This window comes from Microbispora sp. CL1-1 (assembly GCF_012034195.1).
Taxonomy (GTDB): domain Bacteria; phylum Actinomycetota; class Actinomycetes; order Streptosporangiales; family Streptosporangiaceae; genus Microbispora.
This window is the reverse complement of record NZ_JAATEK010000016.1, coordinates 57,672-172,635: the sequence shown is the minus strand read 5'-3', so window position 1 is coordinate 172,635 and position 114,964 is coordinate 57,672. Positions and strand designations below refer to the sequence as shown.

Annotated in this window: 96 protein-coding genes (1 of these 96 running past the window's edge); 25 read left to right on the top strand and 71 right to left on the bottom strand. The window is 71.9% G+C overall.

Features of this window, described 5'->3' with window-relative positions:
- Positions 1-474: 474 nt before the first annotated feature.
- From tyrS to argC, 9 genes are all read right to left on the bottom strand, one after another.
- Complete coding sequence (gene tyrS / locus HCK04_RS20430; protein WP_142648985.1) at positions 475-1,740, bottom strand: tyrosine--tRNA ligase; 1,266 nt, start codon at positions 1,738-1,740, stop codon at positions 475-477.
- A gap of 132 nt (positions 1,741-1,872) precedes the next feature.
- Positions 1,873-2,556 (bottom strand): DNA-3-methyladenine glycosylase, encoded by a 684-nt coding sequence (locus HCK04_RS20425; protein WP_142648967.1) that lies wholly within the window; start codon positions 2,554-2,556, stop codon positions 1,873-1,875.
- The gene (gene argH, locus HCK04_RS20420) at positions 2,538-3,950 is read right to left on the bottom strand and encodes an argininosuccinate lyase (protein WP_142648984.1); all 1,413 of its coding nucleotides are present in this window, start codon (positions 3,948-3,950) and stop codon (positions 2,538-2,540) included. Before argH ends, HCK04_RS20425 begins: the two co-directional genes overlap by 19 nt.
- Positions 3,951-4,362: 412 nt before the next feature.
- Positions 4,363-4,947 (bottom strand): arginine repressor, encoded by a 585-nt coding sequence (locus HCK04_RS20415; RefSeq protein ID WP_260617345.1) that lies wholly within the window; start codon positions 4,945-4,947, stop codon positions 4,363-4,365.
- The gene (argF, locus tag HCK04_RS20410) at positions 4,944-6,041 is read right to left on the bottom strand and encodes an ornithine carbamoyltransferase (RefSeq protein ID WP_142648966.1); all 1,098 of its coding nucleotides are present in this window, start codon (positions 6,039-6,041) and stop codon (positions 4,944-4,946) included. Before argF ends, HCK04_RS20415 begins: the two co-directional genes overlap by 4 nt.
- On the bottom strand, positions 6,034-7,179 hold the full coding sequence (locus HCK04_RS20405; protein ID WP_205830496.1) for an acetylornithine transaminase: 1,146 nt from the start codon (positions 7,177-7,179) through the stop codon (positions 6,034-6,036). Before HCK04_RS20405 ends, argF begins: the two co-directional genes overlap by 8 nt.
- A gap of 41 nt (positions 7,180-7,220) precedes the next feature.
- Entirely contained in the window at positions 7,221-8,177 is a 957-nt protein-coding gene (argB, locus tag HCK04_RS20400; protein ID WP_142648964.1) for an acetylglutamate kinase, read from the bottom strand.
- Positions 8,174-9,328 carry a bifunctional glutamate N-acetyltransferase/amino-acid acetyltransferase ArgJ gene (gene argJ, locus HCK04_RS20395; protein WP_142648963.1) on the bottom strand — a complete coding sequence of 385 codons (1,155 nt, stop codon included), beginning with the start codon at positions 9,326-9,328 and terminating at the stop codon, positions 8,174-8,176. The genes argB and argJ overlap by 4 nt, the downstream gene beginning before the upstream one ends.
- Before the next feature lie 28 nt (positions 9,329-9,356).
- Positions 9,357-10,379 (bottom strand): N-acetyl-gamma-glutamyl-phosphate reductase, encoded by a 1,023-nt coding sequence (gene argC, locus HCK04_RS20390; protein ID WP_142648962.1) that lies wholly within the window; start codon positions 10,377-10,379, stop codon positions 9,357-9,359.
- A gap of 219 nt (positions 10,380-10,598) precedes the next feature.
- On the opposite strand from argC, the gene HCK04_RS20385 reads away from it, so the two are divergent.
- The 5 genes from HCK04_RS20385 to HCK04_RS20365 all read left to right on the top strand — a co-directional run bounded on the left by HCK04_RS20385 (position 10,599) and on the right by HCK04_RS20365 (position 18,375).
- A complete protein-coding gene (locus HCK04_RS20385) occupies positions 10,599-12,254 on the top strand; it encodes a class I adenylate-forming enzyme family protein (protein WP_142648961.1) in 1,656 nt (551 codons plus the stop codon).
- An 85-nt stretch (positions 12,255-12,339) separates the two neighbouring features.
- A complete protein-coding gene (locus tag HCK04_RS20380) occupies positions 12,340-12,705 on the top strand; it encodes a nuclear transport factor 2 family protein (RefSeq protein WP_142648960.1) in 366 nt (121 codons plus the stop codon).
- 279 nt (positions 12,706-12,984) lie between these two features.
- Positions 12,985-14,148 (top strand): polysaccharide deacetylase family protein, encoded by a 1,164-nt coding sequence (locus tag HCK04_RS20375; RefSeq protein WP_142648959.1) that lies wholly within the window; start codon positions 12,985-12,987, stop codon positions 14,146-14,148.
- Between the two features lie 246 nt (positions 14,149-14,394).
- The gene (locus HCK04_RS20370; protein WP_142648958.1) at positions 14,395-15,006 is read left to right on the top strand and encodes a Uma2 family endonuclease; all 612 of its coding nucleotides are present in this window, start codon (positions 14,395-14,397) and stop codon (positions 15,004-15,006) included.
- A gap of 189 nt (positions 15,007-15,195) precedes the next feature.
- Positions 15,196-18,375 carry a penicillin acylase family protein gene (locus tag HCK04_RS20365; protein ID WP_142648957.1) on the top strand — a complete coding sequence of 1,060 codons (3,180 nt, stop codon included), beginning with the start codon at positions 15,196-15,198 and terminating at the stop codon, positions 18,373-18,375.
- Positions 18,376-18,383: 8 nt separating this feature from the next.
- Here HCK04_RS20365 and HCK04_RS20360 read toward each other — a convergent pair whose 3' ends face one another.
- The 17 genes from HCK04_RS20360 to HCK04_RS20280 all read right to left on the bottom strand — a co-directional run bounded on the left by HCK04_RS20360 (position 18,384) and on the right by HCK04_RS20280 (position 35,328).
- Positions 18,384-18,629 carry a hypothetical protein gene (locus HCK04_RS20360; RefSeq protein WP_142648956.1) on the bottom strand — a complete coding sequence of 82 codons (246 nt, stop codon included), beginning with the start codon at positions 18,627-18,629 and terminating at the stop codon, positions 18,384-18,386.
- Between the two features lie 86 nt (positions 18,630-18,715).
- On the bottom strand, positions 18,716-21,286 hold the full coding sequence (locus HCK04_RS20355) for a phenylalanine--tRNA ligase subunit beta (protein WP_142648955.1): 2,571 nt from the start codon (positions 21,284-21,286) through the stop codon (positions 18,716-18,718).
- Positions 21,286-22,386 (bottom strand): phenylalanine--tRNA ligase subunit alpha, encoded by a 1,101-nt coding sequence (gene pheS / locus HCK04_RS20350; protein ID WP_142648954.1) that lies wholly within the window; start codon positions 22,384-22,386, stop codon positions 21,286-21,288. The genes HCK04_RS20355 and pheS overlap by 1 nt, the downstream gene beginning before the upstream one ends.
- Positions 22,387-22,495: 109 nt before the next feature.
- On the bottom strand, positions 22,496-23,530 hold the full coding sequence (locus HCK04_RS20345; RefSeq protein ID WP_260617347.1) for an ATP-binding protein: 1,035 nt from the start codon (positions 23,528-23,530) through the stop codon (positions 22,496-22,498).
- A gap of 157 nt (positions 23,531-23,687) precedes the next feature.
- Positions 23,688-24,521 (bottom strand): RNA methyltransferase, encoded by an 834-nt coding sequence (locus HCK04_RS20340; protein ID WP_142648952.1) that lies wholly within the window; start codon positions 24,519-24,521, stop codon positions 23,688-23,690.
- 76 nt (positions 24,522-24,597) lie between these two features.
- Positions 24,598-24,978 (bottom strand): 50S ribosomal protein L20, encoded by a 381-nt coding sequence (rplT, locus tag HCK04_RS20335; protein WP_139575007.1) that lies wholly within the window; start codon positions 24,976-24,978, stop codon positions 24,598-24,600.
- Positions 24,979-25,000: 22 nt separating this feature from the next.
- Positions 25,001-25,195: a 50S ribosomal protein L35 gene (gene rpmI / locus HCK04_RS20330; protein ID WP_030504936.1), complete on the bottom strand. Its 195-nt coding sequence runs from the start codon at positions 25,193-25,195 to the stop codon at positions 25,001-25,003.
- A 141-nt stretch (positions 25,196-25,336) separates the two neighbouring features.
- Entirely contained in the window at positions 25,337-25,945 is a 609-nt protein-coding gene (gene infC, locus HCK04_RS20325; RefSeq protein WP_221889944.1) for a translation initiation factor IF-3, read from the bottom strand.
- Between the two features lie 275 nt (positions 25,946-26,220).
- Positions 26,221-27,084: a shikimate dehydrogenase gene (locus HCK04_RS20320; RefSeq protein WP_142648951.1), complete on the bottom strand. Its 864-nt coding sequence runs from the start codon at positions 27,082-27,084 to the stop codon at positions 26,221-26,223.
- The gene (gene mltG / locus HCK04_RS20315) at positions 27,081-28,235 is read right to left on the bottom strand and encodes an endolytic transglycosylase MltG (protein ID WP_142648950.1); all 1,155 of its coding nucleotides are present in this window, start codon (positions 28,233-28,235) and stop codon (positions 27,081-27,083) included. Before mltG (HCK04_RS20315) ends, HCK04_RS20320 begins: the two co-directional genes overlap by 4 nt.
- A gap of 198 nt (positions 28,236-28,433) precedes the next feature.
- Complete coding sequence (gene mltG / locus HCK04_RS20310) at positions 28,434-29,468, bottom strand: endolytic transglycosylase MltG (RefSeq protein ID WP_168066096.1); 1,035 nt, start codon at positions 29,466-29,468, stop codon at positions 28,434-28,436.
- The gene (gene ruvX / locus HCK04_RS20305; RefSeq protein ID WP_142620615.1) at positions 29,465-29,968 is read right to left on the bottom strand and encodes a Holliday junction resolvase RuvX; all 504 of its coding nucleotides are present in this window, start codon (positions 29,966-29,968) and stop codon (positions 29,465-29,467) included. The genes mltG (HCK04_RS20310) and ruvX overlap by 4 nt, the downstream gene beginning before the upstream one ends.
- A gap of 7 nt (positions 29,969-29,975) precedes the next feature.
- A complete protein-coding gene (alaS, locus tag HCK04_RS20300) occupies positions 29,976-32,648 on the bottom strand; it encodes an alanine--tRNA ligase (protein ID WP_142648949.1) in 2,673 nt (890 codons plus the stop codon).
- Position 32,649: 1 nt separating this feature from the next.
- Entirely contained in the window at positions 32,650-32,919 is a 270-nt protein-coding gene (locus HCK04_RS20295; RefSeq protein WP_142648948.1) for a hypothetical protein, read from the bottom strand.
- Entirely contained in the window at positions 32,919-33,398 is a 480-nt protein-coding gene (locus HCK04_RS20290; protein ID WP_142648947.1) for a DUF948 domain-containing protein, read from the bottom strand. The genes HCK04_RS20295 and HCK04_RS20290 overlap by 1 nt, the downstream gene beginning before the upstream one ends.
- A gap of 126 nt (positions 33,399-33,524) precedes the next feature.
- Positions 33,525-34,844: a replication-associated recombination protein A gene (locus HCK04_RS20285; RefSeq protein WP_142648946.1), complete on the bottom strand. Its 1,320-nt coding sequence runs from the start codon at positions 34,842-34,844 to the stop codon at positions 33,525-33,527.
- A 16-nt stretch (positions 34,845-34,860) separates the two neighbouring features.
- On the bottom strand, positions 34,861-35,328 hold the full coding sequence (locus HCK04_RS20280; RefSeq protein WP_142648945.1) for a DUF2231 domain-containing protein: 468 nt from the start codon (positions 35,326-35,328) through the stop codon (positions 34,861-34,863).
- Between the two features lie 219 nt (positions 35,329-35,547).
- On the opposite strand from HCK04_RS20280, the gene HCK04_RS44265 reads away from it, so the two are divergent.
- Entirely contained in the window at positions 35,548-36,465 is a 918-nt protein-coding gene (locus tag HCK04_RS44265) for a peptidylprolyl isomerase (RefSeq protein ID WP_142648944.1), read from the top strand.
- A gap of 71 nt (positions 36,466-36,536) precedes the next feature.
- Here HCK04_RS44265 and aspS read toward each other — a convergent pair whose 3' ends face one another.
- The 3 genes from aspS to HCK04_RS20260 are packed head-to-tail and all read right to left on the bottom strand — an operon-like array spanning position 36,537 to position 40,224.
- The gene (aspS, locus tag HCK04_RS20270) at positions 36,537-38,288 is read right to left on the bottom strand and encodes an aspartate--tRNA ligase (protein ID WP_142648943.1); all 1,752 of its coding nucleotides are present in this window, start codon (positions 38,286-38,288) and stop codon (positions 36,537-36,539) included.
- A complete protein-coding gene (gene hisS, locus HCK04_RS20265; protein ID WP_142648942.1) occupies positions 38,285-39,541 on the bottom strand; it encodes a histidine--tRNA ligase in 1,257 nt (418 codons plus the stop codon). The genes aspS and hisS overlap by 4 nt, the downstream gene beginning before the upstream one ends.
- Positions 39,541-40,224, bottom strand: a complete 684-nt coding sequence (locus tag HCK04_RS20260; RefSeq protein ID WP_142648981.1) for an MBL fold metallo-hydrolase — start codon at positions 40,222-40,224, stop codon at positions 39,541-39,543. The genes hisS and HCK04_RS20260 overlap by 1 nt, the downstream gene beginning before the upstream one ends.
- 269 nt (positions 40,225-40,493) lie before the next feature.
- Between HCK04_RS20260 and HCK04_RS20255 the strand changes: the two genes are divergently transcribed.
- Together HCK04_RS20255 and HCK04_RS20250 are read left to right on the top strand one after the other, a co-directional pair.
- Complete coding sequence (locus tag HCK04_RS20255; protein WP_142648941.1) at positions 40,494-41,342, top strand: peptidylprolyl isomerase; 849 nt, start codon at positions 40,494-40,496, stop codon at positions 41,340-41,342.
- A gap of 59 nt (positions 41,343-41,401) precedes the next feature.
- On the top strand, positions 41,402-42,631 hold the full coding sequence (locus HCK04_RS20250; RefSeq protein WP_142648940.1) for a DUF349 domain-containing protein: 1,230 nt from the start codon (positions 41,402-41,404) through the stop codon (positions 42,629-42,631).
- Positions 42,632-42,858: 227 nt separating this feature from the next.
- Here the strand turns inward: HCK04_RS20250 and HCK04_RS20245 are convergent, their stop codons facing one another.
- The 18 genes from HCK04_RS20245 to pgsA all read right to left on the bottom strand — a co-directional run bounded on the left by HCK04_RS20245 (position 42,859) and on the right by pgsA (position 60,596).
- Complete coding sequence (locus HCK04_RS20245; RefSeq protein ID WP_142648980.1) at positions 42,859-45,039, bottom strand: bifunctional (p)ppGpp synthetase/guanosine-3',5'-bis(diphosphate) 3'-pyrophosphohydrolase; 2,181 nt, start codon at positions 45,037-45,039, stop codon at positions 42,859-42,861.
- 288 nt (positions 45,040-45,327) lie between these two features.
- Positions 45,328-45,834, bottom strand: coding sequence for an adenine phosphoribosyltransferase (locus HCK04_RS20240; protein WP_142648939.1), 507 nt, complete (start codon positions 45,832-45,834; stop codon positions 45,328-45,330).
- Between the two features lie 88 nt (positions 45,835-45,922).
- Entirely contained in the window at positions 45,923-46,957 is a 1,035-nt protein-coding gene (secF, locus tag HCK04_RS20235; RefSeq protein ID WP_142648938.1) for a protein translocase subunit SecF, read from the bottom strand.
- Positions 46,957-48,747, bottom strand: coding sequence for a protein translocase subunit SecD (gene secD, locus HCK04_RS20230; protein WP_312845752.1), 1,791 nt, complete (start codon positions 48,745-48,747; stop codon positions 46,957-46,959). Before secD ends, secF begins: the two co-directional genes overlap by 1 nt.
- A 41-nt stretch (positions 48,748-48,788) precedes the next feature.
- Positions 48,789-49,139 carry a preprotein translocase subunit YajC gene (yajC, locus tag HCK04_RS20225; RefSeq protein ID WP_142648937.1) on the bottom strand — a complete coding sequence of 117 codons (351 nt, stop codon included), beginning with the start codon at positions 49,137-49,139 and terminating at the stop codon, positions 48,789-48,791.
- A 243-nt stretch (positions 49,140-49,382) separates the two neighbouring features.
- Entirely contained in the window at positions 49,383-50,432 is a 1,050-nt protein-coding gene (ruvB, locus tag HCK04_RS20220) for a Holliday junction branch migration DNA helicase RuvB (protein ID WP_142648936.1), read from the bottom strand.
- An 80-nt stretch (positions 50,433-50,512) separates the two neighbouring features.
- Positions 50,513-51,133, bottom strand: coding sequence for a Holliday junction branch migration protein RuvA (gene ruvA / locus HCK04_RS20215; RefSeq protein ID WP_142648935.1), 621 nt, complete (start codon positions 51,131-51,133; stop codon positions 50,513-50,515).
- Positions 51,130-51,759 (bottom strand): crossover junction endodeoxyribonuclease RuvC, encoded by a 630-nt coding sequence (gene ruvC / locus HCK04_RS20210; protein WP_142648978.1) that lies wholly within the window; start codon positions 51,757-51,759, stop codon positions 51,130-51,132. The genes ruvA and ruvC overlap by 4 nt, the downstream gene beginning before the upstream one ends.
- Before the next feature lie 110 nt (positions 51,760-51,869).
- Positions 51,870-53,066: a GNAT family N-acetyltransferase gene (locus HCK04_RS20205; RefSeq protein ID WP_142648934.1), complete on the bottom strand. Its 1,197-nt coding sequence runs from the start codon at positions 53,064-53,066 to the stop codon at positions 51,870-51,872.
- Between the two features lie 138 nt (positions 53,067-53,204).
- Positions 53,205-53,957, bottom strand: a complete 753-nt coding sequence (locus tag HCK04_RS20200; protein ID WP_142648933.1) for a YebC/PmpR family DNA-binding transcriptional regulator — start codon at positions 53,955-53,957, stop codon at positions 53,205-53,207.
- Between the two features lie 3 nt (positions 53,958-53,960).
- The gene (pdxT, locus tag HCK04_RS20195) at positions 53,961-54,551 is read right to left on the bottom strand and encodes a pyridoxal 5'-phosphate synthase glutaminase subunit PdxT (protein ID WP_142648932.1); all 591 of its coding nucleotides are present in this window, start codon (positions 54,549-54,551) and stop codon (positions 53,961-53,963) included.
- Between the two features lie 88 nt (positions 54,552-54,639).
- A complete protein-coding gene (locus HCK04_RS20190) occupies positions 54,640-55,065 on the bottom strand; it encodes a MarR family transcriptional regulator (protein ID WP_142648931.1) in 426 nt (141 codons plus the stop codon).
- Positions 55,066-55,147: 82 nt separating this feature from the next.
- Positions 55,148-56,062 (bottom strand): pyridoxal 5'-phosphate synthase lyase subunit PdxS, encoded by a 915-nt coding sequence (gene pdxS / locus HCK04_RS20185; RefSeq protein ID WP_142620635.1) that lies wholly within the window; start codon positions 56,060-56,062, stop codon positions 55,148-55,150.
- 107 nt (positions 56,063-56,169) lie between these two features.
- The gene (locus HCK04_RS20180; RefSeq protein ID WP_142648930.1) at positions 56,170-57,174 is read right to left on the bottom strand and encodes a DUF3048 domain-containing protein; all 1,005 of its coding nucleotides are present in this window, start codon (positions 57,172-57,174) and stop codon (positions 56,170-56,172) included.
- Positions 57,175-57,309: 135 nt separating this feature from the next.
- A complete protein-coding gene (locus HCK04_RS20175; protein WP_142648929.1) occupies positions 57,310-57,849 on the bottom strand; it encodes a hypothetical protein in 540 nt (179 codons plus the stop codon).
- 40 nt (positions 57,850-57,889) lie between these two features.
- Positions 57,890-59,023 carry a glycosyltransferase family 4 protein gene (locus tag HCK04_RS20170; RefSeq protein WP_142648928.1) on the bottom strand — a complete coding sequence of 378 codons (1,134 nt, stop codon included), beginning with the start codon at positions 59,021-59,023 and terminating at the stop codon, positions 57,890-57,892.
- The gene (locus tag HCK04_RS20165; RefSeq protein ID WP_260617343.1) at positions 59,020-59,943 is read right to left on the bottom strand and encodes a phosphatidylinositol mannoside acyltransferase; all 924 of its coding nucleotides are present in this window, start codon (positions 59,941-59,943) and stop codon (positions 59,020-59,022) included. The genes HCK04_RS20170 and HCK04_RS20165 overlap by 4 nt, the downstream gene beginning before the upstream one ends.
- A gap of 47 nt (positions 59,944-59,990) precedes the next feature.
- The gene (pgsA, locus tag HCK04_RS20160; RefSeq protein WP_142648977.1) at positions 59,991-60,596 is read right to left on the bottom strand and encodes a phosphatidylinositol phosphate synthase; all 606 of its coding nucleotides are present in this window, start codon (positions 60,594-60,596) and stop codon (positions 59,991-59,993) included.
- A gap of 267 nt (positions 60,597-60,863) precedes the next feature.
- On the opposite strand from pgsA, the gene HCK04_RS20155 reads away from it, so the two are divergent.
- The 3 genes from HCK04_RS20155 (at position 60,864) to HCK04_RS20145 (ending at position 67,248) form a co-directional block, all read left to right on the top strand.
- Positions 60,864-62,993 (top strand): elongation factor G-like protein EF-G2, encoded by a 2,130-nt coding sequence (locus tag HCK04_RS20155; protein WP_142648926.1) that lies wholly within the window; start codon positions 60,864-60,866, stop codon positions 62,991-62,993.
- A gap of 234 nt (positions 62,994-63,227) precedes the next feature.
- Positions 63,228-64,844, top strand: coding sequence for a family 10 glycosylhydrolase (locus HCK04_RS20150; protein WP_142648925.1), 1,617 nt, complete (start codon positions 63,228-63,230; stop codon positions 64,842-64,844).
- 169 nt (positions 64,845-65,013) lie between these two features.
- Entirely contained in the window at positions 65,014-67,248 is a 2,235-nt protein-coding gene (locus HCK04_RS20145) for a hypothetical protein (RefSeq protein ID WP_142648924.1), read from the top strand.
- A 51-nt stretch (positions 67,249-67,299) separates the two neighbouring features.
- On the opposite strand, the gene HCK04_RS20140 is transcribed toward HCK04_RS20145, so the two are convergent.
- A complete protein-coding gene (locus HCK04_RS20140) occupies positions 67,300-67,851 on the bottom strand; it encodes an HIT domain-containing protein (protein WP_221889943.1) in 552 nt (183 codons plus the stop codon).
- Positions 67,852-68,138: 287 nt separating this feature from the next.
- On the opposite strand from HCK04_RS20140, the gene HCK04_RS20135 reads away from it, so the two are divergent.
- Positions 68,139-68,699, top strand: a complete 561-nt coding sequence (locus HCK04_RS20135; protein ID WP_142648922.1) for an Asp23/Gls24 family envelope stress response protein — start codon at positions 68,139-68,141, stop codon at positions 68,697-68,699.
- Positions 68,700-68,856: 157 nt separating this feature from the next.
- Here HCK04_RS20135 and thrS read toward each other — a convergent pair whose 3' ends face one another.
- Positions 68,857-70,833: a threonine--tRNA ligase gene (gene thrS, locus HCK04_RS20130; RefSeq protein ID WP_142648921.1), complete on the bottom strand. Its 1,977-nt coding sequence runs from the start codon at positions 70,831-70,833 to the stop codon at positions 68,857-68,859.
- A 184-nt stretch (positions 70,834-71,017) separates the two neighbouring features.
- Entirely contained in the window at positions 71,018-73,318 is a 2,301-nt protein-coding gene (locus HCK04_RS20125) for a phosphoketolase family protein (protein WP_142648920.1), read from the bottom strand.
- 87 nt (positions 73,319-73,405) lie between these two features.
- On the opposite strand from HCK04_RS20125, the gene HCK04_RS20120 reads away from it, so the two are divergent.
- Positions 73,406-73,912, top strand: a complete 507-nt coding sequence (locus HCK04_RS20120; protein WP_142648919.1) for a MarR family transcriptional regulator — start codon at positions 73,406-73,408, stop codon at positions 73,910-73,912.
- Between the two features lie 109 nt (positions 73,913-74,021).
- On the opposite strand, the gene HCK04_RS20115 is transcribed toward HCK04_RS20120, so the two are convergent.
- The 3 genes from HCK04_RS20115 to HCK04_RS20105 form a co-directional block, all read right to left on the bottom strand.
- Complete coding sequence (locus HCK04_RS20115; RefSeq protein WP_142648918.1) at positions 74,022-74,501, bottom strand: TspO/MBR family protein; 480 nt, start codon at positions 74,499-74,501, stop codon at positions 74,022-74,024.
- Between the two features lie 42 nt (positions 74,502-74,543).
- Positions 74,544-75,065, bottom strand: a complete 522-nt coding sequence (locus HCK04_RS20110; protein WP_142648917.1) for a sigma-70 family RNA polymerase sigma factor — start codon at positions 75,063-75,065, stop codon at positions 74,544-74,546.
- Between the two features lie 112 nt (positions 75,066-75,177).
- Positions 75,178-76,260, bottom strand: coding sequence for a MerR family transcriptional regulator (locus HCK04_RS20105; protein ID WP_260617342.1), 1,083 nt, complete (start codon positions 76,258-76,260; stop codon positions 75,178-75,180).
- Positions 76,261-76,611: 351 nt separating this feature from the next.
- On the opposite strand from HCK04_RS20105, the gene crtI reads away from it, so the two are divergent.
- From crtI to plsX, 3 genes are read left to right on the top strand one after another with little or no spacing between them, the layout of a single operon-like run.
- On the top strand, positions 76,612-78,120 hold the full coding sequence (gene crtI, locus HCK04_RS20100; protein ID WP_142648916.1) for a phytoene desaturase family protein: 1,509 nt from the start codon (positions 76,612-76,614) through the stop codon (positions 78,118-78,120).
- Positions 78,117-79,046: a phytoene/squalene synthase family protein gene (locus HCK04_RS20095; RefSeq protein ID WP_142648915.1), complete on the top strand. Its 930-nt coding sequence runs from the start codon at positions 78,117-78,119 to the stop codon at positions 79,044-79,046. The genes crtI and HCK04_RS20095 overlap by 4 nt, the downstream gene beginning before the upstream one ends.
- A gap of 1 nt (position 79,047) precedes the next feature.
- Positions 79,048-80,145 carry a phosphate acyltransferase PlsX gene (plsX, locus tag HCK04_RS20090; RefSeq protein ID WP_260617341.1) on the top strand — a complete coding sequence of 366 codons (1,098 nt, stop codon included), beginning with the start codon at positions 79,048-79,050 and terminating at the stop codon, positions 80,143-80,145.
- Positions 80,146-80,185: 40 nt separating this feature from the next.
- Here plsX and HCK04_RS20085 read toward each other — a convergent pair whose 3' ends face one another.
- Positions 80,186-80,926, bottom strand: coding sequence for a spheroidene monooxygenase (locus tag HCK04_RS20085; RefSeq protein WP_240971620.1), 741 nt, complete (start codon positions 80,924-80,926; stop codon positions 80,186-80,188).
- On the opposite strand from HCK04_RS20085, the gene HCK04_RS20080 reads away from it, so the two are divergent.
- Positions 80,883-81,497, top strand: a complete 615-nt coding sequence (locus HCK04_RS20080; protein WP_260617340.1) for a glycerol-3-phosphate acyltransferase — start codon at positions 80,883-80,885, stop codon at positions 81,495-81,497. The two genes, HCK04_RS20085 and HCK04_RS20080, sit on opposite strands and share 44 nt — an antisense overlap.
- On the opposite strand, the gene HCK04_RS20075 is transcribed toward HCK04_RS20080, so the two are convergent.
- The 7 genes from HCK04_RS20075 to HCK04_RS20045 form a co-directional block, all read right to left on the bottom strand.
- Positions 81,448-82,740, bottom strand: a complete 1,293-nt coding sequence (locus HCK04_RS20075; protein WP_142648914.1) for a glycosyltransferase family 2 protein — start codon at positions 82,738-82,740, stop codon at positions 81,448-81,450. The two genes, HCK04_RS20080 and HCK04_RS20075, sit on opposite strands and share 50 nt — an antisense overlap.
- Positions 82,737-84,281, bottom strand: a complete 1,545-nt coding sequence (locus HCK04_RS20070) for an FAD-dependent oxidoreductase (RefSeq protein ID WP_168066091.1) — start codon at positions 84,279-84,281, stop codon at positions 82,737-82,739. Before HCK04_RS20070 ends, HCK04_RS20075 begins: the two co-directional genes overlap by 4 nt.
- Positions 84,269-85,075: a carotenoid biosynthesis protein gene (locus tag HCK04_RS20065; protein WP_142648913.1), complete on the bottom strand. Its 807-nt coding sequence runs from the start codon at positions 85,073-85,075 to the stop codon at positions 84,269-84,271. The genes HCK04_RS20070 and HCK04_RS20065 overlap by 13 nt, the downstream gene beginning before the upstream one ends.
- Before the next feature lie 310 nt (positions 85,076-85,385).
- Complete coding sequence (locus HCK04_RS20060; protein WP_142648912.1) at positions 85,386-86,363, bottom strand: aldo/keto reductase; 978 nt, start codon at positions 86,361-86,363, stop codon at positions 85,386-85,388.
- A gap of 24 nt (positions 86,364-86,387) precedes the next feature.
- Complete coding sequence (locus HCK04_RS20055; protein ID WP_142648911.1) at positions 86,388-87,056, bottom strand: dienelactone hydrolase family protein; 669 nt, start codon at positions 87,054-87,056, stop codon at positions 86,388-86,390.
- 153 nt (positions 87,057-87,209) lie between these two features.
- Positions 87,210-87,653 (bottom strand): DUF6157 family protein, encoded by a 444-nt coding sequence (locus HCK04_RS20050; protein WP_142648910.1) that lies wholly within the window; start codon positions 87,651-87,653, stop codon positions 87,210-87,212.
- A gap of 7 nt (positions 87,654-87,660) precedes the next feature.
- A complete protein-coding gene (locus tag HCK04_RS20045) occupies positions 87,661-89,856 on the bottom strand; it encodes a glycogen debranching N-terminal domain-containing protein (protein ID WP_142648909.1) in 2,196 nt (731 codons plus the stop codon).
- Positions 89,857-90,007: 151 nt separating this feature from the next.
- Here HCK04_RS20045 and HCK04_RS20040 point away from each other — a divergent pair, with 151 nt between their 5' ends.
- Entirely contained in the window at positions 90,008-90,208 is a 201-nt protein-coding gene (locus tag HCK04_RS20040; RefSeq protein WP_142648908.1) for a transposase, read from the top strand.
- A gap of 82 nt (positions 90,209-90,290) precedes the next feature.
- Here HCK04_RS20040 and HCK04_RS20035 read toward each other — a convergent pair whose 3' ends face one another.
- The 4 genes from HCK04_RS20035 to HCK04_RS20020 form a co-directional block, all read right to left on the bottom strand.
- Complete coding sequence (locus tag HCK04_RS20035; RefSeq protein WP_142648907.1) at positions 90,291-91,010, bottom strand: hypothetical protein; 720 nt, start codon at positions 91,008-91,010, stop codon at positions 90,291-90,293.
- Between the two features lie 358 nt (positions 91,011-91,368).
- Positions 91,369-92,031 (bottom strand): fasciclin domain-containing protein, encoded by a 663-nt coding sequence (locus HCK04_RS20030; protein WP_142648906.1) that lies wholly within the window; start codon positions 92,029-92,031, stop codon positions 91,369-91,371.
- Between the two features lie 264 nt (positions 92,032-92,295).
- A complete protein-coding gene (locus HCK04_RS20025) occupies positions 92,296-92,835 on the bottom strand; it encodes a hypothetical protein (protein WP_142648905.1) in 540 nt (179 codons plus the stop codon).
- A gap of 273 nt (positions 92,836-93,108) precedes the next feature.
- On the bottom strand, positions 93,109-93,333 hold the full coding sequence (locus HCK04_RS20020; RefSeq protein ID WP_142648904.1) for a type II toxin-antitoxin system HicB family antitoxin: 225 nt from the start codon (positions 93,331-93,333) through the stop codon (positions 93,109-93,111).
- A 176-nt stretch (positions 93,334-93,509) separates the two neighbouring features.
- On the opposite strand from HCK04_RS20020, the gene HCK04_RS20015 reads away from it, so the two are divergent.
- Together HCK04_RS20015 and HCK04_RS20010 are read left to right on the top strand one after the other, a co-directional pair.
- Positions 93,510-93,737, top strand: coding sequence for a DUF2945 domain-containing protein (locus HCK04_RS20015; protein WP_142648903.1), 228 nt, complete (start codon positions 93,510-93,512; stop codon positions 93,735-93,737).
- A 1-nt stretch (position 93,738) separates the two neighbouring features.
- Complete coding sequence (locus tag HCK04_RS20010; protein WP_142648902.1) at positions 93,739-94,068, top strand: DUF3140 domain-containing protein; 330 nt, start codon at positions 93,739-93,741, stop codon at positions 94,066-94,068.
- 317 nt (positions 94,069-94,385) lie between these two features.
- Here the strand turns inward: HCK04_RS20010 and HCK04_RS20005 are convergent, their stop codons facing one another.
- Complete coding sequence (locus HCK04_RS20005) at positions 94,386-94,565, bottom strand: DUF4236 domain-containing protein (RefSeq protein ID WP_142648901.1); 180 nt, start codon at positions 94,563-94,565, stop codon at positions 94,386-94,388.
- Positions 94,566-94,802: 237 nt separating this feature from the next.
- On the opposite strand from HCK04_RS20005, the gene HCK04_RS20000 reads away from it, so the two are divergent.
- Positions 94,803-95,210: a four-helix bundle copper-binding protein gene (locus HCK04_RS20000; protein WP_205830475.1), complete on the top strand. Its 408-nt coding sequence runs from the start codon at positions 94,803-94,805 to the stop codon at positions 95,208-95,210.
- 139 nt (positions 95,211-95,349) lie between these two features.
- Complete coding sequence (locus HCK04_RS19995) at positions 95,350-95,853, top strand: MarR family transcriptional regulator (protein WP_142648900.1); 504 nt, start codon at positions 95,350-95,352, stop codon at positions 95,851-95,853.
- A 204-nt stretch (positions 95,854-96,057) separates the two neighbouring features.
- On the opposite strand, the gene HCK04_RS19990 is transcribed toward HCK04_RS19995, so the two are convergent.
- Positions 96,058-96,609 (bottom strand): hypothetical protein, encoded by a 552-nt coding sequence (locus HCK04_RS19990; RefSeq protein ID WP_142648899.1) that lies wholly within the window; start codon positions 96,607-96,609, stop codon positions 96,058-96,060.
- Between the two features lie 409 nt (positions 96,610-97,018).
- Between HCK04_RS19990 and HCK04_RS19985 the strand changes: the two genes are divergently transcribed.
- The 3 genes from HCK04_RS19985 to HCK04_RS19975 all read left to right on the top strand — a co-directional run bounded on the left by HCK04_RS19985 (position 97,019) and on the right by HCK04_RS19975 (position 99,346).
- Positions 97,019-98,215, top strand: a complete 1,197-nt coding sequence (locus tag HCK04_RS19985) for a cytochrome P450 (RefSeq protein WP_142648898.1) — start codon at positions 97,019-97,021, stop codon at positions 98,213-98,215.
- 72 nt (positions 98,216-98,287) lie between these two features.
- Positions 98,288-98,485 (top strand): ferredoxin, encoded by a 198-nt coding sequence (locus tag HCK04_RS19980; RefSeq protein WP_142648897.1) that lies wholly within the window; start codon positions 98,288-98,290, stop codon positions 98,483-98,485.
- A gap of 186 nt (positions 98,486-98,671) precedes the next feature.
- Positions 98,672-99,346: a Crp/Fnr family transcriptional regulator gene (locus HCK04_RS19975; RefSeq protein WP_142648896.1), complete on the top strand. Its 675-nt coding sequence runs from the start codon at positions 98,672-98,674 to the stop codon at positions 99,344-99,346.
- 155 nt (positions 99,347-99,501) lie between these two features.
- Here the strand turns inward: HCK04_RS19975 and HCK04_RS19970 are convergent, their stop codons facing one another.
- The 4 genes in view from HCK04_RS19970 to HCK04_RS19955 are tightly spaced (at most 27 nt apart) and all read right to left on the bottom strand, a layout consistent with a single transcriptional unit that may run on beyond the window.
- Positions 99,502-100,734 (bottom strand): beta-ketoacyl synthase N-terminal-like domain-containing protein, encoded by a 1,233-nt coding sequence (locus HCK04_RS19970; RefSeq protein ID WP_142648895.1) that lies wholly within the window; start codon positions 100,732-100,734, stop codon positions 99,502-99,504.
- A 27-nt stretch (positions 100,735-100,761) separates the two neighbouring features.
- Entirely contained in the window at positions 100,762-101,001 is a 240-nt protein-coding gene (locus tag HCK04_RS19965; RefSeq protein ID WP_142648894.1) for a phosphopantetheine-binding protein, read from the bottom strand.
- Between the two features lie 17 nt (positions 101,002-101,018).
- Positions 101,019-102,260, bottom strand: a complete 1,242-nt coding sequence (locus HCK04_RS19960) for a hydroxymethylglutaryl-CoA synthase (RefSeq protein WP_142648893.1) — start codon at positions 102,258-102,260, stop codon at positions 101,019-101,021.
- A protein-coding gene (locus tag HCK04_RS19955) for an SDR family NAD(P)-dependent oxidoreductase (protein ID WP_168066089.1) crosses the window boundary here: on the bottom strand, positions 102,257-114,964 show its 3' portion. It continues 8,583 nt past the right edge of the window; only the last 12,708 of its 21,291 coding nucleotides appear in the window; the start codon falls outside the window, past its right edge; its stop codon occupies positions 102,257-102,259. Before HCK04_RS19955 ends, HCK04_RS19960 begins: the two co-directional genes overlap by 4 nt.

The window sequence follows — 114,964 nt, the reverse complement described above, 5'->3', positions numbered from 1 at the left end:
GTCCCGAGATCCAGGGCGATGACTTCCGTTCGGCCGACTCTACGACTATCGCCGCGTCGCGGACCTGGAGGGCCACACGATCTCGGTCGATGCTCTTGTTAGAGTGACCGCCCCTTTCGGGGCAACCACTCCATACTAAACCCTCGCCCGCTTCGTGTCAAACCTTTCGGTCTGATCGCGCCACGAGCGACCCGGACTTGACGCAAGCGCCTCGCCTGGGTGGCTGTCGGAGTGGCTTGCCCTCCGGGTCCGGCCGCCTCTCGGCGTCCCGCACCCCCCGGGGGCGAAGAAAACATTAGGCAACACCGACTCTGCCGTCAAATCACGCCGAGATGGCCGAAACCCCAAGTCAGACGGGAACTTCCGGCGCCGGCTACCTTCCAGGTCATACGACTGTTACCTTCGCCACAACGACTCTTGGGCATGAAACAGCCGCCCCGGTCTCGGACCGAAGCGGCTGTTCAATGCGGTAGATCAGGCGACCTCGATGCCGCCGACCGTCTTCTTGCCCCTGCGCAGCACGAGGAACCGGCCGTGCAGCAGGTCGTCCGCCGAGGGCACGTACTCCTCATCGGTGATCTTCACGTTGTTCAGGTACGCGCCGCCCTCCTTCACTGCCCGGCGCGCCGCCGACTTCGACTCCACCAGACCGCTCTGCGCGAGCAGCTCGACGTACGGCGCCCCCAGGGCGGGCACGACCGCCTTGGGCACCTCGGCGAGGGCGGACTCCAGTGTCCGGGCGTCGAGCTCGGCGAGCGAGCCCTGCCCGAACAGCGCACGCGAGGCGGCGATCACCCGGGCGAGCTCATCGGCGCCGTGGACCAGAGTGGTCAGGTCCTCGGCCAGGGCGCGCTGCGCCTCACGAGCGGCCGGCCGCTCGGCCACGGCCTTCTCCAGCTCGTCGATCTCCTCCCGCGTACGGAAGGTGAAGACCTTGAGGAACCGCACCACGTCTCGGTCGTCGGCGTTCAACCAGTATTGGTAGAACGCGTACGGCGAGGTGAGCGCGGGATCAAGCCAGACCGCACCACCGGCCGTCTTGCCGAACTTCGTGCCGTCGGCCTTGGTGATCAGCTTGCCGGTCAACGCGTGGACATGCGCGCCCTCGACCCGGCGGATCAGATCGACTCCGGCCGTGATGTTGCCCCACTGGTCGCTGCCGCCGACCTGCAACATGCATCCGTGCCGCCGGTACAGCTCGAGGTAGTCGTTGGCCTGCAGGATCTGGTAGCTGAACTCGGTGTAGCTGAGCCCCTCGCCGGAGAGCCGGGCGGAGACCGACTCCCTTGCCAGCATGCGGTTGACGGGGAAGTGCTTGCCGACGTCCCGCAGGAAGTCGATCGCCGACAGTTTCGCGGTCCAGTCGAGGTTGCTGACCAGCGTGGCGGCTGTCGGCCCCTCCTCGAAGGACAGGAACTTCTCGACCTGCACCCGGATTCGTGACACCCATTCCGCGACGATGTCGCTGGAGTTGAGTGCCCGCTCGGTGCTGCGGCCGCTCGGGTCGCCGATCAAACCGGTGGCGCCTCCGACCAGGCCGATAGGCCGGTGCCCCGCCCGCTGAAAGCGGGTCAGGATCAGCAGCGTGGCCAGGTTGCCCACGTGCAGCGAGGGTGCGGTCGGGTCGAAGCCCGCATACACGGTGATCGGACCGTCGGCCAGCGCCTTGCGCAGCGCGTCGATGTCGGTCGTCTGCGCGATCACGTCGCGCCACTCGAGCTCGTCGAGGATGTCAGCCATCTCCGACGTCGGCACGAGGTTGCCTGAAGTTGCGGTCACGGTCGTGGCTTTCGCTTATCGATGGTGGATGTACGGGGCTTCCGTACAAGCCTGCCTGATCACGGAACTTTATCGCCACTTCTTACCCGCGCGTCAGCTCGTGGCACGGCCGCGACGCCGGGGAACGTGGGCACGGTAGGGCGAGACGGTGGGGTCGCCGTCGATCCAGAACCTCCAGGGCGTCTCGGCGCCCGCCGACACGCCGGTGCGAGGACCCGTCCTGACCTGGCCGGACGGCACGGGCCTGCCCTCGTGCACCCGGATCGGGCCGCCGGAGCAGCAGTCCGTTCCGTTGTGCTCCCGGACCAGGCCGAGCGCGACCGTGAGCCGGGCCGGTCCGCGTGCGAGGTCGCGGTCGGGCACGCGCCGCACCAATCCCTCAAGGTCCGGGCCGTCGGCGTGCGGCATGCGCCGGATGCGCGCGCTGTGCACGCCCGCGATCACCTCACCCGCGCGTAACAGGACGGCCGAGCCGGTGCCCTCGGGCATGCACACGAGATTGGCGCAGTAGTGCATGCCGTACGTGAAGTAGACGTAGAGGTGCCCCGGCGGGCCGAACATGACCGCGTTGCGTGGCGTGCGGCCCCGGTAGGTGTGGGCGGCCGGGTCCTGCCCCGGCCCGCCGTACGCCTCGACCTCGCTCAGCCGCACGGCCACCGACCCGTGCACGACCACGCGGCCGAGCAGGTCGGGCGCGACCACGTCCGATGGGCGGTCGAAGAAGTCGCGGCCGAGCGGAGCGCCCGCGACGTCTTCGATCAGCTCTCGTTCGCCCATGCCGCCTGACCGTCGACGACATCGCGGAGGTTCGCGATCTGGTCGCGGACCCGGTCGGGCGCGGTGCCGCCGAATGCGCTGCGGGCGGCCAGCGCTCCGTGCACGTTCAGCACGTCACGGACGCTCGCGCCGGATGCGTCGACGGCGAAGTGCGGCGAGACCTTGGCCAGCTCGTCGTCGGTGAGCTCACCGAGGTCCTTGTCGTTCACCTGGCACCACACCACCAGGTGGCCGACGGCCTCGTGCGCCTCGCGGAACGGCACCCCGCGGCGGACCAGCAGTTCGGCGAGGTCGGTGGCCAGGGCGAAGCCGTCGGGCGCGCTGGCCTCCAGCTTGGCCTTGTTGACGCGCATCGTGGACACCATGCCCGACACGGCGGGGAGCACGAGGAGCAGGGTGTCGACCGCGTCGAACACCGGCTCCTTGTCCTCCTGCAGGTCGCGGTTGTAGGTGAGCGGCAGGCCCTTGAGGGTCGTCAGCAGCGACATCAGCGAACCGATCAGCCGGCCGCTCTTGCCCCTCGCCAGCTCGGCGACGTCGGGGTTCTTCTTCTGCGGCATGATCGACGAGCCGGTGGAGTAGGCGTCGTCCACCTCGATCCATCGGAACTCCTGCGAGGCCCACAGCACGATCTCCTCGCCGAGCCGGGAGATGTGCACGCCGATCAGCGCCGCGCAGAACAGGAACTCGGCCGCGAAGTCGCGGTCGGCGACCGCGTCCATCGAGTTCGGCGCGGGGGCGTCAAAACCGAGCTCCGCGGCGACGGCGGCGGGGTCGAGCGGCAGGGAGGACCCGGCCAGCGCGCCCGAGCCGAGCGGCGAGATCGCCGCGCGCCTGTCCCAGTCGCGGAGGCGGTCCACGTCGCGGGTGAGCGCGTGCACGTGGGCCAGGAGCTGGTGGCCGAACGACACGGGCTGGGCGTGCTGCAGGTGTGTCATGCCGGGGGCGGCGACGTCGGTGTTCTCCTCTGCCTGGCTGATCAGCGCCGTCTCCAGCTCGACGAGCCGGGAGACGATCACGCGGACGTGGTCACGCAGGTAGAGGCGCAGGTCGGTGGCGATCTGGTCGTTGCGGCTGCGGCCGGCGCGGAGCTTGCCGCCCAGCGAACCGAGCCGTTCGAGCAGGCCGCGCTCCAGCGCGGTGTGCACGTCCTCGTCGGCCACGGTGGGGCGGAACTCTCCCTTGCGGCACGCCTGGTCGAGGTCGTCGAGCGCGCCCAGCATGCGGTCGAGCTCCTCCTGGGTCAGCAGCCCGGCGCGGTGCAGCACGCGCGCGTGCGCGCGCGAGGCCAGCAGATCGTACGGCGCGAGCCGCCAGTCGAACTGCACGCTCACCGACAGGCGCGTGAGGGCGTCCGCGGGTCCCCCCTCGAACCTGCCACCCCAGAGCCGCATCGGCTTGTTGTCCGCCACCGTCTTCTCCCTCCGATATTCGAGTCCCTGCAGAAAAGATGACCGCGCGCCGTTCCCGCCCGGGGCCGTCGTATGTGGGTCTTCGCGTCTTCTCCGGGATTCTCTGCCGAATCTCGGGCGCGCAAATCCTTCACGCGGATCCTTCTGCGGGACTAATCCGCGACCTTAGCCGACGTACGCCCCGGTCCCTGCATTGGAACCGGGGCGTATGCCGGGTGAATCAGGCCTGGCGGGCGCCCCGCGCGGCCGCGATCTCGTTGTGATCCATCACTTCGGTGATCTCCCGCTGACGTCGATCGGCGGGCCCTTCTCGGGTGGTGTCCACGCCGGTCTTCCCATTGCCCGGGAAATGCCCTTCGGCGGGCCAAGTCCGCCGGCGAACGGACCCGGTCCGTCATGCTTCCCGCTTCCCGCTGCCGTGGTCGCGGACCTCCACGGCGATCTTGGGCCTGCTCACGTCGGGCGCACGGCGGGTGGCCAGGCTCAGCAGGGACTCCGCCAGCGCCTTCCCCCCGGTCGGGTCACGGCTGATGACGAGGATCGTGTCGTCGCCGGCCACCGTGCCGAGAATGGACTCCCAGCCCGCGTGGTCGATCGCCGAGGCGAGAAACTGTGCCGCTCCCGGCGGCGTGCGCAGTATCACGAGGTTGGCCGACGCCTCGGCCGACACCAGGAGCTCCTCCGCGATCCTCCGCAGCCGCGCGTCGGGGTTTTCCGGCATGCCGTTCACGGCGCCGGTGCGATAGAGCGGTATCCGTCCCCCGCCCTCGCCTGGCAGCGCGTAGACCAGCGTGCCGTCGTCGGCCCGCAACTTCAGCGCGCCCAGCTCGTCGAGATCGCGGGAGAGCGTGGCCTGGGTGACCTCCACTCCCTGCTCCGCCAGGAGCTTGGCCAGCTCGGGTTGCGAGCGGACCTTGTGCCTGGTCAGCAGTTCCACGATTCGCGCGTGACGGGCCGCCTTCGTCAGCGGGATGGTCACGATCCCTCCGCACCCCGCGTCGTCAGCCAGTGCAGCAGTGCCTTCTGGGCGTGCAGCCGGTTTTCCGCCTGATCCCACACCACGCTCTGCGGCCCGTCGATGACGTCCGCGGCGATTTCCAATCCCCGGTATGCCGGGAGACAGTGAAGCACGATCGCGTCAGGATTCGCCAGGCCGAGCAGGGCGGCGCTCACCTGGTAGGAGGCGAAGGCCGCGATCCGCTCGTCCTTGCCGTCCTGGCCCATGGACACCCAGGTGTCGGTCGCGACGACATGCGCGCCGGCCACCGCGGCCTCCGGGTCGCTCACCACAGTGACCGATCCGCCGGTGGTCGCCGCGATCTCGGCGGCCCGCTCCACGACCAGGGCGTCGGGCAGGTAGCCCACCGGCGCCCCGATCCGGACGTGCATGCCGGCCGTGGCCCCGCCCAGCAGGTAGGAGTGGGCCATGTTGTTGGCGCCGTCGCCGAGGTAGGCGAGCGTGAGGCCCCGCGGCGAGCCCTTGTGCTCCCGGATCGTCTGGAGGTCGGCGAGGATCTGGCAGGGGTGGAACTCGTCGGTCAGCGCGTTCACCACCGGCACCGTCGAGTACGCCGCCATCGCCTCGATGCGCTCCTGACCGGCCGTCCGCCACACGATCGCCGCGACCTGGCGGCACAGCACCCGCGCGGTGTCCTCGATCGGCTCCCCGCGCCCCATCTGCGAGGTGCCGAGGTCCATGATCAGAGGCTGGCCGCCCAGCTCGGCGACGCCGACCGCGAACGAGAACCGGGTGCGGGTGGACGGCTTGTCGAACAGCACGGCGACCGTGCGAGGGCCCTCGAAGGGCCGGTAGCCGAACCGGTCCTTCTTCATCGCCTCGGCGAGGTCGAGCACCTGGGCCTGCTCCTCCGGCGACAGATCGTCGTCCCGCAGGAAGTGTCTAACTTGCGTCGGGTCCGCGCCCTGCCTCACCTGCGCCGGGTCCGCGCCCTGCCTCACCTGCGCCGGGTCCGCGCCCTGCCTCACCTGCGCCGGGTCCGCGCCCTGCCTCACGTGCGCCGGGGAGCCGTGCGGGGCCGGGCCGGTGGCGGGGTTCACAACGTTGTCAGGCATCTGCGGCCTCCAGGATCCCGGGCAGCGCGTCGAGGAAGGTCTGAACGTCGGACTCGGTGATGACAAGCGGCGGCGCGAGCCGTACCGCGTCGGGCTGCAGGGCGTTGACCAGGAAGCCGGCCTCCTGCGCCGCCGCCTGCACCTGCGCCGACTTCGGCGCGGTGAGCACGGCGGCCAGCCAGAGCCCGCGCCCCCTGACCCCCTTGAGCAGCGGATGCCGCACGGCGGCGATGCCCTCGGACAGCAGCGCCCCCATCTTCGCGACGTTGCCGAGCAGCCCGTCGCTCTCGATCGTGTCGAGCACGGCGAGCGCCGCCGCGCACGAGACCGGGTTGCCGCCGAAGGTCGAGCCGTGGTCGCCCTTCGCGAAGACCTCGCCGGCCTCGCCGAAGCCGATGCAGGCACCGATGGGCAGTCCTCCGCCGAGGCCCTTGGCCAGCGTCAGGACGTCGGGGACGACCCCCTCCGCCTGGTGGGCGAACCAGTGCCCGGTGCGGCCGATGGCCGACTGGATCTCGTCGGCGACGAACAGTGCCCCCGCCGAGGAGCAGATCTCCCTTGCGGCGCGGAAGTAGCCGTCGGGCGCCGGTATGACGCCCGCCTCACCCTGGGCGGGCTCCAGGAAGACCGCGGCGCAGTCTTCGGTCACCGCGCTCTTGAGCGCGTCCGCATCCCCGAACGGTACGAACCGGACGTCTAGCGGGAACGGCCCGAACTGGTCGCGGATCGAGGGCTTGCCCGTCAGCGACAGCGCGCCGAGCGTGCGGCCATGGAAGCCGTTCTCCGTCGCTACGACGTAGCCGCGGCCGTGCGTCTTGCCGTACTTGATGGCGATCTTGACGGCCGCCTCGTTGGCCTCGGTGCCGGAGTTGGAGAGGAAGACCCGCGCGGGCTCTCCGAGCAGTCCGAGCAGTTTCTCGGCGAGCAGCACCTCGGGCTCGTGCAGGTAGAGGTTCGAGGTGTGCGCGAGAGTGGCCACCTGGCGGGACACCGCCTCGACCAGGGCCGGGTGGTTGTGGCCGAGCGAGGTCACCGCGATGCCGCCGATGAGATCGAGGTAGTGGCGGCCGTCCACATCCCAGACGGAGCAGCCCTCGCCGCGGGCGATGGCGACCGGCGGCACCCCGTAGTTGCGCATGAACGCCGCTTCGAAGCGTGCGCGCAGTTCGTCATTGGTGGTCACCTGGCAACCTCCCCGTTGACGGCGCCGTCCGCCGCCGCTCCGTCGGCCTCGCCTCGCGCCGCCGGAGCGGCGTCGTCGGGCTCGACCATCGTCCCGATGCCTTCGTCGGTGAAGACCTCCAGCAGCAGCGCGTGCGGCACCCGCCCGTCGAGCACGTGGGCCTGGGGGACGCCGCCGCGCACCGCGGACAGGCATGCCTCCATCTTCGGCACCATGCCGCTCGACAGTGAGGGCAGCAGCGCGGCGAGCTCGGACGCCCCGATCCGGCTGACGACCTCTTCGCTGTTCGGCCAGTCGGCGTACAGCCCTTCGACGTCGGTGAGCACGATGAGCTTCGACGCCTGGAGCGCCACGGCGAGGGCCGCGGCGGCGGTGTCGGCGTTGACGTTGTAGATCCCGCCGTCCTCGCCACGGGCCACGGACGACACCACCGGGATGCGGCCGTCGTCGAGAAGCGCCCGGACGGCGCCCGCCTCGACCCGGACGATCTCCCCGACCTGGCCGATGTCCACCTTGACGCCGTCGACCACGACATGCTTGCGCTCGGCCGTGAACAGGTGGGCGTCCTCGCCGGACATGCCGACCGCGAACGGCCCGTGCCCGTTGATCAGCCCGACCACGTCGCGGTTGACCTGGCCGACCAGCACCATCCGGACGACCTGCATCGCCTCGGGTGTGGTCACCCGCAGCCCGGACACGAAGTGGCTGTCGATCCCGAGCAGATCGAGGTGCGACTGGATCTGCGGGCCGCCGCCGTGCACGATCACCGGCCGCAGTCCCGCGTAGCGGAGGAACACCACGTCGGCCGCGAACTTGGCCCGCAGGTGCTCCTCCGTCATGGCGTTGCCGCCGTATTTGATGACGACGGTCGCGCCGTGGAAGCGCGCGAGCCAGGGCAGCGCCTCGATCAGGGTGTGCGCCTTGTCCAGGGCGCCGTTCCGCCTGACGCTCATGACGAGTACGCCGAGTTCTCGTGCACGTACGCCGCCGTGAGGTCGGTGGTGTGCACGGTCGCGGTGTGCGGGCCGGCGGACAGGTCGATGGTGATGGTGACGTCGCGGGGGCGCAGGTCGACCTTGTCGCGGTCGTCTCCCGCCGCGCCGCCACGGCAGATCCAGATGCCGTTGACCGCCACGTTGACCCGATCGGCGTCGAACACGGCGTCGGTGGTGCCGACCGCGCTGACCACGCGGCCCCAGTTGGGGTCCTCGCCGTGGATCGCGCACTTGAGCAGGTTCGAGCGGGCGACCGCCCGGCCCACCGCCACCGCGTCCTCCTCCGACGCCGCGCCGACGACCTCGATGGCGATCGCCTTCGTGGCGCCCTCGGCGTCGACCAGAAGCTGCCGGGCCAGGTCCGCGCAGACCGCGGTGACGACCTTCTCGAACTCGGCGAGGTCGGGGCGCACGCCCGACGCTCCGCTCGCGAGCAGCAGCACGGTGTCGTTGGTCGACATGCAGCCGTCGGTGTCGAGCCGGTCGAACGTCACGGACGTCGCCTTGCGCAGCACCGTGTCGAGTTCCTCGGATGTGAGGTCGGCGTCGGTGGTGATCACGCACAGCATCGTGGCGAGCGCGGGCGCGAGCATCCCGGCGCCCTTCGCCATGCCGCCCACCATGTAGCCCGTCTCGCCACGGCGGAAGGAGATCTTGCTGACGGTGTCGGTGGTGCGGATCGCGTCGGCCGCCGCCAGGCCGCCGTCGCGGCTGAGCTGGGCGGCCGCGGTCCCCACGCCGCCGAGCAGCGCGTCCATCGGCAGCCGCTCGCCGATCAGGCCGGTGGAGCAGACCGCGATCTCGGCCGCGGAGTCGTCGAGGACCTCCGCCACCTTCTCGGCGGTGGCGTGGGTGTCCTGGAAGCCGAGCGGGCCGGTGCAGGCGTTGGCGCCGCCGGAGTTGAGGACGACGGCCCTCACCCGGCCGCCGGAGAGGACCTGGGCCGACCACAGGACCGGCGCGGCCTTGAAACGGTTGCTGGTGAAGACGCCGGCCGCGGCACGCGAGGGGCCGTCGTTGACGACCAGGGCCAGGTCGCGGGCGCCGCCGCTCTTGATCCCCGCGGCGACTCCTGCGGCGCGGAAACCCAGGGGTGCGGTCACACTCATGCGCGCTCCTCACAGGGGACGATGTTCATCACGGGGCGACTCCATTGGTGGGAAGACCGACTTCTTCCGGAAGGCCGAGAGCGAGATTGGCGCTCTGGATCGCGCCGCCCGCGGTCCCCTTGGTGAGGTTGTCGATGGCGACGACGGCGACGATCCGTCCGGCCCGCTCGTCGAGGGTGACCTGCAGCACCGCGGTGTTGGCCCCGACCGTCATCGCGGTCGCCGGCCATGTCCCCTCGGGCAGCAGGTGGAGGAACGGCTCGTCCTTCACCGCCGTCTCGTACGCCTCCCGGAGCGCGGCGCGGGTGACGCCCGGCACGGCGGGAGCCGTACAGGTGGCGAGGATGCCGCGGCTCATCGGCGCGAGGGTCGGCGTGAACGACACGCGGACCGGCCGTCCGGCGACCGCCGACAGGTTCTGCTCCATCTCGGGGGTGTGCCGGTGGACCCCGCCCACGCCGTACGCGCTGACCGAGCCCATCACCTCGCTGCCGAGCAGATGGGCCTTGGGCGCCCGGCCTGCTCCGGAGGTGCCGCTCGCGGCGACGACCACGACGTCGGGCTCGGCCAGCCCGGCCGCGAAGGCGGGGAACAGCGCGAGCGTGGCGGCCGTCGGGTAACAGCCGGGGACGGCGATGCGCCGGGCGCCGCGCAGGACCTCGCGCTGACCGGGCAGCTCGGGCAGGCCGTAGGGCCACGTGCCGGCGTGGACGCCGCCGTAGAATGCGGTCCACTCTTGCGCGCTGGTCAGCCGGAAGTCGGCGCCGCAGTCGACGACGAGTGCGCCGTCGCCGAGCTCGGCGGCGACCGCGGCCGACTGACCGTGCGGGAGGGCGAGGAAGACGACGTCGTGACCGGCGAGCACGTCGGGGGTGGTCTCTTCGATCACCCGGTCGGCCAGCGACGGCAGGTGGGGCTGGTGGGCGCCGAGCCTGCTGCCCGCGCTGGACGCGGCGGTCAGGGCACCGATCTCGACAGCGGGATGCCCGAGCAGCAGACGGAGCAGCTCTCCTCCCGCGTAGCCGCTGGCTCCGGCGATGGCCGCCCTCATCCGCGCCCCCTGTCTTCACTGAGCCCTGTCTCAAGGGATCTGTATCCCGGTCACTGCATGATCATGCAGCGGACCTCATGTTCTTGCTGGTGTAGAGAGTATGCATCGTAAAGCATGAGCATGCAAGCGGCGTTCCGAGAGATGGACATCTAGCCGACGTACCTACCGGTCGGTATCGTGAAACATCCGGTTAACGAACGAGTCCGGGAGTGCGCCAGCATGACGATCACGAACGAACAGGTCCAGGCCCAGCTCACGGCGCCCGGGCAGCTCTTCGAAATGGAAGAGGTCGAGGTCGGCGGTCACAAGATCCGGGCGTGGAAGCACGCTCCCGCGACCTTCCGGGCCCTCCTGGAAATCACCCGGTTTCATGGGGACAAGGTGTTCGTCGTCTACGAGGACGAGCACCTCACCTATGAGGAGCATTTCCGGCTGGCCGCGACCCTCGCCAACCGCCTGGTGAACGACTATGGCGTACGCAAGGGCGACCGCGTCGCCGTGGCCATGCGCAACTACCCCGAATGGATCGTCTCCTTCTCCGCCGTGCTCGCCGCAGGGGCGGTGGCCGTACCGCTCAACGCCTGGTGGACCGAGCAGGAGCTGGAATATGGCCTGAGCGACTCGGGCGCCAAGGTCGTGATCGCCGACGGCGAGCGCGCCGCGCGGATGGCCGGCAGCGGCCTGCCGATGATCGTCACCCGCGGTGAGGGCGCCAACTGGTCCGAGGTCCTCGGCGAGGTCCGCGCCGACGTGACGCTGCCGCAGGTCGAGCTCGGCCCCGACGACCCCGCCACGATCTTCTACACTTCCGGCACCACCGGCAGGTCCAAGGGCGCACTCGGCAGCCACCGCAACCTCGGCCAGGCGCCGATGACCGTCGCGTACGCGATGATGCGCACGGTGGCGATGGCCGGCAGGGACGTGGCCGCGGCGGCGGAAAAGCGCAGGATCACCCTGCTGACCGTGCCCCTCTTCCACGTCACCGGGTGCTTCGCCGTGCTGATGACCACGATGTTCAGCGGCGGCGGGCTCGTGCTCATGTACAAGTGGGACCCCAAGCGGGCCCTGGAGCTCATCGAGCGCGAGAAGGTCACCGTGATGAGCGGCGTGCCGACCAACGCCTGGCAGCTGCTGTCACACCCCGATCTGGACAAGCACGACATCTCCTCGCTCGGCTCCGTCTCGTACGGCGGCGCTCCGGCCCCGCCGAAGCTGCTGGAGCGGATCACCGAGTCGCTCCCCAACCGCACGCCGGCCAACGGGTACGGCATGACCGAGACGACGGCGCTCGCGATCTACAACAGCGGCAGGGACTACCTGGCCAGGCCCGACAGCATCGGACTGCCGCTCGCCGTCGTGGACGTCAGGATCTGCGACCCGCTCGGCGCGGAGCTGCCGCCCGGCATGGTCGGCGAGCTGTGCATCCGCGGACCGATCGTGATCATGGGCTACTGGAACCGCCCGGACGCCACGGCGGAGACGTTCGTGGACGGCTGGCTGCACACGGGCGACCTGGCCCGCATGGACGAGGACGGCTACGTCTACATCGTCGACCGGGCCAAGGACATGGTCATCAGGGGCGGCGAGAACGTCTACTGCGCCGAAGTCGAGGCCGCCCTGTTCGAGCACCCCGCGGTGGACGACGCGGCCGTGATCGGCATCCCCGACGACGAGCTGGGCGAGCAGGTCGGCGCGGTCGTACGGCTCAAGCGGGGCGCGAGCGCCACCGGCGAGGAGCTCCAGGAGTTCCTGCGCGGCCGTATCGCGGCGTTCAAGGTGCCGGTGCGGTTCTGGTTCAGGGAGGCCGAGCTGCCGCGCAACCCCGGCGGCAAGGTGCTCAAGACCCACCTGCGCAGGGAGACCCTCGGTCTCTAGCGTTACCTGCCGCGTAATCGCCGCTCCTCGGGGGTGCGTGACACCGTTCACGTGTCGTCACGAAGACATCCCCGAAGGAGTGGAAATGACCGACTACACCGCCCTGGCCGAGCGTTACATCGCCGCCTGGAACGAGCGCGACGCCGAGGCCAGGGCGAAGGCGGTGGCCGAGCTGTGGACCGAGGACGGCGGCTACACCGACCCGCTGGCCGCCGTCACCGGGCACGAGGGTGTCGCCGCGGTGATCGCCGGAGCGCAGGAGATGTTCCCCGGGTTCGTGTTCACCCTGGGCGGGCCGGTAGACGGCCACCACGACATCGCGCGCTTCACCTGGCACCTCGCCCCCGAAGGCGCGGCGGAGCCCGTGGTGATCGGCTTCGACGTCGTGGCCTTCGCCGAGGACGGCCGGATCCGGAACGTGTACGGCTTCCTGGACAAGGTCCCCGCCTGATCGTGTTCCTGGGGCTCCGGAGCCCGGCCGGGGCGTCCGCTCCCGGGCGGCTCCGGATGCCCGGGAGCGGTGCTCATCGGGCCTGAAAAGTTCATCGGCGTTTCGGCACTACAGGCCTTCTTTCATGGGGTCTCGGATAGAAACGTTTCGGCCGATCTTTGACATGTTTCAAGGGCGCTTCCCAGAATGTTGCACCGGCGAACCCCGGGGCCGGGCGGCGCACCCCCTACCGGCGAACACACGCGCCGTCCGGCCCTCTCCCCGATCGGAGGAGCAGACATGGCCGACAGCGCCATACGCACCGCAGGACGTGCAGGGTTACGGAAGATGCTCGCCGCGGCGCTCGCGGGCGTGGTCACCGCGGCGCTCGCGACCGTGACCCTTTCCGCCACCGCAGCCCAGGCCGCCGACTGCAGCGCCGGGTATGTGGGCCTCACCTATGACGACGGCCCCAACCCCAGCAACACCACCAACCTGCTCAACACGTTGAAGGCCAACGGCCTGCGCGCCACCTTCTTCAACATCGGCCAGAACGCCCAGAACAACCAATCCCTCGTACGCGCCCAGGTCGACGCCGGCATGTGGGTCGGCAACCACAGCTACACCCACCCCCACCTGACCCAGATGAGCAGCTCGCAGATCCAGTCGGAGCTGCAGCGGACCCAGCAGGCCATCCAGCAGGCCACCGGACAGGCCCCCAAACTGTTCCGCCCGCCCTACGGCGAAACCAACTACACCCTCCAGTCGATCGAACAGCAGCTCGGCCTCAAGGAGATCATCTGGGACGTCGACTCCCAGGACTGGAACGGCGCCAGCACCTCCCAGATCGTCCAGGCCGCCAGCCGACTCCAAAACGGCCAGATCATCCTCATGCACGACCAGTACGCCACCACCGTCCAGGCCATCCCCCAGATCGCCGCCAACCTCCGCAGCCGCAACCTCTGCGCCGGCATGATCTCCCCCACCACCGGACGCGCCGTCGCCCCCGACGGCAGCGGACCCGCCTCCCCGTCGCCGACGACCCCCCAGTCGCCCAGCGCGACTCCTACCTCCGGGGGTGGCAGTGGGCAGATCAGGGGTGTCGCCTCGGGCCGCTGCCTGGACGTGCCGAACGCCAGCACCTCGGACGGCACGCAGGTGCAGCTGTGGGACTGCCATGGCCAGAGCAACCAGACCTGGAGCTCCACCTCTGCCGGTGAGATCCGGGTGTACGGCAACAAGTGCCTGGACGCGGCCGGCAGCGGCAACGGCGCGAGGATTCAGATCTACAGCTGCTGGGGTGGCGACAACCAGAAGTGGCGTGTGAACTCCGACGGCAGCATCCAGGGCGTCCAGTCCGGGCTGTGCCTGGACGCCGTCGGGCAGGGCACCGGCAACGGCACCCAGATCCAGCTCTACTCCTGCCACGGCGGTAACAACCAGAAGTGGACCTGGAACAGATAGCTCGGACCTGTGGCCCGCGGTGCGGAACACCCCCGGCGCACCGCGGGCCACGACCCGGCCACCCCTTTGTCGTATGAACCCGGCCGCCGGTCTCCTGCCCCACGGGCTGACCGCCGGGAACGGTGCGGCGCTTCCCGGAAGCGCCGCACCCGCTGTCGTCTGCTCGTCGCCTTCGGACGGGGTGTCCCGGCACCACGCCAGGGGGGAAACACAACGCGAGGCGCTCATGCGTTACTACGTGAGCGCATGACGGCAGAGGCATGGAGCGAAGCACCATTGAGTGACACGCACGGTCTCCCGAGCTGGGTCTTCCCTCCGGTGGAAGGCTTCACGGCGGCCGACCTCGATCACATGCCGCAACTTCCCGCACACACAGAGTTGATCGATGGAAGCTTGGTCTTCGCGAGCCCCCAAGCCTCCTTTCACACCTTGACGCTGTTCCTGCTGGAACGGGAACTGCGCCGGTTCTGCCCAGCACACCTGCGCGTGCGCCGTGAGATGAGTGTCGTCCTCGGGCTTCGCCAAAGGCCCGAGCCCGACATGGTGGTTCTTCACGCCGAGGCGGTGCAGGGGACGGATGAAACCGCGTACGAGGCGAGTGACGTGCTGCCGGCCGTCGAGGTCGTCTCGCCGGACTCGGAGGAGCGGGATCGCAAGCGCAAGCCGCAGCTCTACGCGGAGGCGGGGATCGCCCACTTCTGGCGGATCGAGAACCAGGCCGGGCGGCCCACGGTCTACGTGTACGAACTCGACCCGGCCACCACGACGTACGCGCTGACCGGGATCTACCACGACCGGCTCAAGCTGTCGGTGCCGTTCGACATCGACATCGACCTCACCGAGATCGACACGCTCTGAACTTTCCCCACGCGAGCCGGCGTCCCTGCGGCCCCCGGCGGCATCGGACTCACCGGCGGGCATTTCCCCCATTGATCCTCTGGTTACCCGCGCGTATCGTCCAGAGTTGAGCACTGCTCATATTCACGCGCGTGAACAGCACCACCATCGGTCCCTTCACCCCCTGACATCGCGAAGGGAAGTTCCCCCATGCACGCGCGCCTTCGACGGGCGATCACCGCTGCCGCCGCGCTGGCCCTCGTCGCCGTCGGCCTGCCGGCGGCGCCGGCCGCCGCGGCCCCCTACTACCCGCCCGACGACTACTGCCTCGGCCAGTGCACTGACGTCCTGCCGCCCGGCCAGAACGGCAACGCCACCCTCGTGGACATCCTGGGCAACCAGCTCCTCGGCACCTATCCGGCCCACAGCAAGGACCAGCTCGGCAAATACTCCGGCCTGCTCTCGGGCTACACCGGCCTGACCGACGAGCAGATCACCGCGTTCTTCAACGACAGCTCGTTCGGCGTGCCGGCGAACCAGGTCGAGAGCACGGTGAGCCCGCGCTCGGGCGTCACCATCGTGCGCGACAAGGCGACCGGCGTCCCCCACATCACCGGCACCACCCGCGAGGGCACGATGTTCGGCGCGGGCTACGCCGGCGCGCAGGACCGGCTGTGGCTGATGGACCTCATGCGCCACGTCGGCCGGGGCGAGCTGACGCCGTTCGCCGGCGGGGCCGCGGGCAACAGGGAGCTGGAGCAGAGCGTCTGGCGCAACTCCCCCTACACGGAGGCCGACCTCCAGGCCCAGGTCGACCGGCTGAAGACGGCCGGCACCCGGGGCGCCCAGCTCTATTCGGACGTGCAGAACTACGTCGCCGGGATCAACTCGTACATCGACCACTGCATGGCCAACCGCGACTGCCCGGGTGAGTACGTGCTCACCGGCCACCTCGACGCGATCACGAACAAGGGCGGCCCGGAGGACTTCCGGATGACCGACCTGATCGCGATCTCCGGCGTGATCGGCGGTCTGTTCGGCGGGGGCGGCGGCGCCGAGATGCAGTCGGCCCTCGTACGCGTGGCCGCACGGGCGAAGTACGGCGCCGCCCAGGGCGACCAGGTGTGGGCGGCGTTCCGCTCGCAGAACGACCCGGAGACCGTGCTGACCCTGCACGGCGACCAGAGCTTCCCCTTCGGCGCGGCACCGGCCGGCGCGACCGGAGTGGTGCTGCCCGACGCGGGCACGACCACGCCGGTCGACATCACGGCCAACGAGACCGGCACCGCGAGGACCGCCACCACGCAGGTCAAGAGCGCGCTGACCGGGCTCACCGTGGACAACTCCAAGCCGGAGATGTCCAACGCCATCGTGGTCTCGGCCGCGAAGGCGACCGGCGGACACCCGATCGCCGTGTTCGGCCCGCAGACCGGCTACTTCGCGCCGCAACTGCTCATGCTGGAGGAGCTGTCCGGGCCCGGCATCCGGGCGCGCGGCGCGGCCTTCGCCGGGCTCAACCTCTACGTGCTGCTCGGACGCGGCACCGACTACGCCTGGAGCGCCACCTCGGCCGCCGAGGACATCACCGACACCTACGCCGTGACGCTGTGCGACCCGGACGGCGGCACGCCCGCGGTCTCCAGCGACCACTACCTCTACCACGGCGTCTGCACGCCCATGGAGACGCTGAAGAAGACCAACTCCTGGAAGCCCAACACGGCCGACTCCACCGCCGCCGGGTCGTACGATCTGGTCATCAAGCGCACCAAATATGGCCTGGTCACCTGGCGGGGCACGGTCGGCGGCGTGCCGACGGCGTTCACCACGCTGCGCTCGACCTACCAGCACGAGGCGGACTCGGCGATCGGCTTCCAGATGTTCAACGACCCGGCGGAGATGGGCTCGGCGGCGGCCTTCGCCAACTCGGCCTCCACCATCGGCTTCGCGTTCAACTGGTTCTACGTGAACTCCACCGACGCGGCGTACTTCATGTCCGGCAACGTCCCTGTGCGGTCGCCGGAGTCCGACCCGAACCTGCCCATGACGGCCGACGCCGCGCACGAGTGGAGCGGCTTCGACCCGGCGGCCAACACCGCGTCCTATCTCCCGCCCTCGGCGCATCCGCAGGCGGTCAACCAGGACTACTTCGTGAGCTGGAACAACAAGCAGGCCAAGGACTTCGGCGCGGCCGACGGCAACTTCAGCTTCGGGGCGGTCCACCGGGCCGACCTGCTCGACGCGCCGGTCAAGGCGGCCCTGTCCTCGGGCACCCTCGACCGCGCCGGGGTCGTGAAGATCATGGCGTCGGCGGCGACGACCGACCTGCGCGGATGGAAGGTGCTGCCCGCGCTGCTCCGCGTGATCAACAGTGCGTCCGTCTCCGACCCCGCCCTCGCCTCGGCCGTCTCCAAGCTGTCCGCCTGGGCCGGCGCGGGCGCCAGGCGGGAGGAGACGAGCACGGGCAGCAAGAAGTACGCCCACGCCGACGCCATCCGGATCTTCGACGCCTGGTGGCCCAAGCTGGTGCGGGCCCAGTTCCGCCCCGGGCTGGGCGACGGGCTCTACCAGGCGCTGGTCAACGCCCTGCAGATCAACGAGTCGCCGTCCGGGCACCAGCAGGGCGACGTCTCCTCGCTGCCCGGCTCGGCCAACGAGGCGCAGCCCCACAAGGGGTCGTCGTTCCAGTACGGCTGGTGGGGCTACGTGGACAAGGACATCCGGGCCGTGCTCGGCGACCCGGTGGCCGCTCCCCTGCCGGCCAAGTATTGCGGGGCGACCGTGGCGGCCTGCCGTACGGTCCTGCTCGACAGCCTGGCGGCGGCGCTGGCCGAACCGGCGGCGACGACCTATCCGGGTGACGACTCCTGCTCGGCGGGCGACCAGTGGTGCGCCGACGCGGTACGGCAGTCGCCGCTCGGCGGCGTCAAGCACTCGCTGATCTCCTGGCAGAACCGGCCGACCTATCAGCAGGTGGTCTCGTTCCCCGCGCACCGCGGCGACGACGTGACCGACCTCGCCCTGGGCCGTACGGCGAGCGCGTCGAGCACGCAGGACTCCTACACCCCGGCCAAGGCCGTGGACGGCGACCCGGCGAGCCGGTGGGCCAGCGGGTGGAGCGACAACCAGTACATCCAGGTCGATCTCGGCTCGCTGAAGTCCGTGGGACGGGTGATCCTGCGCTGGGAGACGGCCTACGGCTCGTCGTACCGGATCCAGGCCTCGGCGGACGGCTCCACGTGGACCACCGTCGCGCAGACGACCACGGGCGACGGCGGCGTGGACAACGTCGCGTTCGCCCCGACCGGGGCGCGCTATGTGCGGATGCAGGGCGTCAAGCGCGGCACCGGCTACGGCTACTCGCTGTACTCCTTCGAGGTGTACGGCAGGTAGGGCGGCGGTCAGCCCGGCTCGCGCCAGCCCTCGCCCTCCTCGGCGAGGGCGTCGAGCCGGGCCAGGTCCGCCGGGCCGAGGGCGCCGTCCGGGTCGTCCACGACGACCACCCACTGGGCGTCCTCGGCGTCGTCCTCGCCCGCGAGCAGCTCACGGACGACGCCGGGAACGCCGAGCGCCGGGAACAGCTCGGCCACGGTCTCCGCGGACTCCTCCGCGCTGTCCCGCTCGGGGAAGACCAGCAGGTGACGCACCGCTCCTCCGGGAGAGACGACCGCGGGCGCCGGCACCGTGTCGACAAGACACCGTGCCGGCACCCGCTCAAGTGATCAGCGGCTACTCAGGCGCCGCGGAGCTGGGCTCCGGTGCGCTCGGCGGCGAGGGCGACGGCGGCGTCACGCGCGGCCGTGGTCTCCTCGGCCGTGAGCGTGCGGTCGGGCGCCCGGAACCGCAGCGTGTAGGCCAGGGACTTGTTGCCCTCGCCCACCTGCGGGCCCGTGTAGACGTCGAACAGCCTGATCGACTCCAGCAGCTCGCCCGCCCCCTCCCGGAGAGCGGCCTCGACCTCGGCGACCGGGGTGGAGACGGCGACGGTCAGCGCGACGTCCTGCGTCGCCACCGGATAGGCGGACACGGCGGGCGTCTGCACCGGCCCGGCGGGGGTCAGCAGCGACAGCTCAATCTCCATCGCGCAGGTGCGCGGCGGCAGCCCGTACGCCTCGACGACCCGCGGGTGCAGCTCGCCTGCGTGACCCACCAGCACCGTCTCACCGGTCTCGGCGTCGGTGACGGTCAGCGCGGCGCACCGCCCGGGATGCCACGGCTCGTGCTGGTCGGCCCGGACGCCGAGCTCCACGCCCGCCGCCCGCGCGACCGTGCGGGCCGCCTCGACGGCGTCCGCCCAGGACGCCTGCCGGCCCTCGCCCCACCAGCCGGAGCGCTCGAACTCCCCGGCCAGCACCACGGCCACCCGCAGCGGCTGCCTCGGCAGCGCCGTCTCGATCGCCGCCAGCTCCTCCTCCGTGGGCCTGCGGTCGACCGGGAGCACCGGGGCCGTCGCGGGCGCCTGCGGCTCGGGCCGGTAGACCAGCCCGGACTCGAACAGCGCCACGTCGGCGTGGCCGCGGCCCACGTTGCGCACCAGGGTCTTCAGCAGGCCCGGCAGCAGCGTGGTCCGCATGAACGGCTCGTCCTCGCTGAGCGGGTTGACCAGCCGGGTCGCCCGCCTGCGGGGGTCGTCCTCGGGCAGCAGGAGGTTGTCGAGGTCGCGCGGCCCCATGAACGGGTAGGCGAGCACCTCCACGTATCCCGCGTGGGCCAGGGCGCGGCCCACCCGGCGGCGCAGCCGCTGCGCCTCGGTCAGCCCGCCCCCGGCCGGGGCAGGGGGCAGGACCGACGGGATGCGGTCGTACCCCTCAAGCCGGATGACCTCCTCGGCGAGGTCGTTCGGATCGGTCAGGTCGGGGCGCCACGTCGGCGGCGTGACCGTGATCAGGTCGTCGCCGGGGACGGCCAGCCGGCCGGCGAGGTCGCCGGAGGCGAGCACGCCGGTGGCCGCGACGCCGTGCCCGGCCGGGCCTGCGGAGACGGCGCCCTCCGTCACCGTGCAGCCGATCTGCTCCAGCCTGCGGATCACGGTCTCCCGCTCGTACGTCACACCCGCCACACGGCTCGGGTGATCGGCCGGGATGGTGATCCGCACCGGCGAGACGTCGACCTGGGTGTGGGTCACTCCGGGGTCGGCGACGGCACCGCCGAGCTCGACCAGGAGCTGCACGGCACGCCACGACGCGGCGAGGGGCAGCTCGCGGTCGACGCCGCGCTCGAACCGCTTGGACGCCTCGCTAACCAGGTTGTGCCGCCGCGACTCGCGGGCGATGCCGGTGGCCGAGAAGTGCGCCGCCTCGATGACGATGTCGGTCGAGGTGTCGGAGATCTCCGTGTGCAGGCCGCCCATCGTGCCGGCCATGGAGATCGGGCCCGAGTCGTCGGTGATGAGGATGTCCTCCTCGTGGAGCGTCCGCACCACGTGGTCGAGCGTCTCCAGCGTCTCCCCCGGCCGGGCCCGCCGTACGACGATCGGGCCGGACAGGCGCGACCGGTCGAAGGCGTGCAGGGGCTGGCCGAGCTCCAGCATCACGTAGTTGGTGATGTCGACGGCCAGCGAGACCGAGCGCATGCCGGCGCGGGCCAGCCGCACCCGCATCCACAGCGGCGACTCGGCGGCCGGGTCGAAGCCGGTGACCGAGCGCAGCACGAAGCGGTCGCAGGCGGAAGGGTCGGCGATCTCCGCGGGCCACGACTCGCCGCCGCCGGACTCCGCCTCGGTCGCGGCCGGGTCGCGGAACGGCACGCCGAAGGCGATGGCCGCCTCGCGGGCGACGCCGCGGATCGACAGGGCGTAGCCGCGGTCGGTGGCGACCTCCAGTTCGAGCACGTCGTCACGCAGGCCGAGCAGCTCGACCACGTCGGCGCCGATCGGGGTGTCATCCGGCAGCAGCAGGATGCCCGGGGACGACTCGGCGATGCCGAGCTCGGCCTCGGAGCAGATCATGCCGTCGGACAGCCGCCCGTAGGTCTTGCGGGAGCCGATCTCGAAGCCGCCGGGGAGCACCGCGCCGGGCAGCGCGACCGGGACCACGGCGCCCACGGAGAAGTTCGTCGCGCCGCAGACGATCTCGCGCGGCGTCGCCTCCCCGACCTCGACCTTGCAGTGCCGGATGGGCTTCTTGAACCCGGTCAGCTCCTCGATCTCGAGGACCCGGCCGACCACGACGTTCTTGATCTCGTGGCCGTGCGAGTGGATGGCCTCCAGCTTGAGGCCGGCGGCGGTGAGCCGGTCGGCCACCTCCTGGGCGGTGACCGCGGGGAGATCGACGTACTCCCGCAGCCATGAAAGCGGGACCTTCATCAGACCTCCATCCCGAACGGCAGGGTGAACCGGATGTCGCCCTCGACCATGTCACGCATGTCCTCGGCGTTGTGGCGGAACATCAGCGTCCGCTCCACGCCCATGCCGAAGGCGAATCCCGAATAGACGGCGGGGTCGACGCCGCAGGCCAGCAGCACGCGCGGGTTGACCATGCCGCAGCCGCCCCACTCGATCCAGCCCTCCGACTTGCAGGTGCGGCAGGGCGGGTTGCCCGGCACCGCCGAGGAGCCGCGGCAGACGAAGCAGCGCAGGTCGAGCTCGGCCGACGGCTCGGTGAAGGGGAAGTAGTGCGGCCGGAACCGGGTGGTGATCCCCGCGCCGAACATCACCTCGGCGAACCGGTCGAGCGTGCCCTTCAGGTGGGCCATCGTCAGCCCCTTGTCGACCGCCAGGCCCTCGACCTGGTGGAAGACCGGCGTGTGTGTGGCGTCCAGCTCGTCGGTGCGGAAGGTCTTGCCCGGCGACACCACATAGACGGGCAGCGGGCGCGACAGCAGCGCCCTGATCTGCACCGGCGAGGTCTGCGTGCGCAGCACCTTGCCGGAGTCGACGCTCTCCACGAAGAACGTGTCGTGGTCGGACCTGGCCGGGTGATCGGGGGCGATGTTCAGCGCGTCGAAGTTGAACCACTCGCCTTCGAGCTCGGGGCCCTCCGCCACCTCGTAGCCCATCGCCACGAACGCGTCGGCGATGCGCTCCTGCAGCGTGGTCAGCGGGTGCCGGGCGCCGCGCGGCGCGCGGTCCCAGGGCAGCGTGACGTCGACGGTCTCCTCGATGAGGACCCGCGCGTCCCGCTCGGCCTCCAGCTCGGCCTGGCGGGCGGCGAGCGCCTCGCCGATCGCCTTGCGCGCGGCGCCGATCCGCTTGCCCGCCTCGGCGCGCGCGGCGGGTGGCAGTGCGCCGATCTCACGGTTCGCCAGCGCGATGGGCGAGCGGTCGCCCGCGTGCGCGAGCCTTGCCTGCTTCAGATCGTCGAGGTCGCGCGCCGCGGCGATCGCGGCGAGAGCGTCGGCCTGTGCCCGCGCGACCTCGTCGGCGTGCAGCGGCGTCACCTCGACCGGGTCATAGGTGTTCGACAAGAGAGAGCTCCGTATCCAGGGGCCTGCGAGCGCCCTGCGCTCAGCGGCAACGAGTCTAGTCCGATCAGCCCACCGGGCCGTCCTCCGCGCGATCGGCCTGTGGAAAGGCTCAGGCGAATTCAGGGGTGCCGGTGGGCAAGGTAAATCGGAACTCCGCGCCGCCGCCGGGCGCGCGCTGCACGCTGATGGTGCCGCCGTGGGCCTCCACGAGGCCCTTGACGATGAAAAGACCGAGGCCGGTCCCTCCGCGGCGGCGGCCGTTGCCCCGCCAGAACTGGCGGAAGACACGGCCGACCAGCTCGGGCGCCACGCCCTCACCCTGGTCCCGCACCGACACCGCCACTCCCCATTCGACCGGCTCCACCACTATGGTCACCGTACCGCGTCCGTGGCGCACCGCGTTTTCCACCAGGTTCGCGAGAATCTGGTCAATCTTGTCCTGATCGAGCCACATCTCCGGCAGTTCGCCGAGAACCTCCAGCCGGAAACGGTCCTCCGGCTCCCCCGCCGCCACCCGGCCCGCGATGATCCTGCGGGCCCGCGCGGGCACGTCCACGATCTGGCGGTGGATCTCCAAACGGCCCGACTCGATGCGCGAGACGTCGAGCAGCTCGGTGATCAGCCGCGTCACCCGGTCGGCGTCCGCGTTGACCGTCTCCAGCATCACGCGCTTCTGGGCGTCGGTGAAGCGGTCCCACTTGGCCAGCAGCGTCGCGGTGAACCCCTTGACGCTGGTCAGCGGCGAGCGCAGCTCGTGGGCCACGGTCGAGACCAGGTCGGCGCGGCTGCGCTCGATCCGGGCGCGCGCCGAGGCGTCCCGCAGCGTGATCACGACGCGCTCCACGCGGCCGCCACGCGGCGGCGTGCGGACGAAGCGCGCGGCGACCAGCATCTCCTGGCGGCCGGGCAGGTGCAGCGGCCGCTCCGGCTGGCGGCTGCGGATGGCCAGCCCGCCGTGCGGGTCGAGCCACTTCCACCAGTCGCGGCCGTCCTGGTCGCGCATCGGCAGCACGTCGCCGATGGGCCTGCCCACCGCCGCCTCACGGGTCACCCCGGTCAGCCGCTCGGCGGCCCGGTTGACCATCAGGATCACGCCGTCGGCGTCGGTGGCGACGAGGCCGTCGGGAAGGTCGTCGACGTCGATGTGCGCCCGCCCTCCGGCGTCCCCTGCAAGGGCGCCGCCGGGGGTGTCGTCACCTCGCACGAGACCGCCTCCTCGAGCTCCGGAACTGCGCGCGCCGCCGACGTCCTGCGCGACTCCTTCGCCGACAATAGCGGGTTTCCCGGGCTCGGCAGCAGCCTCAGAGCGCCGGGGTAGTGGGATCTTCCACGGAATGTAAGGTCTGCCGTTGAGCACGCGCGGAGGCGTACAGGCAGACCGCGGCGGCGGTGGCGAGATTCAGGCTTTCCGCCCGCCCGTAAATCGGGACGCGCACCACCTCGTCGGCCAGCGCGAGGAGCTCGGGCGGCAGTCCCCACGCCTCGTTGCCGAACAGCCAGGCGGCGGGCGTGTCCAGGGCGACCTCGTCGAGCGTCCGGGTGCCCGCGCCGTCTGCCGCGAACACGCGCAGCCCCGCCTCCCGCGCGTGCCGTACGGCGTCGGCCACGGGAGTTCCGGTCACGACCGGCAGGTGGAAAAGGCTCCCCGCGCTGGCCCGCACGCACTTGCCGTTGTACGGGTCGACCGACGCGTCGGTGAACACCACCGCGTCGGCGCCCGCGGCGTCGGCGGTGCGCAGGACCGTCCCCGCGTTGCCGGGGTCGCGTACGTGGGCGAGGATCGCCACCAGCCGGGCTCCCCGCGGCACCGCCTCGGCCAGCGGCACGTGCACGAACCGGCACACGGCGAGCAGGCCCTGCGGGGTGACCGTCTGGGTCAGCTCCGACATGACCTCGCCGCTCGCGCGGTGGACCGGGACGCCCGCCGCTACGGCGGCGGCCACGATGTCGGCGTGCCGCGTCTCCGCCTCGACCGTCGTGAACAGCTCGACCGTGACGTCCTTGAGCGCGAGTGCCTCACGGACCGCCTGCGGCCCTTCCGCCAGGAACGCCCGGTCGCGATCGCGGAACGCGCGCTTGGTCAGCCTGCGGGCCGCCTTGACGCGCGGCGACTTGATGTTGGTGAGCTCCGCCATGCCCGCATGTCCCCCCTCGACGTGGATGAGGGCCCGCCGCAGGCGACGGGCCCTCGTGTGTGCGCAGGTGCAGGTCTCAGGCGACCGGCGCGTTCACGTCGGACGGGAGCGCCTTGCGGGCGGACTCGACCAGCGTGGCGAAGGTCTGCGTGTCGTTCACCGCGAGGTCCGCGAGGATCTTGCGGTCCACCTCGATGCCGGCCAGGCGCAGGCCCTGGATGAACCGGTTGTAGGTGATGCCGTTGGCACGGGCCGCGGCGTTGATCCGCTGGATCCACAGCCGGCGGAACGTGCCCTTCTTGTCCTTGCGGTCCCGGTATGCATAGGTCATCGAGTGGAGCATCTGCTCCTTGGCCTTGCGGTAGAGGCGCGACCGCTGCCCCCGGTAACCGCTCGCCCGCTCGAGGACGACCCGGCGCTTCTTCTTGGCGTTGAGCGCCCGCTTCACGCGTGCCATGTTGTTCTATCTCCCCGGGTCGTTACTTCGCGAGCAGCTTCTTGATCTTCTTGGTGTCGGCGTCGGACATGACGACGACGCCCTCAAGGCGGCGCGTGCGAGTGGACGGCTTGTGCTCGAACAGGTGCTGCCGGTTGGCGCGGCGGCGGACAACCTTGCCGGATCCGGTGAGCCGGAACCGCTTCTTCGCACCGCTGTGCGTCTTCATCTTCGGCATCTCAGCCGTCTCTCCTCTTTCGTCCGTGCCGACGGCCCGGGCCGGTGACCCGGGCCGGCGGCCTGCCTTACTCCGCGAGACCGTCCCGGTCTCGGTATCCGTGAATGTCTGCGGCGCCCCGCCTGGTGGTTCAGGCGGGCGTCACTGCGGCTGCGCGGCCTGCTCCTGGGCGGGCTCCGCCTCCTGCTGGCCGGTGCCGCGGGCCTTGGCGGCGGCCTTCTCGGCCTTCGCCTCGGCCTTCTTCTTGTGCGGCCCGATCACCATGATCATGTTGCGACCGTCCTGCTTCGGCTGCGACTCGACGAACCCCAGGTCGGTGACGTCCTCGGCGAGGCGCTGCAGGAGCCGGAATCCCAGCTCTGGCCGGGACTGCTCGCGGCCTCGGAACATGATCGTGACCTTGACCTTGTCTCCCGCCTTCAGGAAGCGCACGACGTGACCTTTCTTGGTCTCGTAGTCGTGCGGGTCGATCTTCGGCCGGAGCTTGATCTCCTTGATGATCGTGTGCGCCTGGTTGCGGCGGGCCTCGCGTGCCTTCATGGCCGACTCGTACTTGAACTTGCCGTAGTCCATGAGCTTGCAGACGGGCGGGCGGGCCGTGGCCGCGACCTCCACCAGGTCGAGATCGCTCTCCTGCGCCAGCTTCAGTGCGTCGCCGATGGAGACGATGCCGACCTGTTCGCCGTTCGGGCCGACGAGGCGCACCTCGGGCACGCGAATACGGTCGTTGATGCGGGGCTCGGTGCTGATGGGACCTCCAAAAGACTTCCGCTTGTCTCGACCGTGCGGGGTAAAAAACAAAACCCCGCACGTCACGCATGCGGGGTCACTGAGCTCTCCTGCCGAAAACTCCGGTGTGATCCTTGACCCGTCCGCCTTTCGGCGGAGCAGGTGGGAGGAGGACCTCCGCTTGCGCGTCCAGCTCATGCCGGACCGATCGAGTTCCTACGCTACCACAAACCCGAAGCTTCTCCGACGTATTCCTGGGGCCCCCGTGGGGTGCCCCAGGCTCAGCAGGACGCCGCTCAGGAGGCCGCGCGGCGGGCGAGCTCGGCCTCGCCGGCGGCGCGCATGGCCTCCACCGGCACGTCCGTACGGCCGGTCATCAGCTCGACCTGCCGTACGGCCTGATGCAGCAGCATCGGCAGGCCGCCGATCACGGCGCGCCCCCGCGCCTCCACCGCCGTCGCCAGCGGCGTCGGCCAGGGCGAGTAGACGACGTCGAACAGCGCCGCCTTCTCGGGCAGGCGGGCCGCGACCCGCTCGGCGAGCGCGTCGGCCGCGCCGGACGGCAGCGTGGAGATCACCAGGTCGGCCTCGGGATCGAGGTCGTCGAAGGAGCGCACGGTCACGGTGGTGCCGAGGCGCTCGGCGACCCGCAGGGTCTCCTCCGCGCGGCCCGGATCACGCACGACCAGTGTGACCTCCGCCAGGCCCGTCTCCCGCAGGGCGGCGATGGCCGAGGCCGCGGTGGCGCCGCCGCCGAGGACGACCGCGGAGGCCGGCGCGGACACGCCCGCCTCCGCGAGCGCCTGGACGATGCCGTGGACGTCGGTGTTCTCGCCGTGCCGCGCACCGTCGCGGAACACCACGGTGTTGGCGCCGCCGACCGCCAGCGCGAGGTCGGAGACCGTGTCGAGCAGCGGCAGCACGACGCGCTTGAGCGGCATCGTGAGCGACAGACCGGCCCACTCCGGGCCGAACCCACCGATAAGGCCCGCCAGGCCGTCTTCGGGGCATTCGATCGCGGCATAGCGCCAGTCGTGCAGGCCCATCGCCGCGTACGCCGCCCGGTGCAGGACCGGGGACAGCGAGTGCGCGATCGGGGAGCCCAGCACGGCAGCCCGGCGACCAACCTCCTGGCCGGCCCCCTGACCGGTATCGGTCATTTGTTGTTCCTGTTGAACTCGTCGCGGAGCTTCCAGAACTCCGACTCCTTGTCGGTGAACTTGGTGATGCCCCGCTTGGGGTCGACCGTCACGAAGTAGAGCCAGTTGCCGTCCGCCGGGTGCAGCGCGGCCTCGATCGCGTGGTCGCCCGGGTTGCTGATCGGGCCCGGCGGCAGGCCGTAGTACTTGTAGGTGTTGTAGCGCGAGTTGCTCTCCGTCTCGGCGTGCGTGGCCGCGATGCCGTACTTGTTCAGGCCGTACATGACCGTGCTGTCCATGCCGAGCTTCATCTGCGGGTTGGAGGTCAGCCGGTTGTAGATGACCCGGGCGACCTTCGGCATGTCCTCGGCGCTGCCGGACTCCGCCTGCACGATGCTGGCGATGGTGATGATCTGCTTGGGGGTGAAGCCGAGCTGCTTCGCCTGGCCCTCCAGGTCGACCCGGTCCGCGGTCTGGTTGAACCGGTCGACCATCTTGGTGAGGATCTGCTGCGGGGTGAGCTTGCTGTTGATCTCGTACGTCGCGGGGAACGCGAAGCCCTCCAGGTTGCCCTTGGCGTACTTGGGCAGTCCGATGTCGGAGCGGGCGGCCTTCTTGAACTCCGAGACCGGCTTGCCCGTGGCCGTCGACAGCTCCTCGTAGATCTTGCTGAGCCGCAGTCCCTCGCGGATGGTCAGCCGGTTGAGCACCCGGTTCTTGGGGTCGAGCAGGGCCAGGGCCGACTCTGCGGACATGCCCTTGCGCATCTCATACTGGCCCGGCTGGAGCGAGGAGCTCTTCCCGGCCGCGCCGATGGCGTTGATGAACGCCCGCGCGCTCGCCACCACGCCCTCGTTCTCCAGCATCTGGGCGACGTCGGTGGCGCTGGCGCCCTCCTCGATCTCGACGACGACCTCGCCGCGTCCCACCCCGGTGAAGTCCTTGGGGATCATCACGCTGCGTGCCCAGGTGAATCCGAAATAGCCGAGGCCGCCGAGGACCCCGACGATGATCACAAGGGCGAAAAGCGTGGCGACCCTGCCCTTGCGCCGCTGTTTCTTGCGGCGTTTGCGGCTGCGCCGCTGCTGGGTCCGGCTGCCAGGGGGCCGGCGCCGGGGAGGACCGTCGTCGTCCTCGGCGCCGAGCAGGAAGTCCATGTCCAGATCATTCATAGTGCGCTGGCCAATCTCTCGGTACGAGAGGCCTCCCGTCAAGCGAGTGTGCCAAACCGAGGGGGTTCGGGACAGGGGGTTCCGCGGGGGGCGTTCCCGATATATGGAGCCCCGCCCGGGGGTGGCGGGGCCGTGCGGACGCACCGAGCGCGCTAGGGAACCCGCGAGGCGGAGCCGCGCGGATGCCCCGGGAAGCGATCAGTTCGTCCCGAGATACCTGTTCAGCTCCTCCCGATATTTCCGGAACTCCGCCTCTTTGTCTGTGAATTTGGTGATTTTATGACGAGGATCTGTGGTCACGAACCAGTACCACGCGCCCTCGGCGGGATGGAGGGCGGCTGTGAGCGCGCTCTCCCCCGGGTTGCCGATGGGCCCGGGCGGCAGCCCGGGACGCGCGTAGGTGTTGTAAGGCGAGTCAACCCGCGTGTCCTCGATGCTGACCTTGAGGGTGTGGCGGTCGAGCGCGTAGTTGATGGTGCTGTCCATCTCCAGCTTCGCGCCGCGCGCGAGACGGTTGTACACCACTCTGGCGATCTTGGGGTAGTCGGCCGGGACGCCACCCTCGGCCTGCACGATGCTGGCGACCGTCACCACCTGCCTGGGCCTGAGCTTCACCCGCGGCGCCAGCTCCTTGAGCCGCACCTTCTCGGCGGCGACGCGGAACCGGGCCACCATCTTCCTGAGCAGGTCGGCGGCGGTCATGTCCGGCTCGATCTCGTACGTCGCGGGGAACAGGAAGCCCTCGGCCTCCCCCTCGGCGTACGCGGGCAGGCGCAGGCTCCGGGGCTCGGCGACGGCGGCCGTGAAGTCCTTCAGCGGGATGCCGGTGCGCTCCGCGAGGATGCGCAGCACCTCGCTCGTACGCAGCCCCTCGGGCACGGTGACCGTGCGCACGACCCTGCTCGCGGGCGCGAGCAGCAGGTCGAGAGCGCTGGCGGCGGCCATGCGCCGTCGCATCGTGTAACGGCCCGGATGCAGGCCGGTCTCCTTGGAGCGCATGACGACCTGCTCGACGAACGACTGGGCGCTGGCCACCACACCGGCGCGCTCCAGCGTCCTGCCGATCTCGGCGGCGCTCGCCCCCGGCCTGATCTCGATCGTGACCGTCCCCGTGCCCTCGCCGGAGAAGTCGGGGGCCTCGTCGGACTGCCCGACCACCTGGTGCACGCCATACGTCACCGCCGCCGCGACCAAGGCGAGCCCCCCGGCCACGGCGGCCACGGTCCGCTTCACCGTGCGGTCCCGCCGCTCGCTTCCTCACCGGGCCCGGCGCCGGGCCGCGGTGGTTCGAGAGGTCTGCCGGGGGGATTGCCGGTGGCGCGCTCGCCGTCGAGCGCGGCCTGCAACAGCACGACGGCCGCCGCCTGGTCGATCACGTCACGCTGGTTGCGGGCCTTCACGCCACTGGAACGCAGGCCCTGCTGGGCGCTGACGGTGGTGAGCCGCTCGTCCACCAGCCGGATCGGGACCGGAGCCACCCGCGGGGCCAGCCGCGCGGCGAACTCGCGCGCCGCCCCGGCGGCGTGGCTCTCCCTGCCCGACAGCGACGTGGGCAGCCCGACCACGATCTCGATCGCCTCGTGCTCGGCCGTGATCTCGGCGATCCTCGCGAGGTCGCCCCGGCCGCGCCGGACGGTCTCCACCGGCGTGGCCAGCAGACCCGACGGGTCGCTGCGGGCCACGCCGATGCGGACGGAGCCGACGTCGACCCCGATCCTGACGCCGTGCCTCATCGGCCGCTCACGCCACCGCGGAGGAGATGGCCTCCTCGACCGCGCGAAGCGCGTCATCGATCGCCTCGGGCCGCGTGCCGCCGCCCTGGGCCACGTCGTCCTTGCCGCCACCGCCACCCCCGAGTGCCTTGGCGGCGACGCCGACGAGCCGGCCCGCCTTCAGGCCGCGCTCGCGTCCCGCCTCGTTGACCGCGGCGACGACGACCGGCCGGTCGGAGGGGACGCCGGAGACGACGACGACCGCCGCGCGGTCGCCAGGGAACCTGCCGCGCACATCGAGGGCGAGTTTACGCAGGTCGTCGGGGGTGGTGCCATCAGGCGCGCGGTGCGTCACCACCGAGACGCCGTGCACGTCGCGGGCCTGCGCGGCGAGCTCGCCGGCGACCGCGAGCACCTGGGCCGAGCGCAGCTTCTCCAGCTCCTTCTCTGCCGTGCGCAGCCGGGTGACGATGCCCTCGATCCGCTCGGGCAGCTCCTCGCGGCGGGTCTTGAGCTGCTCGCTGAGCTGGGCGACCAGCACGCTCTCGCGGGCCAGGAACCGGAACGCGTCGAGGCCGACGAGCGCCTCCACGCGGCGCACGCCCGCGCCGATGGACGACTCGCCCAGCACCTTCACGAGGCCGAGCTGACCGGAGCTGGCGACGTGCGTGCCGCCGCACAGCTCGCGGGAGTAGTCGCCGACCTCGACCACGCGGACCTCGTCGCCGTACTTCTCGCCGAACAGCGCGAGCGCGCCCATCGCGCGGGCCTGCGCCTGGCTGGTGTAGAACGCGTTGACCTTGAGGTCGTTGATCAGGACGGCGTTCACCTCGTCTTCGACGTCGCGCAGCATCGACGGGGAGACCGCCCCTGCCGCGGTGAAGTCGAAGCGGAAGCGGCCCGGGGAGTTCTCCGAGCCCGCCTGGGCCGCCGACTCGCCGAGGGCGTTGCGGAAGCCCCGGTGGACCAGGTGGGTCGCGGTGTGGCTGCGGGAGATCGCACGCCGCCGCTCCAGGTCGATGTCCGCCTGCGCCTGGTCGCCGACCCGCACCTCGCCCGTACGCACCTTGCCGCGGTGCACGATGAGACCCGCCACCGGCGACTGGACGTCGACGATCTCGATCTCCGCGCCGCTGGTGCGGATCAGGCCCTGGTCGGAGAGCTGGCCACCGCCCTCCGCGTAGAACGGGGTGCGGTCGAGCACGACCTCCAGCGTGGTCCCCGCGCCCGCCGCCGGGACCGACGCGCCGTCGACGAGCAGGCCGATGACGTTCGCCTCGGCGGTGGTGTGGTCATAGCCGAGGAAGTCGACCTTCCCGGACTTCTCCAGGATGCCGGTGAACACCGAGATGTCGGCGTTGCCGGTCTTCTTCGCCGCGGCGTCGGCCTTGGCGCGGTCCCGCTGCTCCTTCATGAGCCGGCGGAAGCCCTCCTCGTCCACCTGGAGGCCCTGCTCGGCCGCCATCTCCAGGGTGAGGTCGATCGGGAAGCCGTAGGTGTCGTGGAGCTGGAACGCCTGGTCGCCGCTGAGCGTCGAAGCGCCCTTGCGCTTGGTCTCCTCCACCGCGACGTCGAAGATCGCCGTACCGGTGCGGAGCGTGCCGAGGAACGACGCCTCCTCGGCGTCGATGACCGTGTGGATGTTGGCGGCGTCGGCCTTGAGCTCCGGGTACTGCTCGCCCATCACGTCGATGGTGACGGCGGTGAGCGCGTGCATGTGCCGCTCCTCGCCCGCGCCGAGCAGGCGGAGGTTGCGGATCGCGCGGCGCAGCATGCGGCGCAGCACGTAGCCGCGGCCCTCGTTGGAGGGCAGCACGCCGTCGCCGACGAGCATGACGCCCGCCCGCATGTGGTCGGCGATCACCCGCAGCGACACGTCGGCGCGCTTGTCGCGCCCGTAGCGCGACCGGGTCAGCTCGGCCGCCGTGTCGAGGATCTTGTACGTCGTGTCGATCTCGTAGATGTTGTCGACGCCCTGGAGGATGGCCGCCATGCGCTCCAGGCCCATGCCGGTGTCGATGTTCTTCGCCGGCAGCTCGCCCGCGACGTCGAAGTCGATCTTGCTGCGGACCTGGCTGAGCTGGAACTGCATGAAGACGAGGTTCCACACCTCCAGGTAGCGGTTCTCGTCGGCGATCGGCCCGCCCTCGCGGCCGTACTCGGGGCCGCGGTCGTAGTAGATCTCCGAGCACGGGCCGCCGGGCCCGGGGACGCCCATGTGCCAGTAGTTGTCGGCGAGGTCGCGGCGCTGGATGCGGTCGAGCGGCAGGCCCACCTTGCGGTGCCAGATGTCCTGGGCCTCGTCGTCGTCCAGGTAGACGGTCGCCCACAGGCGCTCCTCGGGGAAGCCGAAGCCGCCCTCGGACTCGGGCCGCGTCAGCAGCTCCCAGGCGAACGGGATCGCCTGCTCCTTGAAGTAGTCGCCGAAGGAGAAGTTGCCGAGCATCTGGAAGAAGCTGGCGTGGCGGGTGGTCTTGCCGACCTCGTCGATGTCGAGGGTGCGCATGACCTTCTGGGCGCTGGTCGCCCGCCGGTACGGCGGCGTCTGCTGCGCCAGGAAGTAGGGCTTGAACGGGACCATTCCCGCGTTCACGAGAAGCAGTGTCGGGTCCTCGGCGACCAGGCTGGCCGAGGGCACGACTGTGTGCCCGCGCTCCTCGAAGAAGCGCAGGAAGCGGCGCGCGATCTCTGCCGACTCCATTTCAGCGGCCGTCCTTTACGTCGTAGATTTTGTTTTTGCCTGTGGTTATGCCATCAACCGTGTCGAGCCCGAACTCGGCGCGCAACTCGGTTTCCCTGCTCGCCGACTCCCGGCGCACCTCGCCGGCGAAGTCCCTGAGCTGATCCGCGAGGGTCACCGCGCGGTCGGCGGTGCGCCTGGCCACGTGGTCAGGCCGCAACGACTGAAGCTTACGCATGGTCCAGACCGTGAGGAACGCGCCCAGGGACATGTAGAAGAGCCGCCGGATCATCAGCGTCCCCTCCCGATGGCCCGGCGCTCCACGGCTCGCTCGGCGGCGTGCCGCTCGTTGATCCTCTCCGCCGTCCGGGGGCCGGTGCGGGGACCGCCGCGGGCGACCCGCCGGGCCGGGGCCCTGCGGGAGGCACGCCGGGCCAGCGCCACGCGGAAGCCGTCCCGGAAAGCGGAGATCTTGAGCACCGGGCCGGCGAGCAGCGTGGACGCCACGCCGGTGATCTTGACCATGTTGCCGCTGACGTCACGCATGTTGTCCGTGATCTCCTCGGCGGCGGCCAGCCGCCGGTTGGCCTCGGAGACGGTCTGGCTCATGTCGTCGAGGAGCGGGGCGATGCGGTCGCTCAGCTCGGCCACCGACTTGCGGGTCTCGGTCAGCAGTCTGGCCAGCCTGACCAGCACGACGACCAGGAAGCAGACCAGGATCACCCAGAAAATGGCGACCACGAGGCCCGCCAGCTCTCCCGCGGTAAGCATGTGCCGATCTCCCTAGATCAACGGAGCTGGAATGGCAAGACCTTACCGCGAACGACCTGCCCGCCGTTCCGCACCACACACCCAGGGCCGCTTCGCATCACGCACGCGGGGCCGCGTGCCGGGGGCTCAGCCGCCGCGCAGGAAGCTCCTGATCTTCGCCCAGCGTTCGGCGAACCGCGCCTCCGCGCCGTGCGTGGTCGGCTCGTAGTAGCGGCGCTCCCGCAGCTCCTCGGGCGCGTAGTCCTGGCGGACGAGGCCGTGCTCGAAGTCGTGCGGGTATTGGTAGCCCTTGCCGTGGCCGAGCTTCTTCGCGCCCGGATAGTGGGCGTCGCGCAGGTGGTCGGGGATGCGGCCCACCATCCCGCGCCGCACGTCGTCGGAGGCCGCGCCGATCGCCTTGACCACCGCGTTCGACTTGGGCGCCAGCGCGCAGTGGATGACGGCCTGGGCGAGGTTGATCCTCCCTTCAGGCAGGCCGATGAACTCCACGGCCTGGGCGGCGGCCACCGCGACCTGCAGGCACGTCGGGTCGGCCATCCCCACGTCCTCGCTGGCGAAGATCACGATCCGGCGGGCGATGAACCGCGGGTCCTCCCCCGCCTCCACCATCCGGGCGAGATAGTGCAACGCCGCGTCGGCGTCCGAGCCCCGCATGCTCTTGATGAACGCGCTGACCACGTCGTAGTGCTGGTCGCCCTGGCGGTCGTAGCGCACGGCCGCCTTGTCGACGGCCTTCTCCACGACCTCCACCGTGACCTCGGCGGCGACCCCGTCGGCCAGCATCGCGGCGGCCTCCAGGTAGGTCAGCGAGCGCCGGGCGTCGCCGCCGGCCAGCCGTACGAGCTGGTCGAGGGCGTCGGGGTGCAGGGTGACGCGCCCACCGAGGCCGCGCGGGTCGGTCACCGCCCGCTCCAGGACGCCGCGGACGTCGTCTTCGGCCAGCGGTTCGAGGGTGAGCAGCAGCGAGCGGGACAGCAGCGGCGAGATGACGGAGAAGAACGGGTTCTCGGTGGTCGCGCCGATGAACGTGACCCAGCGGTTCTCCACCGCCGGCAGCAGCGCGTCCTGCTGCGCCTTGTTGAACCGGTGGACCTCGTCCACGAACAGCACGGTCTGCCTGCCGGTCATGCCGAGCTCGCGGCGGGCCTGGTCGATGGCGGCGCGCACGTCCTTGACCCCGGCGGAGACGGCCGAGATCTCCACGAACCTCCGCTTGGTCGCACCCGCCACGACGTAGGCCAGCGTGGTCTTGCCGGTGCCCGGGGGTCCCCACAGGAACAGCGACATCGGCGCGTCGCTCTCCACCAGCCGGCGCAGCGGCGTGCCGGGCCCCAGCAGGTGCCGCTGGCCGATCACCTCCTCCAGCGAGCGCGGCCGCATCCGCACGGCCAGCGGCTCCTGGCCCCGATGCGCCTCCTCGGCGGCCGAATCGAACAGGCTCTCCACATCGCCGACACTACCGTCAGCCGCCCCACACGGCCGTCGCACCCGTGTGCCCGGTCCGCAGGACGTAGTAGCCGACGACCACGGCGAGGATCACGGAGGCGGCCGACACGACCAGGGTGACGGCCCGCGCGCCGCCGCCCTCGGGGGCGCGGCGGGCCCGGGTGAGCCACACCATCAGCAGGGACAGGACGGTCAGCACCGCGGTCACCGGCACCAGGACGTCCGCGAACCCGCTGTGGACGTCGATCGCCGGGGACGGGCGGCCCTGGAACAGCCGCTGCTCCAGCGCCTCCCCGCTCTCCTTCGCCGCGAACGCCGCGCCCAGGGCCACCACGGCGGTCGCCACCAGGGCCCAGTCGAGCTTGTGCCGCACGCGGGGCAGCACGGCGTACGCGATCGACAGCGCCACGAGCAGCGGCACGAAGATCACCGCCGCGTGGACGATGAGGGCGTGGGCCGGGAGTCCGAAGACCTGGTCGAACATCGTTGCAACGCCTCCTGAGACGGCGACCGGGGCGCGGATCGCGAACCGTCCCCCGGTTTGTACGGATTCGCTCGCCAGGAGGTTCCCAGGCAGATCTGAGAGCAAGATGAGCGCAAACCGATGTGATACCCCCGGGACGTCCGTTTTACACGAAGCCAACGGGATCACGGATAGAGTGGCGCCTCAGTCGTAACAAAAGGGGAAAGGGAAGGCATAGCGGTGACCGACACTGATCGGCAGAAGCAACCGGCTTCGCGCGTGAGCACGGCCGGGCGCGCGACCACCCCCCGTCGCCGCCTGCGGAGCACCCTCGGCGCCGGGCTGGGGCTCCTCGCGCTGGCGGGCGGCCTTGTGGCCTGCAGTGACGGGTCGGCCAGCACAGCCGAGGCCACCCCGTCGGCCTCGCCCTCGGCCTCCGACGCCGATGGCCCCACGGTGCAGCACACCGAGCTGACGCCGCCCACGCCGACGACCCGGCCCACCAGCCTGCGCCAGGTCACCTGCGAGTATCGCAAGGACGACACGGGCGCCCCGGCGAAGTTCGTGGGCTTCCCGCCCAGCAAGCTGAGCAGGTCGGTCATCGCGGCGAAGAAGATGATCATCACCACGAACCGGGGCCGGATCGTCATCACCCTGGCCACCAGGGACGCGCCGTGCGCGGTGAACTCCTTCGCGTTCCTGGCCAAGAAGAACTTCTTCGACAACACCGTCTGCCACCGCCTCGCGACGGTGGAGACCGTCGGCCTCGGCATGCTGCAGTGCGGCGACCCGCTGGCCAAGGGCGACGGCAAGAGCAAGAACGACGGCGCGGGCGGCCCCGGATACCTGTTCAACGACGAGAACCTCGACGGGATGCCGCTCTCCCGCGGCACGGTCGGGCTGGCACAGGGCACAGAGGACGCCAACTCCAACGGCAGCCAGTTCTTCATCTCCTTCACGGACGAGAACACCCAGCTCAACGCCATGGGCGCGGCCTTCACGATGATCGGCGTCGTGACCCAGGGCATGGACATCATCGACAAGATCGCCAAGGGCGGCATCATCCCGTTCAACGGCGACCCCACGGCCGACGTGCGGGGCGAGGGCTCCAACGCCCCCAAGCTGAAGGTCGTGATCAAGGACGTGGCCGTCGTCTGACCGGCCCCGGACGCGAGACGGCCCCCGCGACCGATGTCGCGGGGGCCGTCTCGCGTTCTGCCGCCTGCCGCCTACTGCGCGGGCTCGGGCTTGTCGGCCTTCGGCGTGGCGTCCACGCCGGCCTCCTTGCGCTGCTCCGGGCTGATCGGGGTGGGCGCGCCGCTCAGCGGGTCGTAGCCGGACGCCGTCTTCGGGAACGCGATGACGTCCCGGATCGACTCGCCGCCCGCCAGCAGCATGCAGACGCGGTCCCAGCCGTAGGCGATGCCTCCGTGCGGCGGCGGGCCGTACTTGAACGCCTCCAGCAGCCAGCCGAACTTGCTCTCCGCCTCCTCCTTGGAGATGCCGAGCACGTCGAACACGCGCTGCTGCATCTCGGCCCGGTGGATACGGATCGAGCCGCCGCCGATCTCCATGCCGTTGCAGACCATGTCGTAGGCGTACGCCAGGGCCTCGCCCGGGTTGTCCTGGAAGTTGTCGGCCCACTCCGGCTTCGGGGAGGTGAATGGGTGGTGGACCGGGGTCCAGCCGCCCTCGCCGTCCTCCTCGAACATCGGGGCGTCGACGATCCACAGGAACGACCACTGCGACTCGTCGATCAGGTCGCAGCGGCGGCCGATCTCCAGGCGGGCCGCGCCGAGCAGGTCGCGCGAGGCCGCGGGCGCGCCGGCCGCGAAGAAGATCGCGTCGCCGGGCTTGGCGCCGGTCGCCTCGGCGAGGCCGCCCAGCTCGGTCTCCGAGAGGTTCTTGGCCACCGGGCCGCCGAGCGTGCCGTCCTCCTGCACCAGCACGTACGCCAGGCCGCGCGCGCCGCGCGACTTGGCCCACTCCTGCCAGGCGTCGAGCTCCCTGCGGGTCTGCGAGGCGCCGCCGGGCATCACGACCGCGCCCACGTACGGCGCCTGGAAGACGCGGAACGAGGTGCCGGAGAAGTAGTCCGTGAGGTCGGTCAGCTCGACGCCGAAACGCAGGTCCGGCTTGTCCGAGCCATACCGCGCCATCGCCTCGGCGTACGTCATCCGGGGCAGCGGCGTCGGCAGCTCGTAGCCGATCGTCTCCTTCCAGATCCGCCCGATGAGCGCCTCGCCCAGCTCGATGACGTCGTCCTGGTCGACGAACGACATCTCGATGTCGATCTGGGTGAACTCGGGCTGCCGGTCGGCCCGCAGGTCCTCGTCGCGGAAGCAGCGGGCGAGCTGGTAGTAGCGCTCCAGGCCGGAGACCATGAGGAGCTGCTTGAACAGCTGCGGCGACTGCGGCAGGGCGTACCAGTTGCCCGGCTGGAGCCGCACGGGCACCAGGAAGTCGCGGGCGCCCTCGGGCGTCGAGCGGGTCAGGTGCGGGGTCTCGACGTAGACGAACCCGCGCTCGCGCATGACCTCGTTGGCGAGGTAGGTCGCCTGGGAGCGGATCCGCAGCGCGTCGGCGATCTTCTGGCGGCGGATGTCGAGGTAGCGGTACTTCAGCCGCGCCTCCTCCGACACGCCCGAGCTGCCCTCGATCGGGAACGGCAGCGGCGCCGACTCGCTCAGCACCTCCACCTCGGAGGCGACGACCTCGATCTCGCCCGTGGGCAGATCGGGGTTCTCGTTGCCGGCCGGACGCAGGCGTACCTCGCCGGTGACCTTGACGCAGTATTCCGCGCGCAGGTCGTGGGCGTGGTCCTCCTCTCGGAAGACCACCTGGGCCGAGCCGGAGGCGTCGCGCAGGTCGATGAAGACCACGCCGCCGTGGTCGCGCCTGCGCGCCACCCATCCGGCCAGCGTCACCTTCTGGCCCGCGTGCTCCTTGCGGAGCGTGCCTGCCTCGTGGGTGCGGATCACGAGAGTTTCCCCTTCAAGAACTGGACGACCTCCGCGAACGGAACCGCGGTCTGGTCGGCTGTGGTCAGGTCCTTCACTTGCACGGCGCCCGCCTCGATATCTCGGTCGCCGAGGATGAGCGCGTACCGCGCGCCGCTGCGGTCGGCGGCCTTCATCGCGCCCTTGACGCCACGGCCGCCGAAGGCCATGTCGACGGCGAGGCCGGCCCTGCGCAGCTCGCTCACGAGCGGGAACACGCGCCTCCTGGCCTCCTCGCCGAGCGGCACGGCGAACACCTCGACGCCGCGGGGCCGCTCGGCCAGCAGGCCCTCGGCCTCCATCGCGAGCACCGTGCGGTCCACCCCGAGGGCCCAGCCCACGCTGGGCAGCGCCGGGCCGCCGATCTGCTCGCTCAGCCCGTCGTAGCGTCCTCCCCCGCCGACCGCCGACTGGGCGCCCAGGCCGTCGTGCAGGAACTCGAAGGTCGTGCGCGTGTAGTAGTCCAGGCCGCGCACGAGCCGGGGGTCGTCCTCGTACGTCACGCCGGCCGCCGTCAGCAGGCCCCTGACCTCCTCGTGGTAGGCCTTGCAGGCCCCGCACAGGTGATCGGTGACCAGCGGCGCGTTCTCCAGCTGCGCGCGCACCTCGGGACGCTTGTCGTCGAGCACCCGCAGCGGGTTGATCTCGATCCGGTGGCGGGTGGCCTCGTCGAGGTCCAGGCCGCGCAGGAAGTCCTGCAGCGCGGCGCGGTATGCCGGTCGGCACTCCTTGCAGCCGAGCGAGTTCAGCAGCAGCCGCACGCCGCGCAGGCCCAGCGAGGCGTAGCCGTCCATCGCCAGCACGATCAGCTCGGCGTCGAGCGCGGGGTCCTCGGCCCCCAGGGCCTCCGCCCCCACCTGCGAGAAGTGGCGGTAGCGCCCCGCCTGGGCCCGCTCGTAGCGGAAGTAGCTGCCCGAATACCAGAGCTTGATCGGCAGCGGCCCGCCGTACAGGCCGTGTTCGAGCACGGCCCGCATCACGCTCGCGGTGCCCTCGGGGCGCAGCGTCAGCGACTGGCCGCCCCGGCTCGTGAACGTGTACATCTCCTTGGTCACGATGTCGGTCGACTCGCCGACGCCGCGCGAGAACAGCGCCGTGTCCTCGAAGGCCGGCGTCTCGATGTAGCCGTAGCCGGCGCGGCGTGCCGGTGCGGCCAGGGCGTCCCGTACGGCGAGAGCCCACTCCGAACGCGGGGGCATCCAGTCGAAGGTGCCCTTGGGCGCCTGAAAGGTCATCACAATCCCCTGGTCGGGCCTGCGTGCGGCGCGACGTCCCTGAGGAAGGGGTTGGTCGCGCGCTCGCGGCCGATGGTCGTCTGAGGTCCGTGGCCGGGCAGGACCGTGGTCTCGTCCGGCAGCGTCAGCGTCTTGGCGAGGCTGCGCAGCATGGCGGCGTGGTCGCCGCCGGGCAGGTCGGTACGGCCGATGGAGCCGGCGAACAGCAGGTCGCCCGCGAACAGGACCTGGGTGTCCTCGACGGGCGTCCGGAACGTCACCGACCCCCTGGTATGGCCCGGCCTGTGCTCGACCGTGAGCTCCAGCCCGGCCAGCGACAGCACGGCCCCGTCGGCCAGCTCCCGCACGTCGTCGGGCTCGGAAAGTTTCAGGCCGCCGAAGAGCTGGCCCGCCTGCGGCGGGAACGCCTTTCCCGGGTCCGACAGCAGATCGCGATCCTCGGGATGGATCCACGCGGGCACGTCGCGGGCGCCGCACACCGGGGCCACAGACCACACGTGGTCGATGTGACCGTGGGTGAGCAGCACCGCGACCGGCTTCAGCCGATGCTCGCGCAGCAGCGCGTCGAGGCCCTCCACGGCGTCCTGACCTGGGTCGATGACCACGCACTCCTCGCCTGCTGCGGGAGCGACGATGTAACAGTTGGTCTGGAACGACCCTGCGGGAAACCCGGCGACGAGCACGGAAGCGGCCTCTGCGTCTGTACGGATCAATCAAGGATTGCGCGAGCGAATGTAACCGAAGGGTACCGGTGCGGGTCGGCAGGCTGCGAACCAATACCCGTCAGCCGATACGATTCGCCCACCTCAATAGTCATTCTTGGAGCAGTCGAGCCGGATGCTATAGAACGGGCCGCCGTTCCCGGAGCACCTCCCGGGTGTGGCGGGCACGCTCCGGCGAGACCGCGTCCGGGCGTACGACCATGGGAAACAGGACGAGTCGGGAGGTCGAAGTGGTCACCGGCAAGGACCGGCAGAAGCAGCTGGCCCGGGAACACTACGAACGGCAGCTGCGGGCCCGGGCGGAACGCGAGCAGAAGTCGCGGCGCGCCGCGATCATAGGCACCACCGCGGCCGTGGTGGTGGTGATCGGCGGTGTGGTCGCGGCGACGACCCTGCTCGGCAGCGACGACGGCGACGCCACGGCGGCCGCGTCGGCGTCGGCGAGCAGCCAGCCCCTCGCGAACGACCCCAAGCCGTACGACCCGGCCAAGGGCACCTGCGGCTATGTCCCCGACGAGGGCAGCGGACAGGTGAAGAACGTCGGCATGCCGCCGGAGCAGGTGAGCACCGCCCCGGCGACCATGACCATCAAGACCAACCTCGGCGACATCGTCGCGAAGCTGGACAGCGAGAAGGCGCCCTGCACGGTCAACTCGTTCAAGTTCCTGGCGTCCAAGGACTACTTCGACGACACGAAGTGCCACCGGATGGGCACGGACTTCCCGATCCTGCAGTGCGGCGACCCGCTGGCCAAGGCGGACGGCAAGAACCCGACCGACGGCCAGGGCGGCCCCGGCTACCGCTTCGCCAACGAGAACCTGGCGGGCGCGAAGTACACCCGGGGCGTGCTCGCGATGGCGAACAGCGGCCCGAACACCAACGGAAGCCAGTTCTTCATCGTGTACGGGGACACCGGGCTGAGCCCCGACTACACGCCTTTCGGTACGGTGACCAAAGGACTCGAAATCGTGGACAAGGTCGCCAAGAAGGGCGTCATCGCCAGTCCGGGCGGGGACGGCACTGGTGCCCCGAAGCAGCCCGTGGTCATCAAAGACGTGACAATCACCAGCAAGAGCTGACGTAATACAACCAAGGGCACATCGAGCCCTGGAGGCTGATTCAAGTGCGGGAGGACACGGTGAGCACCGACCCGTGGGGCCGGGTAGACGAGGACGGCACCGTCTACGTGCGTACGGCTGAGGGAGAACGGGCCGTCGGGTCCTGGCAGGCCGGTGAGCCGGAGGAGGCGCTGGCCTACTACCGCCGGAAGTTCGACGAGCTGGCGGGCCAGGTGCAGCTCCTGGAGCAGCGGGTGCGCGGCACCGACCTCGCGCCGGCCCAGGCCGAGGCGAGCATCGCCAAGCTGCGGGAGTCGGTGGCCGAGGCGCACGCGGTCGGCGATCTCGGCTCCCTGCAGGACCGGCTGACGGCGCTCACCGAGCTGGTCGGCAAGCGCCGCGAGGAGCTGCGGGCGGCACGTGACCAGGCCCGGGCGCACGCCCGCGAGGTGAAGGAGCGCATCGTCGCCGAGGCCGAGCGCATCGCCGAGGAGACGACGCACTGGAAGTCAGGCGGCGAGCGGCTGCGGCAGCTCGTCGAGGAGTGGAAGGCCGCCGAGCGGGTCGACCGGGCCACCGAGGCGACGCTGTGGAAGCGGCTGTCCACGGCGCGTACGGCCTTCGCCAAACGGCGCAAGGCGTACTTCTCCTCGCTCGACCAGCAGCGCGACGCGGTGCGCGGCACCAAGGAGCGCATCGTCACCGAGGCGGAGGCGCTGGCGGACTCGACCGACTGGAACGCCACCGCGGCGGCCTACCGCGAGCTGATGCGCGAGTGGAAGGCCGCCGGGCGCGCCTCCCGTGAGGTCGAGGACGAGCTGTGGGCGCGCTTCAAGGCCGCCCAGGACCAGTTCTTCCAGGCCCGCTCGGCGGTGTTCGCGGAGCGGGACGCCTCCTTCGCGGCCAACGCGGAGGTCAAGGAGGGCCTGCTGGCCGAGGCCGAGAAGCTGCTGCCGGTCACCGACGCCCGGGCCGCGCGCACGGCGCTGCGGAGCATCCTGGAGCGCTGGGAGGCCGCGGGGCCGGTGCCGCGCGACCAGCGCGACCGCCTGGAGGGCGGGCTGCGCAAGGTCGACGACGCGGTCCGCAGGGCCGAGGAGAACGAGTGGAAGCGCTCCAACCCCGAGGCCAGGGCCCGCGCCCAGGACACGGTCAACCAGCTCCGCAGGTCGATCGACCAGCTGGAGACGCGGCTGGCCAAGGCCCAGGCGGCCGGCCGGGACAAGGACGTCAAGGAGGCGGAGGAGGCCCTGGCCGCCCGCCGCTCCTGGCTCCAGGAGGCCGAGCGGACGCTCGCCGAGTTCTCCTGACCCGGCTCCTGACCGGCTTCGGCCGCTGAACCGATTCGAACGAATCCCGGCGTGACCCTCACGCCGGGATTCGCATGTCCGCCGCCGAACGAGGGGCGCCGTATGAGGCCCCTCCCTGAGGCCCCTCCCTGAGGGCGGCTTCCTGAGAGCTCCCTGAGGGCGCGTGCGGCGGCCGCCCGGGCAGGGGCGGCCGGCCGGTCGCCGATTCCGGGTGGCCTGGCGGGCCGTCAGCTGGTCACGCGGTAGACGTCGTAGACGCCGGCGACGCTGCGCACCGCCTTGAGCACGTGGCCGAGGTGCTTGGGGTCGCCCATCTCGAAGGTGAACTTGCTGATCGCCACCCGGTCGCGGCTGGTCGTGACCGACGCCGACAGGATGTTCACGTGCTGGTCGGACAGGGTCCGCGTGACGTCCGACAGCAGGCGGGGCCGGTCGAGCGCCTCCACCTGGATGGCGACGAGGAAGACCGAGTCGTCCCCGGGCGACCAGGCGACCTCCACCAGCCGGTCGGGGTGGGCGCTGAGCTGCTCCACGTTGGGGCAGTTGGTGCGGTGCACGGAAACACCGTGCCCCCGCGTGACGAACCCGACGATCTCGTCCCCCGGCACCGGGGTGCAGCAGCGCGACAGGCGGACCCACACGTCCGGGTCTCCCGCGACCATCACCCCGGCGTTCGAGTTGGCCCTCAGACGGCCCTTGAGCCGCGTCGGGACCTGGGCCTCGGCGATGTCCTCCTCGGCCCCCTCGACGCCTCCCAGGGCCTGTACGAGCTTGTCCACGACCGACTGTGCGGTGACGTGCCCCTCGCCGACGGCCGCGTACAGGGCGGACACGTCGGCGTAGCGCAGATCCCTGGCCAGGGCCAGCAGCGCCTCGCCGGACATCAGCCGCTGCAGCGGCAGGCCCTGCTTGCGCATGGCCCGTCCGATCGCCTCCTTGCCCGCCTCGATGGCGGTCTCGCGGCGCTCCTTGGTGAACCACTGACGGATCTTGTTGCGGGCCCGGCCGCTCTTGACGAACTTCAGCCAGTCTCGCGACGGCCCCGCGTCCGGCGACTTCGACGTGAAGATCTCGACGGTGTCGCCGTTGCCGAGGCGGGACTCCAGCGGCACCAGCCTGCCGTTGACCCGCGCGCCGATACATCGGTGGCCGACCTCGGTGTGCACGGCGTACGCGAAGTCGACCGGGGTTGCGCCCTCGGGCAGCGCGATCACCTGACCGCGCGGGGTGAAGACGAACACCTCGGAGACCGACAGGTCGAAGCGCAGCGACTCGAGGAACTCCCCCGGGTCGGAGGTCTCCTTCTGCCAGTCGAGCAGCTGGCGCAGCCAGGCCATGTCGTTGACCTGCTTGACCTTGCCGGCCCCGGCGCCGGTCATCTCCTCCTTGTACTTCCAGTGCGCGGCCACGCCGTACTCGGCCCGGTTGTGCATGGCCCGCGTGCGGATCTGGAGCTCGATGGCCTTGCCCTCGGGCCCCATGACCGTCGTGTGCAGCGACTGGTACATGTTGAACTTGGGCATGGCGATGTAGTCCTTGAACCGCCCCGGCACCGGCTTCCACTGGGCGTGGATCGTTCCGAGCGCCGCATAGCAGTCGCGGACCGTGTCGACCAGTACGCGGATGCCCACCAGGTCGTAGATGTCGTCGAAGGCCACGCCCTTGGCGATCATCTTCTGGTAGATCGAGTAGTAGTGCTTGGGACGGCCCCGCACGGTCGCCTTGATCTTCGCCTCGCGCAGGTCGGCGGAGACCTTCTCGATGACCTCGTGCAGGAACAGGTCGCGGCGCGGCGCGCGCTCCGACACCATCCGGGCGATCTCGTCGTATCGCTTCGGGTAGAGCATGGCGAACGCGAGGTCCTCCAGCTCCCACTTGATGGTGTTCATGCCGAGCCGGTGGGCCAGCGGCGCGAAGATCTCCAGCGTCTCCCGGGACTTCTGCTGCCGCTTGTGCTCGGGCATGTAGCGCATGGTGCGCATGTTGTGCAGCCGGTCGGCCAGCTTGATGACCAGCACGCGGATGTCGCGCGACATCGCGACGACCATCTTGCGCACGGTCTCGGCCTGCGCCGCGTCGCCGAACTTCACCTTGTCGAGCTTGGTCACCCCGTCGACGAGCAACGCGATGTTGTCGCCGAAGTCGGCTCGTAACTCGTCGAGGCTGTAGGCGGTGTCCTCCACGGTGTCGTGCAGCAGGGCCGCGCACAGCGTCTCGTCGTCCGTGCCCAGCTCCGCCAGGATCGTCGCGACCGCGAGCGGGTGGGTGATGTACGGGTCGCCGCTCTTGCGCTTCTGATCGCGGTGGTGATAGGCGGCGACGTCGTACGCCCGCTCGATCAGCCGCAGGTCTGCTTTGGGATGGGTGGCACGGACCGTCTTGAAGAGCGGCTCCAACACCGGATTCATAGCACCCCACTGCCCCCCGAAACGGGCGAGCCTCCGTCGCGTGGCCGGCGACGCCGGCTTGTCCTCCGGGACCGCCGCGGGGTCGCGTGCCGCGTCGGGGGGCACGTCTGCGACGGGCTCGGGGGCGTCGCGGGAGATCACTCCGCGATCGACCCGCGCGCTGTCGGGCACGACCACTTCACGGGGCACACAGACTCCTCACGTCGAGTCCAGATTCCACAGTGTATCCGTGCTGCCACAGCACTCTCGGCCGAGTGCCCCCTGACCGGCCCGTACGGCCCGTACGGCTCAGACGGTGAGCAGCGTGCGGACCTCCAGGCCCGGGAGCCGGTCGCGGCCCGAGAGGAAGGACAGCTCCATCAGGAAGGACGCGGCCACGACCTCCGCGCCCGTCCTTCTGACCAGCTCCACGGCCGCCCTGGCCGTGCCGCCCGTGGCGAGCACGTCGTCCACGATCAGGACCCGGTCGCCGGGGTCGAAGGCGTCGGCGTGCACCTCGATCGTCGCGGAGCCGTACTCCAGATCGTAGGACTCCTCGTACGTATCGGCGGGCAATTTACCCTTTTTACGTACTGGGACGAATCCCGCGCCACTGCGGTAGGCCACCGGCGCGGCCAGGATGAAGCCCCGCGCCTCGATGCCGACCACCTTGTCGAAGGTCAGGCCTTCGCCGAGCTCGTCCACGACCTGCGTGAAGGCCGCGTGGTCCGCCAGCAGCGGCGTGATGTCCTTGAAGAGGATGCCGGGCCTGGGGTAGTCCGGGACATCCCTGATGAGAGCCGTCCAGTCAGTCACGACGCCCAAGCCTAACGGGACAGGGGAACATGAAGGCGCCCCCGGAACCGGCGGGTTCCGGGGGCGCCTGCGTCGGACGGGCCGGGGGTCAGCGCTTCTTGCGCTTCTCCGTGCCGGCGGCCTGCTGCGTGCCGGCCGAGACGGGCTCCTTCGCGGCGGCCTTGGCCGCGGAGACCTGCTTGGCGTGCACCCGCTGGGCCAGCGCCTGCCACTTGGGCTCCCGCTCCTTCAGCGTGACCAGGATCGGCGTGGCCACGCACAGGGACGAGTAGGTGCCGACGATCATGCCGACGAACAGGGCCAGCGACAGGTCCTTCAGCGTGCCGGCGCCGAGCAGCGTGGTGCCGATGAACAGGATCGCCGCCACCGGCAGGATCGCGACCAGCGAGGTGTTCAGCGACCGGATCAGCGTGTGGCTGAGCGCGTTGTTGGCGGCCTGCGTGTAGGTCATCTTCGCGCTCGTGCCGAGCTTGCCCGTGACCTCCTTGATCATGTCGAAGACGACGACCGCGTCGTACAACGAGTAACCGAGGATCGTGAGGAAGCCGAGCATGGTCGCCGGGGTGACCTCGAAGCCCGACCAGGCGTAGACGCCCGCGGTGATCACGAGGTCGTGGACGAGGGCGACGATCGCCGCGAGGGCCATCCGCCACTCGAAGGCGACCGACAGGTACAGCATGATCGCGATCATGAAGACCGCGAGGCCGATCCAGGCCTTCTGCGAGACCTCGCCACCCCAGGTCGCGCCGATGACCTGGGAGCTGACCTGGTCTTCCTTGATCCCGTACTTCTGGGCGATCGTGGTCTGGACCTTGGTCACCTCGTCGCCCTTGAGGCTCTCGGTGGTGACCCGCCAGTTCGGACCGGCCTGCTGCACGATGACCTGGTGGACCCCGGCGTCCGAGACGGTCTCGCGGACCTGCTCGATGCTGGAGCCGGGCGTGCGCGTGAAGTCGAACACCGAGCCGCCGCGGAACTCCACGCCCAGGTTGAGCCCGTTCAGCGCCAGGCCGAGGATCGAGACGGCCAGCAGGAACACCGACAGGCCGTACCAGATCTTGCGCTTGCCGACGAAGTCGATGTTGATGTCGCCGCGGTAGAGGCGGCTGATCACTCCCGGCATCACGCCTCCTGCAGGGTCTGCTCGGCGGGGCTGGTGCGGCCCATGCGCTCCGCGTCGAGTCCGGACAGCTTGTGGCCCTTGGAGAAGAACCGCAACCGCCCCATGAGGGACATCAGCGGCTTGGTGAACAGGAACACCACCACGATGTCGATGAGCGTCGTCAGGCCCATCGCGAACGCGAAGCCGGCCACGTCGCCGACCGCGAGGAAGTAGAGCACCACCGCGGCGATGAACATGACCGCGTCGGCGACCAGGATGGTGCGCCGGGCGCGCCGCCAGGCCACCTCCACGGCCGAGCGCAGCGTGCGGTGGCCCTCCTTGATCTCGTCACGGATCCGTTCGAAGTAGACGATGAACGAGTCCGCGGTGATGCCGATCGAGACCACCAGACCGATGATGTGCGGCAGCGAAAGCCGGAAGCCGGCGTTGTGGCTCAGCACGTCCACCGTCAGGTACGTGAACACGGTGGCCACGCACAGGCTGGCGATGCCGATGAGCCCCAGGCCCCGGTAGTAGATCAACAGGTAGATCATGACGACGAGCAGGCCGAGCGCACCGGAGATGAGACCGCCGTTGAGCTGGTCCTGGCCGAGGGTCGAGGAGACCGACACGACCGAGCTCTGCTGGAACTTCAGCGGCAGCGCGCCGTACTTGAGCTGGTCGGCCAGCTCGGTGGCGGTCGTCTGCGTGAAGCTGCCGGAGATCCGGGCGCTGCCGCCGGGGATGGCCTCCTCGATCGTCGGAGCGACGATGACGACGCCGTCCAGCACGTTGGCGAGCTGGTTGCGCGGGGCCGGCAGGGACGTGATGCGCCGGGTGATGTCGGCGAACTGGCTGGCGCCCTTCGACTTGAAGTCGACCTGGACGATCCACTCACCGGTGGTGGGGTCGGTGCCCGCCTGGGCGCCGCTGATCTCGGTGCCCTGCACCGCGGCCTTGTCCAGGATGTAGCGGGCCGTGCCGTCGTCGCTGCAGGCGACGATCTGCTTGTTCGGGTCGTCCGCGGCGCCCTGACCGCGGTTCTTCGCGGTGCAGTCGATGTTGCGGAACTCGGTCAGCAGCGCCGGGTCGATGCCGCTGGTGTCCTGACCTGCCAGTGGGTCGCCCGCGTCCTGCGGAGCGGCCGTCGGCGTGGGGCTGGGAGCGGCCGCCGAGGGCGACGCCTTCGCCCGGTTGGCGCGGGCGGCTCCCGCCCCCGCCTTGCGGTGGTTCCCGGCCCTCTCCGAGGCGCTCGGGTCCGGCGACGGCGCGGTCAGCGCCTTCGACAGGGCGCGCCCGGCGGGAGTCGCGTTGCCGTTGTCCGCGCCCTGCCCGGCCGGCGTCGGCGTGCCCGCGGTGGTCGCGGGCGTCGCCGTGGCCGAGCCGCTGGGCGTCGGAGCCGCCGTGGGCACCTCGGCCGGCGGGTTCGCCGCGGCGGCCACCGCGAGCACCTGCCGCATGCGCAGTTCGGCGGTGGTCGACACCAGCTTGAGGGCCTCGTCACGGCCCGCGCCCGGGATCTGGATCACGATGTTGTCGTTCGACTTCGCGACCTGGGCGTCGGAGATGCCGGTGCCGTTGACGCGCTGCCGGATGATCGTCACGGCTCGGTCGAGGCTCTCCTGCGACGGCGCCTTCCCGTCCGCCGTGACCGGCGAGAGCGTCACGGTCGTGCCGCCCGCGAGGTCGAGGCCGAACTTGGGGACGAACGCCTTCTGGAGGGCGACCGTCGCGCCCATGACGATGATGAGCGCAAGGAGCAGCAGGAGTGTGCGTCCCGGCTTGCTCTGGCTACTGGTCGGTGGGGCCACTGGAGGTCAGTTCTTTCGTCGAAAAGTTGTGATCAGCCTACTCAGGACTGCTTGGTGCTCGTGTCGTCGCCGTTCCCCGTGTCGGTGCCCTCGGTCACGGTCTCCTCGGTTTCGGTCACCTCGTCCGCGGGGGTGATCACCCGGCCGATCGCCGCCTTGACCCAGCGGGTCTCGACACCGGGGGCCACCTCCAGCACGACGTCGTCGTCCTGCAGCGCGACCACCGTCGCGAACAACCCCGTCGTGGTCATGACCCGGGCGCCCGGGGTGAGGGAGTTCTGCATCTGGATCTGTTCCTGCTGCCGCTTGCGCTGGGGGCGGATCAGGAGGAAGTAGAACACCACTACCAACAAGATCAGTGGCAGGAACGTCCCAAGCGGGTTGTTACCCACGGGGGCCACCCTTTCGTAACGTGATGAACCGGCCTGACGCCGGAGGTCTTGTGCGCTTCACACGCGGGCCACCGCGACTTCTCGCGTGTGCGGCCAGTCAAGCCACGCAGTGTATGCGAGCACGCAGAAGCCCGGCAACGAACCCACGGGCAGGCGGGCGGGAAAGTTCCCGTTTCATGGGCTTCGCAATCGGTCTGTTACCTCTTTGCCCCGGTTTCCGCTTACCGCCTTGGCGCCCGGCGTTCAGGCGTCGTCGAAGAGCGAGGGCACCGCCACCGAGCCGACCGCGTCGGGAGGCGGGGTCATGCCGAGGTGCGCCCAGGCGGCCGCGGTGGCGACGCGGCCCCTCGGGGTGCGGGCCAGCAGCCCCTGCCGCACCAGGAAGGGCTCGGCCACGACCTCGACGGTCTCCGGCTCCTCCCCCACCGCCACCGCGAGTGTCGACAGGCCCACCGGGCCGCCGCCGAACTTGCGCAGCAGCGCGTCGAGCACGGCCCGGTCGAGCCGGTCGAGCCCCTCGGCGTCGACCTCGTAGAGGTTGAGCGCCGCCGCCGCGATCTCCCGGTCGATCACGCCCTCCGCGCGGACCTCGGCGAAGTCGCGCACCCGGCGGAGCAGGCGGTTGGCGATGCGGGGCGTGCCGCGCGAACGGCGGGCGATCTCGTGGGCGCCCTCGTCCGGCAGCTCGACCGACAGCAGCTTCGCGGAGCGCCGCAGCACCTGCTCCAGCTCGGCCACGTCGTAGAAGTCCATGTGGGCGGTGAAGCCGAACCTGTCGCGCAGCGGCGCGGGCAGCAGCCCCGCCCTGGTGGTCGCCCCGACCAGGGTGAACGGGGCGATGTCGAGGGGGATCGAGGTGGCGCCGGGGCCCTTGCCGACGACGATGTCCACCCGGAAGTCCTCCATGGCGAGATAGAGCATCTCCTCCGCCGGGCGGGCCATGCGGTGGATCTCGTCGATGAACAGGACCTCGCCCTCGGTCAGCGTGGACAGGATCGCGGCCAGGTCGCCCGCGCGCTCCAGCGCCGGGCCCGAGGTCATCCGCAGCGGCGCGCCGAGCTCGGAGGCGATGATCATGGCGAGCGTCGTCTTCCCGAGCCCGGGACCGCCGCTCATGAGCACGTGGTCGGGCGGGCGGTTGCGGCGCAGCGCGCTCTCCAGCACCAGCGACAGCTGCTCGCGCACCCGGCCCTGCCCGATGAACTCGTCAAGGCGCCGGGGGCGCAGCGCGGCCTCGATCGCCCGCTCGTCGCCCTCCGGTTCCGGCGACACGAGATCCCGCTCGAAGCTCACTCGACACCATCCGCTCGGCCTGCCGGGACCCGTCCGATTCCCGGTGAAAATTTCATGGAACCTTCAGCCCGCCACGAGGGTCACCGCACGCTCAGCACGCGCAGCGCCGACTTGAGCAGCGCCGCCACCTGCGGGGCGCGGCCGGCCGCGAGCTCCGCCTCGGCCTCCGCGGTGACCGCCGCGACCGCCTCGTCGGCGTCCCTGGACGAGTAGCCGAGCCCGACCAGCCCGGAGTGGACCTGGTCGCGCCAGACGGGCGCCGCCGCCGCGCCGTTGAGCGCGGCGTCGACGGCCGCCGCCGGGGTGCCGAGCTTGTCCTTGAGTTCCAGCACGATGCGCTGCGCGCCCTTCTGGCCGATGCCGGGCACCATCGTCAGGGCCTTGATGTCGGCGCTCGCCACCGCGACCCGCAGCGCGTTGGGCGCGTGGACCGCGAGCATGGCCAGGGCCAGGCGCGGCCCGACCCCGCTGGCCGTCTGGAGCAGCTCGAAGACCGTGCGCTCGTCGTCGGAGGCGAAGCCGTACAGCGTGAGGGAGTCCTCGCGTACGACGAGCGAGGTGGACAGCCGGGCGGGCTCACCGACCCGCAGCCCGGCCAGGGTGCCCGGGGTGCAGTGGACGAGCATCCCGACGCCGCCCACCTCGACCACGGCGCTGTCGGCGCCGATCGCCGCCACCTGCCCCGCAACGGATGCGATCACCGCGTGTTCCCTCCCCGGTCCTGACGCCCGGCCGCGACTTCGCCGGGTCTCCCAGTCCTACCAGAGCCCCCGGTGCCCCCGGTGCCACTAGTGCCGATGGCGGCGGCACCGCCGGAACGGGCCCTGGCCAGGGCGTCGGCCAGGCGATGCTGCACGCCGCCGCGCCAGACGTGGCAGATGGCCAGGGCGAGCGCGTCGGCCGCGTCCGCGGGCCTGGGCATGGCGTCGAGCCGCAGCAACCGGGTGACCATCGTGCCGACCTGCTTCTTGTCGGCGTTGCCGTTGCCGGTGATCGCGGCCTTGACCTCGCTGGGCGTGTGCAGCGCGACCGGCAGCCCCCGCCGGGCCGCGCAGACGATCGCGACGGCCGACGCCTGGGCCGTCCCCATCACCGTGCGGACGTTGTGCTGGGCGAAGACCCGCTCGACGGCGACCGCGTCGGGCCTGATCTCGTCGAGCCAGCGCTCGATCTCGGCCTCGATGACGACCAGCCGGGACCCGATGTCGTCGTCGGGCGGGGTGCGGACCACCCCGACCGACAGCAGGCTCAGCGGCGCGCCCGGGCGGCCCTCCACGGCGCCGAGACCGCACCGCGTCAACCCCGGGTCCACGCCCATCACCCGCAGCTGGGGCATCCGCACCGGCACGCCTCCCTGATCCCGGCGGCGCGGCCGCCGCTGCGCCGAACATCTGTTCGGTCGGTCACTCTATCGCGATCAGCGGCCGCGCGGGGGCGTCAGAAGTAGTCGATCATGTACGCGGTGCAGCCGAAGGCGGCGTCCAGCGCGTCATCGGTGTCGGGAGATCCGCCGCTCAGCAGGCCGGCCCGGCGGAGGGTGGTCGCGGGGACGCCGGCGAAAAGTGCGGACATCCCGCCGATCGCGAGCCGTGTCGCGTCGCCGGCGGCCTTCTCACCGCCCGGCGCGTCCCGCCGTGTCATGGAGCCGGCGCCGCCGTCCACCCGCAGCAGCCACGCGCCCGCGTTGCCCGGGCGCAGGGCGTCGGTCACCTCGACGGGGATCTCGGCGCGGACTCCGGCGGGGAAGCCGCGCCCCTCGACAGCGGCGGGCAGATCGATCAGCCGGAACATCCACCGGGTCTGGCTGACCTCGTCCCTCGACCGCTCCCGCAGCATCCAGAGCACCGGGTCGGCCGGGTCCACGAACGCCTTCACCGACTTGGCGACGCTTGAGGAGCTGCCGACCAGCGACCACAGGGCCCTGGCCGTCGCCTCCGACCCCGCGAGCAGGTTGTCGACCTCGATGTCCCCGTCGCTCCACCGGTAGACGACGAACCCGTCCTCGGCCAGGTAGCAGAAGTCGTCGTCGTCCTCCAGCCACAGCCGCCAGGTCCGCTCGTCGAAGCAGAGCGGGCCGCTCGCGCGGGCGGCGGTGTGCACCCGGCCGACCAGGGCGACGACCTCGGCCGCGTCGGCGGGGCCCATCCTGCGCAGCTTGACCGCGCCGGACGCGCCGGATAGACCGGATGGACCGCCGAGCGTACGCAGCGCCTCGGCGGGCACGGTGACCCGCTGGAGCACGCCGGCGTGCTCGTAGCCCGCGCTCCGGTAGATGGGCGTGGTGGCCGGGTAGAGCGCGGAGACCACGTGGCCCAGCTCGGCGCAGCGCTCGATGACCGCGTGCGTGAGCGCCCGGCCCACGCCCCTGCCGCGGTCCTCCGGCGCCACCGTCACAGCCCCCACGCCGCCCATGGACAGCGGGCGGCCGTGCCACCACTGGACGTACGGGTTGATCCTGGCCGCGCCGACGAGCCGGGGGCCGTCGAAGGCGCCCAGATAACGGCCCTCGGGCAGCATCGGGGTGACGAGCTTGCGCCAGGTCTCCACGTCGCCGCCGGACAGCGGGCCGAAGGCGCGCCTGCGGGTGTCGAGGACGGCGTCCAGGTCGTCGCTCGTGAGATGACGGATGTCCACAACCGGCCAAGCTATGCGGGCCCCGGCGGCCATGCCACCGGTTTTCCGCTCACGCGGGGGCCTCGGGCCGGGCCCCGCGCCCATGTGGGCCGAGGGCCCGTGCCCATGTGGGCCGAGGGCCCGTGCCCGCCTCCGGCGTCAGGCGCCGACCTTCTCCATGACCTCGTCGCTCACGTCGAAGTTCGCCCAGACGTTCTGCACGTCGTCGCTGTCCTCGAGCGCGTCGATGAGCTTGAAGACCTTGCGGGCGCCCTCCTCGTCGAGGGGGACGTTGAGCGTGGGGACGAAGCTCATCTCGGCCGACTCGTAGTCGATGCCGGCGTCCTGCAGCGCCTTGCGCACGGGGATCAGGTCGGAGGCCTCGGAGACCACCTCGAAGCTCTCGCCGAGGTCGTTGACCTCCTCGGCGCCCGCGTCGAGGACGGCCATGAGCACGTCGTCCTCGGTCAGCGACCCCTTGGGGACGATCACGACGCCCTTGCGGTTGAACATGTACGACACCGAGCCGGGGTCGGCGAGCGAGCCGCCGTTGCGGGTCAGCGCCACGCGCACCTCGGACGCCGCACGGTTGCGGTTGTCGGTGAGGCACTCGATGAGAACCGCGACACCGCCGGGGGCGTAGCCCTCGTACATGATCGTCTGCCAGTCGGCGCCGCCGGCCTCGAGGCCGCCGCCGCGCTTGCGGGCCCGCTCGATGTTGTCGATCGGGACCGAGTTCTTCCTGGCCTTGGTGATGGCGTCGAACAGCGTGGGGTTGCCGTCCGGGTCGGGCCCGCCGGTCCTGGCCGCGACCTCGATGTTCTTGATGAGCTTGGCGAAAAGCTTGCCGCGCTTGGAGTCCAGCGCCGCCTTCTTGTGCTTCGTCGTCGCCCATTTGGAGTGGCCGGACATCGCCTAGAGCTCCCTCACCATTTCGACAAAATACGAGTGCACCCGCGCGTCGCCCGTCAGCTCCGGATGGAAGGACGTCGCGAGCAGCGGTCCCTGTCGGACCGCGACGATCCTATCCCCAGCTTCGGTGCGGCCCAGCACTTCCACGTCGGGCCCCACGGACTCGACCCAGGGCGCGCGGATGAACACGGCCCTGATCGTCCCCCGTCCGGCGAAGTCGAGATCGGCCTCGAACGAGTCGACCTGGCGGCCGAAGGCGTTGCGGCGGACCACCATGTCGATGCCGCCCAGCGTCTCCTGGCCCTCGATGCCGCCCTCGATCCGGTCGGCCAGCATGATCATCCCGGCGCACGAGCCGTAGGCGGGCATGCCCTCCTTGATCCGCAGCCGCAGCGGTTCGAGCAGCTCGAAGGTGACGGCGAGCTTCCACATCGTGGTCGACTCCCCGCCCGGGACGACCAGCGCGTCCACCGCGGCGAGCTCCTCCTGCCTGCGCACCGGCGTGGCGGTGGCGCCCGACTCCTCCAGAGCGCGGATGTGCTCGCGCACGTCGCCCTGCAGGGCGAGCACGCCGATCTTGGGTGCGGACGTCACGGTTTCCCTTCCTGTGCTGACGTGTTCAGGGTATGGCCGCGGTCTTGCGGGCCCAAAACGACGGATCGGACGAGGCCGGCGTGTTCCGTCAGGCACGGCCCAGCTTCGCGAGGGCGGGCAGGGCGTGGGCTATGGCCGTGCGCTCCTCGACGGTCAGCGCGTCCAGCCGGTCGGACAGGTAGGCGATCCTGGCCCGCCGTACGGCCCGGAGGCGGTCGCGTCCCTCGCCGGTCAGCTCGACGGTGCGCACCCGCGCGTCGGAGGCGTCGGTGCCCCGCGCGACGAGACCGGCCTCCTCCAGGCGGCTGACCTGCACGCTCATCGTCGGGAGCTGCACGCCGTGCTCCTCGGCCAGCTCGGTCATCCGGCGCGCACCGTCCTCCAGGGAGCCGAGCACGGAGTATTGCTGGGCGGTGACCGGCTGCCCCGCCGTCGTACGGCGCAGCAGCATCACGATGTGGCGCAGCTCACGCGACAGGTTCTCGGCGAGCCGTGCCGTGTCGTCGGTCGTCATAGCAGGCCACGATAACGGGGCGGACAGCTCGAACGCCCGGCCGGGATGTCCGGCCGGGCGTCTTCGCTCCGGCTTCCGGCGCCTACCAGCCGCGCTCGGCGAGGCGGTGCGGCACGGGGATGTCGTCGACGTTGATGCCGACCATCGCCTCGCCCAGGCCGCGCGAGACCTTGGCGATCACGTCGGGGTCGTCGTAGAACGTGGTGGCCTTGACGATGGCGGCGGCGCGCTTGGCGGGGTCGCCGGACTTGAAGATGCCCGAGCCGACGAACACGCCCTCGGCGCCGAGCTGCATCATCATCGCGGCGTCGGCCGGGGTGGCGATGCCGCCCGCGGTGAACAGCACCACCGGCAGCTTGCCGGTCTTGGCGATCTCGGCCACCAGCTCGTACGGCGCCTGCAGTTCCTTGGCCGCGACGTACAGCTCGTCCTCGGGCAGCGAGGTGAGGCGCTTGATCTCGCCGCGGATCTTGCGCATGTGGGTGGTGGCGTTGGAGACGTCGCCGGTGCCGGCCTCGCCCTTGGAGCGGATCATCGCGGCGCCCTCGGTGATGCGGCGCAGCGCCTCGCCGAGGTTGGTGGCCCCGCACACGAAGGGCACGGTGAACTGCCACTTGTCGATGTGGTTGGCGTAGTCGGCCGGGGTGAGGACCTCGGACTCGTCGATGTAGTCGACCCCGAGCGCCTGGAGCACCTGGGCCTCGACGAAGTGGCCGATCCTGGCCTTGGCCATCACCGGGATGGAGACGGCGTTGATGATGCCCTCGATCATGTCGGGGTCGCTCATCCGGGACACGCCGCCCTGGGCGCGGATGTCGGCCGGGACACGCTCCAGCGCCATGACGGCGACGGCTCCCGCGTCCTCTGCGATCTTGGCCTGCTCCGGGGTGACGACGTCCATGATGACACCGCCCTTGAGCATCTCGGCCATGCCGCGCTTCACGCGGGCGGTGCCGACGGCGGTGGTCTCGTTGACTTCGGGGGTGCTGCTGGACACGGTGCTACCTCACGACGGCGGGCCTACGGAATCCTCTCCATGGTAGGCCGTGACCGATCCCGCACCTCACGCACCCATATGTCGGAGTCGATCAGCCTCTTTGTCCATCACGGCGCGACAGGCTTGCGCGAGGCGAGCACGACCCAGACCTGGCCGCGGGCGAACGGCATGGGCGTGCCGTCGGCCATGGTGTAGGTGGTGCCCTTCTTCTCCGAGGAGCGCGACCACTTGATCCGGAATGCCTGGCCGTCCCTGAGCACGACGCCGGTGCCCTTGCCCACCGTGTGCACGAGCGGGGTGTAGCTGCCGGTGAAGTCGTGGAACTCCGAGCGGTCGGTCTTCACCCACTGGATGACGATCGTGGGGGCGCCCTGCTGGCCGCCCTCGGCCGCCATGTCCTTCTCGCCGTCCTGCGTCACCAGCCACCGCTTCTGCGACGCCGACCACGTGAACGTGAAGCGGGCCGCGGGATAGCGGACGGTGACGCTCTTCTGCGGCGTGCCCCCGGCCGGCGGCTCGTCGGAGAAGACGAAGCCGATGTCGTGCGCCCTGGTCGCCTGCGGCGCCTTGGCGAGCAGCTTCCTGGGGCTGCCGACCAGGTTGTACGGCGCGACCCGGCCGGCCGCGCGGGTGTACGCCGCGGGGACCCGGCTGTCGGACACGTCGAACAGCGAGGCCTTCTGGACATAGGGGATCATCTTCGTCTGCACGCCGGAGTAGGCAAGGGCGGGCTTGCCGAACATCGGGAGGATGTGCAGGTCGGAGATGCGGGCGCTGCGGACCGGCCCCACCTGGGCGGGCAGCTTCGAGGAGAAGATCGCCATGAGCCGGGTGAGCCCGCCTTCGACCTGCTCGACGAAGACGATGTCGGCGCTGCGCAGGCCCATCTGCGGCTTGCCCGCGTGGGTGTTCTCGATCTTCACGGCGAGCACCGGCTTGCGCGCGGCGATGGGGCGGCCGGTGAACGGATGCTCGGGAGGCGGCGGAGGCGGAGTCGGCGACTCCACGACACTGGCCCCCTGGGACTGGGCGACGGGCTTGTCGCCCCCCGAGCACGCGGCTCCGGTCAGGACGACCGCCATGGCCAGCGTGAAGCCGATCCCTGCCCGCACCGTATCCGCTCCTCCCGATGGAAAGCCCTCGCCACCAGGCACGACGGACCTGGCCCACGCGGACCCGTTGACCAGCATGGCAATGAATCGGCATGAGCTTACCGGGATCAGCCCGAAATGCCCGACAAAAAGTGACTATCCACTAGCGAGCGATTCGGGCGGTTCGTCATCGATGTCGAAGAAGCGGGGCGGGTCGGTGTGCCCGGCCAGGTGCAGCGTGCGGGCCAGCCAGCGCCGCTGCGCCGCACGGGTGACGGCGGCGGCGTTGTTGTAGAACCGGCGCGAGTAGACGACCTTGGCGACCGCGGTGTCCAGTTCCTCCAGCAGCGCGGCCCCCGCGGGGTGCTCGGCCAGCTTCTCCCGGAACCGCTCCTGGTCGACCACCGCCCGCAGCGTCCTCGACAGGTCGCTCTCGGCGTGCTCGCGCTCGTCCGGCCCCGCCGTACGGGCCTCGTGGGCGGCCGCGGCGAGCACCAGCGAGGTGGCGGGGTCGAGGATGCGCGAACCGGCGAGCTCCAGGCAGACCGCGGCGCGGCGCAGCAGCGCGGCGTCGAGCGCGGCCTGGGCGGTCTCCAGGCGGATGTGGAGACGGTCGAGCCGCCCCGCCCGCCAGGAGACGTAGACGGCGAACAGCACGACGACCACGGCCGCCACGAGGATCAGGGTCGTGGTCACGCCGGCACCTCCCCGTATGCGACCTGACCGCCACGGATCGTCATGGCAGTGCGTCCTCGACCACGCCCGCGCTGGCGTGGGTGACCGTCTCGTAGACGCGCACGACCTCCCGCGCGACCGTCGACCAGTCGTACTTCCACACCGCCTGGCGGGCCTCGTCGGAGAGCTTGGCGCGGCGCTCGGGGTCGTCGAGCAGCCGGGCGGCCTCCCTGGCCAGGGCCGCGGGGTCCCCGGTCGTGAACAGCGCACCGGCCTGGCCGTCGTCCAGCACGCGCCGGAAGGCGGGGATGTCGCTGGCGAGGATCGGCGCCCCGGCCGACATCGCCTCGGTGAGCACGATGCCGAAGCTCTCCCCGCCCAGGTTGGGCGCGCAGAAGACGTCGACGGAGTGATAGGCGCGCACCTTGTCGGCCTCGCTGACCATGCCGAGCAGCCCGACCCTGTCGCGATACTCCCGCGGCACCCGCCCGAGCACGTCGTCGGGGTCGCCCGGGCCGGCGATCAGCAGGCGCAGCCTCGGCCGCTCCGGAGCCAGCAGGGCGAACGCCTCCAGCAGCACGGCCAGGCCCTTGCGCGGCTCGTCCATCCGTCCGAGGAAGCCGATCACGTCGCCGTCGGGACCCCAGCCGGGCAGCGGCTCGCCCTCGGCGTACCTGCGCACGGTGACGCCGTTGGGGATCAGCACCGCGTCACCGCCGAGGTGCTCCACCAGCGTCTTGCGGGCGGCCTCGGAGACCGCGATCCTGCCCGTGATCTTCTCCAGCGCGCTCTGCAGCATCGGCGCGGCCACCGACATGGCCCGCGACCGCTCGTACGAGGCGTGGAACGTCGCCACGATGGGGCCGCGAGCGACCCAGCAGGCGAGCACGCCGAGGGACGGCACGGCGGGCTCGTGCACGTGCAGCACGTCGAACCCGCCCTCCCTGATCCACTTGCGCACCCGGTTGGCCGACAGGAACCCGAACGCCAGGCGGGCGACCGACCCGTTGTACGGCACGGGCACGGCGCGGCCCGCCGGGGTCACGTACGACGGCAGGCCGGCGTCGTCGGCCGCGGGGGCGATGACCGACACCTTGTGCCCGTCCTCGATGAGCGCCTCGGCGAGGTCCCTGATGTGCGCCTGCACGCCCCCGGGGACCTCCCAGGTGTACGGGCAGACGATGCCGACGTTCACGACTGCGCCCCGCCCCGGGGCTCCAGGTCGTCGAGCCAGAGGCGCTGGAGCATGTGCCAGTCCTCCGGATGCTCGGCGATGCCCTTCTCGAACACCGCCGCCACGGCCTGGGTCATCACCCCGACCTTCTCCTCGCGCGTCCCCTCGGCCGGGACGGGGATCTCCTCGTGGATGCGGATGCCCCAGCCGTCCCCCTCGAACCACAGCACGGCGGCCAGCAGCGCGGCGCCCGTCTGGACCGCCAGCGCCGCGGGCCCGGCGGCCATGCGGGTCCTCGCGCCGAAGAAGTCGACCTCGACGCCGGAGGCGGTCAGGTCGCGCTCGGCGGGCAGGCAGACCGTCTTGCCCTCGCGCAGCCGCTTGGCGAGCGTGCCGAACGCCATCGCGCTGCCGCCGCCCTTGGCGGTCAGCGGCAGCACCTCCATGCCGAGCCGCTCGCGGTAGTCGACGAAGCGCTCGAACAGCGACTCGGGCTTCAGCCGCTCGGCGACCGTGGTGAAGCGGTGGCCCATGTGCACCAGCCAGGCCCCGGCGAGGTCGTAGTTGCCCATGTGGGGCAGTGCGACCACCACTCCCCTGCCCCGGGCGAGGTTGTCGAAGATGTGCTCGCCCCCGGTGGCCCGGGTGCCATCGAGGATGCGCTCGCGGGTGTAGGCGGCGAAGCGGAACGACTCCATCCAGTAGCGGAAGTAGGAGCGCATGCCCGCCCGGCTCAGCTCGCGTACGGCGCGGTCGCCGGCGTCGCCGCCGACGACGCGGGCCAGGTTGGACTCCAGGCGGCGCACGGACTTGCCGCGCCTGAGCCACAGCCAGTCGGCGAGCACCTGGAAGAACCACGCGGCCAGCCGTTCCGGCACGTATCGGACCACGGCCCAGCCGACGGAGTACGCCGCCGCGACCAGCCGGTCGGCGAGGGGCACCGCACCGGGTCGCGCGGACCGCCCGGGGGGTGGGCCGTCCGAGCCCTTCATCTGACCACCGCCTGTCTGTAGACGTGCACCATCCGCTGCACCACCGTGACGGCGCTGGCGGCGGCGAGCAGCCAGAGCCCGGCCGCCAGGACGTACGGCACGCCGAGGCCGGACAGCCCGGCCGCCACGAGCACGACCACGAGACGCTCCCCCCGTTCGGCGATGCCGACGTTCGCGGACATGCCGAGGCCCTCGGCCCTGGCCTTGGCGTAGGAGACCAATGCTCCCGCGACGAGGCAGAAGAGCGCGACGACCGCGAGGACGATCTCCTGCTCGTCCTTGAGGACGAAGTAGAGGATCAGTCCCGAGAAGATCGAGGCGTCGCCGAGACGGTCGAGCGTGGAGTCCAGGAAGGCGCCCCACGTGCTCCCCTTGCCCGTCATCCGGGCCAGCACGCCGTCCAGGAGGTCGGCGAGCACGAAGAACGTGATGACGAGCGTTCCCGCGAACAGATGCCCGAGCGGGTAGAAGACGAGAGCGGAGGCCACCACTCCGAGCGTGCCGATCGTGGTGATCACATCGGGCGAGATCCCCCAGCGGGCGAGGGCTCGCCCCAGAGGGGTCATGACTCGGGTGACGGCGGGGCGCAGGATGTTCAACATCGCCGTCCGATCGTAGGCCATCCAGCGCCGCCGCACCTCGCAAGCACATTCCGCCGAAAAGTCTTGTGATATGCGCCACATGGGTAAAGGGTGAAGAGCACGCGCCCGCGGGGCCGCGCGGAGACGACACGGAGGTGAACCGCCGTGCCGGCCGCCGCACGGTCCTGAGAGGGCGAGGCCCCCGGGCGCGGACAGCGACGGCAGAGCGGCCGGCGCGGGGTGCGTGCCACGTGCCCATCCCGACCGCTCAGAGATTCGGGAGGCGATGTGGCCGAAAGATCAACCGGCGCGACAACAGGGGCCGCGGGCAGGGCACCCGCGGCCGATCGGCCGGACATGGTGCGCAATGTCGTGCTGGTCGGCCATTCCGGGGCCGGGAAGACCACGCTGGTCGAGGCGCTGCTCGCGGAGACGGGCACCATCCAGCGCCCCGGCCGGGTCGAGGACGGCACCACGGTCAGCGACTTCGACGAGGTGGAGGTGCGCCAGCAGCGCTCCGTCAACCTGTCGGTCGCTCCCGTCGTCCACAACGGCATCAAAATCAACTTCTTGGACACCCCCGGGTACGCCGACTTCGTCGGCGACCTGCGGGCCGGCCTGCGCGCGGCCGACGCGGCGCTGTTCGTCGTCTCCGCCGCCGAGGGTGTGGACGGGCTCACGCGCATGCTCTGGGAGGAGTGCGCGCTCGTGGGGATGCCCCGCGCCGTGGTCATCACCAAGATCGACCACCAGCGCGCCAACTTCGACGAGGTGCTCGCCACCTGCCAGGACGTGTTCGGCGACGGGGTGGCGCCGCTCTACCTGCCGGTGAACGGCACCGGGCTGCTCGGCCTGCTGTCGCAGCGGCTGTTCGACTACACCGGCGGGCGCAGGACCGAGCGGGAGCCCGACGCCGGCCAGCTCGCGCTCATCGAGCAGTATCGCGGCGACCTCATCGAGGGGATCATCCAGGAGAGCGAGGACGAGTCCCTCATGGACCGTTACCTCTCCGGCGAGACGATCGACACCAAGGTGCTCATCGACGACCTGGAGAAGGCGGTCGCCCGGGCCGGCTTCTATCCGGTGCTCGCCACGGCGCCCGGCGTCGGCATGCTTGAGCTGCTGGAGATCGTCACGCAGGGCTTCCCCTCACCCCTGGAGCACCCGCTGCCCAAGATCACCTCGATCGACGGCAAGCCGTGCAGGGAGTGCACCGCCGACCCGGACGGCCCGCTCGTGGCCGAGGTCGTGAAGACCACGAGCGATCCGTACGTCGGGCGGATCAGCCTGGTCCGGGTCTTCTCGGGCACGCTGCGGCCGGACATGACGGTGCACGTGTCGGGTCACGGCCTGGCCGAACGGGGGCACGAGGACCACGACGTCGACGAGCGGGTGGGCGCCCTGTCGTCGCCGCTCGGCAAGATGCAACGGACCGTGGGCAAGTGCGTCGCCGGGGACATCTGCGCGGTCGCCAAGCTGTCGCACACCGAGACGGGCGACACGCTCTCGGACAAGGGCGACCCGCTGCTGGTCGAGGCGTGGACCATGCCGGAGCCGCTGCTGCCGGTCGCCATCAGGGCGAAGTCGAAGGCCGACGAGGACAAGCTCAGCCAGGCCCTGAGCCGCCTGGTGGCGGAGGACCCGACGCTGCGGCTGGAGAACAACGCCGAGACCCGCCAGCTCGTGCTGTGGTGCATGGGCGAGGCGCACTCCGACGTCCTGCTCGACCGCCTGGCCAAGCGGCACGGGGTCGAGGTCGAGAAGATCGACCTGCGGGTGCCGCTGCGGGAGACGTTCGCCGGAAAGGCGCAGGGCATGGGGCGCAACGTCAAGCAGACCGGCGGCCACGGACAGTACGCGATCTGCCACATAGAGGTCGAGCCGCTGCCGTCGGGCGGCGGGTTCGAGTTCGTCGACAAGATCGTGGGCGGCGTGGTGCCGAGGCAGTTCATCCCGTCGGTGGAGAAGGGCGTGCGGGCCCAGATGGAGCGCGGGGTCGTCGCCGGCTACCCGATGGTCGACGTCCGCGTGACGCTCTACGACGGCAAGGCCCACTCGGTCGACTCCTCCGACATGGCCTTCCAGATCGCCGGGCAGCTCGCGCTCAAGGACGCCGCGTCCAAGGTGGCGACGCACCTGCTCGAACCGGTGGACGAGGTGTCGGTGCTCGTGTCCGACGACTACGTCGGAGCCGTGATGTCCGATCTGTCCTCCCGGCGCGGCAGGGTGCTCGGCACCGAGCCGGTGGGCACGGGCCGCACGCTGGTGCGCGCCGAGGTGCCGCAGCTGGAGATCACGCGGTACGCGATCGACCTGCGCTCGCTGTCCCACGGGACGGGCACGTTCAGCCGCTCCTTCCTGCGGTACGAGCCGCTGCCCGCCCACCTCGCCGACAAGGTCGCCGCCGCGAGCGAGTAGCGGCCGGAACGGTTCGCGGACTCCGGCGGCCCGCCTCCCGCCCGCCGGGGTCCGCCCAGCTCAACGGCACTGTCTCCTCGGGCGGGGTTTCGCGTGCCCGGGGCCCGGGGAGCCCCACGAGGTGCCCCGCGTCACTTCCGCATCACAAATTCATTTCGTTTTTCTGGCTAAACCGCTCTTTTGCCGATGTAAGACTTATGGCCTGACTTACTGGCAAATCATGGGGGAAGCCACGTGACCGAGCGGAGACAGGTCGTCCGCCCGTTGATCGCGACCACCGTCATCGCCGCCGTCGCCGTCGGAGCCGCCTACACGTTCGGCCCCGGCGCTCAGGCCGAGCAGGTCGGCGCGGACAAGGCCGCCGCGAAGGCCGGAAGTACGGCGGCGCCGGCGAAGGCGGCACGGGAGCAGGTCGAGGCGCAGACGCTCACCGCGGCGGGCTCCTGCGCCACCAGCGTGAAATACCCCAAGCGCCAGCTTCGCGGCGTCTGGATCGCCACCGTGCACAATCTCGACTGGCCGTCGAAGCCGGGACTGCCGCCCGAGCGACAGAAGGCCGAATATCTGAAAATCCTCGACAACGCGGTCAAGCGGCGCCTGAACGCGGTGTTCTTCCAGGTGCGGCCCGCCTCGGACGCGGTCTACCGCTCGTCGCTCGAGCCGTGGTCGCAGTGGCTCACCGGCACGGCGGGCAGGGACCCGGGCTGGGACCCGCTGCCGTTCCTGGTGGACGAGGCCCACAAGCGCGGCCTGCAGTTCCACGCGTGGTTCAACCCCTACCGGGCGGCCGACTCGGCCACCTCGAAGCTGCCCGCCGGGCACCCGGCGCGCCTGCACCCGGACTGGACCGTCAAGCACGAGGGCAAGCTCTACTACAACCCCGGCCTGCCGCAGGTGCGCGACTGGGTGACCAAGGTCGTGACGGACGTCGTCACGCGCTACGACGTCGACGGCGTCCACTTCGACGACTACTTCTACCCCTACCCCGGCCAGGGGACGCGGTTCGCCGACCAGGCGGCGTACAAGAAGTACGGCAAGGGCCTGACGCTGGCCGACTGGCGGCGGCGCAACGTGAACCAGCTCGTCGCCCAGGTCTCGCAGGCGGTGCACGCGGCCAGGCCGTACGCGGTCTTCGGGATCAGCCCGTTCGGCATCTGGCGCAACAAGGCCGAGGACCCGGCGGGCTCGGCCACCAAGGGCATGTCGGCCTACGACTCGATCTACGCGGACGCCAGGGCGTGGATCAAGGCGGGCTCGGTCGACTACGTGATGCCCCAGCTCTACTGGCCCCGGGGCTTCGCCGCGGCCGACTACACCGTGCTCGCCAAGTGGTGGGCCGACGCGGTGAAGGGCACCGACGTGGACCTCTTCATCGGGCAGGCCCTCTATCGGGTGGGCACCGCCGACACCCCGGCCTGGACCAGGGCGGGCGAGCTGCCCGCTCATCTCACGCTGAACCGCAAATATCCCGAGATCTCGGGCGACGTCTACTTCAGTGCCGCGCAACTGGTGAAGAACCCGCTGGGCGTGCTCGACCGGATCGTGAAGAGCCACTACGCCCGCCCGGCGCTGCCGCCGGTGCTCCGCCAGGGGTCCGCGCCCGCCGCTCCGCGCGGGGTGAAGGCGGCCGGCGGGACGCTGACGTGGCAGGCCCAGCCGGGCGCCCAGTCGTACGGGATCTACCGGGTGACGGGCAAGGACGCCTCCTGCGCCACCGCGGACGCGCGCAACCTGGTGGCCGTCGTCCCGGCGTCCCAGGCCCCGTCGTACGCCGCCGGAGCCCCCGGCACCTACTACGTCACCGCCGTCGACCGCCTCGGCAACGAGAGCCCTGCCACCCGGGCGGCCTGACCTCGGCAGTGCCCCTTGGGGGCCTGCGGGAACGGGCCGGTCGCGGATTGCTGCGCGGCCGTCAGCGGGTCCGGTAGCGTGGTCGCGAGATTTTTCAAGATCACGTACGGGGACTGCGCGTACAGGATTGCGCGACTGGGCTGCGCGTACGAAGACATGGGGGTCGCCGGTGAGTGACACGTGGGTGAGGCGCGCGCTCGTCGCCGTCGTGTTCGGCGTGTCGGTGCTGGCCGCCGCTCCCGCCGCGGCCTCCGGGCTCGCGTCCGGGGCGGCGACCACGGCCGGTGTACGGGCGGCCGAACGGGTGGCCGAACGGGTGGCCGAACGGGTCCCGACGGCGGCCGGTGAACGCGTCGTGCTCGTCGGCATCCCCGGCCTGATGTGGAGCGACGTGACCCCGGCCGGCACCCCGAACCTCTGGCGGCTCGCCGGCGAGTCCGCCCTCGGGTCCCTGTCGGTGCGGGCCGTACGCAAGGACACCTGCCCGTACGACGCCTGGCTCACGGTCTCGGCCGGGGTGCGGTCGGCGGTGGGGGGAGCGTGCGGCATGGCCCCCACTCCCAAGGCCGACGGCGAGGGCGCGGTCGTCCCCGAGTTCTCCTGGCTGTGGGAGGTGCGCGAGCAGGACGCCGCGGGCACGCTGGGGCAGGCCCTGCACGCGGCCGGGCGGACGACGATGGCCGTCGGCCCGGGAGCGGCGCTCGCGCTCGCCGACCGCGAGGGCCGGGTGGACCTCTACGCCCCCTCCCCCGCCGAGGTCACGCAGTGGTCGCGCGGCGACGTGGTCGCCGTGGAGATCCCCGACCTCATCTCCCCGTACGTCTCCGGCGACCGGATGAGCGAGGTGCCCGAGAGCCTGTCCGACGACGCGCGCCGGGCCGCGGCCCGGGCGGCCGACGCGAAGCTCGGGTCGTTCCTGCCGCAGCTCGGACCGGCGACGGTGCTGGTCGCCGGGCTCTCCGACCACGGCTCGGTCCCCCACCTCAGGACCGCCATGCTGCGCGGCCCGGACAGCGGCACCTCCAGCGGCACCTCCAGCCGCGCTTCCAGCGGCGCCGCGTGGGCGCTCGGCGCCCGGTCCACCCATCGGGACGACATGGTCATCGTCCCGGATCTCACCGCCACGATCCTGGCCAGGACCGGGGTGGCCGCTCCTCCCGTCGTCGTCGGCGTGCCGGTCGAGACCCATGCGGCGGACGGGACCCTGGACGAGCGCGTCGAGGCCCTGCGCGCCGCCGACGTCGCGGGGCAGACGATCCGCGACGCGACCGGCGTCTTCTTCACCTCGCTCGCCATGCTCCAGGTGGTCTTCTACGTCACCGCGTTCCTGCTGCTGCGCCGCCGCGACGGGCTGCCCGCCGTACGGGCCGCCGCCGTGGCGCTCGCCTCGATTCCCGTCTCGACCTACCTGGTCAACCTCACCCCGTGGGCCCGTACGGCACAGCCCGCGGTCACGCTCTTCGCCTCGATCGCGGCGATCGCCGCGGCGCTGACCGTGGTGGCCCTCGCCGGACCGTGGCGGCGGGGCGTGCTCGGCCCGCTGACCGTGATCGCGGCGGCGACCGCGGCCGTGCTGCTCGGCGACCTGCTGACCGGCACGCCCCTGCAGCTCAACAGCCTGATGGGCTACACCGGCGTGGTCGGGGCCCGCTACTACGGCCTGGGCAACATCCCCTTCGCGCTGCTCGCCACGGCAGTGCTGCTCGTCACCACGGCCGCCGCCGACCGGCTGGTCCGAGTGGGCCGCAAGGCCCTCGCGGTGGCCCTGGTCACGGCCCTCGGGGCGTTCGCCATGCTGCTCGACGGCTGGCCCGGGGTGGGCAGCGACTTCGGCGGCGTCATCGCCTTCGTCCCGGGCATCGCGGTCACCGCGCTGATCGTGGCGGGCAAGCGGGTGTCGATCGTCAAGCTGGGCGCCTTCTGCGCCGGAGGCGGCGCCCTGGTGATGGCCATCGCCTACCTCGACTACCTGCGGCCCCCGGCCAGCCAGACGCACCTGGGCCGCTTCGTGGGACAGGTGGCCGACGGCACGTTCCTGCCGGTGATCTCCCGCAAGCTCGGCGCGATGCTCTCCACGCTGCTCAGCCCGAACCTGATGCCCGTGGTGCTCGCCGCGTTCGCGTTCCTCGTCTTCGCGCTGCTGCGGCCGGGGGCGGCGAGCGCCGGCGTGCTGCCGATCGCGTTCGAACGGGCGCCCATGCTCAAGGCGGGCCTGCTCGGCGCGCTCGTGAGCGGCCTGGTCGGCATGCTCGTCAACGACTCGGGGGCCGCGGTGCTGTCCATGGCGCTGGCCCTGGCCGTGCCGCTCGTGCTCAGCGCCGGCATCCGCGCCCTGCAGCACGGCGAGCCCGTCCCGGCCGCCGCCGGATCACCGGGCACGCCGCCGAGCCCCGCGACGGCCTGACGCCGTCCGGGCCCTGGCTCCCGGCCGGTTCCGGCCGGTGCCGGGGAGTCGTCAGGAGGCGGCGGGCCAGGCCTCCGCGAGCAGGTCGCGCGTGTCGCGCAGCAGCTGCGGCAGCACCTTGGTGCGTCCCACCACCGGCATGAAGTTGGTGTCGCCGCCCCACCTCGGCACGACGTGCTGATGGAGGTGGGCGGCGATGCCCGCGCCCGCCACACTGCCCAGGTTCATGCCGACGTTGAAGCCCTGCGCCCCGCTCGCCTTGCGCAGCGCCTGCGTCGCGCGCTTGGTGAACTCGGCCAGCTCCGCCGTCTCGGGCCCGTCGAGGTCGGCGTAGTCGGACACGTGCCGGTAGGGGCAGACCATCAGGTGCCCCGAGTTGTACGGATAGAGGTTGAGCACGGCGAACACGGCCGAGCCCCGGGCCACGATCAGGCCGTCCTCGTCGGAGAGCTTGGGAATCTCACAGAACGGGCAGCCGTCATCCGCGCCGGAGCCGCTGGGCTTGTTCTCGCCCTTGATGTAGGCCATCCGGTGCGGGGTCCACAGGCGCTGGAAGCTGTCGGGAATCCCGGCGCCCGCCTGCTCGATCGGCTCTGAGTCCACGTCCGCGATCTCCTCCGCTCCCGTTGTCCCCGGTGCTGCTGTTGTTCACGGCGCCGCCGTTGTTCACGGCGCCGCCGCCTCCGCGCCGGCGGCACGTGCACCGGCACCGATCTGCACGGTGCTGTGCGCGAAAAACGACACCGGCAGCAGCATATGACCTCGCGGATCTCCTCTCACCGGCCGGGTTGCGCCAGGGCCGCGACCGATATCCGCGGAGGCCGGACGACCTGCTCGATCATGGGGCAGAATGCACCTGCCGGACGCCCAGACCCCCGAGGAGCCGTCACATGAGCGAGGCCGCAGTCGTCGAGGAGCGAGTGGAAGAGCCGACCGGCGCGTACGCCGGGGAGAGCCTCGGCGACCCGGCCGACGTGCCGGCGGAAGCGGCGGCCGATCGGGCGGAGCCGAGGCCGGAGCCTGAGCCGTCCGCGCCGACGCCGAGGCCCGAGGCGCCGACCGCCAACGTGCTCAAGGGCCGGATCAAGGTCGCCGACGAGGTCGTGGAGAAGGTCGCCGCGCTGGCCGCCCTGGAGATCCCCGGCGTCGCCGACCTGGGCGGCGACCTCGAACGCGCCTTTGAATCCGTACGCGACCGCATCGGCGTGGGCTCCAAGCGGGCGACGCAGGGCGTGGCAGCCAAGATCCAGGATCAGCAGGTCTCCATCGACGTGACCATCGTCATCGTGTACGGCCACGTGGTGATGGACGTCGCCACCGAGGTCAAGGTCAACGTCGCCCGCTCGGTGAGCCGGATGCTCGGCATGCACGTGGTCGAGGTCAACGTGACCGTCGACGACGTCCGTCTCCCTGGTGAGGACTCCCCCGCCGAGGCCGCCCAGGCGTCCTGAGCCGGCCGCCCCTGAGACGCCCCGGGCCATGACCGCCCCCGGCCCCGGGGACGCCTCTGGCGCGCGCCGGGAGACCCCTTGGCCGTACTGGCCGTCCCTGCCGGCAACGCGAACGCGGGAGCCCCGGGTGGGGCCCCCGCGTTCTCCGTGTGAGCGGTCAGACCTGGACGCGGCGGCGGACGGCGTCCACGATCTCCTCGATCGCCTGGTCGATCGGCACGGCGTTCTTCTGCTCGCCGCTGCGGTAGCGGAACGAGACCGCGCCCGCGGCGATGTCGTCGTCGCCCGCGAGGAGCATGTAGGGCACCTTCGCCTTCTGGGCGTTGCGGATCTTCTTCTGCATGCGGTCGTCGCTCTCGTCGACCTCGACCCGGATGCCGTGCTCACGCAGCCGCTTGGCGACGTCCTGCAGGTAGGGCACGTGGGCGTCGGCGATCGGGATGCCGACGACCTGCACCGGGGCGAGCCACGCGGGGAACGCGCCCGCGTAGTGCTCGACCAGCACGCCGAAGAAACGCTCGATCGAGCCGAACAGCGCCCGGTGGATCATGACGGGCCGCTGCCGGGTGCCGTCGGGGGCCTGGTATTCCAGCCCGAAGCGCTCCGGCAGGTTGAAGTCGAGCTGGATGGTCGACATCTGCCACGACCGGCCGATCGCGTCCCGGGCCTGCACCGAGATCTTGGGGCCGTAGAAGGCCGCGCCGCCCGGGTCGAGGACCAGCTCCAGCTTCTCGGACTCGGCCACCTCCCGCAGGGTCTGGGTGGCCTCCTCCCAGGTCTCGTCGGAGCCGACGAACTTCTCCGGGTCCTTGGTGGACAGCTCCAGGTAGAAGTCCTCCAGGCCGTAGTCGCGCAGCAGGTCGAGCACGAAGCGCAGCAGCGAGGTGAGCTCATCGCGCATCTGCTCGCGGGTGCAGTAGATGTGCGCGTCGTCCTGGGTCAGGCCGCGTACGCGGGTGAGGCCGTGCACGACGCCCGACTTCTCGTAGCGGTAGACCGTGCCGAACTCGAACAGCCGCAGCGGCAGCTCACGGTAGGACCGCCCGCGCGCCCTGAAGATCAGGTTGTGCATCGGGCAGTTCATCGGCTTGAGGTAGTAGCGCGCGCCCTCCAGCTCCATGGGAGGGAACATGCCGTCGGCGTACCAGTCGAGGTGGCCGGAGATCTTGTACAGGTTGTCCTTCGTGATGTGCGGGGTGTTGACGAAGGAGTAGCCCGCCTCCTCGTGCCGGCGGCGGGAGTAGTCCTCCATCACCCGGCGGATCACGCCGCCCTTGGGGTGGAACACCGGCAGGCCGGAGCCCAGCTCGTCGGGGAACGAGAACAGGTCGAGCTCGGCGCCCAGCTTGCGGTGGTCGCGCTTCTCGGCCTCCTCCAGGAGGTGGAGGTATTCGTCCTGCTTCTCCCGCGACTCCCAGGCGGTGCCGTAGATGCGCTGGAGCTGCGGGTTCTTCTCGCTGCCCCGCCAGTAGGCGCCGCCGGACCGCATGAGCTTGAAGGCCGGGATGACCCGGGTGCTGGGCAGGTGGGGCCCGCGGCACAGGTCCTTCCAGCACAGCTCGCCCGTCTTGGGGTCGAGGTTGTCGTAGATGGTGAGCTGGCCGCCGCCGACCTCGACGTTCGCGCCCTCGGTGGACTCGGCCGCGCCGCCCTTGAGCCCGATCAGCTCCAGCTTGTACGGCTCGGCGGCGAGCTCCTCGCGGGCCTCGTCGTCGCCCACCGGGCGGCGGCGGAAGGTCTGCCCCTGCTTGACGATCTCGCGCATGCGCTTCTCGATGCGCTTGAGGTCGTCGGGGGTGAACGGCTCCCGGACGTCGAAGTCGTAGTAGAAGCCGTTCTCGACCGGCGGGCCGATGCCGAGCTTCGCCTCGGGGAAGATCTCCTGGACGGCCTGGGCCATGACGTGCGCGGTGGAGTGGCGCAGGATGGCGCGGCCGTCGGGGCTGTCGATCGCGACCGGCTCGACCGCGTCGCCCTCGGCGACCTCGGTGGCCAGGTCGCGCAGCTCGCCGTTGATCCGGGCGGCGATCACCGACCTGCCGTCGGCGCCGAGCGCCTCCCCGGCCGTCGTACCCGCCGCCACCACGCGCTCGGCTCCGGCGAGGGTGATGCGTATCTCAAGGGCGGCGGACACGGTGGCTCCTTAGGACAGGTTCGGCGCATGGATCTCGGGGGCCGCGCGCACGCGAGGCGACGGCTCCGGTCGCATCCGATGCTACCGGTGACGCCGCCCAATAATGGCGCGCATCCGCCGCCCCCGCGTGATCTTCCGTGCCGGGCCGGCGGCCGGAGACGGGTCGTCCCTCCGTGAACACGATCTAACAGGGCCAGGTCCAGTCGCGGATCTCGGCGGGGTCCTCGCCGAACTCGCGGGTGTGGGCGCGGGCGCGCAGGCGGGCGTCGGCCATGCGCTGGCGCAGGTGGGCCGCACGGCTGCCCAGGCCGGGCACCCGGTCGATCACGTCCATCACCAGATGGAAGCGGTCGATGTCGTTGAGCATCGCCATGTCGAACGGCGTGGTCGTGGTGCCCTCCTCCTTGTAGCCGCGCACGTGCAGGTTGTCGTGCCCCGTACGGCGGTAGGTCAGGCGGTGGATCAGCCACGGATAGCCGTGGAAGTCGAAGATGATCGGCTTGTCCGTGGTGAACAGCGCGTCGAACTCGGCGTCGGGCAGGCCGTGCGGGTGCTCGGAGGCGGGCTGCAGCCGCATGAGGTCGACCACGTTGACCACGCGGATCCGCAGCTCGGGCAGGTGCTCGCGGAGCAGCGCGGCGGCGGCGAGGGTCTCCAGCGTGGGCACGTCGCCGGCGCAGGCGAGCACGACGTCGGGGTCGGTGCCCTCGTCGGTGGACGCCCAGGGCAGGATGCCCAGCCCGCGGGTGCAGTGGACGACGGCCTCGTCCATGCTCATCAGGTCGAGCACGGGCTGCTTGCCGGCGACGACGACGTTGACGTAGTCGCGCGAGCGCAGGCAGTGGTCGGCGACCGACAGCAGGGTGTTGGCGTCCGGCGGCAGGTAGACGCGGACGACCTCGGCCTTCTTGTTGGCGACGACGTCGAGGAAGCCGGGGTCCTGGTGGCTGAAGCCGTTGTGGTCCTGGCGCCAGACGTGCGACGACAGCAGGTAGTTGAGCGAGGCGACCGGCCGGCGCCAGGGGATCTTGCGGGAGGACTCCAGCCACTTGGCGTGCTGGTTGAACATCGCGTCCACGATGTGGATGAACGCCTCGTAGCAGTTGAACAGCCCGTGCCGGCCGGTGAGCAGGTAGCCCTCCAGCCAGCCCTGGCACTGGTGCTCGCTGAGCACCTCCATGACCCTGCCGCCCGGGCCGAGGTTCTCGTCGGTCGGCAGCAGTGCGGCCTCCCACTCCTTGCCCGTCGCCTCGTAGACGGCGGACAGGCGGTTGGAGGCGGTCTCGTCGGGGCCGAGCAGCCGGAAGTTCTCCGGGTTGGCCGCGATGACGTCGCGCAGGAACGTCCCGAGGACGCGGGTCGGCTCGCTGGAGGCCGCCGCCGGGGCCTTGACCTCGACCGCGTAGTCGCGGAAGTCGGGCAGCACGAGCGGGCGCAGCAGCTCACCGCCGTTGGCGTGCGGGCTGGCGCTCATCCGCAGCGGCCCGTCCGGCACCGTCCGCGTGATCGCCTCGACCGGCCGCCCGGCGGCGTCGAACAGCTCCTCCGGCCGGTAGGAGCGCATCCACTCCTCCAGCATCGCCAGGTGCGCCGGGTTGTCGCGCACACCGGCGAGCGGCACCTGGTGGGCCCGCCAGGTGCCCTCGACCGGGAGCCCGTCGACCTCGCGTGGCCCGGTCCAGCCCTTCGGCGTACGCAGGATGATCATCGGCAGCGGGCCGCGGTCGGCCAGCTCGTCGAAGACGGTGTCGAGGGTCGCGGCCATGAGCCCGTGCATCTCGGCCGGTTCATGCCCGGAGACGATGTGGGGGCGGTAGCCGTACCCCTCGAAGAGCTTGACCAGCTCGTCCTCGGGGATCCTGGCCAGCACGGTGGGGTTGGCGATCTTGTAGCCGTTCAGGTGGAGGATCGGCAGGACCACCCCGTCGGTGTCCCGGTTGAGGAACTTGTTGGAGTGCCAGCCGGTGGCGAGCGGGCCGGTCTCGGCCTCGCCGTCGCCGACGATGCAGGCCACCGCCAGGCCGGGGTTGTCGAAGGCCGCGCCGTACGCGTGGGAGAGGGCGTAGCCGAGCTCGCCGCCCTCGTGGATGGAGCCCGGAGTCTCGGGGGCGACGTGGCTGGGAATGCCACCGGGGAAGGAGAACTGGCGGAAGAGCCTGCGCATGCCCTCGGCGTCCTGGGTGATGTGGGGGTAGCGCTCGGTGTAGGTGCCTTCGAGCCACGCGTGGGCGACCGCCGCCGGTCCGCCGTGACCGGGGCCGGCGATGTAGATCATGTCCTGGCCGCGCTCCCGGATGATCCGGTTGAGGTGGGCGAAGCAGAAGTTGAGCCCGGGCGTGGTGCCCCAGTGGCCGAGGAGCCGCGGTTTGATGTGCTCGGGACTGAGCGGCTCGGTCAGCAGCGGGTTGTCCATCAGGTAGATCTGGCCGACGGACAGATAGTTCGCGGCCCGCCAGTAGGCGTCGATGTTCCCGTATGCGTCCATGCCCCTGACACTTTCCCAGCGGGAGCGGCCGAACCAGGGTCTTTCGCCCGCAAATCAGCGTGCCGACCGACCGGTAGTCTTGGCCGCATGTCCGGCACCCGTTGGCTCGACGAGGACGAGCAGCGCATCTGGCGTGCCTATCTGCGGACGAGCCAGCTCCTGCAGGAGGCCCTCGAACGGCAGTTGCAGCGCGACTCGGGCATGCCGCACGCCTACTACATGATCCTCGTGGTGCTCTCGGAGTCGCCCGGGCGGACCATGACGATGACGGAGCTGTCCGCCATGCTCCAGTATTCGGTCAGCCGCCTGTCGCACGCCGTCTCCCGGCTGGAGGAGAAGGGCTGGGTGCGGCGGGTCAAGCGGCCGGAGGACCGGCGCACGACCGTCGCCGAGCTCACCGACGAAGGCTTCGCCGCGCTCGCGGAGGCGGCGCCGGGCCACGTCGAGGAGGTCCGCCAGGTGCTGTTCGATCCCCTCACCCCCGGCCAGGTGCGGCAGTTCGGCGAGATCCTCGACACGATCCTGTCCGCCTTCGAGTGCCGGCGGGCCGAGGAGGCCGAGCGCTTCCGCGCGCTCGACGTCACCGCTCAGTAGTGGTCCCCCCAGTGACCACGGCCCGAGGCCACCTCTCCGGCCCGGGGAGGCCGGTAGGAGGTGGTCGGCGGGGGGTGGTCGGCCGGGCGCGGTGCGGGGGGTGGCCGGTTCAGTTCTTCGGGTTGCGCCGCGCGATGGCGGCGTTGAGCGCGGTGGCGAAGACCGTCCACCCGGCGTACGGCAGCAGCAGGAGCCCGGCCGTGCGGTCCTCGCGCAGAAGGCGGCGGGTCAGCAGCGCGTTCGACACGTTGAGCACGAGGATCTCGGCGAGCGCGAGGCGGGGGTTGCGCGCCCTGAAGAACAGTGGCGTCCAGGCCGTGTTGAGCATGAGGTTCGCCGCGAGCGCCCGCCGCAGGGCCGGCCGGGAGCCGTCGTCCGCCCGCGACAGCGCGCGGGCGGAGGCGTAGGCGATCGAGGCGTACAACGGCGTCCAGACCAGGCCGAACGCCTGTGGCGGCGGCTGCCAGGAGGGCTTGCGCAGGCGGGCGTACCAGCCGGAGCGGGCGTCGGTGGACAGGCCGCCTACAGTGGCGGCGGCGGTCACGGCGAGGGCCGTGCCCAGCAGCGTCTTCTTCGATGTGCGTCTCATGGGTCTTCCCTCTGCCCCCGCGACCGCGTTCAAGACGCGTGATCAGGCCGCCGGTCGCAGCAGGGTGGACAGGCGGTGCAGGCCGCGTGCCGTACGCGCCTTGACCGTGCCGAGCGGGACGTGCAGGTGCTCGGCGATCTCCCGCTGGGTCAGGTCTGCGTAGTAGGCCAGCTCGATCGCCTGGCGCTGCACCTGGGGCAGCGCTGCCAGCGCGCGGCGGATCCGGTCGCGGTCGGCGAGCTCGTCGCCGACCATCCGCCCGTCGTGGCCCGTGGGGTCGGGGACCGCCTCCAGCGGCACCGTGGCGGGCGTACGCGCCCGCAGGTGGTCCACCGCCCGGTTGCGGGCGATGCCGAACAGCCAGGCGGGGAGGCTCCGGGCCGGGTCGAATCGGTGGCGGAAGCGCCACACCTCGGTGAAGACGACCTGGAGCACGTCCTCCACGTCCTGGGGTGGCACGAGTCTGTGCAGGTAGGAGCGCACGGCCGGGGAATGCACCCGGTAGCACTCCCCGAGCGCTCCGATGTCCCCCGCGGCTAGGCGGAACTCCAGGGTCTCCTCCATCGGGCCCCCTTCGGCCACAAACCTATTCAAAACCTATTCATAGCTGCCCACGTTCGAAGCGGACAACCATGGGGGCCGAAGGCTGGTTCAAAAACGCATCAAAGGCGCAGAATCACCGCAGAGTGGTCATTACCGCCGAGATGGCGTCACGAAACGTGTTCACCCGGATGACATGCGTAGGCAGGCCGTCCCACCATCCGGGACCGCCGGCCACGACGCGGCAGGCGGGACGCAGCCCCGGCAGACCCGCCAGCGGGGCCGGATCGCCCGTCTCCCGGATCTGCGACCACACGAACACCGCCGCGGGACCGAGACGGCGCATCGCGTCCGCCAGCGCGGCGTACGGCGTGCGCGCCCCGAGCACGCGGGTCTCCACCCCGAGCGCGCCGAGCGCGGCGGCCAGCGCGTGGATCGGCAGCGCGTGCTGCTCCTCCTCCGCACCGGCCAGCAGGACAGGACGGGGATGCACGGGCGAGGGCGCACGCGCCGCGAACCGCGCCAGCGCGGCCTGGAGCCGGTCGGAGAACAGGTGCTCGACGTCGATCCCGGCGCCCGTGTCGCGCTGCCTGCGGGTGACGGCCGCGAACACCGGCAGCACGAGCCGCTCCCAGGTCCACACCACGCCGTGCGCGGCCAGCGCCGTGTCCAGCGCCGCGCTCACGGTCGCGACGTCCAGCGCCGCCGCCGCCCGGGCCAGCATGACCGCCGACGGCAGTCCGGGCTCCCCGCCCGCGCGTGCGGCGGAGGCGGGCGGCGCCGCGCTCTCCGGCGGCCTGGAGAGCCCGGACGGCCTGGAGAACTCGGACGGCCTGGAGAACTCGGACGACCTCGGGGAGTGCGCCTGCGCCGGGGAGTCCGACGGCCCGGGCGGCGTGGCCGTGGTGGGAGCCCTCTCCCGCGACGGCCGCTCCCCGGAGGCGGGCCGCGTCCGCAGCGCCTGCCTGGCGGCGTCGGCCGGCGGCATGCCGGTCCGGATCAGCCGGTTCATCTCCTGCAGACGGCGCAGGTCCGCGTCGTCGTAGCGGCGGTGCCCGCCGGGGCTGCGCCTGCTCGGGCCGATGCCATATCGGAGGTTCCACGTGCGCAGCGTGGACGCGGGCACGCCGAGCCGCCGGGAGACGGCCCCGATGCCGTAGCCCGGTTCCTCGCCGGCACCCGGGTTCTCACCGGCCGCCGGCCCGCCCTCGCGCGTCACGTGCTCACCCCGTCCGGTCGTCGCCGCGGCCCCGCGCGCGGCTCCGTGCCCGCCCCTGACCTTGTTTCGGCCCGGGCGCCCGGCACGGATGCAACCGCCGGAGCGGGCGGGCGCGAAAACTCTACTGACGGCGCCGCCGATCACCGTAACGATCCGAGGAGCAGTGCGCATGCCGACGTTGACCCAGCCCGCCGGGGCCGACCTGCTCCCGGGCAAGCGATCCTGCCTCCTGACGCCGGCGCCCGAGCGGGCGGACCACCCGGGAGCGGCGCCGCCGGACCCGCTTCCGGGGACCGGCGAGGCGCCGGCTTCGGGTGGCTCCGCCGATCCCGCTCCCGATGGGGCGCGCCGATGAGCGCGGGCGGGCCGGTCGTGGTGATCGGCGCCGGGCTGGGCGGCCTGTCCGCCGCGATGCGCCTGGCCGGGGCGGGCCGCGAGGTGACGGTCGTGGAGGCCGCCGACGTGCCGGGCGGCTGCTGCGGCACGGCGGCCCTGGGCCCGCACCGCGTCGACACCGGCCCATCGGTGCTGACCATGCCGGGGGTGCTGGCCGACACCTTCGCGTCCGCCGGGCAGGATCTGGAGCGCTGGCTCCCGCTGCGGCGGCTCGACCCGTACTACCGGCTGACCTTCCACGACGGATCGCGGCTCGACGTGGTGGCGGGGGCCGACGCGATGGCCGAGCGGGTGCGGGCGCTGTGCGGGCCCGAGGAGGCCCGGCGCTACCTGCGGTTCCGGCATCTGCTGGGAGAGCTGTTCGAGGCCGAGTGGAGCACGTTCATCGACCGGGACATGACCCGGCTGGGCGCGCTGGCCCGGCCGTACGCGCTGGCGCGGCTGGCCGCGCTCGGCGGCTTCCGCCGGCTCGACGGGCTCGTGCGGCGTCACCTCACCGACGAACGGCTGATCAGGGCGCACACGTTCCAGGCGCTGTACGTCGGCCTGTCGCCGCGCCGCGCCCTCGGCGTGTACGCGGTGATCGCCCACATGGACACGGTCGGCGGGGTCTACTTCCCCCGGGAGGGCGGCATGCACGCCGTCCCCCGGGCCATGGCCGCCGCCGCGGAGAAGGCCGGGGCGGTCTTCCGCTACGGCGTGCGGGCCACGCGGATCGAGACCGACGGCGCGGGGGTCGTCGCGGTGCGCCTCGACACCGGCGAACGGCTCGCCGCCCGGCACGCCGTGGTGGCCTGCGACCTGGTCCGGGCGCACGGCCGGAAGGGCGGCGACGGCCTGCTGCCGGAGGAGGCGGCCGACTGGCGGCTGCGCCGGCCCCGTTTCTCCCCTTCGTGCCTGGTGGCGCACTTCGCGCTCGACCGGCGCCCGGACGGCCAGGCCCATCACACGCTGCACTTCGGGCGGGAGTGGGAGCCGACGTTCGCGGCGCTCGATGCGGGCAGGCCACAGCCGGACCCGAGCCTGCTGGTGACCTGCGCGGACGACCACGCCCCCGACCCCGGGCCTGATACTCACGGGCGGCACGACCATCGCCCGGCCGTGCTCAGCGTGCTGGAACCCACCCCGAACACCCGCAGCGGCGCCGACTGGGCCTCACTCACCCCCCGTCTCGTGGACCGCATGACGAGCCGGCTCGCCGACCTCGGATATGGCGATCTGTCCGGCGCGCCCCGGCTGGTGTTCGATCCCCCCGGATGGCGGCGGCGCGGCCACTCGGCCGGCACGCCCTTCGCGCTCGACGCCCGGTTCACCCAGACCGCGTGGTTCCGCCCGTCCGGCGCGGCCCGGCGGGTCCCCGGCCTCCACTTCGCCGGTATGTACACGGCTCCCGGTGTCGGAGTGCCCCCCGTCCTGATCTCCGGCCGCCTGGCCGCCGAACGCATCCTGGAGAGCACCCCATGAGCACGCTGAGCACGCCGTCCCTGGCGTCGGCCGCGACGCTGACGGCCGGCTACGAGCGGTGCCGCAGGCTGCACGCGAGCTACGGCCGCTCGTACTACCTGGCCACCCGCCTGCTGCCCGCCTGGAAACGGCCGCACGTCCACGCGTTGTACGGCTTCGCCCGCTACGCCGACGAGATCGTCGACTCGCTCGCGATGACCGGCGACCGGGCCGCGGCGCTGGAGCGCCTGTCCTCCCGGCTCGCCGCCGCGCTGGACGGCGACCGCGTCCACGATCCCGTGCTCCCCGCGTTCACGCACACGGTGCGGGCGTTCGGGATCGACCAGGCCGACGTGCGGGCGTTCCTCGCGTCGATGCGCGCCGACCTCACCGTGGACCGGTACGCGACGTACGACGACCTGCTGGGCTACATGGAGGGATCGGCCGCGGTCATCGGGACGATGATGCTGCCGGTGCTGGAGGCCCTGCCGGGCGAGGAGGCACGGGCCCGCGAGCCCGCCCGCCAGCTCGGGCTGGCCTTCCAGCTCACGAACTTCATCCGCGACGTCCGCGAGGACCTGGCGCGGGGCCGCGTCTACCTGCCGCTGTCGGATCTGGACAAGTTCGGCGTGACCGAGGCCGACCTGGCCGCGCCGTACGCCACTCCCGCGGTGCGGGAGCTGGTGGCCTACGAGTGCGACCGCGCCCGCGACCACTACAGGCGGGCCCGTGAGGGGATCGAGCTGCTCGCGCCGTCGTCGCGGCCGTGCATCAGGGCGGCGTACGAGCTGTACGGCGGCATCCTGGACGAGGTCGAGGCGGCCGGGCACGACGTGCTGGCGAGGCGGGCCAGGGTCGGACGGCGGCGCAGGCTCGCGATCTTCGGCAGGCACCTGCTGGCCGCGCGCGCCGCCGCGCAGGCCGAGCTCCGCGTGGGGGTGGCCTGACGTGGCTCCCGGGCAGGAGGCCACACCGGGCGCCACACCGGGCGCCACACCGGGCGCCCCTGCGAGCGCCACGGCGGGCCCCGGTCCGGTGCCGGGGCCGAGGATCCCCGCCCGCGAGCCGGACGCGGCCTCCCGGCCGGTCGTCGTGGACGCCATGGGCGGAGACCACGGGCCCGCGGAGATCGTGCGGGGCGCGGTCGCGGCGTGGCGGGAGCACGGCGTGCCGGTCGTCCTCGTCGGCCAGGCCGGGGTCGTGCACGCGGAGCTGGCCCGGCTCGGGGCGGCGGGCGAGATCGACGTCGCGCACGCCGCCGACGTCGTCCCGATGACCGAGCGGGGCGCGGGCGCGGTCCGCATGGGAAGCTCCAGCCTGGCCGTCGGCTTCGATCTCGTACGGGAGGGGGCCGGCGCGGCCTTCGTGTCGGCGGGGTCCACGGGCGCCGTGGTCGCCTGCGCGGTCGACCGGCTGGGCACCGCGCCCGCCGTGCTGCGTCCCGCGCTGGCCGTGGCGCTGCCGACGACGGCGGGCGGCGCCACCGTGCTGATCGACGCCGGCGCGACGGTGGACCCGACGCCCGAGATGATCGCCCAGTTCGCGCTGCTCGGGGCGTCGTACGCGCAACTCGTGCTGGGCGTGGCCGACCCGCGCGTCGGGCTGCTGTCGATCGGCGCGGAGCCCGGCAAGGGCAACCGGCTGACCCGCCGGGCCGAGACCCTGCTGCGGGGCCTGCCGCTGCGTTTCCACGGCACCGTCGAGGGCGGCGACGTGCTCACCGGGGCCGTCGACGTGATCGTCACCGACGGCTTCACCGGCAACATCGTGCTGAAGAACGTGGAGGGGACCGTGCGCGCCACGCTCGCCCTCGTGGCGGCGCAGGACGTGGGCGCGACCGACTGCCTCGGGCGGGTGGCGCGGCGCTACGCCCCAGAGACGCACGGCGGCGCGGCCCTGCTCGGGCTCACCCGCACCGTCGTCGTGGCGCACGGCTCCTCCCGCGCCGCGACCATCGCCAGGGCCTGCGTGGTGGCGCGCGACCTGGCCGTGGGCGAGATCGTGGCCCGGCTCGGCGACCGGCTCGCCATCCACCCCGGGCGGTGACCTCCTGCGCTCACGAGCTTGTCCCGGCCTGCGGGATCGCTCAGCGATCGGCAGGCGAATCGCGGAGGGGGTCGCGCCCGTCCCAGGTGCCCTCGCTCGCGTAGGGGACGAACCGGGCGAACAGCTCCTCGGAGTACCAGTCGTGGGCACGGACCCGCGCGACGACCTCGCGGTGCGCCCGCCCGGCGTAGGCGAACGCGCGTACGGCGGCGGCGTCGCGCCACAGCGAGAAGGTGGCCTGCCTGGCGACCGGCCACTCCCCCAGCCCGACGGAGGCGAGGCAGCCCCCCTGTGCCCGCAGCGACCGGTCGACGGCGGGTGCGGACCGGTAGAACGCCGGCAGCCGCGACGGCCGGATCGACGCCCGGGTCAGCACCGCCACCGGGCCGCGGTGCGGCTCGTCGCCGGGGCCGCCCGTCACGGGCACGAACGGCTCGACGCCGTTCCAGCGTCCGCGCGATGCCATCGGCGCGAGCCGTACGTGCCAGGTCTCGACCGCCTCGCGCCGCCACCTGCCGGGGATCGGCGAGCGGGCCAGGAACTCCTCCGCCGCCTGCTCGTCCCGCCAGACGGCGAGCAGCGCCCAGCGGCGCAGGTCGGCGCCGAGGGTCGTCGACGGCCCCCGGCCCGTGCCGAGCAGCCGCCAGAACAGCAGCCCCCCGGTGCGGCGCAGCACCGGACGGTCGAAGGCCATGTGACGCATCGCCCCCCGGCCGGCGTATCTGTGGAGGTGGAACGTGACGACGCTCCCGCCGCTCGTCCCCATGCTGGTGGCGCTCATCGGCGGCTACCTTCTCGGCTCGATTCCGGTGGCGGTGCTGGTCGCGGGACGGCGAGGAGTCGATCCCCGGGAGGTGGGCGACCGCAACCCCGGCTTCTGGAACGTGCGCGAACGGCTCGGCCGCCGGGCGTCCGTGCCGGTCTTCGCCGGTGACATGGCCAAGGGCGTGCTCGCCGGGCTGCTCGGGCTGCTGGCGGCGGGCGGGCACACGACCGGGCCGGGAGTGGTCGCCGGGCCGAGCGCCCCGGCGGCGTACCTGGCCGTGGGGGCCGCGATGATCGGGCACGCCTGGCCGGTCTTCGCCGGGTTCCGCGGCGGGCGGTCGGTGCTGACCTTCACCGGTGGCATCGCGGTGATCTGCCCGCCCGCGTTCCTGCTCGCGCTCGCCGTAATGGGGGTGACGTTCCTGCTCACCCGGTCGTTCGCGATCGGGGCCAGGGCCGGGGTCTTCGCGATCCCGCTGCTGCAACTGCCGTTCGCGCCGATCGGCCACGTCGCCGCGACCGGCGCGCTGATGTGCCTCATCGGGCTGCGGTTCGGTCAGGCGGCCCTGGCCGCGCGCCGCACGTGACGGCGTCGGCGCGGCCCAGGCCGTACGCGCGGCTCCGCCAGGTCCTGACCGGCCGCAGCGTCGCCTGCGTGAGCCGTACGGCGGTGGCCGGATCGAGCAGGAACGACAGCAGCACGCCCGCGCCGGGCCGGGCGTAGCTGCGCCGCAGCGCGGTGGCGAGCAGCAACCGTACGGCGAGCAGCGCCAGGTCGAGCCGGGTCGGCCGCCCGGCGGCCAGGCGGAGCGCGGGCAGCGCGGCGGCGAGCCAGACGACGGCGAGATCGGCCGCCTGCCAGGCGGGGCGGGTGACGTCGCGCAGCGGCAGCGAGCGCCCCCACTCCCGCCACGCCTCGGCCGCCGACTCGTGCATGTCCACCTCCAGCAAGCCGCCCGCGTCGAGGAAGCCGACCCTCCAGCCGTCGGCGGCCAGGGCCCGTGCGAGGGCGACGTCGTCGGTCATGTGGCCGCGCACGCGGGCGAAGCCGTCGGCCCGCCGCATCGCCTCACGCCGGAAGGCCAGGCACTGGCCGTTCGCGACCACCCGGTGGGGCGGCGGCGGGACCGGCGGCCCGATCGGGCCGAACCGGTAGACCAGCGTGGCGAGGAACGACGCGTGCAACGCCTGCTCGGCGAGGCCGTCGCAGACGAAGCGCGGGCCCGCGCTGACCAGGTCGTGCTCCGCGAGTGCGGCGGCGAGCGCGCCGAACAGGCCGGGCCGGGGCCGGGTGTCGGCGTCCAGGGTGACCACGATCTCGCCGTGTGCCTCCTCCAGCCCCTGGTGCAGCGCCCACTGCTTGCCCACCCAGCCCTCCGGCAGCGGGCGTCCGCGCACCACCGTCGCCCCGTACGCGGCGGCGAGCCGGGCGGTGCCGTCCGAGGACTCGTCGTCCACCACGATCACCTCGGTGACGGCGGGATCGGCCAGGACCGCCCGCAGGCAGGGGCCGAGCCGCCGCTCCTCGTCCCTGGCCGGGATGACCACCGAGATCCCCGGACTTCCGGCACCCGGTTTTCCGCCGCCTGATGTCGTGCCCCCGCCGATCCACGCCGCCCGGCCGGCGACACCGCCCGGGGGCGCGTCACCGGGGAATTCCCCGGGCGCGGGCGCGGTGAGCGGAGGGAGGCGCCGGCGACCACGCGCGAGCCGCGCCAGCACGACGACGGCCGCGACGGCCTGGGCCACGGCGAGCACGCGCGCGGCGGCCCCGGCCCGTGGCCGCCGCGGAGCGGGTTTTCCGGTCGTCGTGGTCGCCTCGGCCTTCACCGGGCTGCCTTACCCGGGTGCCGGGCGGAACGGGGGAAGTCGCCGCGCACCAAGGCGGCCACGATCCGCCCGCCCATGGCCACCAGGGGCAGCCCGCCTCCCGGATGCACGGACCCGCCGACGAGGTAGAGCCCGCGCCGTGGCCCCCGGTTGCCGGGGCGGCGGAACGGGGCGAACGGCCCGCCGTACGCGCCCCCGTAGATCGCCCCGCCCCACGCGCCGTACCGGTCCCGCAGGTCGGCCGGGGTCAGCAGGTCGAGGAAGCGCAGCCGTCCGGACAGGTCGTGCCCCCGGCTCGCCAGCCGTTCGAGCACCAGCTCCGCGTACGCCTCGGGCGGCCTAGGCCAGCGCGCGGGGTCGCCGGCCGGGACGTTCACCAGCATGCTCCAGCTCTCCGCGCCGGGGGGAGCCTGGGTGTCGTCCGTCACCGCTGGGCAGCCGATGTAGACCGTGGGATCCTCCGGCGGACGCCGCCGCTCGAAGATGTCGCCGAACTCGCGCCGATAGTCGGCGGAGAACACCACCGAATGATGCGGCAGGCCCTCGGTCCGCCCCTCCACGGCGGCGAGCATCAGGAAGGCGGACGACGACAGGCCCAGCCGGGCGATGCGGCGCAGCCGGGTGCGGTCGGGCAGGAGCCGCCCGTACAGGGCGGCCGCGTCGGCGTTGACGATCACGATGTCGGCCCTGACCACCTCGCCGGGAGCCGTACGGACGCCGACGACCCGCTCCGCGTCGGCGAGGATCTCGGTGATCTCGGTCTCCAGCCGGACCTCGACGCCCGCCTTGTCGAGCGAGGCGGCCAGCGCCTCGGCGAGGCGGGGCAGCCCGCCCCGCACGTACCATCCGCCGTCACCGTGCTCGATGGCGGGGACGCAGCCCAGGGCGGCGGGCGCACGGTAGGGGTTCGAGCCGGCGTAGGTGGCGTAGCGGCCGGCGTACTGGCGCAGACGGGGGTCCCGGAAGAAGCGGCACGCGAGACCGTGCAGGGTGCGGCCCGGCGCGACCGCGAGCAGGTCGCCCGGCCGGGGGCGTGGGAGGGGTCTGCCCGGCCGCCCACCGGCAGGGCCGCCCGACGGGCCGCCCGACGGGCGACCGCCCGGCCGGAACGGCGGCTCTACGACGGGCCCGGACAGCGGGCCCGCGAAGAAGGTGCGCGTGGAGGCGTCCAGGCAGCGCTCGGCCCAGCGGTGGAAGGCCCGCCAGCCCCGGCCCTCGCCGGGCGCGAGCCGGTCCACCGCCTCCGCCGTACGCCCCGGGTCGCGGTAGGTGGACAGGGTCGAGCCGTCCGCGAAGCGATACCGGCACAGCTCGTCGAGTTCGAGCAGGTCGAGCGGCACGCCGAGGTCGAGGAAGAGGCCGGGCAGCGTGAGGAGCGAGGGGCCGATCGAGAACGTGAAGCCGTCTCGCCTGTGCTCGGCCAGCTTGCCGCCGAGCCGGGGCAGCCGCTCGTGGATCCGCACGTCGTGCCCGTCCCGCGCGAGCAGCAGAGCGGCCACCATGCCGCCGACGCCGCCCCCGACCACGATCACCTCCGCCATGCGCACCCCCAGGCGAGCAGGGCGAAGGCGCCCATCGCGAGCCCTCCGGCGGCGGCCACGAACGGATCGGGCGGCCGGAAGACCACGGCGAAGCCGACGGTCTCCATCAGCGCCATGACCGTGTAGAGCGCGACGAGCCCGGTCGTCCCCGCCGCCTCGGCGCCGGTCACGGGCCGGTCGGCGGCGGGACGGCCGGTGATGCGGTCGAGCAGCGCCATGACCAGGAAGGAGACCAGCAGCCAGCCGGCGAAGTTGGTGAGCGGGACCCCGCGGTAGGGTCCCGGCTCCGCCCAGACCCACAGCCCGAGCCCGAGCATCTGCGGGTCGAGGAACAGGTCCCACGCGGTGAGCGCCAGGGCTCCGGCGAGGATCGGCGCCATCCGGCCGCGCGGCGCCACGCGGCGGGCGACGGCGTGTGCGGCCAGACCCATGCCGCCCCAGGCGATGGCGACGATCAGCGGGACGCCGCCCGGCCGCGGCCACAGAACGTCGGTGTAGCGGTAGTCGCCGAAGGGCAGGCCCGTCCTGGTGCCGATCCATTCGGCGGCATAACCGGCCGCCACCGCCGCCGTGAACGCGCCCGCCGCCCTGCGCGGGGTGTACGCCGCCGCCGCGAAGGCGAGCGCGCCCACCGCGAGCAGCACCACGACCGCGGTGGTGAGGCGCGGGTCCTGGGGCCGCAGTCCCGTCGCGATCTGGGCGGCCACCATCGCGGCCAGCGCGACCACGCCGGCCGCGTTCGGCCACGCGCCCGCCGGGCGGGGCGTCCGCGGCGCTTCCGGCTCGGACGACATCCCGGAGGACGCTCCGGACGACGGCCCTGGTGATGGGCCGGGTGACGGGCCGGGTGACGGGCCGGGTGATGGGCCGGGTGACGGGCCGGAGGGCGCTCCGGGGAGTTCCGGCCCGCTCGACGAACGCCGGGGCGGCCGGGCTCCGCGCCGTTCGGGTGGCGTGCCATCAGCCTTGGCCGCGCTCTTCGCCGCGTTCTTCCGTGCGGCCTCCCACGTCTCCACGTAGGGTCATTCGAGCGCGTCCCCCTGATCGGATGCGCTCCGGCCCCACTTGGGCGCCCGGTGGAACCCGGCTACACCGGCCGGGCCGTCACCAGCGGTGGTGGACCTGCGGGCGGATCAGGTCGTCGTAGACCTGGCGGACCGCGTCGTGGGTCTCGGCCGGCAGCGGCGGGAACTGCGCCGCCGCGGCGTTGGCCTCGGCCTGTCCGGGGTTGCGGGCACCGGGGATCACGACGCTGACCCCGGGCTGGTCGATGATCCAGCGCAGGGCGAACTGCGCCATCGTCATGCCCTCGGGCACGAGACCACGCAGCCGCTCGACCGCCTGGAGGCCCACGCCGTACTCGACGCCGGAGAAGGTCTCGCCGACGTCGAACGCCTCGCCCTGACGGTTGAAGTTGCGGTGGTCGTCCTCGCCGAAGACCGTCTGCGGGCCGTACTTGCCCGACAGCAGGCCGCTCGCCAGCGGCACCCGGGCGATGATGCCGACTCCGGCCTTCTCCGCGGCGGGCAGGACCTCGTCCAGCGGCTTGAGCCGGAAGGCGTTGAGGATGATCTGCACGGTCGCCACGCCGGGGCGCGCGATCGCGGTCAGCGCCTCGGCCACCGTCTCGACGCTCACGCCGTACGCGGCGATGCGGCCCTCGGCGACCAGCGTGTCGAGCGCGTCGAAGACCTCGTCGGTCTCGAAGACGGCGCTCGGCGGGCAGTGGAGCTGCACCAGGTCGAGCGTGTCGACGCCCAGGTTGGCCCGGGAGCGGTCGGTCCAGGCGCGGAAGTTGTCCAGCGTGTAGACGTCGGGCGTCTGCTGCACCCTGCGGCCCATCTTGGTGGCCACGGTCAGGCCGGGCCGCTCCTTGATGAGCTTCCCGATGATCTTCTCGCTGCGGCCGTCGCCGTACACGTCGGCCGTGTCGATGAGGGTGGTCCCCGCGTCGACCGCGGCGTTGAGAGTGGCCAACGCGTCGGCCTCGCTCACCTCGCCCCAGTCGGCCCCGAGCTGCCACGCTCCCAGCCCGACCACGCCGACCTGCCTGCCCGTCCTGCCCAACACGCGCTGTTCCATGGGGTCTGATCGTAGCGGGGCACTTCAGGCGGAGGCCGATCCACCCGCCAGATGGTGCACGAACCAGTCGCGGGCGAGCCTTGCGACCGTCTCCAGCGCGCCCGGCTCCTCGAACAGGTGCGTGGCGCCCGGCACGATCTCCAGCCGGACCGGCGCTGTCATCGCCCGCATCGCCTCCCTGTTGAGGTCGAGGACGACGGAGTCACGCCCCCCTACGATCAACAGCGTCGGCTGGCGCACCGAGCGGAGCGCGCCTCCCGCGAGGTCGGGCCTGCCGCCCCGGGACACCACCGCCCTGACCAGGCCGGGCCGCGTCGCCGCGGCGACGAGCGCGGCGGCGGCGCCCGTGCTCGCGCCGAACAGGCCGACGGGCAGGCCGCCGACGACCTCGTCCTCGGGCAGCCGGTCGGCCAGCGCGCCCACCCGGTCGGCGAGCAGGCCGATGTCGAAGCGCAGGTGGCCGGTGAACGCGTCGACGCGTTCCTCCTCCACGGTGAGCAGGTCGGCCAGGACGGTGGCCAGCCCGGCCCGCTGCAACTCCCTGGCGACGTATCGGTTGCGCGGGCTGTGCCGGCCGCTTCCGCTGCCGTGGGCGAACAGCACCGCTCCCCTGGCATCCCTGGGGACCGCCACGTCGGCGTCGAGCACGACGTCGCCGACCGGCATCCGTACGCTGAGTTCCACATCGCTCATGACGCCCGCCCCCCTCGGCCGTGCCCGGCTCGGCGGCGCCGTACGACATCAGGATGACGCCGCACAACCAGGACAGCGCTGGACAATCGGGGGCCGTACCCCGGGCCGGCCCAGACAAACCGGGACAACTCTCGGCAAACCAGGAACGACGCGTCAGGCGCGGCGTGAGCGCAGCGCCTTGAGCACCCGCACGCCGCCGTCCTCCCCGGCGCGCGCGCCGTCCACCAGGCGCCGGTATTCCTCCGACTCCATGGGACACAGCGCGATGCGTCCGTCCCGGTCGAACAGCAGGCCCCAGCCGTGTCTCTTCGCCAGCGGCGACGACCTCAGGCACGCCTGGGGACGGGAGAAGAACTCCTTCCTGAGCTCCGCGCGCCGCTCGGCGGGCAGGTCCGCCGACAGGTCCTGACGGCGCAGCCAGGTCTCGAACAGCACGTCCTCCTGCGTCAGGCCGTACGGCGCGCCGGAGATCAGCTCGTACTGGAGGACGGCGACGGTGGGTTTGCCGCCTCGGCCCCGGGGCACCTCCGCGGCGGTCACCGGGCAGTCGTCGGCGACCGCGATGAGCGTCGAGTAGTAGTTCAGATCCTCGGGCATGGCTCCACTATGCCCGAGGAGATCGCCGGCTTTCCTCACTCCGGTCGCACATGGAAGACCTGCGGAGGGCCGCGGGCGGGCGGGGCTCCTCGATGAGACGCACCTCTTCCGGCAGCCCGTCCACGTGCACCTCGCCGCTGTCCTCCCGGGCCTCCAGGTCGACCCGGGTGCCGGCGATCGGGAAGCCGGAGATGCGCAGCTCCCCGAATCCCTTGGGCAGCACCGGCGCGATCCACACCCTGCGGCTCGGCACCCACGGGTCGACGCGGAGCAGGAGCCGCAGAAGCTGGATCGGCGTGGCCGAGGCCCAGGCTTGCGGCGAGCACGAGGTCGGGTAGGGCACCGGCAGGTCGAACTCCGCCCTGTCGAACCCGCAGAAGAGCTCGGGCAACCGGTCGCCGAAGGCGCGGGCGGCGTCGAGCAGGCCGGTGGCGATGCGCTGGGCCTCCTCCACGAACCCGTAGCGCATGAGCCCGGACGCCACGAGCGCGCTGTCGTGCGGCCAGACGGACCCGTTGTGATAGCTCATCGGGTTGTACGCGCCCATGTCGGAGGCGAGGGTGCGGATGCCGAAGCCGGAGAACATCCGGGGCGACAGCAGGTGCCCGGCCACGGCCGGGGCCTTGTCGCGGTCGACGATCCCGGACCACAGGCAGTGGCCCATGTTGGAGGCGAGCGCGTCGATCGGGCGGCCCTCGTGATCGAGCCCGACGGCGAAGTAGCCGCGGTCGGGCAGCCAGAACCGTTCGTTGAACCGGGCGCGCAGCTCCGCGGCCCGTTGCCGGTAGAGCTGCTCGGTCTCGGTGTCGCGCGCCTCCTTGGCGAAGTAGTGGCGGGCGATGTAGGCGGCGTAGACGTATCCCTGCACCTCGGCGAGGGCGATGGGCGGCCGCGCGATCGTGCCGTCGGCGAAGTTGATGCCGTCGAAGGAGTCCTTCCAGCCCTGGTTGAGCAGGCCCTGGTCGGTCTTGCGCTGGTACCACAGGAACCCGTCGCGCATGCCGTACCGCTCGATCCACTCCAGCGCGGCGTCGGCGTGCGGGATCAGCCGCTCCACCGCCGCCCGGTGCAGGCCCCAGCGGCGCAGCTCGCCGAGAAGGATGACGAACAGCGGGCTGGCGTCGACCGAGCCGTAGTAGGCGTGCCCGGCGGCCGACCTGTCGTCCTTCCTGGCGCCGTAGCGCAGCTCGTGCATGATCTTGCCGGGCTCCTCCTCGGTCAACGGGTCGACCTTGGTGCCCTGCAGGGCGGCCAGCCGTCCCAGCGTGCCGTGCGCCAGCTCGGGATCGAGCGGCAGGGCCATCCACGAGCTGAGCAGCGAGTCGCGGCCGAACAGCGTCATGAACCAGGGCGCCCCGGCGGCGACGGTGGGCGGCAGCTCCGGTTGCCCGGGATCGAACAGCCGCAGTGCGCCGAGGTCCTTCTGCGACTGACGCAGGATTCCCGCCAGCGCGGTGTTGGTCGTCGTCACCTTGGGCAGGCGCTTGTCCCACTCGAAGAGCTGACCGGCCCGCTGGACCAGCGCGGGCGACAACTGCTTCTCGGTGTACCACGGCTCGGTCTCGATCCCGTCGATGATCGGGTTGGCCTGCACGCAGCCCGCCCACTCGCCGCGCGCCGGCACCACCACGCGGAAGACGAGCAGGCGCGGGTTGATCATCGGCAGCACGGGGGTGCCGTCGGCCTTGGCGATCACCCGCACTCCCCTGGCCTTGCTGCCCGAGAACATGCGCAGCGACCGCTCGTCCGCGACGGTGGTCACGTCGGCCACCCAGTGCACCCGGTGGGTCTTCACCTCGAACAGGTCGCACACGTCGGAGCCGATGTGCAGGGTCACCATGCAGCCGGCCGGCTCGTGGGACATGTTGCGGATGGTGATGTCCTCCGACAGCCCGCCGCCGACGTACCGGTCGCGCACGATCAGCAGCGTGCTCTCGGCCTGCCCCGGCCGCGGCGATGTCCGGCCGACGAAGGTCGCGTGGTACGGCTCGCCCGCGAGGACCTGGAGCTCCTCGATCGGGCTGTCGTCGACGCGCAGCTCCCAGTGGGACAGCAGCCGGGTGTCGGCGTAGTAGATCCCCTGCGCCGACCCGGGCAGGATGTCGCCGTTGCGGGCCGACACGCAGAACGATCCCCCGGCCACGAGTGTCATGGCCCCGCCGATGGCGCTGGGCTGTCCCTCGAACGTCCATCCGCTCGTCATGCCGATCACCCCGGCCCCCGGTGGCTGTTCCGACGGTGCCCTCATACCCGGAGGTGGCGCGAATTTTCGCCTGATATGCGGCCTTGTTTCCGTATCCAGTGATCCAGAGGGGTTTACTCGGCCATGACCCGGCGTTTCCTACCCTTCCGCCATGCACAGGTGGATGAGCTCGGAGGGACATGAGGTAGACGTGGTCGTCATCGAGGGCCGCGCCCTGCTGCGCGTGCGACACCTGGGCTACCACATCGGCTACTGCGCCTCCGTCGCGGAGGTGGCGGCCCACCTCGATCTCGCCGACCTGGTGGAGGTCGTCGACCTGCCTCACGCCGCCAGGGGCCGTGGACACGGATGACCCGTGGACAAGGATGAGGGGTGAGCCGGACAGGCTCACCCCTCCCTCTGATCACCGCGTCGCCTCACCGCGGCGCGGACGCTCAGTCCTCCCAGCCCGGCATGTTCCAGAAGCTGTCGGCGGCGGCCGGCTTGGGCTGTGCCTTGGCCTGGGCCTTGGCCGGGGCCTTGGCCGGGGCCTTGGGCTTGGCCTTCGCGGTGGTCTTCGCCTTGCCGGCCTGCGGCATGCCCCAGCCCGGCATCATCCCGCGCACCCAGGCGTCGGCGGCCTCGTCGTCGTCGGCCTTCGACGGCTTACCCGCGAGGTCGTTGCCGGACATCTTGGTAATCGTCGGCTGGTTGGACGTGGGGCGAAGGAAGACGTCCTGCGGCGAGCCCTGGCCGCTGTTCCCCTTGGCGGGCATCGTGAACATGGAGCCCGGCTGCGATCCGCTCACCTGGTTCCCGTTCGCGCCGGCCAGCGGGCCGCCTCCGGCGGGATTTCCGACCGGCTGCGTGCCGGCCTGCCGGCCGTGGGCCGTGTCGCCGCCCGGCGCCTGCCTGCTCTGGTCGTTCGCCGCCGGTCCGCTCGCCCGATCCTCGGCCTCGTCGTCCGCCGGGAAGAACGGGCCGACCTTCGCGCCCTTGTCCAGGATGTCCAGGCTCTTGGACGCGACGACGTCGGGCTCCTCCGGGTGGTTCATCGCCATGGCGGCGATCTGCTTGCCGGGCGACATCGGCTCCTTGGCGGACAGCGGAGCCGGGTCCGCGGGAGCGGGGCCGGAAAGCAGGGCCGCAGCGAGTACGGCAGTACAAAGAGGCATGAGAATTTCCCCCGAAATCTCGTGGACGGTACAAGAACGAAGGTAAGCGCACGATGCCGGGCCATCACGGACCCGATGCTCAGTGTCCGGTCAAATAAGAGGATCAGCCGCTTCAGGACATAGACTCCCAGCTCACCCCCTGCTTCGCTCATTACGGAAATGACCGCGCCATGCTCCAAGTGCCCGTACGGCAATGCATGCGGTGAAATCGCGCGGCGAGAGACCGGGGAAGAGGCGGGAGAAGGCGGGGAAGCGGCCCGGGGACGGCGTGAAGGACACAGGGAAACCGCGAAAAACGGAACGGGGGCGAGCCGTGAGCGGCTCACCCCCGTGAAGGCTGTTTCCGTACGACGGCCGATCACCTCGGCATGAGAACCTTGTCGACCGCGTAGATGGTGGCGTTGCTCGTCGCGATGTTTCCGCAGGTCACAGTGGCGTCGTTGACCTTTAGCGTGGAGTCGGACCCCGTGACGGTGAGCTTGCGCCCCTCGAGAGTGGTGAGCTCGCCGTGCATGTCCGCGGGCGCCTTGCGCCCCTTGACCACGTGGTAGGCCAGCAGCCCCCGGAGCGACTTGCGGTTCTTCATCAGCTGGTCGAGCTGGCTCTTCGGGATCTTGTTGAACGCGTCGTTCGTCGGCGCGAACACCGTGATGTCCTGGGCGGAGTTGAGCGTCTCCACCAGGCCGGCCTTCTTCACCACGCGCGCCAGCGTGGAAAGCAGCGGGACGTCGGAGATCGCGGTGCCGACGGGCACCTTGGCCAGCTCTGCGGGGCTGCCCTTGCCCGAGGCCGGCAGCGAGGAGCAGCCCGCGCCGACGGGCGTTCCGGAGACGGACGGAGACGCGGACCCCGACGCGGTGGGGCTCTCGCTCGCCTCCGCGCTGGGAGTCTCGCTGGTCATGTCCGTCGCGGTCTCGTTGGCCGCGACCGGAGCGGGATTGCCGCCGCCCTGGCCGCCGCACGCCGCGGACATGGAAAGCGCCGCGGTCAGGGCGGCAAGGGCGAGCAGACGGGTATTCATGATCGTGTTTCCTTAGTCGTGGAAAGGTCGTTGCTGGGTGGTTGGTCGGGTGCGTGATGAGACACGGGACGGGCGCACCGATCGGTCCCGGGGACCGGACGCGGTGCCCGGCGTGCCACCCGCACGACCGTCCGCGCCGTCGGCGACCCCTGTGGACGGCGACACCGGAAGAGCCCGCCACACGGGCTCAGGACCGGTGTGGCGGGCCGTTCTGACGGGCCGGTCACACGGGCCTCTTCCGTCAGGCCGTCTGGGGTTGGCTTACTAGCGCGGCCGCTGATGCTGGCGGGGCCTGGTGACCGGCTTCTTGCGCGCCGTCTTCGGCTGGGCCGCCTTCTGCTCCGCCTGCGGCAGCGGATAGATCCTGGTCGACTGGACGCCCTGCACCGGGCCGAAGGTGAACGGCTGCGGCGCCTGTGCGTTCGAGCCGGAAGCGACGACTGGCCGGATGAAGACGTCGCGTGTCTTGGGATCGATCACCGGGACGTACTTGGTCGTGGTCTCTCCATCGGCCTCCGTGCCCTCGATCGTGACCGGCGAGCGGGGAGCCGTGGCGCTGTCGTCGCGCTCGCCCTCCGTCCCGCTGGGGGTCATCCATGGCGGCGCCTGGGGAATGGTGGACGAGGGTCCCCCGGCCTGCGGCACCATGGCGGGCAGGGTCGCGAATTGCGGCCGGCCCGTGGACGGCGACGCGGCGTTGGTGTTGTCCGTGGTTGCCCTCGTACCGGGCGGTGCCGGGTCCGGCGGCACGGCGGCCGGCCCGGAAAGCAGGGCGGCGGCCAGTACGGCTGTGCAGAGAGGCATGAGACTCCCCCGAGGTCATGGATGGTACGAGCACGACGGTAAGCGCCGCACCGGGGAGTGATCACGCATCCGACGACCAATGTCCGGTCAAGCATGATGATCGGGCGCTTCACCCGTAAAGATCCCATCAGTCCCGCGAGCGGCCTCGGCACGGCCGTGGAGAGGGCCGGAGCGGGACGGGCAGCGGGGCCCGTAGGGTGCCGTTTCCTCACGGGACCCGCGGGTGAGGGGGCCGGACGGGCTCGCCGGCGCACCGCCGCTTCGCCCGCGGTCTCACTCGGGCAGCCTGACCTCGATCGGCACCACGATCGGCGGACACTGGGGCGGGTGCGGCACGGGCCGCCGCTCGAAGTAGTGCTCCAGGGCCTGCCGCAGCCGGTCGAGCGCCTCGTCGACCGAGTGCCCCTCGCAGGCGACCTCGACCTGAACGCACCGCGCACAGTACAGGCCGTCGTCCTCGGGGGTGACGGTCGCGGTCAGCCGCACGGTCCGTCCCATGCTCCCACCGTGCGCGGTGACGGGCCGAGGTAATCCCGGCGCCCGGGCAACAGTACGGAGATCCCCCGCCCGATCGGCTCGGCGACCTATGCGCTTCGCGCCGATTTTGCCTGATAGAGAGGCATTTCGGTGGCCAGTCGCGAGGCGGGCGGGCTTCCTCGGGTAGGGCCGGGCCCATGGGCAAGAAGGACAAGAAGGAAGAGCCGTCGGCGGGCGACGAGGTCACCTGGAAGAGCCACGGCGGCGAGGCGGCCGGCAAGGTCGAGAAGAAGATCACCGAGCGTACGGAGGAGGCGGGCCGCACCGTGGCCGCCTCGCCCGAGGACCCGCAGTTCCTCGTACGTAGCGACAAGAGCGGTGGGACGGCGGTGCACAAGCCGTCGGCCCTGCATCCGAAGGAGTGACGTGACCGCCGACAGGAAGCAGACCGCCGCCGAGTTCGGTGAGGCGGTCAACATGTCCGCGGACGAACTGGAGCGATGGCTGCGCGAGGAGCCGTCGAAGGCGGTCGGCGACAAGCCGGACGGCGGCGAGTCGACGGGCCGCGAGTCCGGCCGGCACATCGTCGCCATCCTCCGCAAGAAGACGAGCGAGCTGGACGACGAGGACTACGCCCACATGCGCAAGGTCGTCGGATATGTCCGCCGGCACCTGGCCCAGCGCCCCTCGGGCGACGTGCGGGACACCCGCTGGCGATACTCCCTCATGAACTGGGGCCACGACCCGCTGAAATAGTGCCTTCGAACGGCCAGGTCCGCCCCCGGGGGGTACGCAGGCACCTCACCTCGTGCCGCCAGGTGCACGACGGGCGGTCCGCGACGCCGGGTCCCCCGCGTGCCGACGCGAGGTGCCCTGCGGCAGGTCCGCGACCGGGTTCGCGAACGTGCCGCCGCGCGTTACCGCCAGGTGCACCACAGCCGGTCCGTGACGCCCGGTTCGCGGGCGCGGGGACGCGCCCGCCGTGCCGGTCGTCTTGCCGCCGCTATGTCGTCTCCGACGAGTCACGCCCCGCTGCGCGTGGCCGAGGTCGGGGGTATGGCGACGGAGACTCGCTAATCAAGCGTCTTCTTCCAGTGGAAGCCGCCGGGCAGGTTCACGGTGAGGGTGCGGCGTCCGTCCGCCGTCTTCGTGACGCGGAAGGCGCGTCCGCCGAAGCTGTGCCCGACGCCGCCGCGCGAGAGGTTGAGCCTGAACGGTCCCATCTTGATCGCTTTTCGGTAGCTCCAGCCCATGAGTTCCTCCTTGTTCTGCCGTGGCCTCGCGACTACCCCGGAGGACGATCAGCACACCTGCCGACGGATCATCTCCGTTTACGACCGTGCTGCCGGGTATGGCCACCAAAGAGCAATCCGGCCGTCAGGAACGCGATCGGATCGCCGAGCGGGCGCCGGAGGCGACGGACCCGACCTCGTCGGCGGGTCTCCGCCTCCTCGCGGGGACGCCTGCCCGAGAGCGGAAGGAGCTGTGCTATGGGACACGCCGGAGTGATGCTGGAGACCTATCCCGCCGACCTCGGCGGCGTGGACAGGCAGGTGCTCGCCAAGTGCATCGAGGCCTGCTTCGACTGCGCGCAGACCTGTACGGCCTGCGCCGACGCCTGCCTGAGCGAGCACGCGGTGGCGGGGCTCGTCCGCTGCATCCGCACCAACCTCGACTGCGCCGACATCTGCGCGACGACGGGCCGGGTGCTGTCGAGGCACACCGGCTACGACGCGAACCTGACGCGCGCCCAGCTTGAGGCGTGCGCGCAGGCGTGCCGCAGTTGCGGCGACGAGTGCGGCCTGCACGCCCACATGCACGAGCACTGCCGGGTCTGCGCCGAGGCGTGCCGTCGCTGCGCCCAGGCCTGCAACGAGTTGCTGGCCGCGCTCGGCTGAGCACCCGCACTCTGACCTTCTCCCCGAGGCCGGTTCATCAGGGCGGCTCTCTTGGCGGCTTCCACGGCGCGGCCTCGCCCGCCGTACGTCGCGGGGGCGTTGGCATGGCCGCGGCAGGGACCGTGTAAAAACTGTTCCTATGGCAAAGGAAGCGGACGAGGAGCCGATCGGCGACGACCTGGAGGCCGTCACCGCAGCCGTGCTCACCGCCTCGCGTGTGCTCGTCGCGATATCGGCACGGTCGCTGGCCGCGGCGGAGGACCGGGTCACCCTGCCGCAGTTCCGCATGTTGATGGTGGTCGGACAGGGCGAGACCAAGCTGGTGACGCTGGCGGACAAGCTTGGCGTCAATCCGTCGACGGCCATGCGCATGGCGGGCCGCCTCGCCGTCGTCGGCCTGCTGAAGCGCGAGGTGAATCCGCAGAACCGCCGGGAGACCCTGCTGCGGCTGACCGACAACGGGCGGCGGATCGTGGAGGAGGTCACCGCCCGGCGCAAGGAGGAGATCGCCGCGATCCTCACGCGAATGCCGGCGTCCCAGCGGCAGGCCCTCATCACCGCCATGCGGGAGTTCAACGACGCGGCGGGCGAGCCGCCCGCCCGCATCGCCTTCCCGCTCGGCTGGCCCGGCCCGTCCGCCTGACCACCGCCTGAGCGGCTTCCACGCCGTCGCCCCGGGCACAGGCCGAAATCCAGGCGCAGGGTCGTCGGAGATTCAGCGCCCGGAGGCGGCGCAGGCCCCGGCGATTCAGCGCCGGACGCGGCTTCCGCGGGGTCGGCTCAGGGCGAGCGCCCTGGGATCCAGCGCCTTGAAGGGGATCCAGTGCTCTGAAGCGCGACCCCGGAATCAGCAGCCGTCGGCGGCGCAGGCTCCGGGGATGAGCCCGGGGGCTCCATCGGCGCCGGACGGCACCTCACCCTGGTCCTGGCTGCTGCCGCCCTTCGAACCGCCGCCCTTCGAGGCGCCGCTCGTCTTGCCAGACGAGCCGGTCCCGGTGTGGCCCGTGCTCTTCCCTCCGGAGGCGGAGCCGCCGCCCGAGGAGGCGGAGGCGGTGTCCGCGCCGCCACCACCGGACGCCTGCGATCCGCCGGCGCCCTGGTCCCCTGCGCCCTGATCGTTCGCGCCCTGATCCGCTGAGCCCTGGTCGGCCGGGCCCTCCGCGTCCTGTCCGCCCTCGCCGCCCAGTCCGTCGCCCTGTCCGTCGCCCCGTCCGTCGCCCCGTCCGTCGCTCTGTCCGTCGTCCGCGGCGGAACCGGTGTCCTGGGCGGGGGCCGACTGGCCGGTCCCGGCCCCGGCGGGCGGGTCCGCGGGACCGAACCCGCCGCGCAGCGCGAAGCCCGCTCCCCCGGCCGCGAGCACGGCCACCAGGGCCACGGCGGCGATGACGACGGGCTTCATGTTCCTGGTCCTGGGGGGCGGCTCCTGCCGGCTGGAGAGGATCTCCTGCCGGAGCCGGTCATCGTGGCTCGTCTGTGACGGGACGCGCCCTTGCATGCGAGACAACTCCCAGCGGTCGTGTTCGGGGGAAACCTCCACGGCTTCCGCGGGTGGCTGCCCACCCTAACTCCACCCGTGACCAAATTTCACATAGACGGCTAAACAATCATGAATCTCCATAGGCCGCCGGACCTGCGGTGTCACGACAAGTCCCCCGAGCATGCTCATTCTTGAGCAAACAAGGAGTAAAGGCCCTCGGTAGCATCCCAGTGCCACTCCGGCTTCCCGCCCAGATCAGCGCGTGGGAGACCGAGACCCCGCCCGGCCGGTCACCCGTCAAGCTGAGCGCCGTACAGCGAAGGAAGAATCGATGACGGACGCCCGCCTTGCCTTTCCCGTGACGGAACGGGCCTGCCCGTTGGATCCGCCGCGGGAGTACGCCAGGCTCCGGCTCGAACGGCCGGTCAGCCAGGTCGACCTGCCCAGCGGCCAGTGGGCGTGGCTGCTCACCCGGCACCAGGACGTGCGGGCAGTGCTCGACGATCCTCGGTTCAGCTCCGACATGAGCCGGCCCGGGTTTCCCAACCTCTACGCCAAGCCCGTCGAGCCCGTGCTCAAGGGCACGTTCATCCGCATGGACGGCGAGGAGCACGCCCACTATCGGCGCATGCTGACCGGGGAGTTCTCGGTGAAGCGTGTGGAGGCCATGCGCCCGGCGGTCGAAGCGGTCGTGGACGGCTGTCTCGACCGCATCGAGACGTCCGGCTCCCCGGCCGAGCTGGTGCGCGATCTGGCACTGCCGGTGCCCTCCCGGGTCATCTGCGGGATGCTCGGCGTCCCCCACGAAGACCACGGCACCTTCGGCGGCTATCTGCAGACGCTGTTCGACGCCAAGAGCGACCGCGAGCAGATCGGCGCCGCGAAGACCGGCCTCGCGGCCTACCTCGACCGGCTCGTGGCCGACAAGGAGCGCGAGCCCGGCGATGACCTGATCAGCCGTCTCGTGACCGAGCAGGTGCTCCCCGGACGGCTGAGCAGGCAGGAGCTGATCACGATCTCCTGGATGCTGCTCGCCGCGGGTCACGAGACGACCGCCCACATGATCGGCCTGGGGGTGCTGACCCTCCTGGAGCACCCCGATCAGCTCGCGGCGGCCAAGGCCGATCCGAAGCTGATGGCGTGCGCTGTGGAGGAGCTCCTGCGGCACCAGACCGTCATGCAGCTCGGCATGACGCGGGTGGCCGTGGCGGACGCCGTGGTCGGCGGGCAGCTCATCCGGGCCGGCGAGGGCGTCATCGCCCTCCTCGCGATGGCCAACCGCGACGGTGAGGTCTTCCCCGACGCCGACAGGTTCGACATCCGCCGCGGCGCGCGCAACCACGTCGCCTTCGGGTACGGCCCGCATCAGTGCCTCGGGCACACGCTCGCCCGGCTGGAACTGCAGGTCGCGTTCACCCGGCTGTTCGAGCGGTTCCCGGGCCTGCGCCTGGCAACCCCCGTCGAGCGGATCCCCTTCCGCTACGACGCGATCGTGTACGGCGTGCAGGAACTTCCCGTCACCTGGTGACAGGGGCCGCGCGCCCGCAGGACGAGATCGGACGAGCCGGTCCCCGTACGCCGGGGCGGCCGAGGAGGAAGTATGCGTGTCAGCGTCGACACCAGCCGATGTTGCGGAGCGGGGACGTGTGTCCTCATCGCGCCCGGCGTCTTCGACCAGACCGACGACGAGGGCACGGTCGTCCTGATGGACCCGTGCCCTCCGCGGAAGTTGTGGAACGACGTGCGGGAGGCGGCGGTCGCGTGTCCCCGCAGCGCCATCGACGTCGACGACGAATGAGGGGCAGGGCCTTCCCTGCCCCTCATCGCGTCCGGGATGCGCCGGCGCGGCGCCTGTGACCACCTCTCGAACTCCGACCAGCCCAAATAGGCACGACAATGCGCACGATAAGCGCACTTTTCACATTAAGCATGCTTCGCTTAAACTCTAAGCGGATCATGAGGCGTTGACATCATTGGGGGGTGTATGCGTCGGGCATCCGGCTCTTTACAGGTTGGCGAGCGGCTTCGCGCCCTCTGTTGTACCGCTTCCGATCACACATCTGTCGTCAGACTCAACCGCAACGAGCATTTATACGTATGCGGTGAACAGGCGAGTCATCTCTACATCATCATCAGCGGCCGGCTGAAGACGGTCAGCGTCTCGCGCTCGGGCAAGGAGTGCCTACTGGGCATCCACACCTACGGCGACCTGCTGGGCGAGTCCTGCCTGCTGGGCGGCAGGCGGGGCGAGACGGTGACCGCGATGACCCCGGCCACCCTGCGCAAGATCCCCCGGGCGAACTTCCTGTCCGCGCTGGCGGACGACGGTCTACTCGAGGACTTCCTGTGCTACCTGGCCCATCGCCTGACCGAGCAGCAGCAGGTGATCACGAGCCTGGTCACGGCGGACAGCGAGGAGCGCCTCGCGCACACCCTGCTGCGCCTGGCCCGCAAACTGGGCACGCCCAAGGCCGGGAAGCTCTGCATCCACGACAAGATCACGCAGGAGGAGCTGTCCGGCATGGTCGGCACCACCCGCTCCCGGGTGGGCTATTTCCTCAAGCGCTTCCGCGACAGCGGGCTGATCGAGAGCCGGCCGGACGCCTTCCTGGCGGTGGACGAGGAACGGCTGGGCGACTACATGGAAGCGATTTCCTGAAATTCGGACGAACGTCGTCCGGCGGAACAGGACGGCCGGGGCGGTTTTCCGCGCCCGGCCGTCGGCCTTTCATCCGAACGATTTCGAATCCTCAGGAATACAACCGATCATCGGGGGTAGGAAAATGCTTTTTGGACCGCCGGGGCCGCCCGTGATCATGCGGGCGCGCGGAATACCACGCTGCCGTTGAATCCGCCGAAGCCGAAGCCGTTCGAGAGGGCGACCCCGATATCGGCGCGGACCCCGCCGGTGGCCGGCGCGAACCGGAGACCCGGGTCGGCGGGGTGCGCGAGCCCCGGGTTGGGGTGAACGAACCCGCCCCGCATCTGCACGACGGTCGCCACCGCCTCGACCACCCCCGCCGCCGCCAGGCAGTGGCCGGTAAGGGCCTTGGTGGAGTTCACCCAGGCCCCGCCCACCGCCTCGCCGAGCACCCACCGCAGCGCCTCCGCCTCCGCCGCGTCCCCCAGCGGGGCTCCGGTGCCGTGCGCGTTCACGTACGACACGTCGCCGGGCGAGACGCCGGCCCGGCTCATCGCCCGGGTCATCGTGGCCGCCTCGGCCTCGCCGTCGGGCTCGGTGAGGCTGTTCGCGGCCAGGCGCAGGTCCCATCCGGCCAGCTCGGCGAGCACCTCGGCGCCCCGCGCCCGCGCGGACCGCCGCGACTCCAGCACCACGCACGCGGCGCCCTGGCCGTAGGCGAAGCCGCCGTGCGTCTCGTCGAAGGGCGGTCCCACCGGACCCGGGGCCATCGCGCCGACGTTGAGCAGGGCCCGCTCCTCGATGGCGGACAGGTCGGCGAGGGCGCCGACGACGAGGCACACGTCGGCCTCTCCTGTGGCGACGAGGCGGGCGCCGTGCACGAGGCCGGCGTTGCCGCTCGCCGAGGCCGCGCCCACGGTGCAGCCCTCCCCCCTGATCTGGAGCAGCTGGCTGATCGTGCCGACGTGATCGGTGTCGAGGAGCCGCAGGGCCGCACGCGGGGGCAGGTGGGCGGGCCGGTTCGCGTACCGGTCGTGCAGGTCCGTCAGGTGCCGACCGGTCAGGTTACTCCCGGCGACCACGAGCCCCACGCGGTCGCCCGGCACGGCCGCGATGTGCAGGCCCGCCCCGATCCAGGCCTCGGCGGCCACGCCGACGGCGGCGCGCAGCGGCAGCGGGGCCCGCCGGGTGAGCCGTTCGGCGGAGCGCCGCAGGGCGTCGGGCGCGCCCGCGGGCAGGACGGGCAACGCCTCGCGGACCTCCTCGTCCAGCAGGGCGGCCGGAGGGCCTCCGTCAGGGCACGGGCGCACGCCCCGCCGTCCCTCCCGCAGCGCCCGCTCGAACGCGCCGGCGTCGCCCGCGATCGCACAGACCACGCCGACGCCCGTGACGGTCACCGTGTGCATCGCAGCGCCTCCATCGGAACGTGCCGCTCAGGCATGCGTGCGCAGCAGTTCGACGAGCTCCCCGACCGGCGCGCCCTGACGGAACTCCGACAGCGGCACCTCGATCGCGAGCTCCTCCATCACCGCGGTGACGATGTCGGCCCGGTCCACGCTGTTGCAGCCGAGGTCGGCCAGGCTGCGGTCGGGCGTGATCTCAGCCGGGTCGATCTCCGGGACCACCGCCACCGTCTGCCGCCGGATCGATTCGAGGATCGCGACGTCGTCCATGCACCCCTCAACTCCCTTCAGATCCACTCGTACCGGCGGTGGTGGTCCTCCACCGCGCGCAGGGCCAGCATCGGGCGCCGGTCGGCGCACCGGTCCAGAAGGTGCTCGTAGGCGGCCACGTCCACCTTCCGGTCGCGCTCCGGCACCAGGCAGCGCATGTTCTCCGGCAGCACCTCCAGATATTCGGCGAAGGTCAGCTCGGCCCTGGCCGACAGCCGGCCGGCGATGTCCATGGCCGCGACCTCCTCGGCCGACCTCTGGTCGGCCACACCGCTGAAGAACTCCGACGAGCAGCCCGAGCCGTAGGAGAACAGGCCGACACGCAGCGGCGCGGCGGGCCGTGCGGTGTCGAGCGCGGCGGCCAGGGCGAGGTAGAGCGAGCCGGAGAAGAGGTTGCCGACCTCTCCGGGATAGGTCAGCGACGGGCCCACCCGCCGCTCGAAGTCCGCCTCGATCTCGGCCGGGGTCGCCGCGGTGAACTCGCGCAGCAGCTTGCGATGCCCGGCCTTGACCATCCCCGCGAACGGCGTGTGCAGCGCCAGCAGGTCGAACGTCGTCATCAGGTCGACGTCCTCGACCCGCGCGCGGTAGTCGGCGAAGCTCTCCCGCAGGCACTCCAGGTAGGCAAGCAGCGACCGGTCCACGTCCGCGATGTCGTACGCCGGGGAGGGCCGGGCGGTGTCGAGCGTCTCGAAGCTGTAGAGGCCGAAGGCCCCGGGGTCGAGGGCGAGCACCCGCGGGTCGTCGCCGACCAGCATGGCGACCGCGCCGCTGCCGGTGGCCGGCTCGGCGTACTCCGCCCGTTCGTCGGCCAGCGCGACGTCGGTGGCGATCACCAGCGCGCGGGCGCCCGGCGAGACGTCCGACGCGACATAGGAGGCGGCCAGGCGCAGCGCTGCCGTCGCCGAGTAACACGCCTGCTTGACTTCCAGCAGCCGGCAGTGCCGGCCGAGGCCGAGGTGCTCGTGCACGTACGACGCGACCGACTTGCTGTAGTCGACCCCTGACTCGGTGGCCGTGATGAGGAACTCGACGCTGTCGCGTTCCTCCTCGCCGAGCCGCTCCAGCAGGGGTGCGGCGGCGTTGACCGCGTTGGTCACCGGGTCCTCGAACGGCAGCGCCACCGCGCGGCGCGCCATCATGAGGTTGCCGAACCTGCCGGTGTCGAGCCCCCGCCCGGCGAACAGCTCGGCGACCGGCACGCACGCCACGCCGCCGTACACGTTGAGGGACTCGATGCCGGTGAGCCGGTCTGTCATCGTCGGCCCTGCCCTTCCTTGATCGACGCGGTCCGCCCGGCGGCGCCGGGGCGCTCGTCACCGGCTCCGAGGCGGAGGAAGCCGGCCAGTGCGTGGTTCACCTCTTCCGGGTGTGTGACGCAGGGGAAGTGGCCCGCGTCGGGGATCTCGACGTACCGCGCGTCGGGGATGAGGCCGTGCAGCAGATGCGCGGTCTTGAGCGGGATGACCGAGTCGTGGCGGCCCTGGACGATCAGCGTGGGCACCGAGATACCCGGCAGCCGGCCGAGCAGGTCGGGCTCGGCCGCGAAGACGTCGAGGTAGCGCAGGCCGATCCGCGGGTCCATGCTCTCGCAGCGCAGCAGCGCCGCCTCCAGGTCGTCCCGCTGCTCGCGGATCCGGGCCGACCCCGATCCGGCGACGATGTGGTCGAGGTCCTCGGCCACCACGCGTTCCAGCCGGTTCACGGCGCCGGCACGGTTGGCGTACTTGTACGACCCGCAGATGATCGACAGGGACGCGGTGGCCTCGGGATGCCGCAACGCGAAGTTCTGCGCCAGCAGGCTGCCGAACGACGCGCCGGCGACGTGGACCGGGAACTCCACCCCGAGGCGGCGCAGGACGTCGAAGTGCAGGGCGGTGATGCCGTCGAGGCTGATGTCGCCGTCCGCGGTGGTCGCGCCGACCCCGGGGTGGTGGATCACCACGACCCGGCACCGCCCGGCCAGGTCGCGGAACTGCCGGGCGAACACCCCCGCGCCCATGTTGAACGGATGCATCAGCAGCAGCGTCGGGCCCTCGCCCGCGCTGAGCACCTCGACCTGCCCCCCAACGTACGCCACGAGCGTGCGCCGGACACCGGGAGCGGCCTCCCGCACCGCCGCCCAGTTCTGGTCGGCCGGGCGGTAGCCCTCGCGCAGCACGTCCTGGATGTCGGACGGCACCTCCCCGGCGGGACGGTAGGCGGCGCGGGCGGCGTCGAGGGCCGTGACCGGCTCCTCGGCCGTCACCAGGCACGGCACCTCGGCGGCGGAGCCGAACAGCCCGGTCAGCCGCTCGGCGACGAGATCGATCTCGGCCTTGCCGTAGCCCAGGGGGACGGCGAGCCGGACCAGCCGGTCGCCCGCGAGGTGCGGCCCGCCGCGCACACCGGTCTCGCGGAACATCCAGGCGAGGAACGACGGCACCGGATGGGGCAGACCGGCGAGGTGGTCCATGCGGGACAGGTCGAGCAGCAGGCAGTGCCCGCCGGGGGGCCCACCGGTGGGGCCGGCGAGCGGCACGCCCGCGGCGTCGAGACTCCGCCACAGGGTCCGCACGCCGCGCATCCGCTGACGCACCAGCTTCAGCACGCCCTCGCAGTCGGCGAGGGCCAGCGACAGCGCGCGGCGGTCGAGCAGGTTGAGACCGGGCCCGCGCAGCTCGGCCTCCTCCCGCAGCCGCGCCGCCACCTCGGGCAGGCGGGTCGCCACCAGGCCGCCCGCGTGGACCCCGAAGTCCTTGGTGGCGCTCATCGTCACGACGTCCGCCAGGGAGAGCAGGTCGCGTACCACGTCCCACACTCCGCGGCCCTGGTGTCCCGGCTCATGCTCGGCCACGAAGACGGCGTTCTCCACCACGCGGGTCGCGTCGACGACCACCGGCACACCCTGCGCCGCGGCACGCTCCCGCACCTGACGGAGATTGGCGGCCGACACCGGTGCGCCGCCCCCGGCGTTGCCGGTCAGCTCGACGGCGACGAAGGCGATCTCCCCGGCCTCCAGCGCCCTGTCCAGGGCGGCGAGGTCCAGGTCGCCGCCGAAATGACCGCTGGAGACGGACGGCAACGGGACGGGGTCGAAGCCGTTGTCGGCCAGGTTGAACAGCAGGGTCGGGAAAAGCCCGTTGTGCGGCACGGCGCCGCGCCGTCCCGGCCACGACCGGCACAGCAGCGCCTCGGCGGCCCGGCCGGACGGCGCCGCGACGACCGTTTCGAACGGCAGCCAGGGCGGGGTGAGCTCGTCGCCCGCGCCCGGCTCGGCGGCCCGGCGGATCAGCTCCTCGGCTCGCCGCGCCACCACCTCGTCCGTACGCTCGGCCCACGAGTCGGTGACCAGGTCGAACTCGACGGCCTCCGGCGGCAGCCGCAGCGGGTTGTGCCCGTGAGCCGCCAGCAGCGCCTCCCGCTCCTCAGCCGTGACCGCCGGACCGGCGTCGCCTCTTCTGGAGGGGCCGGACGAGACGGCGACAGCGGCGGGCGCGCTCACGGCGGCGCGACCGTCGGAAGCGGGGCCGTCGTCGGAGGCGGTGGGGCGGTCGGGGGCGGCGGGTGCCGTGATGCCGGTGGGCGCGGACGGGTCCGCGATCATCAAGATGACGTCGGCGACCGGGGTCCGCGGCCCGTCGGCGGGCTGGCAGAGGTAGAGGGGCACGTTCACGGGCCGGAACTTGTTCTTGAACTGGAAGTTGCCGGCGCCGAAGATGCCCGCGCCGCGCAGCTCCTCCAGGCCCTGTTCGACCTCGGGCGCGGCGTTCGGCGAGTCGCACACCTTGGCCCCGAAACTCGCGCCGAAGCTGAACAGCGTGCACCCCTCCGCCACGAGGACGCCGATGATCTGCACGATCGCGTACTCCAGACCGCCCAGCGGGCCGTCGGCGGGATAGAACTCCACGTCGAGCAGGTAGCCGTTCTCAGACGGGATGCGGGTCACGACCACCGCGTTCGCGAGAGCGTCGTCCAGGTAGGTCAGGAAGACCCGGTGCCGCTCGTCCAGCAGGCCCTCGCGGATCTCCTCCCGGACCCTGCGGACGTACGGGTTGGTCATCTGCTTGCCGCCGGCCCAGCGGTCCACCAGCTCGGCCAGCCGGCGGTCCGTCGCCGGGTCGGAACCCGAGCGATACTCCACGGTGCGGCAGGAGCCGCTGCGTTCGAACCGCTGGACCATGTAGCGCAACCGGCTCATCCGGCCGCCCTTCAGCGTGAACCGAGACAGGTCCTCCAGGCGCTGCACCGCACCGAACGGCGTGGCGGTCAGGCGGTGGCCTCCCGCCTCCTCCAGCCGCCGCAGCGACAGGAAGCTGGCCCTGAGGCCGCGGCCTCGCGCGTAGTCCAGGTATTCGGCCGCGAGCTCGGTGAAGTGCTCCTCCGAGCCGACGTAGCTCCAGGAGAAGAGGTCGTCGTCCCGCTGCGAGAACGTGAAGAACCCCTGGCGGGACGAGCCCAGGAACAGCAACGGCGCGATGTCCCGGCCCGCGAGCCCGGTCTCCTTGGCGTAGCGCCGCTCCAGGTCGGCCACCACCTCCCGCAGGCCGGGCCGCCCGGCGACGGCGGCCCGCGGGACGATCAGCGGCGCGCCCTTCTCCTCGGCCGATGATTCGACGGCTCGTGACGCGCTGCTTCCGGTGGCGCCGTCGGGGATGCCGGGGCCGACGCGGCTGGGGGCGCCGTCACCGGACGCGCCCAGCGAGGCGACGGCGGCGGCCCCGAAGGTGTCCCGCAGCCAGCGGGTCAGCTCGGCGAGCGTTGGCCGGTCGAACAGCAGCGACTTGCGCAGGCCACCGAGCCGCTTCTCCAGCGCGCTGATCACGCGCAGCATGTCGAACGACGTGAGCGCGTTGTGCTCGAAGCTCCGCGTCGGGTCCAGCGGCCGCCGGATGACGCTCTCGACCAGGTCGCGCACCGCCCGCTCGGCGGCCTCCCGGCCGTCGCCGTGCTCCGCGTCGTCCCCGCGCATCGCAAACGCGTGGTTCCCGTTCATCTCAGAGGTGCGGTTCCCGCTCAAGGCACCGCCCGCCGGGGCACCGGCCGCCGGAGCATGGCCGTTCGGCGTGTGGCTGCCGCGGGCGTCGCCGTCGTGAGTGGGCCGACCGCCGGACGGCGCGGTCAGCGACGTGATGTGCGCGGCGAGCGCGTCGACGCTGTCGTGCTCGTACATGTCTTCGGCCTTGAGTTCCAGGCCGTACGCCGCGCCGAGCTTGCGGGCGAGGTCCATCCGGAAGATCGAGTCTAGACCCAGCTCCGCGAAGGGCCGGTCGCCCTCGATCTCCTCGGCCGGCATGGCGAGGATGCGCGCCAGGTGTTCTCTGATGCTCCGCGTCACCGGCGCCGCCGCCTCGGCCGTCACCCGCACGAAGGCCGGGGCGGCCACCGGCCGCGGAGTGAGCTCCGGGGGGGCATGCAGGGCGGCGGGCTCGCTCGACGCGGTCCGGCCGCCGTCCGCGGGTGCCGCCACGCCTCGTGCCGCGGGCTCGGGACGTTCCCTGGGCTCGCCGGGCCAGGCGGGGTCCTCCTGTCCTCGCGCGGCGTCCGGCGGGGCGAGCCGCACCCGGGCCCGGCGGGCCGGCCGGGGTCCCATGCTGTGCCGCACGTGCTGGTTCGGCTTCTGCACCGTAACCTCCGTGATGACCTCCGGGACGGGACGGGACTCCTCTCGGGTGAACCAGAACCTCGTCCGGCTGAACGGGAAGCTCGGCATCGGCAGCCTGCGGGGCGGCCGGGCACCGCGGCCCGCCCGCCGGGCCCTGTGCGCGGCCCAGTCGACGCGTGCCCCGGCGACCCAGGCACGGGCCAGCGCGTGCAGGTCCTCCTCGTCACAGGGGCCGGCGTTCCGCGCGGCGGTGCCGAGGTGGATGACGCCGTGGTGGCCGGGCGTCGTGTCACCCGTCGCCCTGTCACCTCTCGCCGCCGTGTCGCCCTCCGCAGCGGCGCGCAGCGCCGACACGAGCTCCTCGTGGCTCGCCGCCACCACGGCGAGCCGTTCGCGCAGCTCCTCCCGGCCGGCCTGCAGCGTGTACGCGACGCGCGACAGCTCCAGGCCGGGCCGCTCGGCGAGGAAGCCCGCGAGCCGGGTCGCGTACGCGCGGAGCGCCCCGCGGGTCGGCGCGGACAGCACGAACAGCTCGGGTCCGGCGTGCGAAGACTCCACCGTCTCCTCCTCGCGGGTCACCGCCCGCTCCAGCACCACGTGGGCGTTCGATCCGCCGAAGCCGAACGAGCTCACGCCCGCGCGCCGGATCGGCCGCCCGTCGGGCCCGGGGGTCACGGGCCACGACAGGGCGGCGTCGACCAGGTGGAACGGCGTTCCGTCGAGCCGCAGGTAGGGGTTGACCTCTCGCCGGTGGAGGGTCGCGGGCAGTTCCCCGTGCTCCATCGCCAGCAGGACCTTGAGGACCCCGGCGATGCCGGCCGCCGCCTCCAGGTGGCCGATGTTCGTCTTGACCGAGCCGATGCCGATGTGGGGGGTCCGCGGCATCGGGCGGCCCCACTCCTCGTACAAGCGGCTGAACGCCTTCTTCAGGCCCTCGATCTCGATGGGATCGCCCAGGCGGGTTCCCGTCCCGTGCGCCTCGATGTAGGTGACCGTGGCCGGGTCGGCGCCCGCCTCGCGGTGCGCCCGGACGAGCACGTCGGCCTGCGCCTCCGGGTTGGGCGCGGTGAGCGACGCCGACCTGCCGCAGTGGTTGACGGCGGTGCCCCGCACCACCGCGTACACGTGGTCGCCCTCGGCGAGCGCCCGGTCGAGCGGCTTGAGCATCACGACGCCGACGCCCTCGCCGCGGACGTAGCCGTCGGCCGCCGCGTCGAACGTCTTGCATCGTCCGTCCGGGCTGAGCATGCCCGACTGGGTGAAGGCGACGAACACGTCCGGGTTGAGCAGCACGTTCACGCCTCCGGCGAGGGCCGTCTCGCACTCCCCCGCCTGGATCGCGCGGACCGCGCGGTGGATGGCCACCAGGGCGCTGGAGCAGGCGGTGTCCACCGCCTCGCTCGGGCCGCGCAGGTCCAGCAGGTGCGAGACCCGGTTGGCCAGCACCGCGTGCGCGACACCGGTCGCCATGTGAGCCTGGACCGGCACGCCGTGCCGGGTGAGCAGGGCGTCGTAGTCGGAGGTCGCGACCCCGGCGAACAGCCCGGTCGCGGTGCCGGCCAACTCCGAGGGCCGGTGCCCGGCGTCCTCGATCGCCCGCCACGCCGCCTGCAGGAACAGCCGCTGCTGGGGGTCCATCAGCGCCGCCTCCGCGGGTGAGATGCCGAACAGCCCGGCGTCGAACGCCGCGACGTCGTCCAGGAAGCCGCCCTGCAGGTGCCGCGTCCGATCGTCCGCACGAAGGTCGGCACGGTCGTCGGGCACCGGGCCCACGAGGTCGTCGCCGCGCATCAGGTGGCGCCAGAACTCGGTCAGGTCGGACGACCCGGGAAGCATCCCGGCCATGCCGACCACCGCCACCTCGACCGGCCCGCGCGCACCATGCGGTTCTCGTACGCCGCCGTCCCCGTCGCCCGCGTCGCCGCCCCTGGCCGCACCCGGTTCCGCGGCTACGGTGACCGGCTCGTCTGCGGCCGGCCTGTCCGTCCCCTCGTCGGCGGGCCGCTCCCGGTTTCCGTGCCGGGCGGCGAGCTCGGCCCGGTGGTGGGCGTCGAGGTAGGCGGCGAAGCCGGTCAGCGTGGGGCACTCGAACAGAACGGTGGGCAGGAGTTCGAGCGAGTAGCGCTCGTTGACCTCGTTGATCAGTTCGGTGAGCGAGACCGAGTCGAAGCCCAGCTCCATCAGGTCGGCGTCCGGGTCGACCTCCGACTGGTCCACCAGCAGGAAGCGGGCGGCCACCGCGCGCAGGTCGCGCTCCACGTGCGCCGCATACCCCTCGGCGTGCTGCCCGCCGCCTTCCTCCGAGGCGTGCGCGGGCGCCCCGCCGGAGGCCGCGCCGGAAGCCTCGTACGCCACGCGTGACGGCATGGCCGCGTCCCGAGCGCCGGGACCGCCGGTGGACTCGGCGACCGCCGGCTGGAAGACGACGAAGCTCGGCTCGTCCCCCGCGAGCGCCCGGCGGAACGCCTCCAGGCCCGCGGGGGTGCTCAGCGGCGCGATGCCCCAGTGACGGGCCATCAGGCGTTCCGTGGCCTCGTCCACGGCCATGCCGCCCTCTCGCCACAGCGGGTAGCCGATCGCGACCGTACGGCCCGCGCGCCGCCCGGCCTGCCGCTCCTGCTCCCGCTCGCGGGCGAACGCGTCGAGGAAGCCGTTCGCGTATGCGTAGTCCGCCTGGCCGAGGTTGCCCATCTCGGCCGTGGCCGAGGAGAACAGCACGAAGAAGTCGAGCGGGTCGTCCCTCGTCAGCGCGTCGAGGTGGAGCGCCCCGTCGATCTTGGGAGCCAGCACTTCGGCCACCTCGCCGGGCGTCTTGAGCACGGCCCGGGCATCGCGTGTGACGCCCGCCGCGTGGACGACGCCGTGGAGCGCGCCGAACTCCTCACGCACCCGCTGGAGCAGGCGCTCGGCGTCGGACCGTACGGCGATGTCGGCGGCCAGGTAGCGCACCCGCACGCCCTCGCGATCGAGGGCCTCGACACGGGCACGGCGCGTCTCGTCGAGCGGGGAGCGCCCGGTCAGGACCAGGTTGACCGGACCGTGCCCGGCCAGGAACTCGGCGACGAGCAGCCCGAGGGCACCGGCTCCCCCGGTGATCAGGTAGGTGCCGCCGGGGCGCAGCGGGAGACCGGCGACGTCGGCGGGCGTGAAGTCGTCGAGTCCGCGGACGTGGCGTCCCGCACTGTCGTACCGCACTTCGGTGACGCCGCCGGACTCGGCGCAGAGCTCCTCCGCCAGGAGGGCGGCGAGCCGCTCGCCGGATGTGCCGGGATCGACCTCCACCCGGGCGGCCGTGAAGCGGCTGTGCTCCAGGGCGAGAGTCCGCAAGGTCCCGGCCACGGCGGCGTACGCCGGGCGGATCAGCCCTGTGCCGTCCCCGTGCGCCACAACGGCGCGCAGCGGTGCCCCGCCGTTACGCCCGAGGATCGAGACGGCGGTCCAGAACGGCGCGTGGAACCCCTCCCGCACGTCGGCCGACGCGTCGCGAGCCCCGGCGGCCGGTACGCGCAGGAACGCGTCCGGCAGCAGGCCGCGACCGGCGAGGTCGTCCATCACCCGCCGGCAGTGGTCCGGGTGGCCGGGGATCAGCGTGTAAGTCCCGTCGTCGCGTCGTCCGTAGTCCGCTCCGGCGACCACGGACACACAGGTCACGCCGCGTCCCGCAAGCTCGCTCCCGACGGCCAGGCGCAGCGGCTCGTCCGCGAGGTCGAGCAGGGCCACGCGGGGCGGGCGGCCCTGGCGCGGCGGACCGGCCGGACGCCAGACCGGACGCAGATAACGGCACTCACCGGCCCCTACATCGCCTTGGGTGGCCGTCGCGACAGCGGTGGCGGCGGCGACACTCGCCCGGGCGGCGTCGATGGAGCCGGCGCTCTGCCACCCGCCGCCGCCGGAGCCGCCGATCGGGGCGCTGGTCGAGGCGCCGATCGGGGCGCTGGTCGAGGCGCTGGTCGGGGCGCTGATCCGGCCGGTGCCCGCGGGGGCGGGCTGCGTGACCGGGGCGACGGTCAGGCCGTCCACAGCGAGCAGGACGGCGCCGTCGTCGTCGACGAGCCGCAGGTCGAACCGGCGGCGTCCCCGAACGTCCCGGGCCTTCTCCACGACGTGGACCCAGCACGCGGACGGCAGGGGGACCAGGAACAGGGCCTGGTCGAGCCCGACGGGGACGTAACCCGCCGATCCTTCGACCAGCGCGGCGGCCGCCTGGAAGGCGCCGTCCAGGAGGGCGGCCTGGCGCGCGAGGCCACCGTCGTCCCCGTCCCCGCCCGTCTCCTCCGCCGAAGGCTCCCCTGCAGAGGAGCCATACGCGGCTTGCGCGGCCTGAACGCCGCGGGCCGCCACCGGGTCCGGCTCGGCGGACAGAGCGGACACCGCCGACATGGCGAGCGCAGTGGGTGCTACAGAAAGGGCGGGCACGATCGGCACTGTGGGTGCGGTGGACGTAGTGGATACGGCGAGCGCGGTGAGGCGGGCCAGGCACTCGCCGTCGCCTACACGCAGGGCGGAGACGACGCGGAGCCCGGGCCCGTAGTCGAGACCCGCCCGGCCGAGCTCGCGGTAGAAGCCCGCGACGTCGATCTCCCGGCCGCACCGGGACCTGATCGCGTCGAGTTCGAGCACCTGCGCGCGGTCGCGACGAGCCGCCTGCGGTCCGGTCACGCCGTCAGCCGCCGGGGCCGCGGCAGCGAGCCGGGCCAGCAGGCCCTCGGTGTACGCGGCGCCGTCCCGGCCGGGTCCGAGCACCCGGAACCGCCGGGCGTCTTCCTCCTGGATGAAATGGACCGAGACCTCGCGGATGCCGGATTCGAGGTTGATTGGGTGGTGCCAGCGCACGTCGCGCAGGGCCACGGCGGCGCCGGACAGGCCGGAGGCCGAGCGGACCAGTCCGAGGACCGCCGCACCCGGCAGCCAGCGCACCCCGCCAACGCGGTGATCCGTCAGGTGCGGCTCACCGCCGTCCAGCCGCAGAAGCGCCGTCTCCCCGGAGCCGGGCCAGCCCGCGTCCGGCGGCACGGACGTCATCGAGCCGCCGAGGGACGCGGCGCGCGCGTCCCCGGCACCCGCACGGGTGGGACCTGTCGCAGGTGTCGCGCCGGTCGTGTCGGGCGCGCCGGTCGTGTCGGGCGCACCGGTGTTGACGGGCAGCACCGGGCCGTCCAGGTCCAGCCAATAGCGGCGGCGCTGGAAGGGATAGGTGGGGAACGACGCCCGCAGAGGCACGGGAGCGGACCACAGCACGGGCCAGTCCACCGGCGCCCCGGCCACCCACACGCGGGCGAGCTTGGGAAGGCTGCGCCTGGCCAGGAGCGTGGCCACGAACTCTGCGCCCTCGTCGTCGTCCAGCAGGAGCAGGGTGCCGGCCCCCTCCGCCCTGCCGGTGACGACGTCGGGATGCGGCTCGCCCGAGACGTACGCGCGCAGGCGCTCCGCGAGGCCCCGCCGGTCGGTCGCCAGCACCGCGAGGCGCTCCGTCATCTCCTGGCGGCCGACCTGGCTGGTGTAGGCCAGCTCGCGCAGTGTGGCGTCGCATGCCGCGTCGTCGTCCACGAAGTCCGCGACCCGCGCCGCGTACGCGCGCAGCCGCTCGGCGTTGCGGGCCGACAGCAGGAAGAGCTGCCGATCTCCGTCGTCGGCCAGCCGAGGCCGGCTCTCTGTATGTTCCTCCACGATGACGTGCGCGTTCGCGCCGCCCGCGCCGAACGAGCTCACCCCGGCCCGTCGGGGAACGGCCCGCGGCCCGCCGCCGAGGTCGACCACCGGCCGCGCCCACTCCCTCGCCCCGGACGACGGAAGGAACGGCGACCCCGCGAAATCGATCTTCGGGCTGAGGGTCTCGAGGTGGACGCAGGGCGCGATCGTGCCGTGGCGCATCTGGAGCAGCACCTTCGTCAGCCCGGCCACGCCCGCCGCGGCCTCCAGATGACCGATGTTCGCCTTGACCGAGCCGATCGCGCACCGGCCCGTGCCGTGGTCCCCCGCCGCGCCGAACGCCCGGGTGAGGCCGGAGACCTCGATGGGGTCGCCCAGCTCGGTGCCGGTGCCGTGGGCCTCGACGTAGCTGATCGTCCGGGGATCGACCCTGGCGCGGCGCAGCGCCTCCGACACCAGCTCCGCCTGCGCGTTGGGGTTGGGGACGGTGAATCCCGCGGTCTTTCCCCCCGCGTTGACGGCGCTGCCGCGGATCACGCCCCAGATCCGGTCGCCGTCGGCCAGGGCTCGGTCGAGCGGCTTCAGCAGTACGGCGCCGACGCCCTCGCCGGGCACGTATCCATCGGCGCGGGCGTCGAAGACCTTGCACGCGCCGTCGGCCGACAGCATGTTCATCGCGCACAGGGACACGTGGTGGTTGGGGTGCAGGATGAGGTTCACGCCGCCCGCGATCGCCATGCGGCACTCGCCCCGCCGGATGCTCTCCACCGCCAGGTGCACGGCGGTCAGCGAGGAGGAGCAGGCCGAGTCGACCGCGAAGCTGGGCCCGGACAGGTCGAAGAAGTACGAGACCCGATTGGCCACCGACCAGTAGGCGGAGTGCGCCCCTGACAGGCGCCCCCGCGGCCACTGGGTGGCCCCCAACTCGCCGTACGTGCCGTACATGATGCCGACGAACACGCCGGTGCGCGGTTCGCGGGTGTGCTCGCCCAGGTAGCCCGCGTCTTCGAGCAGGTTCCAGGTCGTTTCGAGGAACAGCCGTTCCTGCGGGTCGATGTTCACCGCGTCGCGCGGCAGTATGCCGAAGAACCCGGCGTCGAACTTGTCGACGCCCTCGATGAACCCGCCCCACCGGCTGTAGGTGCGCTGCGGCCGGCCGCGGCGCGGGTCGAAGTGCGGGCGCCAGTCCCAGCGGTCCGCGGGCACCTCGGTGACGCAGTCGTTGCCCTCGGCCAGGTTGCGCCAGAAGGCCGCGAGGTCGGGCGAGCCCGGGTAGCGTCCGCTCACCCCGATGATCGCCACATCGACCGGCCGTGCCCCGTCCGCGCCGCCGTCAGCATCGCCGTCACGGACAACCGAGGGCGCGCGGGACGTGGCCGCGGAGAGCACGGACGCTCCGGAGGCCGCGGGCGCCCCGAAGGCATCCGGGAGGTCGGAGGAGCCGGGAGCCTCGGCGGACGTGGAGAGTGCGGGCCGATCGGACTGCTCCGGCTGCTCCGGCTGCCCGGGCCACTCAGGATGCTCGAGAGCGATCACGCCGCTCAGCCGCTCCGCGTGCTCCCTGGCGAGGTATCGGGCCAGCTGCTCGATCGTGAGCTGCTCGAACAGCAGGGTCGACGGCAGCGGGCCGAGGTCGCGCTCGAACCGGTTGATGATGTTCAGGCTGATCAGCGAGTCGATGCCGAAGTTCTCGAACGTGGTGCGCTCGCCCAGGTCCGCCTCTCGGAACTTGAGCACCTCGGCGAAGACGCGCTTGACGTAGTCGCGGGCCTGCCGGTCGAGTCGCACGCCCACCGGCACCGGGACCTCACCCGTGCCACCGGTCACGGTCGCCGGGGCCGCCTCCGTGCCACCTGCCGCAGGCGCCACCCGGCCGTCGTCGGCGGCCGGCGACGGTGCTGCACCGTCGCCCTGCCGAGCGCCCGCGACCACCCGAGCCCCTGAGGTCTGCCGGTCTCCCCCGGAGCCAGGCGCGACACCCTCGATCCCGAACCCGGCCAGACCGGCGGGCCCGGCCTTCACGACGAGGGCCTGCGGCACCCCGGCGGCGACGATCCGCGTGAGCGCGGCCATGCCCTCTGCGGGCTCGATGGAGCCCACGTCGAGGTCGGCGAAGCGCCGACTGTGCCGATCGTCGGCACCCATGCCGACGGCCCCCCAGTAGCCCCAGTTCACGATCACGGCCGGGGCCGCCCCCGCCTCCCGCAGGTGCAGGCCGTACGCGTCCTCGAAGGTCCCCGCCGCCGCATAGGCCGCCTGCCCGGGGGTGTCCACGAACGTCGCGGCCGAGGAGAAGAGCACCAGGAAGCGGAGCGGCTCACCGCGCAGCGCCTCGTGCAGGGTGACCAGTCCCGTGGTCTTCGGCGCCAGCGCCGCGAGGAAGGTCTCCTCGTCGAGGTTGGCCAGGGTGCGGTCCCCCGGCACGGCGGCCGAGTGCACCGCGCCGTCGACGGGCCCGAACCGCTGCCGGACCCGCGCGACCGCGTCGCGCAGGGCGGCGGGATCGCAGACGTCCGCCCTCTCGTACACCGCCTCGCCGCCCAGGCTGGCGATCTCCGCCATGCGGCGCTCGATCTCCGCGTCGCGCTCGCGGCGGCCGATCCACGCCAGGCGGGCGCCGTGGGCACGGGCGAGGTGGCGGCTCAGCTCATAGCCGATGCCGCTCGCCCCGCCCACGACGAGGCACACCCCGCCCTCCGGGAACGGCAGGCCGGCGGCGGGAAGCCGGGC

Coding starts and splice junctions, on each gene's coding strand:
- tyrS (WP_142648985.1), bottom strand. CDS start 1,740: ATGGCTGACATCCTCGACGAGCTCGAGTGGCGCGACGTGATCGCGCAG.
- HCK04_RS20425 (WP_142648967.1), bottom strand. CDS start 2,556: ATGGGCGAACGAGAGCTGATCGAAGACGTCGCGGGCGCTCCGCTCGGC.
- argH (WP_142648984.1), bottom strand. CDS start 3,950: ATGCGGCTCTGGGGTGGCAGGTTCGAGGGGGGACCCGCGGACGCCCTC.
- argF (WP_142648966.1), bottom strand. CDS start 6,041: ATGCCTGACAACGTTGTGAACCCCGCCACCGGCCCGGCCCCGCACGGC.
- HCK04_RS20405 (WP_205830496.1), bottom strand. CDS start 7,179: ATGCGCAACTACGGGGTGCCGCCGGTCGCCATCGCCCGCGGCGAGGGC.
- argB (WP_142648964.1), bottom strand. CDS start 8,177: ATGAGCGTCAGGCGGAACGGCGCCCTGGACAAGGCGCACACCCTGATC.
- argJ (WP_142648963.1), bottom strand. CDS start 9,328: ATGAGTGTGACCGCACCCCTGGGTTTCCGCGCCGCAGGAGTCGCCGCG.
- argC (WP_142648962.1), bottom strand. CDS start 10,379: ATGAGGGCGGCCATCGCCGGAGCCAGCGGCTACGCGGGAGGAGAGCTG.
- HCK04_RS20385 (WP_142648961.1), top strand. CDS start 10,599: ATGACGATCACGAACGAACAGGTCCAGGCCCAGCTCACGGCGCCCGGG.
- HCK04_RS20380 (WP_142648960.1), top strand. CDS start 12,340: ATGACCGACTACACCGCCCTGGCCGAGCGTTACATCGCCGCCTGGAAC.
- HCK04_RS20375 (WP_142648959.1), top strand. CDS start 12,985: ATGGCCGACAGCGCCATACGCACCGCAGGACGTGCAGGGTTACGGAAG.
- HCK04_RS20370 (WP_142648958.1), top strand. CDS start 14,395: ATGACGGCAGAGGCATGGAGCGAAGCACCATTGAGTGACACGCACGGT.
- HCK04_RS20365 (WP_142648957.1), top strand. CDS start 15,196: ATGCACGCGCGCCTTCGACGGGCGATCACCGCTGCCGCCGCGCTGGCC.
- HCK04_RS20355 (WP_142648955.1), bottom strand. CDS start 21,286: ATGAAGGTCCCGCTTTCATGGCTGCGGGAGTACGTCGATCTCCCCGCG.
- HCK04_RS20340 (WP_142648952.1), bottom strand. CDS start 24,521: ATGGCGGAGCTCACCAACATCAAGTCGCCGCGCGTCAAGGCGGCCCGC.
- rplT (WP_139575007.1), bottom strand. CDS start 24,978: ATGGCACGCGTGAAGCGGGCGCTCAACGCCAAGAAGAAGCGCCGGGTC.
- rpmI (WP_030504936.1), bottom strand. CDS start 25,195: ATGCCGAAGATGAAGACGCACAGCGGTGCGAAGAAGCGGTTCCGGCTC.
- HCK04_RS20320 (WP_142648951.1), bottom strand. CDS start 27,084: ATGACCGATACCGGTCAGGGGGCCGGCCAGGAGGTTGGTCGCCGGGCT.
- mltG (WP_142648950.1), bottom strand. CDS start 28,235: ATGAATGATCTGGACATGGACTTCCTGCTCGGCGCCGAGGACGACGAC.
- ruvX (WP_142620615.1), bottom strand. CDS start 29,968: ATGAGGCACGGCGTCAGGATCGGGGTCGACGTCGGCTCCGTCCGCATC.
- alaS (WP_142648949.1), bottom strand. CDS start 32,648: ATGGAGTCGGCAGAGATCGCGCGCCGCTTCCTGCGCTTCTTCGAGGAG.
- HCK04_RS20295 (WP_142648948.1), bottom strand. CDS start 32,919: ATGATCCGGCGGCTCTTCTACATGTCCCTGGGCGCGTTCCTCACGGTC.
- HCK04_RS20290 (WP_142648947.1), bottom strand. CDS start 33,398: ATGCTTACCGCGGGAGAGCTGGCGGGCCTCGTGGTCGCCATTTTCTGG.
- HCK04_RS20280 (WP_142648945.1), bottom strand. CDS start 35,328: ATGTTCGACCAGGTCTTCGGACTCCCGGCCCACGCCCTCATCGTCCAC.
- hisS (WP_142648942.1), bottom strand. CDS start 39,541: ATGACCTTTCAGGCGCCCAAGGGCACCTTCGACTGGATGCCCCCGCGT.
- HCK04_RS20245 (WP_142648980.1), bottom strand. CDS start 45,039: ATGAATCCGGTGTTGGAGCCGCTCTTCAAGACGGTCCGTGCCACCCAT.
- secF (WP_142648938.1), bottom strand. CDS start 46,957: ATGCCGGGAGTGATCAGCCGCCTCTACCGCGGCGACATCAACATCGAC.
- HCK04_RS20200 (WP_142648933.1), bottom strand. CDS start 53,957: ATGTCCGGCCACTCCAAATGGGCGACGACGAAGCACAAGAAGGCGGCG.
- HCK04_RS20190 (WP_142648931.1), bottom strand. CDS start 55,065: ATGACGACCGACGACACGGCACGGCTCGCCGAGAACCTGTCGCGTGAG.
- pgsA (WP_142648977.1), bottom strand. CDS start 60,596: ATGTTGAACATCCTGCGCCCCGCCGTCACCCGAGTCATGACCCCTCTG.
- HCK04_RS20135 (WP_142648922.1), top strand. CDS start 68,139: ATGAGCGAGGCCGCAGTCGTCGAGGAGCGAGTGGAAGAGCCGACCGGC.
- HCK04_RS20125 (WP_142648920.1), bottom strand. CDS start 73,318: ATGGACGCATACGGGAACATCGACGCCTACTGGCGGGCCGCGAACTAT.
- HCK04_RS20120 (WP_142648919.1), top strand. CDS start 73,406: ATGTCCGGCACCCGTTGGCTCGACGAGGACGAGCAGCGCATCTGGCGT.
- HCK04_RS20115 (WP_142648918.1), bottom strand. CDS start 74,501: ATGAGACGCACATCGAAGAAGACGCTGCTGGGCACGGCCCTCGCCGTG.
- HCK04_RS20110 (WP_142648917.1), bottom strand. CDS start 75,065: ATGGAGGAGACCCTGGAGTTCCGCCTAGCCGCGGGGGACATCGGAGCG.
- crtI (WP_142648916.1), top strand. CDS start 76,612: ATGAGCGCGGGCGGGCCGGTCGTGGTGATCGGCGCCGGGCTGGGCGGC.
- HCK04_RS20095 (WP_142648915.1), top strand. CDS start 78,117: ATGAGCACGCTGAGCACGCCGTCCCTGGCGTCGGCCGCGACGCTGACG.
- HCK04_RS20085 (WP_240971620.1), bottom strand. CDS start 80,926: ATGAGCGCCACCAGCATGGGGACGAGCGGCGGGAGCGTCGTCACGTTC.
- HCK04_RS20070 (WP_168066091.1), bottom strand. CDS start 84,281: ATGGCGGAGGTGATCGTGGTCGGGGGCGGCGTCGGCGGCATGGTGGCC.
- HCK04_RS20065 (WP_142648913.1), bottom strand. CDS start 85,075: ATGTCGTCCGAGCCGGAAGCGCCGCGGACGCCCCGCCCGGCGGGCGCG.
- HCK04_RS20060 (WP_142648912.1), bottom strand. CDS start 86,363: ATGGAACAGCGCGTGTTGGGCAGGACGGGCAGGCAGGTCGGCGTGGTC.
- HCK04_RS20055 (WP_142648911.1), bottom strand. CDS start 87,056: ATGAGCGATGTGGAACTCAGCGTACGGATGCCGGTCGGCGACGTCGTG.
- HCK04_RS20050 (WP_142648910.1), bottom strand. CDS start 87,653: ATGCCCGAGGATCTGAACTACTACTCGACGCTCATCGCGGTCGCCGAC.
- HCK04_RS20045 (WP_142648909.1), bottom strand. CDS start 89,856: ATGACGAGCGGATGGACGTTCGAGGGACAGCCCAGCGCCATCGGCGGG.
- HCK04_RS20040 (WP_142648908.1), top strand. CDS start 90,008: ATGCACAGGTGGATGAGCTCGGAGGGACATGAGGTAGACGTGGTCGTC.
- HCK04_RS20035 (WP_142648907.1), bottom strand. CDS start 91,010: ATGCCTCTTTGTACTGCCGTACTCGCTGCGGCCCTGCTTTCCGGCCCC.
- HCK04_RS20030 (WP_142648906.1), bottom strand. CDS start 92,031: ATGAATACCCGTCTGCTCGCCCTTGCCGCCCTGACCGCGGCGCTTTCC.
- HCK04_RS20025 (WP_142648905.1), bottom strand. CDS start 92,835: ATGCCTCTCTGCACAGCCGTACTGGCCGCCGCCCTGCTTTCCGGGCCG.
- HCK04_RS20020 (WP_142648904.1), bottom strand. CDS start 93,333: ATGGGACGGACCGTGCGGCTGACCGCGACCGTCACCCCCGAGGACGAC.
- HCK04_RS20015 (WP_142648903.1), top strand. CDS start 93,510: ATGGGCAAGAAGGACAAGAAGGAAGAGCCGTCGGCGGGCGACGAGGTC.
- HCK04_RS20005 (WP_142648901.1), bottom strand. CDS start 94,565: ATGGGCTGGAGCTACCGAAAAGCGATCAAGATGGGACCGTTCAGGCTC.
- HCK04_RS20000 (WP_205830475.1), top strand. CDS start 94,803: ATGGGACACGCCGGAGTGATGCTGGAGACCTATCCCGCCGACCTCGGC.
- HCK04_RS19995 (WP_142648900.1), top strand. CDS start 95,350: ATGGCAAAGGAAGCGGACGAGGAGCCGATCGGCGACGACCTGGAGGCC.
- HCK04_RS19990 (WP_142648899.1), bottom strand. CDS start 96,609: ATGAAGCCCGTCGTCATCGCCGCCGTGGCCCTGGTGGCCGTGCTCGCG.
- HCK04_RS19985 (WP_142648898.1), top strand. CDS start 97,019: ATGACGGACGCCCGCCTTGCCTTTCCCGTGACGGAACGGGCCTGCCCG.
- HCK04_RS19980 (WP_142648897.1), top strand. CDS start 98,288: ATGCGTGTCAGCGTCGACACCAGCCGATGTTGCGGAGCGGGGACGTGT.
- HCK04_RS19975 (WP_142648896.1), top strand. CDS start 98,672: ATGCGTCGGGCATCCGGCTCTTTACAGGTTGGCGAGCGGCTTCGCGCC.
- HCK04_RS19970 (WP_142648895.1), bottom strand. CDS start 100,734: ATGCACACGGTGACCGTCACGGGCGTCGGCGTGGTCTGTGCGATCGCG.
- HCK04_RS19965 (WP_142648894.1), bottom strand. CDS start 101,001: ATGGACGACGTCGCGATCCTCGAATCGATCCGGCGGCAGACGGTGGCG.
- HCK04_RS19960 (WP_142648893.1), bottom strand. CDS start 102,260: ATGACAGACCGGCTCACCGGCATCGAGTCCCTCAACGTGTACGGCGGC.